The organism is Sphingomonas sp. Mn802worker, assembly GCF_000382485.1.
GTDB lineage: Bacteria > Pseudomonadota > Alphaproteobacteria > Sphingomonadales > Sphingomonadaceae > Sphingomonas.
This window is the reverse complement of sequence record NZ_AORY01000015.1, coordinates 1-112,518: the sequence shown is the minus strand read 5'-3', so window position 1 is coordinate 112,518 and position 112,518 is coordinate 1. Positions and strand designations below refer to the sequence as shown.

Annotated in this window: 103 protein-coding genes, 3 tRNA genes and 5 pseudogenes; 64 read left to right on the top strand and 47 right to left on the bottom strand. The window is 67.9% G+C overall.

Translation table 11 applies throughout. The annotated features are described in order from the left end of the window. Positions 1-29: 29 nt before the first annotated feature. From SMN802W_RS0113960 to SMN802W_RS18400, 6 genes are all read left to right on the top strand, one after another. Positions 30-323 carry a flagellar biosynthesis anti-sigma factor FlgM gene (locus SMN802W_RS0113960; RefSeq protein ID WP_019517538.1) on the top strand — a complete coding sequence of 98 codons (294 nt, stop codon included), beginning with the start codon at positions 30-32 and terminating at the stop codon, positions 321-323. Continuing rightward, the gene (locus SMN802W_RS0113955; protein WP_019517537.1) at positions 310-621 is read left to right on the top strand and encodes a hypothetical protein; all 312 of its coding nucleotides are present in this window, start codon (positions 310-312) and stop codon (positions 619-621) included. Before SMN802W_RS0113960 ends, SMN802W_RS0113955 begins: the two co-directional genes overlap by 14 nt. A gap of 82 nt (positions 622-703) precedes the next feature. Beyond that, positions 704-1,594 carry a lytic transglycosylase domain-containing protein gene (locus SMN802W_RS0113950; protein ID WP_019517536.1) on the top strand — a complete coding sequence of 297 codons (891 nt, stop codon included), beginning with the start codon at positions 704-706 and terminating at the stop codon, positions 1,592-1,594. 3 nt (positions 1,595-1,597) lie between these two features. Further along, positions 1,598-3,688 carry a flagellar biosynthesis protein FlhA gene (gene flhA, locus SMN802W_RS0113945; protein WP_019517535.1) on the top strand — a complete coding sequence of 697 codons (2,091 nt, stop codon included), beginning with the start codon at positions 1,598-1,600 and terminating at the stop codon, positions 3,686-3,688. Further along, positions 3,685-4,461: a FliA/WhiG family RNA polymerase sigma factor gene (locus SMN802W_RS0113940; RefSeq protein ID WP_019517534.1), complete on the top strand. Its 777-nt coding sequence runs from the start codon at positions 3,685-3,687 to the stop codon at positions 4,459-4,461. The genes flhA and SMN802W_RS0113940 overlap by 4 nt, the downstream gene beginning before the upstream one ends. A gap of 102 nt (positions 4,462-4,563) precedes the next feature. Continuing rightward, a complete protein-coding gene (locus SMN802W_RS18400; protein WP_019517533.1) occupies positions 4,564-4,740 on the top strand; it encodes a hypothetical protein in 177 nt (58 codons plus the stop codon). Between the two features lie 288 nt (positions 4,741-5,028). Here SMN802W_RS18400 and SMN802W_RS19015 read toward each other — a convergent pair. Next, positions 5,029-5,352, bottom strand: a pseudogene (locus SMN802W_RS19015) (flagellin); the annotation flags it as partial. Positions 5,353-5,553: 201 nt separating this feature from the next. Beyond that, positions 5,554-6,954: pseudogene (locus tag SMN802W_RS0113930) on the bottom strand (flagellin N-terminal helical domain-containing protein); the annotation flags it as partial. A 317-nt stretch (positions 6,955-7,271) separates the two neighbouring features. Here SMN802W_RS0113930 and SMN802W_RS0113925 point away from each other — a divergent pair. From SMN802W_RS0113925 to SMN802W_RS0113830, 20 genes are all read left to right on the top strand, one after another. Next, a complete protein-coding gene (locus tag SMN802W_RS0113925; protein ID WP_019517531.1) occupies positions 7,272-8,549 on the top strand; it encodes a sigma 54-interacting transcriptional regulator in 1,278 nt (425 codons plus the stop codon). After that, the gene (gene fliE / locus SMN802W_RS0113920; RefSeq protein ID WP_019517530.1) at positions 8,546-8,905 is read left to right on the top strand and encodes a flagellar hook-basal body complex protein FliE; all 360 of its coding nucleotides are present in this window, start codon (positions 8,546-8,548) and stop codon (positions 8,903-8,905) included. The genes SMN802W_RS0113925 and fliE overlap by 4 nt, the downstream gene beginning before the upstream one ends. 1 nt (position 8,906) lies before the next feature. Beyond that, entirely contained in the window at positions 8,907-10,604 is a 1,698-nt protein-coding gene (fliF, locus tag SMN802W_RS0113915; RefSeq protein WP_019517529.1) for a flagellar basal-body MS-ring/collar protein FliF, read from the top strand. After that, positions 10,601-11,623 carry a flagellar motor switch protein FliG gene (gene fliG, locus SMN802W_RS0113910; protein ID WP_019517528.1) on the top strand — a complete coding sequence of 341 codons (1,023 nt, stop codon included), beginning with the start codon at positions 10,601-10,603 and terminating at the stop codon, positions 11,621-11,623. Before fliF ends, fliG begins: the two co-directional genes overlap by 4 nt. 37 nt (positions 11,624-11,660) lie before the next feature. After that, positions 11,661-12,434, top strand: coding sequence for a FliH/SctL family protein (locus tag SMN802W_RS0113905; RefSeq protein WP_019517527.1), 774 nt, complete (start codon positions 11,661-11,663; stop codon positions 12,432-12,434). A gap of 15 nt (positions 12,435-12,449) precedes the next feature. Beyond that, entirely contained in the window at positions 12,450-13,769 is a 1,320-nt protein-coding gene (locus SMN802W_RS0113900) for a FliI/YscN family ATPase (RefSeq protein WP_019517526.1), read from the top strand. A 2-nt stretch (positions 13,770-13,771) separates the two neighbouring features. Next, a complete protein-coding gene (locus tag SMN802W_RS0113895) occupies positions 13,772-14,197 on the top strand; it encodes a hypothetical protein (protein ID WP_019517525.1) in 426 nt (141 codons plus the stop codon). 44 nt (positions 14,198-14,241) lie between these two features. Continuing rightward, positions 14,242-16,464 (top strand): flagellar hook-length control protein FliK, encoded by a 2,223-nt coding sequence (locus tag SMN802W_RS0113890; protein WP_020424626.1) that lies wholly within the window; start codon positions 14,242-14,244, stop codon positions 16,462-16,464. Between the two features lie 15 nt (positions 16,465-16,479). Next, positions 16,480-17,109 (top strand): flagellar basal body-associated FliL family protein, encoded by a 630-nt coding sequence (locus SMN802W_RS0113885; protein WP_019517524.1) that lies wholly within the window; start codon positions 16,480-16,482, stop codon positions 17,107-17,109. 6 nt (positions 17,110-17,115) lie between these two features. After that, a complete protein-coding gene (locus SMN802W_RS0113880; protein WP_019517523.1) occupies positions 17,116-18,078 on the top strand; it encodes a flagellar motor switch protein FliM in 963 nt (320 codons plus the stop codon). After that, positions 18,075-18,365: a flagellar motor switch protein FliN gene (gene fliN, locus SMN802W_RS0113875; protein ID WP_019517522.1), complete on the top strand. Its 291-nt coding sequence runs from the start codon at positions 18,075-18,077 to the stop codon at positions 18,363-18,365. Before SMN802W_RS0113880 ends, fliN begins: the two co-directional genes overlap by 4 nt. An 11-nt stretch (positions 18,366-18,376) precedes the next feature. Beyond that, positions 18,377-18,718: a FliO/MopB family protein gene (locus SMN802W_RS17230; protein ID WP_019517521.1), complete on the top strand. Its 342-nt coding sequence runs from the start codon at positions 18,377-18,379 to the stop codon at positions 18,716-18,718. Beyond that, positions 18,715-19,611 carry a flagellar type III secretion system pore protein FliP gene (fliP, locus tag SMN802W_RS0113865; protein WP_019517520.1) on the top strand — a complete coding sequence of 299 codons (897 nt, stop codon included), beginning with the start codon at positions 18,715-18,717 and terminating at the stop codon, positions 19,609-19,611. The genes SMN802W_RS17230 and fliP overlap by 4 nt, the downstream gene beginning before the upstream one ends. 45 nt (positions 19,612-19,656) lie before the next feature. Continuing rightward, on the top strand, positions 19,657-19,938 hold the full coding sequence (gene fliQ / locus SMN802W_RS0113860) for a flagellar biosynthesis protein FliQ (RefSeq protein ID WP_019517519.1): 282 nt from the start codon (positions 19,657-19,659) through the stop codon (positions 19,936-19,938). A gap of 214 nt (positions 19,939-20,152) precedes the next feature. Further along, positions 20,153-20,926, top strand: a complete 774-nt coding sequence (fliR, locus tag SMN802W_RS0113855; RefSeq protein WP_026326139.1) for a flagellar biosynthetic protein FliR — start codon at positions 20,153-20,155, stop codon at positions 20,924-20,926. After that, positions 20,926-22,050, top strand: a complete 1,125-nt coding sequence (locus tag SMN802W_RS0113850) for an EscU/YscU/HrcU family type III secretion system export apparatus switch protein (RefSeq protein ID WP_019517517.1) — start codon at positions 20,926-20,928, stop codon at positions 22,048-22,050. The genes fliR and SMN802W_RS0113850 overlap by 1 nt, the downstream gene beginning before the upstream one ends. Positions 22,051-22,087: 37 nt before the next feature. Next, positions 22,088-23,620 carry a flagellar filament capping protein FliD gene (fliD, locus tag SMN802W_RS0113845; RefSeq protein ID WP_026326138.1) on the top strand — a complete coding sequence of 511 codons (1,533 nt, stop codon included), beginning with the start codon at positions 22,088-22,090 and terminating at the stop codon, positions 23,618-23,620. Position 23,621: 1 nt separating this feature from the next. Then, entirely contained in the window at positions 23,622-24,020 is a 399-nt protein-coding gene (locus SMN802W_RS0113840; RefSeq protein WP_019517514.1) for a flagellar export chaperone FliS, read from the top strand. Positions 24,021-24,175: 155 nt separating this feature from the next. Continuing rightward, positions 24,176-24,505, top strand: coding sequence for a hypothetical protein (locus SMN802W_RS19010; RefSeq protein WP_019517513.1), 330 nt, complete (start codon positions 24,176-24,178; stop codon positions 24,503-24,505). A gap of 27 nt (positions 24,506-24,532) precedes the next feature. Next, entirely contained in the window at positions 24,533-25,396 is an 864-nt protein-coding gene (locus SMN802W_RS0113830; RefSeq protein ID WP_019517512.1) for a trypsin-like serine peptidase, read from the top strand. Positions 25,397-25,401: 5 nt separating this feature from the next. Here the strand turns inward: SMN802W_RS0113830 and SMN802W_RS0113825 are convergent, their stop codons facing one another. The 5 genes from SMN802W_RS0113825 to argH are packed head-to-tail and all read right to left on the bottom strand — an operon-like array spanning position 25,402 to position 30,019. Then, complete coding sequence (locus SMN802W_RS0113825) at positions 25,402-26,370, bottom strand: CorA family divalent cation transporter (protein WP_019517511.1); 969 nt, start codon at positions 26,368-26,370, stop codon at positions 25,402-25,404. Next, complete coding sequence (locus SMN802W_RS0113820) at positions 26,367-27,137, bottom strand: precorrin-2 dehydrogenase/sirohydrochlorin ferrochelatase family protein (protein WP_019517510.1); 771 nt, start codon at positions 27,135-27,137, stop codon at positions 26,367-26,369. The genes SMN802W_RS0113825 and SMN802W_RS0113820 overlap by 4 nt, the downstream gene beginning before the upstream one ends. Positions 27,138-27,153: 16 nt before the next feature. Then, the gene (gene lysA, locus SMN802W_RS0113815) at positions 27,154-28,410 is read right to left on the bottom strand and encodes a diaminopimelate decarboxylase (protein WP_019517509.1); all 1,257 of its coding nucleotides are present in this window, start codon (positions 28,408-28,410) and stop codon (positions 27,154-27,156) included. Continuing rightward, positions 28,407-28,655, bottom strand: coding sequence for a hypothetical protein (locus SMN802W_RS0113810; protein ID WP_026326135.1), 249 nt, complete (start codon positions 28,653-28,655; stop codon positions 28,407-28,409). Before SMN802W_RS0113810 ends, lysA begins: the two co-directional genes overlap by 4 nt. Next, the gene (argH, locus tag SMN802W_RS0113805; RefSeq protein ID WP_019517507.1) at positions 28,652-30,019 is read right to left on the bottom strand and encodes an argininosuccinate lyase; all 1,368 of its coding nucleotides are present in this window, start codon (positions 30,017-30,019) and stop codon (positions 28,652-28,654) included. The genes SMN802W_RS0113810 and argH overlap by 4 nt, the downstream gene beginning before the upstream one ends. Positions 30,020-30,035: 16 nt before the next feature. Between argH and SMN802W_RS0113800 the strand changes: the two genes are divergently transcribed. After that, the gene (locus tag SMN802W_RS0113800; protein ID WP_019517506.1) at positions 30,036-30,641 is read left to right on the top strand and encodes a TlpA family protein disulfide reductase; all 606 of its coding nucleotides are present in this window, start codon (positions 30,036-30,038) and stop codon (positions 30,639-30,641) included. Positions 30,642-30,661: 20 nt separating this feature from the next. Here the strand turns inward: SMN802W_RS0113800 and SMN802W_RS17225 are convergent, their stop codons facing one another. From SMN802W_RS17225 to SMN802W_RS0113775, 5 genes are all read right to left on the bottom strand, one after another. Further along, entirely contained in the window at positions 30,662-31,093 is a 432-nt protein-coding gene (locus tag SMN802W_RS17225; RefSeq protein ID WP_019517505.1) for a hypothetical protein, read from the bottom strand. 67 nt (positions 31,094-31,160) lie between these two features. Next, entirely contained in the window at positions 31,161-31,877 is a 717-nt protein-coding gene (locus tag SMN802W_RS0113790) for a Crp/Fnr family transcriptional regulator (protein ID WP_019517504.1), read from the bottom strand. A gap of 194 nt (positions 31,878-32,071) precedes the next feature. After that, positions 32,072-34,120, bottom strand: coding sequence for a sensor histidine kinase (locus SMN802W_RS17700; RefSeq protein WP_019517503.1), 2,049 nt, complete (start codon positions 34,118-34,120; stop codon positions 32,072-32,074). Positions 34,121-34,224: 104 nt separating this feature from the next. Further along, positions 34,225-34,926 carry an RlmE family RNA methyltransferase gene (locus tag SMN802W_RS0113780; RefSeq protein ID WP_019517502.1) on the bottom strand — a complete coding sequence of 234 codons (702 nt, stop codon included), beginning with the start codon at positions 34,924-34,926 and terminating at the stop codon, positions 34,225-34,227. Between the two features lie 3 nt (positions 34,927-34,929). After that, positions 34,930-35,994: a Ppx/GppA phosphatase family protein gene (locus SMN802W_RS0113775; RefSeq protein ID WP_019517501.1), complete on the bottom strand. Its 1,065-nt coding sequence runs from the start codon at positions 35,992-35,994 to the stop codon at positions 34,930-34,932. A 161-nt stretch (positions 35,995-36,155) separates the two neighbouring features. On the opposite strand from SMN802W_RS0113775, the gene SMN802W_RS0113770 reads away from it, so the two are divergent. The 3 genes from SMN802W_RS0113770 (at position 36,156) to SMN802W_RS0113760 (ending at position 37,048) form a co-directional block, all read left to right on the top strand. Beyond that, a tRNA-Gln gene (locus tag SMN802W_RS0113770) sits at positions 36,156-36,229 on the top strand. A 119-nt stretch (positions 36,230-36,348) separates the two neighbouring features. Beyond that, positions 36,349-36,816 (top strand): hypothetical protein, encoded by a 468-nt coding sequence (locus SMN802W_RS0113765; RefSeq protein ID WP_019517500.1) that lies wholly within the window; start codon positions 36,349-36,351, stop codon positions 36,814-36,816. Then, the gene (locus SMN802W_RS0113760; protein WP_019517499.1) at positions 36,755-37,048 is read left to right on the top strand and encodes a hypothetical protein; all 294 of its coding nucleotides are present in this window, start codon (positions 36,755-36,757) and stop codon (positions 37,046-37,048) included. Before SMN802W_RS0113765 ends, SMN802W_RS0113760 begins: the two co-directional genes overlap by 62 nt. A gap of 186 nt (positions 37,049-37,234) precedes the next feature. Here the strand turns inward: SMN802W_RS0113760 and SMN802W_RS0113755 are convergent. Continuing rightward, positions 37,235-37,309, bottom strand: a tRNA-Gln gene (locus SMN802W_RS0113755). Positions 37,310-37,844: 535 nt separating this feature from the next. On the opposite strand from SMN802W_RS0113755, the pseudogene SMN802W_RS17215 reads away from it, so the two are divergent. Beyond that, positions 37,845-38,434: pseudogene (locus SMN802W_RS17215) on the top strand (NADPH-dependent FMN reductase). Between the two features lie 246 nt (positions 38,435-38,680). On the opposite strand, the gene SMN802W_RS0113740 reads toward SMN802W_RS17215, so the two are convergent. From SMN802W_RS0113740 to SMN802W_RS0113720, 5 genes are all read right to left on the bottom strand, one after another. Further along, entirely contained in the window at positions 38,681-38,896 is a 216-nt protein-coding gene (locus SMN802W_RS0113740) for a hypothetical protein (protein ID WP_019517498.1), read from the bottom strand. Between the two features lie 386 nt (positions 38,897-39,282). Beyond that, positions 39,283-40,947 carry an N-acetylglucosamine-specific PTS transporter subunit IIBC gene (gene nagE / locus SMN802W_RS0113735; protein WP_019517497.1) on the bottom strand — a complete coding sequence of 555 codons (1,665 nt, stop codon included), beginning with the start codon at positions 40,945-40,947 and terminating at the stop codon, positions 39,283-39,285. Continuing rightward, positions 40,944-43,376 (bottom strand): phosphoenolpyruvate--protein phosphotransferase, encoded by a 2,433-nt coding sequence (gene ptsP / locus SMN802W_RS0113730; protein ID WP_019517496.1) that lies wholly within the window; start codon positions 43,374-43,376, stop codon positions 40,944-40,946. The genes nagE and ptsP overlap by 4 nt, the downstream gene beginning before the upstream one ends. After that, positions 43,373-45,619: a beta-N-acetylhexosaminidase gene (locus SMN802W_RS0113725; protein ID WP_019517495.1), complete on the bottom strand. Its 2,247-nt coding sequence runs from the start codon at positions 45,617-45,619 to the stop codon at positions 43,373-43,375. The genes ptsP and SMN802W_RS0113725 overlap by 4 nt, the downstream gene beginning before the upstream one ends. Positions 45,620-45,659: 40 nt before the next feature. Continuing rightward, positions 45,660-48,437, bottom strand: a complete 2,778-nt coding sequence (locus SMN802W_RS0113720) for a TonB-dependent receptor (RefSeq protein WP_156818917.1) — start codon at positions 48,435-48,437, stop codon at positions 45,660-45,662. Positions 48,438-48,631: 194 nt separating this feature from the next. Between SMN802W_RS0113720 and SMN802W_RS0113715 the strand changes: the two genes are divergently transcribed. The 3 genes from SMN802W_RS0113715 to nagA are packed head-to-tail and all read left to right on the top strand — an operon-like array spanning position 48,632 to position 51,530. Beyond that, positions 48,632-49,372: a GntR family transcriptional regulator gene (locus SMN802W_RS0113715; protein WP_019517493.1), complete on the top strand. Its 741-nt coding sequence runs from the start codon at positions 48,632-48,634 to the stop codon at positions 49,370-49,372. Then, positions 49,369-50,394, top strand: coding sequence for an SIS domain-containing protein (locus SMN802W_RS0113710; RefSeq protein WP_019517492.1), 1,026 nt, complete (start codon positions 49,369-49,371; stop codon positions 50,392-50,394). Before SMN802W_RS0113715 ends, SMN802W_RS0113710 begins: the two co-directional genes overlap by 4 nt. Continuing rightward, the gene (gene nagA, locus SMN802W_RS0113705; RefSeq protein WP_019517491.1) at positions 50,394-51,530 is read left to right on the top strand and encodes an N-acetylglucosamine-6-phosphate deacetylase; all 1,137 of its coding nucleotides are present in this window, start codon (positions 50,394-50,396) and stop codon (positions 51,528-51,530) included. The genes SMN802W_RS0113710 and nagA overlap by 1 nt, the downstream gene beginning before the upstream one ends. A 312-nt stretch (positions 51,531-51,842) precedes the next feature. Here the strand turns inward: nagA and SMN802W_RS0113700 are convergent, their stop codons facing one another. Then, positions 51,843-52,715, bottom strand: a complete 873-nt coding sequence (locus tag SMN802W_RS0113700) for an SDR family NAD(P)-dependent oxidoreductase (protein ID WP_019517490.1) — start codon at positions 52,713-52,715, stop codon at positions 51,843-51,845. Between the two features lie 83 nt (positions 52,716-52,798). Further along, complete coding sequence (locus tag SMN802W_RS0113695; protein WP_156818915.1) at positions 52,799-53,425, bottom strand: TetR/AcrR family transcriptional regulator; 627 nt, start codon at positions 53,423-53,425, stop codon at positions 52,799-52,801. A 194-nt stretch (positions 53,426-53,619) separates the two neighbouring features. On the opposite strand from SMN802W_RS0113695, the gene SMN802W_RS0113690 reads away from it, so the two are divergent. After that, entirely contained in the window at positions 53,620-54,975 is a 1,356-nt protein-coding gene (locus SMN802W_RS0113690) for an MFS transporter (protein WP_019517488.1), read from the top strand. Then, positions 54,972-56,612, top strand: a complete 1,641-nt coding sequence (locus SMN802W_RS0113685; RefSeq protein WP_019517487.1) for a carboxylesterase/lipase family protein — start codon at positions 54,972-54,974, stop codon at positions 56,610-56,612. The genes SMN802W_RS0113690 and SMN802W_RS0113685 overlap by 4 nt, the downstream gene beginning before the upstream one ends. 38 nt (positions 56,613-56,650) lie before the next feature. Here the strand turns inward: SMN802W_RS0113685 and SMN802W_RS0113680 are convergent, their stop codons facing one another. The 5 genes and pseudogenes from SMN802W_RS0113680 to SMN802W_RS0113665 all read right to left on the bottom strand — a co-directional run bounded on the left by SMN802W_RS0113680 (position 56,651) and on the right by SMN802W_RS0113665 (position 61,659). Then, on the bottom strand, positions 56,651-58,234 hold the full coding sequence (locus SMN802W_RS0113680) for an AMP-binding protein (RefSeq protein WP_019517486.1): 1,584 nt from the start codon (positions 58,232-58,234) through the stop codon (positions 56,651-56,653). 66 nt (positions 58,235-58,300) lie between these two features. Beyond that, positions 58,301-60,562 carry a TonB-dependent receptor gene (locus SMN802W_RS0113675; RefSeq protein ID WP_156818910.1) on the bottom strand — a complete coding sequence of 754 codons (2,262 nt, stop codon included), beginning with the start codon at positions 60,560-60,562 and terminating at the stop codon, positions 58,301-58,303. A gap of 60 nt (positions 60,563-60,622) precedes the next feature. After that, positions 60,623-61,030 (bottom strand): annotated as a pseudogene (locus SMN802W_RS19005) (phage integrase central domain-containing protein); the annotation flags it as partial. A 14-nt stretch (positions 61,031-61,044) separates the two neighbouring features. Then, positions 61,045-61,323: an Arm DNA-binding domain-containing protein gene (locus SMN802W_RS18005; RefSeq protein WP_238560219.1), complete on the bottom strand. Its 279-nt coding sequence runs from the start codon at positions 61,321-61,323 to the stop codon at positions 61,045-61,047. A gap of 249 nt (positions 61,324-61,572) precedes the next feature. Then, positions 61,573-61,659, bottom strand: a tRNA-Leu gene (locus tag SMN802W_RS0113665). Between the two features lie 200 nt (positions 61,660-61,859). On the opposite strand from SMN802W_RS0113665, the gene SMN802W_RS0113660 reads away from it, so the two are divergent. The 6 genes from SMN802W_RS0113660 (at position 61,860) to SMN802W_RS0113635 (ending at position 70,935) form a co-directional block, all read left to right on the top strand. After that, positions 61,860-62,795, top strand: a complete 936-nt coding sequence (locus tag SMN802W_RS0113660) for a complex I NDUFA9 subunit family protein (protein WP_026326133.1) — start codon at positions 61,860-61,862, stop codon at positions 62,793-62,795. Positions 62,796-62,835: 40 nt separating this feature from the next. After that, a complete protein-coding gene (locus SMN802W_RS0113655) occupies positions 62,836-63,642 on the top strand; it encodes an undecaprenyl-diphosphate phosphatase (protein ID WP_019517482.1) in 807 nt (268 codons plus the stop codon). 156 nt (positions 63,643-63,798) lie between these two features. Then, the gene (locus SMN802W_RS0113650; protein WP_019517481.1) at positions 63,799-65,238 is read left to right on the top strand and encodes an NAD(P)-dependent oxidoreductase; all 1,440 of its coding nucleotides are present in this window, start codon (positions 63,799-63,801) and stop codon (positions 65,236-65,238) included. After that, positions 65,235-69,761: a glutamate synthase large subunit gene (gene gltB, locus SMN802W_RS0113645; RefSeq protein ID WP_019517480.1), complete on the top strand. Its 4,527-nt coding sequence runs from the start codon at positions 65,235-65,237 to the stop codon at positions 69,759-69,761. Before SMN802W_RS0113650 ends, gltB begins: the two co-directional genes overlap by 4 nt. 112 nt (positions 69,762-69,873) lie before the next feature. Continuing rightward, entirely contained in the window at positions 69,874-70,545 is a 672-nt protein-coding gene (locus SMN802W_RS0113640) for a glutathione S-transferase family protein (protein WP_019517479.1), read from the top strand. A gap of 18 nt (positions 70,546-70,563) precedes the next feature. Continuing rightward, complete coding sequence (locus tag SMN802W_RS0113635; RefSeq protein ID WP_019517478.1) at positions 70,564-70,935, top strand: tRNA-binding protein; 372 nt, start codon at positions 70,564-70,566, stop codon at positions 70,933-70,935. A 3-nt stretch (positions 70,936-70,938) separates the two neighbouring features. On the opposite strand, the gene SMN802W_RS0113630 is transcribed toward SMN802W_RS0113635, so the two are convergent. After that, positions 70,939-71,826, bottom strand: coding sequence for a LysR family transcriptional regulator (locus SMN802W_RS0113630; RefSeq protein ID WP_019517477.1), 888 nt, complete (start codon positions 71,824-71,826; stop codon positions 70,939-70,941). Between the two features lie 90 nt (positions 71,827-71,916). Between SMN802W_RS0113630 and SMN802W_RS0113625 the strand changes: the two genes are divergently transcribed. Together SMN802W_RS0113625 and SMN802W_RS0113620 are read left to right on the top strand one after the other, a co-directional pair. Continuing rightward, the gene (locus SMN802W_RS0113625; RefSeq protein WP_026326132.1) at positions 71,917-74,019 is read left to right on the top strand and encodes a malate synthase G; all 2,103 of its coding nucleotides are present in this window, start codon (positions 71,917-71,919) and stop codon (positions 74,017-74,019) included. Between the two features lie 35 nt (positions 74,020-74,054). Then, on the top strand, positions 74,055-74,621 hold the full coding sequence (locus SMN802W_RS0113620; RefSeq protein WP_019517475.1) for a lipocalin family protein: 567 nt from the start codon (positions 74,055-74,057) through the stop codon (positions 74,619-74,621). Positions 74,622-74,637: 16 nt separating this feature from the next. Here the strand turns inward: SMN802W_RS0113620 and SMN802W_RS0113615 are convergent, their stop codons facing one another. From SMN802W_RS0113615 to hppD, 4 genes are all read right to left on the bottom strand, one after another. Next, positions 74,638-75,324 carry a methyl-accepting chemotaxis protein gene (locus SMN802W_RS0113615; RefSeq protein WP_026326131.1) on the bottom strand — a complete coding sequence of 229 codons (687 nt, stop codon included), beginning with the start codon at positions 75,322-75,324 and terminating at the stop codon, positions 74,638-74,640. A 24-nt stretch (positions 75,325-75,348) separates the two neighbouring features. Beyond that, the gene (locus tag SMN802W_RS0113610; protein ID WP_019517473.1) at positions 75,349-75,744 is read right to left on the bottom strand and encodes a Rieske (2Fe-2S) protein; all 396 of its coding nucleotides are present in this window, start codon (positions 75,742-75,744) and stop codon (positions 75,349-75,351) included. A gap of 7 nt (positions 75,745-75,751) precedes the next feature. Then, positions 75,752-77,053 carry a homogentisate 1,2-dioxygenase gene (gene hmgA / locus SMN802W_RS0113605; RefSeq protein WP_019517472.1) on the bottom strand — a complete coding sequence of 434 codons (1,302 nt, stop codon included), beginning with the start codon at positions 77,051-77,053 and terminating at the stop codon, positions 75,752-75,754. A gap of 143 nt (positions 77,054-77,196) precedes the next feature. After that, positions 77,197-78,249, bottom strand: a complete 1,053-nt coding sequence (hppD, locus tag SMN802W_RS0113600; protein ID WP_019517471.1) for a 4-hydroxyphenylpyruvate dioxygenase — start codon at positions 78,247-78,249, stop codon at positions 77,197-77,199. 101 nt (positions 78,250-78,350) lie between these two features. Here hppD and SMN802W_RS0113595 point away from each other — a divergent pair, with 101 nt between their 5' ends. Next, positions 78,351-79,325 carry a M48 family metalloprotease gene (locus SMN802W_RS0113595; RefSeq protein ID WP_019517470.1) on the top strand — a complete coding sequence of 325 codons (975 nt, stop codon included), beginning with the start codon at positions 78,351-78,353 and terminating at the stop codon, positions 79,323-79,325. Between the two features lie 21 nt (positions 79,326-79,346). Here SMN802W_RS0113595 and hemA read toward each other — a convergent pair whose 3' ends face one another. Beyond that, positions 79,347-80,645: a 5-aminolevulinate synthase gene (gene hemA / locus SMN802W_RS0113590; protein WP_019517469.1), complete on the bottom strand. Its 1,299-nt coding sequence runs from the start codon at positions 80,643-80,645 to the stop codon at positions 79,347-79,349. Between the two features lie 49 nt (positions 80,646-80,694). Beyond that, entirely contained in the window at positions 80,695-81,495 is an 801-nt protein-coding gene (murI, locus tag SMN802W_RS0113585) for a glutamate racemase (protein ID WP_037524185.1), read from the bottom strand. 130 nt (positions 81,496-81,625) lie between these two features. Here murI and plsY point away from each other — a divergent pair, with 130 nt between their 5' ends. From plsY to SMN802W_RS17690, 3 genes are read left to right on the top strand one after another with little or no spacing between them, the layout of a single operon-like run. Further along, positions 81,626-82,198 carry a glycerol-3-phosphate 1-O-acyltransferase PlsY gene (gene plsY / locus SMN802W_RS0113580; RefSeq protein WP_019517467.1) on the top strand — a complete coding sequence of 191 codons (573 nt, stop codon included), beginning with the start codon at positions 81,626-81,628 and terminating at the stop codon, positions 82,196-82,198. Between the two features lie 2 nt (positions 82,199-82,200). Next, positions 82,201-83,325, top strand: a complete 1,125-nt coding sequence (gene dprA, locus SMN802W_RS0113575) for a DNA-processing protein DprA (RefSeq protein ID WP_019517466.1) — start codon at positions 82,201-82,203, stop codon at positions 83,323-83,325. After that, positions 83,319-83,669 carry a hypothetical protein gene (locus SMN802W_RS17690; protein WP_019517465.1) on the top strand — a complete coding sequence of 117 codons (351 nt, stop codon included), beginning with the start codon at positions 83,319-83,321 and terminating at the stop codon, positions 83,667-83,669. The genes dprA and SMN802W_RS17690 overlap by 7 nt, the downstream gene beginning before the upstream one ends. On the opposite strand, the gene SMN802W_RS0113565 is transcribed toward SMN802W_RS17690, so the two are convergent. Then, positions 83,666-84,241 carry a hypothetical protein gene (locus SMN802W_RS0113565; RefSeq protein WP_156818908.1) on the bottom strand — a complete coding sequence of 192 codons (576 nt, stop codon included), beginning with the start codon at positions 84,239-84,241 and terminating at the stop codon, positions 83,666-83,668. The genes SMN802W_RS17690 and SMN802W_RS0113565 overlap by 4 nt on opposite strands. 121 nt (positions 84,242-84,362) lie before the next feature. Between SMN802W_RS0113565 and topA the strand changes: the two genes are divergently transcribed. Beyond that, the gene (gene topA, locus SMN802W_RS0113560; protein WP_019517463.1) at positions 84,363-86,969 is read left to right on the top strand and encodes a type I DNA topoisomerase; all 2,607 of its coding nucleotides are present in this window, start codon (positions 84,363-84,365) and stop codon (positions 86,967-86,969) included. A gap of 74 nt (positions 86,970-87,043) precedes the next feature. Here the strand turns inward: topA and SMN802W_RS0113555 are convergent, their stop codons facing one another. Continuing rightward, positions 87,044-87,337, bottom strand: a complete 294-nt coding sequence (locus tag SMN802W_RS0113555) for an SEL1-like repeat protein (RefSeq protein ID WP_019517462.1) — start codon at positions 87,335-87,337, stop codon at positions 87,044-87,046. Between the two features lie 115 nt (positions 87,338-87,452). Next, positions 87,453-88,298, bottom strand: a complete 846-nt coding sequence (gene panC, locus SMN802W_RS0113550; RefSeq protein ID WP_019517461.1) for a pantoate--beta-alanine ligase — start codon at positions 88,296-88,298, stop codon at positions 87,453-87,455. 188 nt (positions 88,299-88,486) lie between these two features. Between panC and SMN802W_RS0113545 the strand changes: the two genes are divergently transcribed. The 3 genes from SMN802W_RS0113545 to pgmG all read left to right on the top strand — a co-directional run bounded on the left by SMN802W_RS0113545 (position 88,487) and on the right by pgmG (position 90,951). Further along, complete coding sequence (locus SMN802W_RS0113545) at positions 88,487-89,254, top strand: division plane positioning ATPase MipZ (protein WP_026326127.1); 768 nt, start codon at positions 88,487-88,489, stop codon at positions 89,252-89,254. Further along, positions 89,251-89,511, top strand: a complete 261-nt coding sequence (locus SMN802W_RS0113540; RefSeq protein ID WP_019517459.1) for a DnaJ domain-containing protein — start codon at positions 89,251-89,253, stop codon at positions 89,509-89,511. The genes SMN802W_RS0113545 and SMN802W_RS0113540 overlap by 4 nt, the downstream gene beginning before the upstream one ends. Positions 89,512-89,580: 69 nt before the next feature. Continuing rightward, a complete protein-coding gene (pgmG, locus tag SMN802W_RS0113535; RefSeq protein ID WP_019517458.1) occupies positions 89,581-90,951 on the top strand; it encodes a phosphoglucomutase/phosphomannomutase PgmG in 1,371 nt (456 codons plus the stop codon). Positions 90,952-90,957: 6 nt separating this feature from the next. Here the strand turns inward: pgmG and SMN802W_RS0113530 are convergent, their stop codons facing one another. Continuing rightward, positions 90,958-91,695 carry a Crp/Fnr family transcriptional regulator gene (locus tag SMN802W_RS0113530; RefSeq protein ID WP_019517457.1) on the bottom strand — a complete coding sequence of 246 codons (738 nt, stop codon included), beginning with the start codon at positions 91,693-91,695 and terminating at the stop codon, positions 90,958-90,960. Positions 91,696-91,876: 181 nt separating this feature from the next. Here SMN802W_RS0113530 and murA point away from each other — a divergent pair, with 181 nt between their 5' ends. Then, on the top strand, positions 91,877-93,160 hold the full coding sequence (gene murA / locus SMN802W_RS0113525; protein ID WP_019517456.1) for a UDP-N-acetylglucosamine 1-carboxyvinyltransferase: 1,284 nt from the start codon (positions 91,877-91,879) through the stop codon (positions 93,158-93,160). 51 nt (positions 93,161-93,211) lie between these two features. Here the strand turns inward: murA and SMN802W_RS0113520 are convergent, their stop codons facing one another. From SMN802W_RS0113520 to SMN802W_RS0113475, 10 genes are all read right to left on the bottom strand, one after another. Further along, entirely contained in the window at positions 93,212-94,390 is a 1,179-nt protein-coding gene (locus tag SMN802W_RS0113520) for an NAD(P)/FAD-dependent oxidoreductase (protein WP_019517455.1), read from the bottom strand. An 84-nt stretch (positions 94,391-94,474) separates the two neighbouring features. Next, positions 94,475-95,809 carry a cystathionine gamma-synthase family protein gene (locus tag SMN802W_RS0113515; RefSeq protein WP_019517454.1) on the bottom strand — a complete coding sequence of 445 codons (1,335 nt, stop codon included), beginning with the start codon at positions 95,807-95,809 and terminating at the stop codon, positions 94,475-94,477. Between the two features lie 44 nt (positions 95,810-95,853). After that, positions 95,854-96,249, bottom strand: a complete 396-nt coding sequence (locus SMN802W_RS17200; RefSeq protein ID WP_156818907.1) for a hypothetical protein — start codon at positions 96,247-96,249, stop codon at positions 95,854-95,856. Between the two features lie 35 nt (positions 96,250-96,284). Then, positions 96,285-97,022 (bottom strand): hydroxyacylglutathione hydrolase, encoded by a 738-nt coding sequence (gene gloB, locus SMN802W_RS0113505; protein WP_019517452.1) that lies wholly within the window; start codon positions 97,020-97,022, stop codon positions 96,285-96,287. Next, positions 97,022-97,456 carry a VOC family protein gene (locus tag SMN802W_RS0113500; RefSeq protein ID WP_037524178.1) on the bottom strand — a complete coding sequence of 145 codons (435 nt, stop codon included), beginning with the start codon at positions 97,454-97,456 and terminating at the stop codon, positions 97,022-97,024. The genes gloB and SMN802W_RS0113500 overlap by 1 nt, the downstream gene beginning before the upstream one ends. A gap of 14 nt (positions 97,457-97,470) precedes the next feature. After that, positions 97,471-98,205 carry a hypothetical protein gene (locus SMN802W_RS0113495; RefSeq protein WP_019517450.1) on the bottom strand — a complete coding sequence of 245 codons (735 nt, stop codon included), beginning with the start codon at positions 98,203-98,205 and terminating at the stop codon, positions 97,471-97,473. Beyond that, a complete protein-coding gene (locus SMN802W_RS0113490) occupies positions 98,202-98,933 on the bottom strand; it encodes an alpha/beta hydrolase (protein WP_026326124.1) in 732 nt (243 codons plus the stop codon). Before SMN802W_RS0113490 ends, SMN802W_RS0113495 begins: the two co-directional genes overlap by 4 nt. A 57-nt stretch (positions 98,934-98,990) precedes the next feature. Then, complete coding sequence (locus SMN802W_RS0113485) at positions 98,991-99,191, bottom strand: helix-turn-helix transcriptional regulator (RefSeq protein WP_019517448.1); 201 nt, start codon at positions 99,189-99,191, stop codon at positions 98,991-98,993. Beyond that, on the bottom strand, positions 99,188-99,601 hold the full coding sequence (locus SMN802W_RS17195; protein WP_019517447.1) for a hypothetical protein: 414 nt from the start codon (positions 99,599-99,601) through the stop codon (positions 99,188-99,190). The genes SMN802W_RS0113485 and SMN802W_RS17195 overlap by 4 nt, the downstream gene beginning before the upstream one ends. Positions 99,602-99,654: 53 nt before the next feature. Continuing rightward, positions 99,655-101,109, bottom strand: coding sequence for a glutamate ligase domain-containing protein (locus SMN802W_RS0113475; protein WP_019517446.1), 1,455 nt, complete (start codon positions 101,107-101,109; stop codon positions 99,655-99,657). A 59-nt stretch (positions 101,110-101,168) separates the two neighbouring features. Between SMN802W_RS0113475 and SMN802W_RS0113470 the strand changes: the two genes are divergently transcribed. Then, positions 101,169-101,984, top strand: a complete 816-nt coding sequence (locus tag SMN802W_RS0113470) for an LD-carboxypeptidase (protein ID WP_019517445.1) — start codon at positions 101,169-101,171, stop codon at positions 101,982-101,984. An 80-nt stretch (positions 101,985-102,064) separates the two neighbouring features. On the opposite strand, the gene cas3 is transcribed toward SMN802W_RS0113470, so the two are convergent. Then, positions 102,065-104,536: a CRISPR-associated helicase Cas3' gene (gene cas3 / locus SMN802W_RS17190; RefSeq protein ID WP_274543663.1), complete on the bottom strand. Its 2,472-nt coding sequence runs from the start codon at positions 104,534-104,536 to the stop codon at positions 102,065-102,067. A gap of 23 nt (positions 104,537-104,559) precedes the next feature. Here cas3 and drmB point away from each other — a divergent pair. The 10 genes and pseudogenes from drmB to cas2e form a co-directional block, all read left to right on the top strand. Beyond that, positions 104,560-105,255, top strand: a pseudogene (drmB, locus tag SMN802W_RS0113460) (DrmB family protein); the annotation flags it as partial. Between the two features lie 157 nt (positions 105,256-105,412). Then, complete coding sequence (locus SMN802W_RS17185) at positions 105,413-106,900, top strand: hypothetical protein (RefSeq protein WP_019517442.1); 1,488 nt, start codon at positions 105,413-105,415, stop codon at positions 106,898-106,900. Further along, positions 106,890-107,426: a type I-E CRISPR-associated protein Cse2/CasB gene (locus tag SMN802W_RS0113450; RefSeq protein ID WP_019517441.1), complete on the top strand. Its 537-nt coding sequence runs from the start codon at positions 106,890-106,892 to the stop codon at positions 107,424-107,426. Before SMN802W_RS17185 ends, SMN802W_RS0113450 begins: the two co-directional genes overlap by 11 nt. Then, a complete protein-coding gene (gene cas7e, locus SMN802W_RS0113445; protein ID WP_019517440.1) occupies positions 107,423-108,652 on the top strand; it encodes a type I-E CRISPR-associated protein Cas7/Cse4/CasC in 1,230 nt (409 codons plus the stop codon). The genes SMN802W_RS0113450 and cas7e overlap by 4 nt, the downstream gene beginning before the upstream one ends. Next, entirely contained in the window at positions 108,649-109,461 is an 813-nt protein-coding gene (gene cas5e / locus SMN802W_RS17180; protein ID WP_019517439.1) for a type I-E CRISPR-associated protein Cas5/CasD, read from the top strand. The genes cas7e and cas5e overlap by 4 nt, the downstream gene beginning before the upstream one ends. After that, a complete protein-coding gene (locus SMN802W_RS0113435) occupies positions 109,458-110,087 on the top strand; it encodes a hypothetical protein (RefSeq protein WP_019517438.1) in 630 nt (209 codons plus the stop codon). Before cas5e ends, SMN802W_RS0113435 begins: the two co-directional genes overlap by 4 nt. Further along, complete coding sequence (locus SMN802W_RS18530; protein WP_019517437.1) at positions 110,084-110,413, top strand: hypothetical protein; 330 nt, start codon at positions 110,084-110,086, stop codon at positions 110,411-110,413. Before SMN802W_RS0113435 ends, SMN802W_RS18530 begins: the two co-directional genes overlap by 4 nt. Beyond that, the gene (locus SMN802W_RS0113425; protein WP_019517436.1) at positions 110,410-111,177 is read left to right on the top strand and encodes a type I-E CRISPR-associated protein Cas6/Cse3/CasE; all 768 of its coding nucleotides are present in this window, start codon (positions 110,410-110,412) and stop codon (positions 111,175-111,177) included. The genes SMN802W_RS18530 and SMN802W_RS0113425 overlap by 4 nt, the downstream gene beginning before the upstream one ends. Continuing rightward, the gene (gene cas1e / locus SMN802W_RS0113420; RefSeq protein ID WP_019517435.1) at positions 111,178-112,158 is read left to right on the top strand and encodes a type I-E CRISPR-associated endonuclease Cas1e; all 981 of its coding nucleotides are present in this window, start codon (positions 111,178-111,180) and stop codon (positions 112,156-112,158) included. It abuts the gene before it with no gap. Further along, a complete protein-coding gene (gene cas2e, locus SMN802W_RS17175; RefSeq protein WP_019517434.1) occupies positions 112,158-112,265 on the top strand; it encodes a type I-E CRISPR-associated endoribonuclease Cas2e in 108 nt (35 codons plus the stop codon). The genes cas1e and cas2e overlap by 1 nt, the downstream gene beginning before the upstream one ends. Positions 112,266-112,518 lie beyond the last annotated feature (253 nt).

The window sequence follows — 112,518 nt, the reverse complement described above, 5'->3', positions numbered from 1 at the left end:
CATGTCAGCGACAACCAACAGGTGCGGACATGGTGGAATCGGTCAAACCGACGACGATCAAGGCGAACGATTTGCGTATCGGCGCAGTCACCCGCGTGGCGAACACCGCGCCTGCGGTGACGACCGCGCCGGCACAAACGCCCGCTGCCGCCGCCGCACCCACACTCGCACGCGTCATGGCGGCATCCGCGCCGTTGGATGTGGCGCGCGTCGCGTTGATCAAGGAAGCGGTCGAGGCCGGTCGCTTCCCCTTGTCGCCCGCCAGCGTTGCCGACGCGCTGATCGCCGCCAAATACGAGTGGATGTCGCATGACGCGTCGTGATGCCCTGGTCCGCGTGATCGACGCGCTTCACGCCGAGATTGCCGCCTTGAAGACCAACGATGTCGCAGGGCTGGAACGCGCGACCAGCGGCAAGCTGCGTGCGATCGAGACTCTGCAGACGCTGGGCGACGGTCCCGCCACGCCGGAACTGCGCGGGTTGGCGGAGGAAGCCGACCGGTTGAACGACACCTGCCGCATCTACGTCAACCTGATGGCGGCAAATGTTCGCCGCCGCCTGCAAGTCCTGTCCGGTGACAGTGCCGGCGCCTATGGCCGCGGCAAGCTCGCCTACGCCTGACACCCACTGCCGGCGCGCTTGAACGCGTTTGGCACGACCCTTGCTGTTCGATCGGCTCGTAACAGGGCCTTTTCAGATCAGCATGACCGTTTCCGCGATCAACAGTGCGAGCCAGCGCGTCACCTCCGCGATCCAGCGGGCGGCGGCGCGGACCGGCATCGACTTCGATTACCTGATGGGTCAGGCGAAGCTGGAAAGCGGCTTCAACACGAACGCACGCGCCGGCACCTCGTCGGCAAGAGGTCTATATCAATTCATCGAGCAAAGCTGGCTGGCGGTGATGAAGCAGCACGGCGGCGAGCATGGGCTCAGCTGGGCGGCGGACAGCATCCAGAAGGTCGGGGGGCGCTACGTCGTCGCCGGCGGCAACCGTCAGGCGGTGCTGGGCCTGCGCAACGATCCCGAGGTCGCCAGCCTGATGGCAGCCGAGCACGCCAGCGACAACAAGGCCGCGATCGAGGGCGCGACCGGGCGCACCGCGACGGGCACCGACCTTTACATGGCGCACTTCCTGGGACTTGGCGGCGCGAAACAGTTCCTGTCGGCGATGGCGAGCAATCCGGGGCGCGACGCCGCGAGCCTGTTCCCAGCCGCCGCGCACGCCAACCGCAGCGTCTTCTATTCGAGCGACGGCAGCGCACGCTCGCTGTCCGAGGTCTATCAACGCTTCGCCAGCAAGCTTGGCGACGGCGCCGACGCGTCGGACAGCGGCGTCGCATCGACCGGCGGCCTGTCGACGATGCAGTTCGCCGCGCAGGCGCTCGGCCTGAACATGGGCGGCGGTGACGACGCGACGGTCGTGACCGGCGCGGGCGAGAGCGCGAGCGACGCGCTATCATGGGCGCGCTCCACGCTCGGGCAACTGGGGGGCCAGATCAAGGGGCAGGCGGCGAGCCAGGCGTCGCTGCTGCGGCCCAGCCCCGACAATGCGCGGCTCGCCTATCTGATGCTCGCATCGATGGGGGGCCGCTAAGCGATGAAGCTGCTCGCCAACGCGCGCCAAGCGGCGCTGCCCGCCGCGATCCTGCTGCTCGTCGTGCTGATGGTGGTGCCGATCCCGGCCGCCATGCTCGACATCTTCTTCATCATGAATATCACGATCAGCCTGGCCGTGCTGATGGTCGCGCTGAACGCGGAAAAGCCGCTCGATTTCTCCGCCTTCCCGACCGTGCTGCTGTTCGCGACACTGTTCCGGCTGGGCCTGAACGTCGCATCGACCCGCGTCGTGCTGGTCCACGGCCACGAGGGCGAAGCCGCCGCGGGTCATGTGATCGAAGCGTTCGGGACCTTCGTGATCGGCGGCGATTACGTCGTCGGCCTGTTCGTATTCGCGATCATCGTCATCATCAACCTGATCGTCGTCACCAAGGGTGCGGGCCGCGTGTCCGAGGTGTCGGCGCGCTTCACGCTCGACGCGCTGCCCGGCAAGCAGATGGCGATCGACGCCGATTTGAACGCCGGCCTCATCACGCCGGACGAGGCGAAGAAGCGCCGCGTCGACGTCGCGACCGAGGCCGAGTTCTACGGATCGATGGACGGTTCGTCGAAGTTCGTGAAGGGCGATGCGGTCGCAGGGCTGCTGATCCTCGCCGCCAACATCTTCGGCGGGCTGATCCTGGGCCCGGTCAGCCACGGTCTCGGCATCGCCAAGGCCGCGCAGACCTATACCATGCTGGCGATCGGCGACGCGCTGGTCGCGCAGGTGCCGGCGCTGCTGCTGTCGATCGCCGCCGCGTCGATCGTGACCCGCGTCAAGTCGGAGAAGGATCTGGCGGGTCAGATCGGCAGCCAGTTCGGATCGGCGCGTACCTGGACGCCGGTCGCCGCGATCCTGACTTTGCTCGGCATCCTGCCGGGCATGCCGCACCTCGTCATCCTGCCGATCGCCGCCATCGCCGGCTTCGCCGCGTGGAAGCTCAACCAGATCGCCAAGCGCCCCGCCCCCGCCGAGCCCGCGCCCGTCGCCGAAGCACCCGACCTGTCCAAGATCGGCTGGGACGAGGTGACCGAGGGCATGATGGTCAACCTCGACATCGGTTATGGGCTCGTGCCCTTGGTCGACGAGCGCCGCGGTGCGCCGCTGATGGCGCGGATCACCGGCGTGCGCCGGCAATTGTCGAAGGAGCTCGGCTTCGTCGTGCCGCAGGTGCGCGTGCGCGACGACATCAACCTCGCCCCCTACACCTACCGACTGATGCTGGGCGGCGTGTGCGTCGGCGAGGATCAGGTCTCGCCCGACGAGATGCTGGCACTCGACACCGGCCAGGGCTTCGGCGAGCTGCTCGGCAAGAAGGCGAAGGATCCGACCTTCGGGCTCGACGCCACCTGGATCGCGCCGGGCGATGCCGATGCCGCGACCGGCCAAGGCTACCTTGTCGTTGACGCGGGCACCGTGATCGCGACGCACCTGAACCACGCGCTAGGCGCCAATTCGTCCGACCTGCTGGGTGCGGACGAGGTGCAGGCGCTGCTCGATGGCCTCAAGGAACGCTCGCCGCAGCTCGTCGCGTCGCTGTCGCCCAACCCGCTGCCGCTCACCACGCTGACCGCGGTGCTGCGCGCGCTATTGGCTGAGGGCATCACGCTCAAGGAATTCCGACGCATCGCCGCCGCGATCTCGGCCTCCGCGCAGCACAGCGCCAATGCCGAAGAGATCGTCGAGCTGGCACGCCCGCTGCTCGGCGGGCTCATCATCCAGAAGCTGGCCGGCGTGCGCGAGCCGCTGCGCGTCATGACGCTGGAGGGTGGCTTGGAGCAATTGCTCGGCCAGGCCGTCCGCGCCGACCCGTCGCGCCGCCACGTGATCGAGCCCGATCTGGGCCGCCGCATCGTCGACGCGCTGCAGGCCGCCGCGCAGCCGATGATCGCGGAGGCCAAGCCCTTCGCGCTGGTCGTCCAGCCCGCGATCCGCGTGAGCCTGCGCAAACTCGTTCGAACCGTTCTGCCGGATACCCCTGTCATGAGCTTCTTCGAAGTACCCGAGGACAAGGCCGTCGAGGTCGTCGCCGTTATCGGCGGGGCAAGCCAGCCCGCGCATGTCGGCCACCAGCAGGCGCTCGCCGCATGAGCGCCGAGCCCATGCGGAGCACGTTCGCCGACGCGCAGCCGGTACTGGCTCCTGCCCTGTCGTCCACCCCGCTCACCTATAGTCCGCGCGTACGCGCGCGGGACGACGCGGCGCTGGTGCAGGCGCACCTGCCGCTCGTCCGACGGATCGCGTGGCATGTCCATGGTTCGGTCTCGACCGCGGTCGAGGTCGAGGATTTGATCCAGGTCGGGCTGGTCGCGCTGGTCGAGGCGGCGTCGGGCTGGGAGGACCGTGGCCAAGTGACGTTCAAGCAATATCTGACCACGCGGCTGCGCGGCAGCATGATCGACGAGCTGCGCCGCCACGCCGCGATGACGCGCGGCGCGATCCGCCGCCGGCGCGAGTTCACGCGCGCGACCAACGCGCTGTCGCACGAACTCGGCCGCGCGCCGGTCGAGCGCGAACTGGCCGACCGGCTGGGCGTGACGGTCGAGAAGCTGCGCAGCGACTATGCCAGTGCGGACGCGGTCAAGTACGAATCGATCGACGAGGTCTATGCCGACGACCAGCCCTGGTTCGCGAGCGACGAGCCCGACGCCTTCACGCAACTGGCCGAGGCCGAGCAGCGCGACTGCCTGATCGCCGCGATCGCCAGCCTGCCCGAGCGTGAGCAGCTGGTGATCCAACTTTACCATGTCGAGGAGTTGAACCTCGACGAGATCGGCCAGGTACTGGGCGTCGGTGCCGCGCGGGTGTGCCAGATCAAGGCCGCCGCACATGCGAAGCTGAAGAAGGCGATGCTGCGCCGCTGACGCGCTCCTGACTTCTCCCGAATACCTGCCCCGCCCGCGCGCCTGCGTCGGCGGGGTTTCTTTTGCGTGCGCGGCGCGTTCGGCGTGCGAAGGAGAGATAAGATGACCGACCAGCGTGAAGCCAACGGCGCGCCCGAGCAGCCGATCGGCGACGTGGACGCGGGCGGCGTCCCGATCGGCCACGAGGCGGAGCGCCGCCCGGCCGAGGACGACACCGCCGCGCACGATGACGGCACCGACATGGATACCGACGACCTGACCGTTCAGGGCGGCGAGTAGGTAGCTGGTCGACACGAGCGTCGTTGAGTCACGTTCACCGGCTGCCGCGTGTCGTCATCGGCGACCGGCGCGAAAGGTCGCGGAAAGTTCCTAAGGTCACACCCCTACGCAGGTGCGCGGGCGCGCGCGGCTGCGCGCGGGCGGATATAGCGATGTTAAAGAGCAGCTGAACGGCGCCTTGGAGCATCGTCTGCGTGTAGGACAGCGCCGGACGCACCCCACACAAGCGAAAGCCCCGGCGGTCGCGTGACCGCCGGGGCTTTGTTTCACCCGAAGGCTGGTTCGGGCTTAGCCGAGCAGCTTCAGCACACCCTGCGCCGACTGGTTGGCCTGCGCCAGCATCGCGGTCGATGCCTGCGACAGGATCTGCGCCTTGGCGAGGCTGGTCGTCTCGGTCGAGAAGTCGGTGTCCTCGATCCGGCTGCGTGCGTCCGACAGGTTGGTTGAGGTGGTCGTCAGGTTGTTGACGGTCACTTCCAACCGGTTCTGCATCGCACCCAGGTCACCGCGGCTGGCGGAAATCTTGTCCATCGCGGCATCGATCACCGACATGGCGCGCGATGCACCCGCCTGCGTCTCGATCGAGAGCGCACCGGCGACCGAGTCGTCGTCACCGCCCTGCGCGGTCAGACCGACCTTGGTCAGCGTGGCCGCCGAACCCTGGACGCGGACGTCGGCGCCGCTGGGCGAGGACAACGTGATCGTGCCGCGCGAAGCAGTCCCGATCGTACCAGCCGAGCCGTCAGCATTCTTGACTGCGGTGGTGAAGGCGTTGTCGTCCGTCAGCGTGATGTCCTGACCCGTGTCGGACGACAGCACCAGCTTGCCGTCCGCATCGGTCGATGCCTTGATGCCCGCCACGCCTGCGGTGTTGATCGCGTCAACCACGCCGGCCGTGTCCGTCGCGTTGGACAGGTCAACAGTCGATCCGTTGATCTTGAAGCTTGCGGCGTCGACGTTGGCGAGGTTGACGTCAAGCGTGACCTGGTTGCTTGCGCTGGCGGTGACGCCGGTCTGGCCCGACGCCGCGTTGATCGCCGCAGCCTTCGACGCTGCCGAGGCGTCGCTCGACTTGCCAATTGACACGCCGTTGATGCGCAGGTCGTCGCTGGCGGTCAGCGCATCGGTGCCGGCGCTGATGCCGGTGACCGCGCCGCTGGCGCTCGTCGCGTTCAGGCCGAACGCTGCGAAATCGCCGGCCGCACCTGCATCACCCTTCGAGATGCTGATCGCCGAGCCGTTCTGGCTGTTGAGCGCCATGAAGCCCTGATAGGTGCCGGTCGTGAAGCCGCCCTTCGACGCGGCGGTGCCACCGATCGCGATCTGCTTGCCGGTGTCGTTCGACAGCGTGATCTTGCCATCCTTCAGCGTCGCGGTGACGCCTGCCACGTCGCGGTTGATATTCTTCACCAGTTCGTCCGCGTTCGCGCCGGTGACGCTGACGGTGTTGATCGTCAATTCGCCCGTGGCCACGCCCGACGACGAGATCGCGCCGCCGGCGACCGTGTTGTAGGCGGTCGCCGAGACACCGGTGTTGGCGGTGTTGGCGTTGATCGCATCGGCCAGCGTCTTGGCGTTGTCGGTCGCCGTGCTCTGGTTGGCGTTGAGCGCGGCCTTGCCGTTGATCTGGATGTCGCCCATGTTCAGGTTCGTCAGTGCACCGACGCGACCCGTGGTCAGCTGACCCTCGACGCGGTAGCCGGTCAGGCCGAGCGCACTGGCCGACACCGCGCCGACCGACATCGACACCGATTCACCCGAGTTCGTGCCGGTCTGGAGTTTCAGATCCTTGACCGAGCCGTCGAGCAGGTTGAGGCCGTTGAAGTTGGTCGTCTTGGCGATGTCGTTGATCTGCGAAGTCAGCTGCGTGACTTCGGACTGGAGCGCCTTGCGGTCCGACGCGCCGAGCGTGCCGTTCGCCGACTGAGTCGCCAGTTCCTTCATGCGCTGCAGCATGTTGGTGACTTCGCTGAGCGCGCCTTCCGCGGTCTGCGCCATCGAGATGCCGTCATTGGCGTTGCGCACCGCGACGTTCATCGACTTGATCTGGCTGGTCATGCGGCTCGAGATGGCGAGGCCAGCGGCGTCGTCCTTGGCCGAGTTGATGCGCTTGCCGGTCGACAGGCGCTCCATCGAGGTCGCGAGCGACTTGCTCGCCATGCTCGATGCATTGGCGGCGCGCAGCGATGAGATATTGGAATTGATAACGGTCACGGTGAAGTCCCCTTCAATCGAGATTGCCGGGCCCGCTTCACGTTTCGTCGGGCCGTCACCGCATCAAACGACCGCCCGCCGCCGGCTTTAAGCGACTTTTCGCGAGAAAATTTGACGCGGCGTGATGCCCAGCAGAGCACCTCGCGCGCCCTCGCCTGTGTAGATACACCCCGCGCGCGGCACACGCGGACGCGCCCGGAAAATATCTGCCGCCCCGGCCGGCAACGATACGCAGCGTTAACCAATTCGGCGGCAAAAGGAGTTCACCACAGGGGGAATCGATTACCATGCGTTCGATCGTGCCGTCGGCGAGAGTGATGAACGAGCATCTGACGCTCGTGTCGTCCTTGCGCGCGCAAGGCTTCGCGGTGGAGCTGCCGGGCGGCCGCGCGCAAGCGGGAGCCGGGCATCTGGTCGCCGAGGGCGAGGCAATGGCGGTGCCGGCGCGCACGCTGATCGTCGCGCGTGCCGACGAGGGCGAGGCACCCGGCGTGCAGCCGTTCCGCGACGGACAGCCGGCACGGATCAGCTACGCGCACGGCGATGCCGCGGTCGGCAACGCATTCGCGCGCGCGCTGATCGGCGGGCCCGAGCTGCCGACTGCGGCCGACCCCGAGAGCCTGGCGCTGCTGGCACTCGCCGAGCGCGTCGCCGAGGCCGACATCACCGTGCTGATCAACGGGCCGACCGGAACCGGCAAGGAAGTGCTGGCACGCACGATCCACGCGAACTCCGCGCGCCGCGATGGTCCGTTCGTCGCGCTGAACTGCGCCGCACTGCCCGAGACGATGCTGGAGGCGATGCTGTTCGGACACGTCAAGGGCAGCTTCACCGGCGCGACCGCAGCCGGCGATGGTTTCTTCCGCGCCGCGCACGGCGGGACGATCCTGCTCGACGAGATCGCCGAAATGCCGGTCGGCTTGCAGGCGAAGCTGCTGCGCGTGTTGCAGGAGCGCGAAGTGGTGCCGATCGGCGCGACGCAGCCCGTCGCGGTCGACGTCCGCGTGATCGCGTGTGCCAACCGCGATCTGCAGGCCGAGGTCGCCGCGGGTCGCTTCCGCGCCGATCTCTACTATCGCCTGTCGGTGTTCCCGCTGACGACCAAGGCACTGACCGAGCGGCCGCAGGATATCCCTGCGCTCGCCGCCACCATGATCCTGCGCCACGTGAAGTCAGGTGGGGCAGGCACCCGCGCGACCGTGCCGTGGCCGTCGGACGACGCGATCGCCGCGCTGCTGGCGCACAATTGGCCGGGTAACGTGCGCGAGCTGGAAAACGTCATCCAGCGCGCGCTGCTGTTCGCGGGCAATGCCGACACCATCGAGGCGAGCCACATCCTGTTCGATCGCCCTGCCGCCGCGCCCGTCGCGCTTCTGCCGGTTGAGCCGGCCGACGAGCCCGCGACGCTGGGTCAGGTCGTGCAGCTGTCCGAGTTCGCCAAGATCCGCGAAACGCTGGCGGCATGCGGCGGCAGCCGGATCGAGACGGCGAAGCGCCTCGGCATCTCCGAGCGTACGCTGCGTTATCGCCTCGCCAAGGCGCGCGAGCAGGGTGACGACCTCGTGTCCGCCACGCTCCGGGTCGTCGGCGCATGAGCGCGATCGGAGGCGTCGGCGGCGTCGACCGCGTGATGGCGCTGCGTGCGCAGATCCTCGAGCGCAACAGCGCGTTGCAGCGGGCCAACACCGCTGCCGCCGCCCCCGCGGTCGACAGCGCCACGGCGGCCGCGCCGACCAGCTTCGCCGACACGATGCAGAACGCGCTGGCCAAGGTGAACGACGGCCAGCAACGCGCGACCGCTCTGTCGGAACAGTATGAGCGCGGCGAGACGATCGACATCGCGAAGGTGATGCTCGCGCGTCAGGAGGCATCAGTCGGCTTCGAGGCGACGATGCAGGTCAGGAACAAGATCTTGTCCGCCTACAAGGACATCATGAGCATGCCGGTCTGACATGAGCAACGCACTCGCCCCCTCCACAAATCTCGTGCCCGAGAAGTTCGCCAACCCGCTGCGGCAGATACAGGGCGCGCTGGCGCAGCCCGCAGTCCGTCGCGCCGGGCCGATGGCGCTGATGGTCGGGCTGATCGGTGCGGCCGGGCTCGCCTGGTCGGCACTGTCGACGCCGCCGCAGAAGACGCTGTTCGCGGGGCTGCCCGACAGCGACAAGGCCGCGGTGACGAGCGCGCTGACCGCCGCGAACATCCCGAGCCATATCGACGACGGCGCCGGTACGCTGACCGTCAACGAGGAAGATTATTCCAAGGCGCGGCTGCTGCTGGCCGGACAAGGGCTGCCGAAGGCCGCGCCGGGCGGCTACGCGATCCTCGATCAGCTGCCGATGGGCGTCAGCCGCGCGGTCGAGGGCGAGCGGTTGCGTCAGGCGCGCGAGACCGAACTCGCCCGCTCGATCCAGGAGATCGACGCAGTGGCGGAAGCCCGCGTCCACCTGGCGGTGCCCGAATCGACCGTGTTCGTGCGCGACAATGCCGCGCCGTCGGCGTCGGTCGTCATCAAGTTGCAGGCCGGGCGCTCACTATCGGACGCGCAGGTGTCGTCGATCGTCAACCTTGTCGCCTCGTCGGTGCCGGGGATGAAGCCCGATGCGGTGACGGTGGTCGATCAGCTCGGCGCGTTGCTGAGCAAGTCTGGTGACGGCGCAAACGACAGCGGCGACGCGCGGCTGCGCGTGCAGCGGCAGGTCGAGGACAAGGTGCGCCAGCAGCTGAACGCGCTGCTGACCCCCTTGGTCGGCGCGGGCAATTTCACTGCCGAGGTACAGGCCGACGTCAACATGGACGAGACCAGCGCCACGCGCGAGAGCTACGACAAGAACGGCATCCTGCGCGCCGAGACGGGTAACTGGACCGGTAATCAGGCGAACACGCAGGCGCCGGGCGGCATCCCGGGTGCGCTGAGCAACACGCCCCCGCCCGCCTCGCAGCTGTCGACGCCGCAGCCTGCGACGGGCAATCCCGGCACGCCCGCGGGTGCCCCGGTCGCCGGCGGCCCTGCCCCTGACGCTAACAAGCAGTCCGACTCGTTCCAGCGCGCCTATGATCTCGGCAAGGAAGTCTCGGTCACGCGCGCCGCACCGGGCAGCATCAAGCGATTGAGCGTCGCGGTGCTGCTGCGCGATCCCGACAAGGGTCGCCGCACCGCCATGGAGATCGGGCAGATTGATAGTCTGGTAAAGTCGGCGGTCGGCTTCGACGGCAACCGACAGGATCAGGTGACGGTCATCAGCCGCAAGTTCGCCGGTGCCGACGACGCGGCGAAAAGCGGCCCAGCGTGGTACGACAACAGCTGGCTGCCGGTGCTGGCACGCAATTTGACCGCGATCGTCATCGCGCTGCTCGTCCTGCTGCTAGGCGTGCGCCCGATCGCCAAGGTGCTGATGAAGAAGCGCGAGGATGCGACGCCCGCGCTCGCCGCGCCGCAGACGCTCGATGCGGACGGCAATCCGCTGGCGTCAGTGGACGCCGACGGCAATCCCGCGATCACCGTCGCGCCGCCGGTCAGCCTGGAGCAGATCGCCGCCAGCCGCAGTTACGAGGAGAAGATCGGCGCGGTGCGCGGCTTCACGCGCGACAATCCGGCGCGCGCCGCGCTGGCGGTGCGTGACATGATCATGGCGGACGCGAAATCATGAGCGCGCAACTGCCGATGCGCCATTTCACCGGCGTCGAGCGCGCCGCGGTGCTGATGATGCTGGTCGGCGAGGAAGAGGCCGCCGCGATCCTGCAGAAGCTGGAGCCGGAGGAAGTCCGCCGCCTGGGCAGCGCGATGTTCGCGGTCGCTGATGTGAGCGAGGACGATGTCGAGCTGGTGCTCGACGATTTCGTCGGCCGCGCGCGTGAGCGGAACGGCATCGCGTTCGATCCGCGCCCGCACGTCGCCGCGGTGATGAACCGTGCGCTCGGACCCGAGAAGGCGGAAAGCGTGCTCGCGCGCATCACGCCGGCCGAGGCCGCGTGCGAGATCGAGCTGCTCGACTGGTTGGACGCGCCCGAGATCGCGCAGATGCTGGAAAAGGAGCATCCGCAGATCGCCGCGGTGCTGATCGCCAATCTCGATCCCGCGGTCGGTAGCCAGGTGCTCGAGCTGCTGCCCGACTCGACACAGCCCGACATCCTGCACCGGATCGCGAAGTTGGGGCCGATCACGCCCGAGGCGGTTGAGACGCTGCGCCAGATGATCGCCAACCGTACCGCGACGCGGTCGGGTCGCGGCCCTGCGCAGGGCTTGCAGCTGGGCGGCACGCGCGAGGCGGCGAAGCTGTTGCAGGGCGCGCGCAAGGCGACCGAGCAGCGCGTCATGCCCAAGCTGTTCAAGCTTGACCGCGACACCGCGAAACAGATCGAGGAGGCGATGTTCGTCTTCGACAATCTGCTGGATATGGACGACAAGAATCTGGGCACGCTGATCCGCAACGTCGACGGCGACGTGCTGACGCGCGCGCTGAAGGGCGTCGACGAGATCGCGCGCAACCGCTTCCTCGGCTGCATGTCGGCGCGCGCCGCCGACGGTATCCGCGACGAGATGGAAGCGCGCGGGCCGATGAAGCTGACCGACGTGCTCGACGCGCAAAAGGCGATGATCCAGGTCGCGCGCAACCTCGCCAAGGACGGCACGATCCAGATGGGCGCGGGCGACGACGATTATGTCTGAGCCGGTGTTCAACGCACATAAAGAGACGAGGTCATTGATGCCGGATGCTGGGCCGGATGCTGGCGGTTTCATCGTCGGTTTCCCCGCACGCCGCGACGCCGCCGCGATGGCGCTGGCCGACGCGCACGCGACGCGCGCGTCGGGCTTCACCCCGGCCGAGCTGATCGCGCGGATCGAGGAAGCGTTCGGCGGCGGGCCGAAGCATTTCTCCCCCGCAACGGCGGGTGCGCCCGCGCCGCAGCACTTTTCCCCCGCCGACCGCGACACTGACCCGACCGCGGGCTGGGATCCGATGGACGCGGAAGCAGAACCGACGCCGTTCATCGATCCCGTCGAGACCGCGCGCGAGGCGGGCTATGCCGAGGGTGTCGCCGCGGCGCGCGCTGAGATGGAAGCAACCGCGACACGCGACGGCGCGATGCTGACCGGGCTCGCTGCCGCGCTCGCGCAGGCAAGCGGGTTCGACCGCGACCTGCTCGCTGGGCGGTTGCGCGCCACCGTGATGACGCTCGTGTCGCGCGTGATCGGTGAGGCGGGTGTCTCCGCCGAGCTGCTGGCGCGGCGCGTCGAGGCGGCAACCGACCTGCTGGCGGACGCGAGCGAGTCGGCGATGCTGCGCGTCCACCCCGATGACGTGGCGTTGCTCGACGGGCATTTGCCGACAACCGTGTTCGCGGTCGGCGACGAACAGGTCGCGCGCGGCAGCTTCGTGCTGGAGGCGGCGTCGACGATCGTTGAGGACGGGCCGGAAATGTGGCTCGATCAGTTGACCGCCGCGATCGACCGGGTCGCGCTTCCCACCCACGCCTGATCGGCCGACACGCTCATGCTCAATCGTTTCTCGGGCGATTACCTCGACACGATCGCCAACGCCGATTTTGCGCCGCGCGCGCGCGTGTCGGGGCGGCTGTCGTCCTATGACGGGTTGCTGATGGAGGCGGTCGGCCTGTCGCTGCCGGTCGGCACCGTCTGCCGCGTCGGCGACCATGTCGAGGCGGAGGTGATCGGTTTCCGGAACGGTCGCACGCTGATGATGAACCTGGGCGGCCCCGCTCCGCTGCTGCCGCAGGCACCGGTGCGCCCGAGCGGGCCGGCGGGCGAGGCCGAGGTAGGCGCGGCGATGCTCGGCCGCGTCGTCGATGGTGCGGGAAAGCCGATCGATGGACTTGGGCCCATCCGCGGTGCCGGCAAATGGCCGCTCGCCGGGTACGTGCAGTCGCCGCTCGACCGCGGCCGCGTGCTCGAGCCGCTCGATGTCGGCGTGCGGGCGATCAACGGTCTGCTGACGATCGGCCAGGGGCAGCGTGTCGGCATCATGGCGGGCTCCGGCGTCGGCAAGTCGGTGCTACTCGGCATGATGGTGCGCGCGGCGCAGGCTGACGTGATCGTCATCGGGTTGATCGGCGAGCGCAGCCGCGAGGTCGCCGACTTCCTTGAAACTAAGGTCGCGGGCGAGGCGCGCGCACGCTCGGTCGTGGTCGCGGTGCCGGCCAACCACTCGCCGGTGCTGCGCATCCGCGGCGCGCTGCGCGCGACCGCGATTGCCGAAGCGTTCCGTGCCGAGGGCAAGAACGTGCTGCTGATCATCGATTCGCTCACCCGCGTCGCGCACGCCGGGCGCGAGATCGGGCTGGCGCTCGGCGAGCCGGCATCGGCGCGCGGCTATCCGCCGTCCGCAATCGCGATGCTGCCGAACCTGATCGAGCGCGCCGGATCGGACGTCCACACCGGCGGCGCGATCACCGCTATCTATACCGTGCTGGCGGACGGCGACGATGGCAACGATCCGGTGGTCGATTCGGCGCGATCGATCCTAGACGGGCATATCGTACTGACGCGCGCGCTGGCGGAGGCCGGCGTCTATCCCGCGATCGACATCTCCAAATCGGTCAGCCGCGTGATGACCGACATTGCCGAGCGCCCGCACCTGTCGGCGGCGCGCGCGCTAAGACGGCACCTCGCCACCTATGAGCAGAACCGCGATCTCGTGCTGATGGGCGCGTATCGGTCGGGCAGCGATCCCGCGATCGACGCCGCGATCGCCTATCATCCCGCCGTCATGGAGTTCGTGCGGCAGGACACCGACCAGTCGGTCAACATGGCCGATGCGGTCGCCGAGCTGACCGGCGTGTTCGGCGACGCCTGAGCGTGGCGCTCGACCTCAAACGCCTCGCGCGCGTCCACCGCGTCCGCACGCTGCAGCTGGGGCTGGCGCAGGCCGACGAGGCGCGCGCGCGTGAGCAGGTGGCGAGCGAGCAGGCGCTGGCAGGGCGCATCGCGCAGCTCGCCGCCGCAGTCGCGCCGACCCGGATCGAGGCGGGTGCGATGGCACTGGCGGCGAGCGCACACTACCGCGAGCGGCTGCAACGCTCCGCCGAGGCGGCGACCAACCGCGTCCGCACCGCCGAGCAGGCGGCCGAGCGCACCGTCGCCGCGACGCAATCGGCGAAACGCGACCAGAGCGCGATCGAGAAGCTGATCGAGCGCGGGCAGCAGGCACTGATCGAGGCCGAGTTGCGCGCATTGCAGGACCTGCCGGGTACGCCGCGGAAGAACCGGCACGATCCTTGCTGATCCACTCACCGGTATCCTCTTGCCGGTGAGTTCATACGCCTTCCATGACCGCGATTGCCAGCCTGCTGTCGACCACTGCCGTCACCCTGCCCGGTGCGCCTGCCCCGGCCGGGGTGACGCCGCTTGCGTCGTTCCCGGACCTCGCGGTGGCACCGACGGAGTGCGCGGCTGTTCCTGCTGCAAGCGGACGGCAAGCCATCGCCGGCAGCGGCAAGGCGCTGCCGGTTGCGTCAGGCGAAACGGATGCGCTCGCCTGGCTCGGCAGCACCTTGGGTGGTGTGGACGGACAGGATCAAACGATATCGTCGGTAGCGGCCGCCGTGCAGTCGCCGATCACCGCGGGCAACGCTTCTCAAGCGTCCGCGCCTGTGATGACCGCAACGTCGGTTTCTTTGGGCGCGAAAGGCATCATCTTCAGCCAAGCCGCGCCTTCGTTTGAGAAGGAAATGAGCGCGATCGCGCGTCCGATCGCTGCGTCATCCGGCCACCACGCCATCGCACCGGACGTGACAAGCGCGGATAACGAGATTCTGCCACTTCACGACATCGTCTCCAGCGAGACGCCTTCCGAAGCCGCGGATGACGGCGGCGTCGCCGATCCGGAGCAGCCGGGTGATGCTCAAGGCGTCGAGCTGGCGCAAGCGCCGACCCTTCCGCCCGCCGCGATGACGCCGATCATCCCTGCCTCAACGCAACAAGCGGCGACGCCGCCGATCGAGCAACCAGAAGTGCTACGCCCCTTGCCGCCTCTTCGGCTGGAAGGGCATGCCACCTCCGTGCGTCGCGCTCTGCCAGCTGGAGAAGCCGCGGCCGGAACGCTTTCCACGGCGCTACAGCCGACACCGCGGGCGGCCGCGTTCGTGTCCCTAGAGCGCAACGACATAGCTTCCGAGGGCGGGCAGATGGCTGTCACGCCTTTGTCGAGCGAAGCGGGGGTGAGTTCCGACATCGACGTACCCGCCGCCATCCCCCTTGCCGATCACCTGCCGCCATCAATGGCGGATCGCGCAACATCGGCTGGGGTGACATCAACATCGTTGCAGGCAACAGCCCGTATTCCCGAGCAGACGGCGGGTAACATCGAAAGCGGTGTCGGCGTTCGTGCGTCAGCGTCGATCGCGGCTACGCCTAGCAGCGTTGCCGATGCCTCGGTGCCGACGATCACGCCCAAGCCCTCACGCATCCGACCACTCTATTCGACGGTGAGCCTGGACCCGATGAACCCGGCGCAAGGGCGGACGCTCGTCGCAGGCGCGGAGGCGCGCGTGCCGCTGGTAAGTGGTGTGCCGCTGCCGGTCGCGATGCCGGTTGGAGGCGCCGCCGCGATCGATGCCGCCCTCCAACCACCCAGTTATTCACCCGCATCATTCCGCCCGCTTTCCTCAGCCCAGGGGCAAGCAGTTGCGCGCGAGATCGTCACATCGGCAACGATCACGCCTGATGCGTCCGTCGCGCCCGCAAGCGAAGCCGCGCGCGCGCCGGCGACAGCAGCGTCCGGTTTCGTCACCGCCGCGGCTGCTCCGCCTGCGACGACGGTGGCGAACGACGCCGCAGGGTCACTTGCCTCACCTCTCCCGATCGCCGCGCCGGGCGAACAGCCTGTTCCCCGCACGACCGTTGCACCGGCTGCGATCGTGCGCGATGCGGCACCAGCGCTGCGCGTTGCGATCGATGTGCCCGCTCTACCGATACGCCCCACCAGCGCGCCAGCCGCGCAGGTCTTCGCCGCCGCGATCCACCGTGCGCTCGGCGAGCAAGACGCACGTCAACCAGGCGACCCAGTGTCTGCGCCGCTCGCACCCGCGATCCCCGGCATCACCGCTGCCGGTGCGGTGCAGCAGGGCGCGCTCGACATGCGGCACGAACACTGGCCCGCGGCGATGATCGAGCGGATCGTCACACTTCGCGACATGGCGGCGGAGAACGACACCCGCCTGCGGCTGTCGCCCGACATGCTGGGCACGATCGACGTGTCGCTGAAGCGCGACGGCGATCAGGTGCAGGTGCAGATCACCGCCGAGCAGGCGCAGACGCGGCAGTTGCTGGCCGAGGCGCAACCGCGGCTGGTCGAGCTGGCCGATGCGCGCGGGGTGAAGTTGCAGCTGTCGGGCGGGCACGCCGGCGGTGCGGGTCAGCAGCCCGGCCCCGGGAACAGTGGCGGCGGCGACGCCCCGCGGCAACACGCACCAGCCTCCCCCTTTTCCAACCGTCCACGCAGCAGCGCCGAACGCGCCGCGACGGACGACACCGACCAACGCATTGCCTGAAAAAGGACGTAAGTGATGAGTGACAAGGCAGAAGTCGCGCCCGCGCCCAAGAAGAAGGGTAAGCTGGTGAAAATCCTGGGCCTGGTGCTGGGCGTCGGCGTGCTGGTCGGCGGCGGCGTTGGCGCGGGGCTGTATGCCGCCAGCAGCGGCATGGTCGGCGGTGCGCACGGCGCGGCGAAGGAAGACCCGAACAAGCCGCATCTGGTGCGCAAGTCCGAGCAGAAGCGCGCCGGAGACGGCGGCGGCGAGGGCGGCCATGGCGGCGGCGAGGGTGCGCCCGCCAGCCACGGCGGCCTTGCCACGCCCGAAAGCATGGCCGGCGACAAATACGCCTCCAATTACTACCCGCTCGACAAGGAATTCACCTCCAACCTGCAGGATTCAACCCACTTCGTGCAGGTCGGGGTCGCGGTCTCGACGCCGTACGACGACAAGGTGATCGAGCACATGAAGACCAACGACATCGCGATCCGCTCCGCGATCCTGATGGCGCTGGGCGATACGACCGAGGATCAGGTCTTCACCAGCCAGGGCAAGATGCAGCTCGCGCGCCGGCTGACCGCTGCGATCAACGGCGTGCTTGAACAAAAGGAAGGTTTCGGCGGGATCAGTAACGTCTACTTTACCAATTTCGTTGTTCAGTGAACGGGCATGGTTAACAGGCCCGCAACCCCCGAATCACCCCGCCCCGCCAAGGGCGGTCGTGCCGCGTCCGAGCGGCGCGAGCGTACGCGCGATCATTCGGGAGCGGATGCGGGGCTGCTCGGCCAGAGCAAGCTGCACCCGTTCGGCGACCTCCATACGCTGCAACACCTCTCGGCGCGGCTGGCGCGCAACCTGCGCCCGGTGTTCGAGGGGTATATGCGCACAGAGGCGCGCTGCTGGGCCGAGCCACTGGAGGTCGTTCGCTTCGCCGATTACCGCGCCGAGCGCGGCGACGCGCTGACCGCGTGGCTGCCGATGGGGATGGACGGGCGCGTCATGCTGTGCGCGGTCGACGGCGCGTTCGTCGTCGGGCTGCTCGATATCTTCTTCGGCGGGACGGGCGCCGCACCGATCACCGCGACCGATCTGTCACCCGCTGCCGAGGCGCTGGTGACGCGGCTGGGCGCGGGCATCGCCGACCAGCTGGGACTGACATGGGAACCGGTCGCGCGCGCCGCTTTCTCGGTCGGCATCTGCGAGACCAACGCGGCGCACGTGTCGGGGATCGAGGGCGACGAGGTCGTGGTCGTCACCCGCTTCGGCGTCGCGGGCGAGAACGCCAAGCCGGTGTTCGTCGACCTGCTCTATCCGGTCACGGCGCTGAAACCCTTTACCCAGGTGCTGACCGGCAAGGTCGTCGCCAAGCCCGCCGAGGCCGATGCCGAGTGGCAGATGGGGCTGACCCGCGCCGCGATGACGGTGCGCATGCCCGTTCGCTCGGTGCTGGCCGAGCCGGTGTTGCCGCTGCACCGGTTGATGGACCTGAAACCCGGCGACGTGATCCCGATCGCGTTCAACAACGACGTGCCGATCGTCGTCGGCAAGAACTGCATCGGCAGCGGCACCGTCGGCACCTCCAACGGTCGCGCCGCGATCCGCATCTCGAAACTCGAAGGACCTATCGCATGAACGACATGACCGCCGATTTCGCGGTGGATGCAGCCGTGGCGGCCAACCTGCGGCTGTTGCAGGACGTCGACGTCAAGCTGACGGTGGAGATCGGATCGACCACGCTCGCGCTGCGCGAACTGCTGGCGCTCAGCGAAGGCAGCGTGATCGAGCTCGACCGTCAGGCGGGCGAGCTGCTCGACGTGTTCGTGAACGGCACGCTGATCGGCCGCGGCGAGGTGGTGACGGTGGGCGAGCGCTTCGGCGTCAAGCTGCTCGAGCTCGTTTCGCCCGAGAAGCGCGGCTGAGGCGACGCGCCATGATGTGGACTTACGTGCTCAAGCTGATCGTGCTCTTGCCGCTGGTGTGCGGGCTGATGATCGGTTCGCTGTATCTCTGGCGCAAGTTGGAGACGCGGATGCCGGGTGCGGCCGCGACACGCACGATCGCGGTGCGCGAGACGATGATGATCTCGCCCGGCGTCAAGCTGGCGGTGGTCGAGTTCGAGGGGCGTCGCCTGCTCGTCTCGGTCGCGCGCACCGGCGTGACGTTGGTCGACAAGGGCGGCGTGGTGACGGCGTCCGATGAGCTCGCGCCGCCTGCGCCGACGCCGTCGTTCCGCGACGCGCTTGCCAGCCTGACCAAGGGGTCACGCGCGTGAGCATCACCGTCACCCGCACCGGCCATGGCCCGGCGCTGATCGCACCCGTCGCGCCGCGCGCGCCCGCGACGCACGGCTGGGTCCGCCTTGTGCTGGCGCTCGCCGCCATCGTCATCATGCTGTGCATCGCGGTTCCCGCCTTCGCGCAGGTTGCACCTCCCCCGGGTGCGCCCGCCGCGCCGGCGCCGGGTGTCGGCGATGCGATCGATCGCGCGCTGGGACAGCTGTCACGCGGCGATGCGAACGCGACGCCCGGCGGCGGATCGCTGTCGCTCTCGCTGCAGGTCCTCATCATCATGGGGCTGCTCACGGTGCTGCCCGGCATCGTGCTGATGATGACCAGCTTCACGCGGATCATCATTGTGTTGTCGATCCTCAGGCAGGCGATGGGATTGCAGCAGACCCCGCCCAACCAGGTGCTGATCGGGCTGTCGCTGTTCCTCAGCTTCTTCGTGATGGCGCCGGTGGTGAACCAGATCAACACGACCGCGATCCAGCCCTATGCCGCGGGCCGGTTGAACGGCACGCAGCTGATCTCGACCGCGGGTGCGCCGCTGCACGATTTCATGGCCAAGCAGACGCGGGTCAAGGACGTGACGATGTTTGCCGAGATGGCGAAGTCGGGTCCCTACGCTTCCCCACGCGACATTCCCTATTCGGTGCTGCTCCCTGCGTTCGTCACCAGCGAGTTGAAGACCGCGTTTCAGATCGGTTTCCTCGTCTTCCTGCCCTTCATCGTCATCGATCTGGTGGTGGCGACCGTCCTGATGGCGCTCGGCATGATGATGCTGTCGCCCACGATCATCTCGCTGCCGTTCAAGCTGCTGTTGTTCGTGCTGGTCGATGGCTGGGCGCTGACGATGGGCAGCCTTGCCAATTCGTTCGCGACCTGACGCGCGCACCCGCCTTTTTACGACTTCTCTCGCGGAACACACCCGATGCAGCCCCTCGCCGACGCCGATTACTTCCTGACCGTCGCCAACCAGACGATGTGGGTGCTCGCCCTCGCCGCCGCGCCGATCCTGATCCCGGCGCTGTTGTCGGGCCTGATCCTAGGCATGGTGCAGGCCGCGACCTCGATCCAGGAACAGACGCTGTCGTTCGTGCCCAAGCTGATCGTGGTGGCGGTGTCGATCATGATCTTCGGCGCGATGATCCTGGGATTGCTGAGCGATTTCACGACCGAGATCTTCGCGCGTATTCCGGATTTAGTAAGGTGAGGCGCAGTGCCAGCGCGGCCACGCCCACGCGTCCGGCACAAGCCCGGCCGGCGGGGCGGAAGCCCCGTTCGACGACGCGGCTTCGCCGCGGCGTGGTTGATCACACGGACGTAGCCACGCCGCGGCAAAGCCGCGTCGTCGGACAAGCGCTTTGCGCCTGCCGGCCGCGCTTGGTTGCGTGGCGCGCGGCGCGCGCGCTCTCGCGAGCGGCGCGGTGTTAGGCTTCGGCCTCGCCATCGAGCCGCAGCTGTGGGCGCTGCTGTTCGTGATGGTGCGCGTCGGCGCGGCGCTGATCGCCGCCCCCGTCTTCGGCAACGTCTCCGTCCCCCTGCCCGTCCGCGTCGCGTTGTCAGGCGCGATCGCGGTACTCGTGCTCGGCACCAACGCGATCCAGCCGCCGGCGGAGATCTTCACCCTCACCACGATCCTGTCGGTCGTGGCGGAGGCTTTGGTCGGCCTGGCACTCGGCTTCGTGCTCCAGATCGCGTTCGCCGCACCGCTGATCGCGGGTGAGATCATCGGCGGCGCGATGGGAATCGGGTTCGCCAACATGATCGATCCCAATTCCGGCCGCTCGTCGCCGGCGATCGGTCAGTTCCTGTCGATCATGCTGACCCTGCTGTTCCTGTCGCTCGACGGGCACCTCGTGCTCGTCGACATGATCGTGCGCAGCTACCGTGCGCTGCCGCCGGGTGCCGCTTGGCTGGCGGCGGGGCAGATGCGCGATATCGCGCTGTTCGGGGGCTATGCCTTTCTCGCAGGACTGCTGCTGGCGCTGCCGGTAGGGTTCCTGCTCCTGTGCCTCAACCTCGTCATGGGGATGCTGTCGCGCTCCGCCCCCGCGCTCAACCTGTTCGCAATCGGCCTGCCCGCGAGCCTGGCGGTCGGCGTCGTCTCGATCGCGATCGCCTTCCCCGCAATGGGCGATTACCTGCAAGTCATCGTGCGTGAAGCGCTCGCCGCCGCGCAGAGCCTGGTGCTCGCCTGATGTCGGAAGGCGGCGACAAGACAGAAGCCCCAACCGCCAAGCGCCGCAAGGACGCGCGCGAGAAGGGCGACGTCCTCAAGTCGAAGGACCTCGCCACTGCGCTCGTCGTGCTGGCGGGCGTCGCCTGGATGATCTTCTTCGGCCCGCAACTGATCGCGGCGTGCAAGGCGGTGATGACCGCGAGCTTCACCTTCGATCGCGGCGATGTGGAGGATTTCCAGCCGTGGCGCCCATTGGTGCAGGCGGGGTGGCGGCTCGCCCCTGCGCTCGGCACCTTGTTCGCGATCACGATCGCCGCGGCGGTCGTCAGCCAGGCCGCGCTCGGCAGCCTGACGTTCAACGCGTCGGTGCTGGCACCTAAGGGCGGGCGGCTCAATCCGGCGTCGGGGCTGAAGCGCATCTTCGGGATGAACGGCTGGACCGAGCTGGGCAAGTCGCTGCTCAAGGTGATCCTGCTGGGCGCGATCGGCGCGTACATGCTGTGGGGGGTGTCGAAATCGAGCTTCGGGCTCGCTTATTCCAACATCAACCAGGCGATCTCCTCCCTCGGCGGCACGCTGACCGGCGTGTTGCTGGTAATGGCGATGGGGTTGGTCGGGATCGCGATGCTCGATGTGCCGCTCCAGATCATCCAGCTGCTCGGCAAGCTCCGCATGACCAAGCAGGAGGTCAAGGACGAGCACAAGGAGAGCGAGGGCAACGCCGAGATGAAAGGGCATCAGCGCGCGCAGGCGCGGGCGATGCTGTCGGGCGGGGTGCGCAAGGCGGTCGGCGAGGCGCATGTCGTGCTGACCAACCCGACGCATTTCGCGGTTGCGCTGCGCTACGATCGCGGGCGCGACCAGGTGCCGGTGGTGGTCGCCAAGGGGCGCGGCGCGACCGCGCTCGCGATCCGCGAACTGGCGGGTGAGCGGGGATTGCAGGTGCTCGAATATCCAGCACTCGCTCGCGCGGTCTATTACACCAGCCGCGAGGGGCAGGAGGTGCGCGACGATTTGTACCTCGCGATCGCGACCGTGCTGGCGTTCGTCTTCGGCGTCAACGCGGCGGCCGGCGGCACGCAGCCGGCGGTCGACGTGCCGCCGGGCGCACGCTTCGACGAAAACGGCATCCAGCAGGGGTAAAGATGCGTCGCCCGCGGTCGTTTAACGGAACACAGCCATGACCACGACCAGCGCCACCGCCACGTCGACCGCGACGCCCACGCCCACCCCGGCCAAGACGACCGCGAGCGTCACCACCTCGGCGACCAACTCGCTGCTGACCGCACTCGGCACCGGCTCGGGCGTCGATACGACCAGCCTCGTCACCTCGCTGGTCGAGGCGCAATTCGCAGCGAAGAACAGCCAGCTGTCGACCAGGCTCGACACGATCACGTCGCAGATCTCGGCGGTGTCGACGCTGAAGAGCAACATCACCGATTTCACCAAGGCATTGGAGTCGTTGGTGAAGAGCGGCTCACTCGCGTCGCAGCCGGTGGTGTCGAACGCGAGCGTGCTGTCGGCGACCGCGCTGACGGGGGCGAAGCTGTCAGGGCTTAATTCGACGATCAAGGTGAACCAGCTCGCCACCGCGCAGACCGCGGTCAGCGCGAAGGTGCAGACGCCGGGCGCGAAGACCTTCAGCACCGGCACGCTGACGCTGACGACCGGCACTGCGACTTATCGTGAAAACCCCGACGTCGATGGCAAGCCCGTCCCCGACACGATGACCGCACTATCAGGCGGCAAGTCGCTCAGCATCTCGATCGACAACACCAACAACACGTTGTCGGGCATCGCCGCCGCGATCAACGCGCAGAACAGCGGCATCACTGCCTCGATCGTGACCGATGCCGATGGCGGCGCCTACCTATCGCTCAAGGGCCCGACCGGCGCGGCGCAGGCGTTTTCGATGACGGCCGCCGATCCAGAAAGCGACCTTGCCACGCTGGATGTCGGCGTCGGCGCCAGCGACAAGTCGCAGATGAGCATCTCGGCCAAGTCGCAGAACGCGCAGCTGACGATGGACGGCGTGCCGGTCGAGCGCGCCTCGAACGAGATCAGCGATCTGATCGCGGGCGCGAAGCTCAACCTCTCGTCGGTCGGCACGACGACGCTGACCGCCAGCCGTCCGACCACTGCGATCACCAACGCGGTCAGCGATTTCGTCGACACCTACAACGGGATCGTGCAGACGATAAAGGATCAGACCGATCCGATCACCGGCGTGCTGCGCGCCGACCCGGCGGCGAAGAACCTGCTGCGCGCGCTGCAAGGGCTGACCAGCAAGGTGTTGAACGATTCAGCCGCGCCCGGCACGCCCAACACGCTGGCCGCGATCGGCGTGCGCACGACGCGGCAGGGCCTGCTCGAGATCGACGACGCGACGCTGACGTCGGTGATGACCAACAACGCCAACGCGGTGGAGGCGATCTTCTCCTACGGCGGATCGAGCGGGCTGTACGCCGCGATGCAGTCGCTGCAATTCAACGCAACCAGCTCGATCTATGGCCTTGGCGCGTCGAACAGCAATTACCTGAAATCGCGCGCGACCGTGACCGATGCGCAGGACAAGCTGACCGACCAGGCCGCATCGATGACGACGCGGCTGACGCAGCAATTCTCGAGCATGAACGCCAAGGTATCGGCGTACAAATCGACGCAATCGTTCATGCAGCAGCAGATCGATCAATGGTCGAAGTCGAAGGACTGACATGGCCTACGCGTCCGCCATGCTGCGCGATCCGGCGCGCACGTACCGCGAGATCGACCTCGCCGGCCGCACCGCGGTGGCGGACGGCCCCGCGCTGGTGCAACTCCTATACGAAGAACTGATCGCGGCGCTGCGCACCGCCGCCTGGGCCGCGGAAAATGCGCGCTACGCGGTCAAGAGCGAGCGCGTGACGCGCGCAACCGCGATCCTGTTCGCGCTGGAAAACAACCTCGATTTCGAGCGCGGTGGCGAAATATCGGCCACGCTCGCCCGGCTCTACGCCGGCGCGCGCCGTCAGGTTGTGGAAGCGAGCATCGGCCATTCCGGCGCGCCGTTCCGCCACGTCGCCGATGAACTGGACGAGATCGCGCAGGCATGGAAACAGGCGCGCGCGGCGTGATGCACGGCACGCACGGAGCTGACGGGCAGTGCCGTCCGCGCACGGTCGGCCCGCTTTTCCTTCCTGTTCACACGCGACGGATTGCGCTTCCCCGTCGCACGTGCACTTATCGCCACATGAGAACACATCTTGCGCTGTTGGCCTTGCCCGTCCTCATGCTCACTGCTGCGACCGCCGATCCGACGGCCGGGCGCGTCGCCGGCAAGCCGGTCGATTGCATATCGGAGATCGATACCCGCGCGCAGGCGGAGATCATCGATGCACGCACCATCGCTTATTCACGCACGGCCAAGCGGATGTGGATCACGCACCCCGAAGGCACCTGCAACGGACTGGCGCCGGCGCGTACGCTGATCGTGGAGCGTCGCGGCGCGCGGCTGTGCCGCGGCGATCGCTTCCGCACCATACGCGCACCTGCAACGGTGCCCTCGCCGCAATGCTTCTTTGGCCGATTCACGCCGTACGACAAAGTCGCGGCGCGCTAGGCTTCGGTCAAGGCTGCCGCGCCGGACGTGAGCGTGAAGCGGCGCGGCTGGGTCAGCTTGCTTGGCTTTGCGATCGGACAACTACAGCCAGCACCCGCTCCGGCCACCGCGAACGTGTTCGCGGCCGACGGCGTCGACCCGCGGCGCTATTTCGATCGCACCGATCCATGGTGGCGGCTGCTTCTGCCGGTCGCCGCAGTGTCGTCGGACTTTGCGCTGCGCTCCCGCGGCGCGATCGGCAACGTCGGGCCTGGCGTGGGAACCGCATTCATGGTGTCGCCCTGTTTTGCGATGACGAGCTATCATGTGCTGTTCGGCCAGACGCGCACAACGCTCGATCCGATCGCGTCCTATCCGGTCACCTTGCGCTTCACAGCGGGCAGTGACGACGGCGTCACACTGTCGGCGAAGGGACGGGTGCGATATTGGAGTGGTGGCGAAGGATCGTCGAACGACGTTGCGCTCATCCTGGTCGATGGCTGCCCGGGTGAACGGCTCGGCTGGTATGATCTTGCGACCATAACCGCAGGCGATGCCGTTACGATGCCGAGCGTCTCGCACGATCGCGACCTGCGCCGGTTGAGCATCCAGCACGATTGCACCGTTCGCGCGCAAGTGATCGCGCGGGGATGGTTGCTCCACGATTGCGCCTCGCGCGAGGGTGCATCGGGAGCGCCGTTGATCGTGTTGAGCGACAACGTGCCGTTAGTCGTGGGCATGAACGCCGGCGAGTTCACCGCGCAGCGGAAGGTACGCCGGCACTGGGATCTGGTGCATTCGAATTGGGCGGTCGCCTCCGCTCAGCTTCGGCAGGTGTCTCAGCTCCGCGCCGTGATCGCGCGCGATCGTGCGCGTGCGTCGCGCCCGAACCCGCTCGCCGCGCTCGACTGAGCCTCTTACTCCGCCCCTGCCCCGCGGCCGATCCAGCGGTGTCGGACGAAGAACAAGGTCGTCCCGATTGCGATCAACGCGCACAATCCGACGATCGCGTCGAACGCCCACGGCTCGTGCGCGAACCACAGGCCGTCGACGTTCATGCCGTACAATCCGGTCAAAAAGGTGAGCGGCAGGAACACCATTGCCGCGATCGCGATCACCAGGCTGCGCGAATCGAGCTGTTCGGCGCGCAGGTCGGTCAGCGCCTCGTGCACCACGCTGGCGCGCTCGCGGATCGCCTCGACCTCCTCCGCCATCCGCGCGGCGCGGTCGGCGGCGGCGGACAGATGCGCGCGATCGTCCTCACCCAGCCAGTCGCCCGGCAACGTGGCGAGCCGTTCCAGCGCGATCCGCTGCGGGTTCAGGAAGCGGCGATAGTTGATCGCTTCCGACCGCACGCGCGTGACGCCGCGGCGCAGCTCGAAGATGCGCTTCACATCGAGCTTCTGCTCGCAATCGTCGAGCCAGTCGCCCAGGTCGGCGACGACCGGATCGAGGTCCTCGGTGATCTCGGTCGCGAACGCGGTCAACAGGTCGCCGGGGTCGCGGATCGCACCCGACTTCACCTCCTCGATCACCGCGTCGAGCGCGACGAGCTGCTTGCGCGTGACCGACACGACGCGGCCCTTTGCGGCCCAGATGCGGATCGAGGCGAGCATGTCGGAGGATTCGAGTTCCTCGTCGGTGCGGCCGCGCAGGTTGAGGAAGGCGCTGTCCCCCATCTTCTCGCAACGCGGGCGCGTCTCGTTCGCGGTCAGCGCGTCGACGGTGAACGGTTCGAGCCTGGCCTTGTCGCGCAGCCATGCCTGTGCATGTTCGGCGGTGGTGGCGAGGTGGACCCAGACGAACGGCGCGCCGCAACCGAGCGCCTGATCGACCGCCACCGGCTCGGCATCGCCGTCGTTGATGCGATACGCAAAGCCGGTCATGCCGGCACTCCAGCGAGCGACACGTCGACCGTCAGGCCCTCGCGACTTTCGTGTACCGCAACCTCGGTCTGTTCGCGCACCGCATCGGCGCGGGCGCGGTCGAGTACGGCGCTCGGCACCTCGGCACGGTGGGTGACGCGGTCCGCCTGCGCCAGCCAGCGTGCCTCGCGCAGGGTTAGATCGTCGGGATCGGGCGAGCGCAGCCGGATACGCTCGACGCGCGGCACGGCACCTGCGGCGATCCGATCGGCGACATCGCCATCGTCGTGATCGCGCATCGGGTCGAGTACGCCGTCTGGTGCCAGTGCCGCCCCGATCGCACGCCGCCGTGCCGCCGTATCCGGAAAGCGCGCGCGCAGGGCTCCGCGCGCGGCGTGTAGCGCCTCTGCCAATCGCCCCAGCCGTGCGGGCAGGATCGCCTCCAACCGCTGGCGCACCGCGGCGGCGAGCCCGGCGGACACGCCGCCGGTACCGACCGCGACGAGCACCGGCGCGCGGTCGACGATCGCGGGCAGCGTGAAGTCGCACAGCGCCGGGCGATCGACGACGTTGACGAGCAAGCCGCGCTGCTTGAGCCGGTCGGCCGCCGACTCGTCATCGACCACCACCGCCAGCCGCGCGTCGCTCGCCTGTTCCTCACCCACGATCACCGCGCCGGCACGTTCGAGCAGCCGGCGTTTCGCGTCGGCCGCCTCGCCCTCACCGACCAGCACGACCGCACGGCCGGACAGCCGCACGAAGATCGGCAGCGCGGGCCAGTCGCTCACCCGAACGCTCCCGCGCTCACAGCCATTCGGGTACGCGTTCGGCCGCGAGGATCGTCTCGGCCGCAATCCGGTCGGCGACCACGGCGTAACGGTCGCCGTCGACCAGCACCTCGGGCACCAGCGCGCGGCTGTTGTAGGTCGATGCCATCGTCGCGCCATAGGCGCCTGCGCTGTGGAACACCGCCAGGTCGCCGCTTGCGACCCGGTCGATCTCGCGCGCCATTGCGAACGTGTCGCCGGTTTCGCACACCGGTCCTGCGATATTGGCCGTCATGCGCTCGCCCGACGGGGTGACCGCCGCGAAATCGTGCCACGCATCGTAGAGCGCGGGGCGCGCAAGGTCATTCATCGCCGCGTCGACGATGACATAGGGGTTCACGACACCCGGCTTGACCCAGATCACGCGGGTGACCAGCACGCCGGCGTTCGCCGCGATGACACGGCCGGGCTCGAACATGAGTTCCACGTTCCAGCCACGCGTCACCCGCTCAACCATCGCACCATAGGCGGCCGGCGGCGTCGGACGGTCATCGGCCTTGTAGGCGACGCCGAGACCACCACCCAGGTCGACGCGCGTGATGCGGTGGCCCGCGTCGCGCAGCTCGTCGACCAGCGCCTTGACCCGCTTGTACGCGGCCTCAAGCGGGGTGAGGTCGAACAACTGGCTGCCGATGTGGATCGCGACGCCCTGGAGGTCGAGGCCGGATAACGCGGCCAGCCGCGCGAACATCGCCGGAGCCTGATCAATCGGCACGCCGAACTTGTTTTCGCGCTTGCCGGTGGAGATCTTCGCGTGCGTGCCCGCGTCGACGTCCGGATTGACGCGCAGCACCGCGCGTGCGGTCACCCCGCGCGCGGCGGCGAGGCGGGCGAGGACAACGCCCTCCTCCTCCAGCTCGATGTTGAACTGCCCGATTCCGGCATCCAGCCCGCGTGTCAGCTCGGCCGGCGTCTTGCCGACGCCCGAGAAGACGATGTCGGCGGCCGGCATTCCCGCCGCCAGCGCGCGCGCCATCTCGCCGCCCGAGACGACATCGGCGCCGTAGCCTTCCGCGGCGAGCAGGCGCAGCACCGCGATGTTCGGATTGGCCTTGATCGCATAGGCAAGGTGTTTGCGCGGCACGCCCGACAATGCATCGCGAAAGTCACGCGCATGATCGCGAAACGCCGCCGCGGAATAGATGTAGACGGGTGAGCCGACCTCGTCCGCGATGCGCGACAATGGCACGCCCTCGCACCACAAGGCGCCGTTCTGATAATGGAAATGGGTCATTGCGGGGGCAGGTCGAACTCGTCTGGCTTGCGCGGCTTGGACTGGGTCAGCAGCTCGTTGCTGCGCGTCGGGCGCGCCTGCACCGAGGGGGTCAGCAGCTGGTCGATCGTCGGCGTGGCGCTTGCTCCGCGCGGTGCGACCGGCAGAGCGGCACCGGGCGCGGGTTTCAGGTCCTGCGTCGAGCCGCACGCGGCGAGCGGCAACGCGACAATCGTCAGCGATGCGGCAGTCACCCGGTGTTTCATGCCTGCTCTCCCCGCGACGCCCGTATCGCCGCGCGCACGTTGGCGGGTGCGGTACCGCCGAAGCTCGTTCGGCTGGCGACCGAGGCGTCGACCGACAGCACGTCGAACACGCGCGCGTCGATGCGGGCATCGATCGCCTGCAGATCGGCGAGCGGCACGCGGTCGAGCGTGACGCCGAGGCTTTCCGCGCGCGCGACCGCGCGGCCGGTGATGTGGTGCGCCTCACGGAACGGCACGTCGCCCTCGCGCACCAGCCAGTCGGCGAGATCGGTCGCGGTGGCGAACCCGCTTTCCGCCAGCCCACGCATCCGGTCGGTGCGGAAGGTGACGCTCTCGACCATTCCCGTCATCGCGGCAAGGCACAGGCCCAAGAGGTCGTGCGCCTCGAACACCGGCGGCTTGTCGTCCTGCATGTCCTTTGAATAGGCCAGCGGCAGGCCCTTCATCGTCACCATCAGGCTGACGAGGCAGCCGGTGATCCGCCCGGCATGGCCGCGCACCAGCTCGGCCGCATCGGGGTTGCGCTTCTGCGGCATGATCGAGCTGCCGGTCGACCATTGGTCGCTCAGGCTGACGAAGCCGAACGGCTGCGACGCCCACAGCACGAACTCTTCGGCGAGCCGCGAGAGATGGAGCGCGCACTGGCTCGCCGCCATCAGGTAATCGAGCGCGAAGTCACGGTCGCTGACCGCGTCGAGTGAGTTGCGCGTCGGCGCGTCGAAGCCGAGTGCTGTGGCGGTCGCGTGACGGTCGAGCGGGAAGCCGGTGCCCGCCAACGCAGCCGAGCCGAGCGGGCACAGATTGGCGCGCGCACGATTGTCGGCAAAACGGCTCGCGTCGCGCGCGATCATCTCGTGATATGCCATCAGATGATGGCCGAGCGTCACCGGCTGCGCCGATTGCAGGTGCGTGAAGCCGGGCATCACGCTGTCGGCGTGTTCCTCGGCGCGCGCGAGCAATGCAGCATCGAGCGCCTGTAATGCGGCGAGCACCTGATCGGTCGCGTCGCGAACCCATAGCTTGAAGTCGGTTGCGACCTGGTCGTTGCGGCTGCGCGCGGTGTGGAGCCGGCCCGCCACGGGCCCGATCGCATCGGCGAGCCGCGCCTCGGTCGCCATGTGGATGTCCTCAAGCGCGAGATCGACCGGCACGCCGTCTGCCTCATAGCCGCTCGCGACCTGGTCGAGACCATCGCGGATCGCGGCGGCATCGTCCGCCGAGACGATGCCCTGCGCACCCAGCATCGCGACATGCGCGCGGCTGCCCGCGATGTCCTGCCGCCACATCCGCTTGTCGAAGGGGATGGAGGCATTTATCTCGCGCATCACGGCCGCCGGTCCTTCGGCGAACCGCCCGCCCCACATCTGATTGGAAGCTTCTATGTCAGCGCGCTCGGCGATCGTACTTCTCCTCGGGATCGCGTCGACGATCGCGGGCTGCGATAAGCCCGCATCGAACAGCGGGCAAGCCAACACGCAGGGGCAGGCGGGCTCGAACCTCGCCGCCGCAACCGCCGATGAGGCGGCACCCGCCACCGCGACCGCACCGAAGGCCGGCGCGGTCGATCGCAGCCACAAGGGTGAAGCCGCGCCCACCGCCGCCTTCACCAACGCCGCGGGCAAGCCGCTGACGGTCAAGGCGTTCGGCGGCAAGCCGACGCTGGTCAATCTGTGGGCGACGTGGTGCGCGCCGTGCGTCAAGGAGATGCCGACGCTCGACGCCGCGGCAAAGGCATCGTCGGGGCGTATCCGCTTCGTCGCGGTGAGCGAGGACATGGACCCGAAAAAGGCGCGCACCTTCTTCGCCGATCGTCACCTGTCGACGATCGAGCCGATGTACGATCCGCAACTCGGGCTCAGCCTCGTGCTCAACGCCAACCTGCCGACCACGATCCTGTACGACAAGCGCGGGCGTGAGGTGTGGCGCGTCACCGGCGAGCGTGACTGGGCTAGTGCGGAGTCGCGCGCACTGCTGAGCGAGGTCTGAGCTGCGGCGCGGGCGAACCGCTAGCGACGATCCTCGCGGCGGTCGCCGTCATCATAACGGTCGTTGTCTGAGCGACGGTCGTCGACCGGCTCGCGCGCCCGATCACGGTCACGATCGCGCAGCGACGCGCCGGCTCCCTGTAATGCCGCGCCCATGTCGTCGACCGCACGGTCGCCGTGACGGCGGATCTGGTCGGCCAAATCGTTCGCCGCGCGGCTGGTCTGGTGCGCCGCCTCGTCGACCGCATGCGCGCCGACGCGGTCGGCCTGTCCGCGGATCGCGTCGCCGAGATTGTCGAGGCTGCCCGACACGTTGGCGGCGGCATCGTTGACGTCGTCGCTCACCGCGTTGCCGATGCGATCGGCCTGTCGGTCCGCCTGACGGTCGATCTGCTCCTGACAGCCAGCAAGGAAGACGGCGGCGATCGCGGCGAGGATGGCGGGCTTGAGCATGACGCGAATTACTCCTTCGTGCCCCGCTCAATCGTCGAAGCGGCGAAAGGGTTTCCCGCGGCTCGCGTCACTCGCCCTGAATGCGCAACGGAACCCGGCCGAGTTCGCGCGCGGACCGCAGCGGATCGTTGATCGTGATCCGCTTGCCGGTCCATACCAGATCGTCCGCCTTGCGCGCGGCCTGCAACATGCGATTGACGTGGACCGGCGTCAGCCCGAGCGCATCCGACAGCGTCTCCTGCGTCAGCGGCACGTCGAACGTCTTGTGCTGCACCAGCCCGGCAAGCTCCAGCCGCTCGCTCAATTCCAACAGCAGGTCCATGATCCGCTCCTGTGCGTTCATGCGGCCTAGCCGCGTGATCTGCGCCAGCAGGAACGCCTCGTCATACGCCCGGCTGACCGCATAGGCCCGGTCGAGCGAGGCCGACGCACCGCGCGGCGGCCCGACGCAGACATGCACCGGGGTCAGTGCGATGATCGTCGCACTCGATCGCGGATCGGGCAGGTCGCTCAACCCGATCACATCGCCGGGGACGAGCAGGCTGACGATCTGCCGCCGGCCATCGACCAGCACGCGGATGCGCGCCGCCCAGCCGTCCAACAGGATCAGCGGCGCCTCCATCACCTCGCCCAGCGACACAAGCTCCTGCCGCGAGCGCAGCGCATAGGCCCCGCGCGCCGCCGCCTCCAGCAAGCCACGTGCATCGGCGTCGAGCGGCGCGAGCGTCGACAATCGCGCCAGCGCGGCCGTTCGATCGTCGATGCTGCGACGGGCCTTGATCATCTACTGCCTTCCCGTCCGCATCACTGGGACATCAAGTCGATCGTGGAGGGCGCCGCATCGGCCAGCGACCATCGACGCGACGGGCCATCATACGCTGAACCGGCTCCATGCGGAACCGCCGTCATCAACGGCCGGTCGCAAGCATGATGCGCCAACACGGGCAAAGACGTGGAGGAGCATCGCACCACGATCGTTCACACATCGACCGGCAGGGGCATCCGGATCGAACAATGAATGCCGCCGCCACGGAACACCAGGCTGGTGGTCGCGCCGTGCCGCTGCGGCAGCGCCTCCTCGATCAACTCGCGACCGAAGCCGTCGCGGCTGGGATCGGTGGACACGGCGGCAACGCCGCGCTCGCTCCAAGTGAAATCGAGCAGCCGCGATCCCGCATGATCTACCTCGACCCGCCAGCGAATGTCGACACTGCCGCCGCTCCCCTTCAACGCGCCGAACTTCAGCGCGTTGGTGGTCAGCTCGTGGATCGTCAGTCCCATCGACTCGGCGATGGCGAGCGGGAGTGAGACGTCGGGGCCGTTGATGGAGACGCGCTCGGCGTCGCCCAGACCGACCCCGATCAACTCGTCGCGCACCAGCGTGTCGAGGTCGGCGAAGCCGTCCGCATGACGCGTCACCGTCACCTGCGTGCGTGCCAGCGCGTCTAGCCGACCACGGAAATGATCGATCACGTCCGACCGATCGCCGGTCACCTCGGCGGTGCGCGCGAACACCGAGCGGATCACCGACAGGATGTTCCTCGCGCGGTGTTGTAATTCGGCCGCCAACCGCACGTAGCGCTCCTGCATCATGCGCATGTCATGCACGTCGGTGGAGGTGCCGAGCCACTCGATGATCGCGCCGGCCTCGTCGCGAACCGGCGTCGCGCGGGTAGCGAACCAGCGGTACTCGCCGGTCGCGGCATGCAGGATGCGGCTTTCCATCTCCAGCCGCCCGGTCAACTCCGCCGTCTGCCAGAAGGCGCGCGCGGTCGCGCGGTCGCTCGGGTGCAGCGCGGCTTCCCAGCCGAAGCCCAGGCTGTCGCGTGCCGACAGGCCGGTGAACTCGCTCCATTGCGAACTCGACCATGTCCACTCGCCACCATCGATCGCGCGCCAGACCAGCTGCGGAATCCCCTCGACCAATGCGCGGTAGCGCGCCTCGCTTTCGCCCAGCGCGGCCTCGGCACGCTTGCCCGCATCGACGTCGATCGCAAAGGCGACAAGCGTGCCGTCGACCAGCTCGCGTCCGGCGATCAGCACCCATCGACGCGCGCCGTCGGGGAGCACGAACTGCGTCTCGAACGGCCCTACCCGCCCGGTCGCGGCAAAGGCGGTCAGGTGTTGCCGCGCCTCTTCGCGGTGATCGGGCGCGATCACGTCGACCCAGTTGAGCGCGCCGGTGCGCAGGTCGTCGCGCGTGTGTCCGATCTTCGCCAACAGACGATCGTTCGCCTCGATCAGCACACCGTCGCGGGTCAGCGCCATGATGCCGAAGGCGGTGTAATCGAGCAGGCGCTGCAATTCGTCGTTTCCGCGCAGGCGCGGTGCGCTGCTGTCCACCGACGCGCCTGATCCGGCGGCCGCGGCATCGATCATCCCTGCCAGCGCGGGCGAGCGTTGCGCGATCAGCACGAGATCGTCGGCGAACGACAGTTCGGGATGCGCCAGCGCCCAGAAATGCTCGGCACGGACATAGGACAACAGCGCCACCATCTGCGCGTAATGCTCGGCTCCGATCGCAGCGGTCAGCGCTTCTGCAATCCGCACCGCCGCGCCCGGATGCGCGAAGACGCAGGCGAGCGCATCGATCAGCAACCCTTCCGCCGCTGATCCGGGTGTGGGCAGGTCGGCAAGGCGTCCGCAGCCATCGATCGCGCCGACCAGCCGATCCACCCCGTCTTCATCGACGAAGCCGCGGGTGAGCAGCACGATCACCGCGCCGGGCTCATCAGGCGCGGCATGTCGGTCGCCGGCGGGAAAGCCGTTGCCGATCAGGCGGCTGACGTGCCGGATGAGGCAGTATCGCACCCCCGCCGCCTGCGACAATCGCACGAACGCGCGTTCCTTGAACACGGCGGGCAAGGGGTTGTCGAAATATGCTTCGGCGGCGAAGCGGCACAAGGCGTCGAGCCCGGCCTTGTCGCTGGCGCTGCCAAACTGCGCCGGGCTGATCCCCAGCCGCGCCGCCGCCGTCGCCTCCGCATCGCCGGGCACCTGCCGCTCACTCAGCACCTCGGGCCTCATGCGACCAACCTTTCTCCAGCGACGATCGGCCCCGATCCGGCAGCCCGCCGGCTACATGACCAGCTCTGCGCGAACGGTCGATCCGCCGGTTGGATGCATGGGCGTCACGCTTCCGTGTCGACCGGCCCGTCAGCGGCATCACGCACACTGCGCTTGAAGCCTTGCGCGATCACGTACCATTCGGATGAGTCCTTGCGGCTGGCTGGCGGCTTGGCGTGCTTCACCGTCGCGAAGTTGCGCTTCATCTCCGCAACCAGATCGGCATCGGCGCCGCCCGCGAACACCTTGGCGACATAGGCGCCACCGGGGCGCAGCACGTCGATCGCGAAGGCGAGCCCGGCCTCGACCAGCGCCATCGTGCGCAGATGGTCGGTCTGCTGGTGGCCGACGGTGTTCGCCGCCATGTCGGACAGGACGAGATCGGCGGCACCGCCCAGCGCCTCGGTCAGCCGGTCGGGCGCGGCATCGTCCATGAAGTCCATCTGCAGGATCGTCACGCCGTCGATCGGGTCGACCGGCAGCAGGTCGATGCCGACCACGGTCGCAGCAGGCGTGCGGCGCTTCACCACCTGGCTCCACCCGCCCGGCGCGATGCCCAGATCGATGATCTTCTTCTGCCCGCGCAGGAAACCGAAGCGCTCGTCGAGTTCGAGCAGCTTGTACGCCGCGCGGCTGCGATAGCCCTCGGCCTTCGCCTTGCGGACGTAAGGGTCGTTCAGCTGCCGCTCCAGCCAGCGGGTCGACTGCGCGCTGCGCCCGCGCGCGGTGCGGACGCGGGTGCGACCGCCTGATCCTCCTCTAGACATCGCTCAGCGTGCTTCCATTAATCGGCGGAGGATACCCTCGCGAATGCCGCGATCGGCGATGCCCAGCCGCTCGGCCGGCCACAGGTCGAGGATGCCTTCGAGGATCGCGCAGCCCGCCACCACCAGATCGGCGCGCTCGCGCCCGATGCACGGGAAACGCGCGCGCTCGCTGATCGACATGCCGGCGAGATCCTGGCTGATCCGGCGCATCGCCGCAGCGGGCGCGATCAGCCCGTCGACCTTGGCGCGATCATACCGTTCCAGCTCCAGGTGCACGCTCGCCAGCGTCGTCACGGTGCCGCTGGTGCCGAGCAGGCGGGGGCGCTCGCCGGGCGAGGGCAGTCGCGCGGCGAAGGGCGCGAAGCTGTCACGCACCAACGCGCGCATCCGCGCGTAACTCGCCGCGCGTTCGGCCGCGTTGTCGCCGCCGCCCGCGCTCTCGGTCAGCGACACGACACCCCATGGGGCGGAATGCCAGTCCTTGACCGTCGGCACGGTGCCGCGCGTGTCGATCAGCACCAGTTCGGTCGACCCCCCGCCGATGTCGAACACCAGCGCCGGGCCGGTTCCGGGCTCGAGCAGCGCATGGCAGCCGAGCACCGCCAGCCGCGCCTCTTCCTCGGCGGAAATGATGTCGAGGTGGATGCCCGTCTCGTCATAGGCGCGCGCGATGAAATCATGGCCGTTCGACGCGCGGCGGCATGCCTCGGTCGCGACCGAGCGCGCCAGCGTGACGTTGCGACGGCGGAGCTTGTCCGAACAAACCTTCAGCGCCGCGATCGTGCGCTCGATCGCCTGATCGGACAACCGGCCCGACGAGGCGAGCCCCTCCCCCAACCGGACGATGCGCGAAAAGGCATCCACCACCGCAAAGCCCTCGCCCTGCGGCCGTGCGATCAGCAGCCGGCAATTGTTGGTGCCGAGATCGAGCGCGGCGTAATGCCGCGCATAGCCGGCGCGCGGGCCACGCAGATCGGGACCGCTGCGCGCTTGCGGTACTTGCTGCCTTGCCGAACGGGCGGGATCGGGAACCCGCCGGCGCGGCAATTCGGCGGGTATCTCCACCATTGCCGTCTGTCTCACTTTTTTCTTCCGTCACGAACCGCTTGTGAAAAGCGATCCGCCGGTGCTTGAACAAGAAGTTAGCAGGGCGTCCGCCGCGCGGCAAGCGGCACACCGCAAATGGGCGTTGACAGCCGCCAACCCCCGGCATAGAGACGCGCCCTCGTTGCCCGATCCTCTAATGGTAAGAGAGCGGACTCTGACTCCGTCAATCAAGGTTCGAGTCCTTGTCGGGCATCCAATTCCTTTATCCTGTGCCAATAAGCGCTGACCGCCGCGCCAAAGGCTATGGCTTCGTAGACGCCTAGCGCTCGGCCTCAAGCGGCTTCCATCTCACGGCTCCACAACACCGGAGCCGCCATGACCCGTCCTCTCATCCCTGCCGTCATAAGCCTCGGCGAGACGTCCTCGTGGACGAGCACGTCTGAAGACACGGTTGTCTCGCTGCACGTCCGCGCCGTGCTCGGCATCGACGCGTCGGCTGCCCTGGTGATCCGGCGCGAACTCGTCGACGATCACGGGCACGTGCACATGCACGTGCACGGCCGGATCGTCGATCTCGTGCTCGCCTGCGACGATCCAGCACAGGCCGAGCGTCGCATCCGCGCCGTCGATCGCTACTCCGGTTCACCGCTCCTCACGACTAAGGCCCTGCAACTCATCGGGGCGGAGCGATTCGCCGAGCAGATCTCCGTTACGGCTGAGACCCTCGTCCTCGGCGGCCGACCTGGCGAAAAGGTCGGCAGAGCTCAAGCGAACGATCGTCGTGCGCAACGCGGGCGGAAAGGAACGACCGCGCGTCGAACTGCGGCGCGGCATCTCCACTGACGCCTTCTGGTCCATCCGCTTCGGCGAGGTATGGGAGCGGGATCGCTTCCTCGACTGGTTCAAGTGGCAGCACCATCGTCTCGACGAGTTCGCCGCCTATCTGAATACGAACGACCCGACCTCACTCAGGAGCCTCCTCCTGCGCGAGATGATCGAGACAGAGCAGCTCGCCCGCAGGAACAAGCTCACGACCTCCGGCCGCAGGCCGGCACAACCTTCCCAACCAGTGTGAACGATGCACGATAATAGAAATGGCGCCCGCGGCGCTCGAGGTTGGTGTGACGCATAGCCAAGGCGAAAGCCCCTGTTCCCGAGGTCGCGGACGCCAAATGCGTCAGACGACACGTCACCCCTCCCGCGGATGCCGGAGGCGGAGCGGGGACGCTTTTTAGCTATAACAATGACTTAGGAGAGAAACTGGCTGGGGCGGCAGGATTCGAACCTACGAATGCCGGTACCAAAAACCGGTGCCTTACCGCTTGGCGACGCCCCAACAGTCGGCGCTCCATCGCAGGATCGGCAGCGATACGCCAGCCTGCGATGCACCGCTGACAAGATATGGTGCCAGAAGAAAACTCGCTAGAACCTGCTAACTAGCTTTACTCCCGACACAAAGACCAAGCCCCTGGCGACATGGCCCCCAACCAACTTAGTGCTCGAGGGTTAGCGTCCATACAGGTGCCACGTTCTCCCAACTCCTGCGATGCGATGGCCACTATCTCTGCATGCACCTTCTGTAAAGATACTCCTCCGGCGTCAGATCATAGGCGGTGACGCGAGGCGTTCGACAGCACTGCGGAGGAATGAATTCCGAGCAATCGCTCGCAGCTTTGACGTCATCAATGCGGCGGTGGAGGCCGACCGGGACGAGCTGGTCCAAAGGCATCGCGCCGGCCAGATCGACGACGGAACGCTCCGAGGTGTCGAGTAGTAGCTCGACCTCGAGGATTGGACGCCGTCGCCGCCAGGCAGTGAGGCGGCTCGGGCAAGTCGAGATGGTAAGGCCGAGTTATCATGGAAGAAGAACCATGGCCGACCGTATTCTGATCCTCTACGGCTCCTACCGTTCCGATCGGCAAGGCATCCGGCTTGCCAATTATCTGGTCGGCGGCTTCGCCGCACGCGGCGCGGAGCCCGAACTCATCGATGCTCGCGCAATCGGGCTTCCGATGCTCGACCGCATGTACAAGGAATATACGAAGGGCGAGGCGCCGCCAGCGCTGGAGGATCTCGCCGGCAAGATCCGCGCCGCCGACTCCTTCGTCTTCGTTACGGGCGATATGATTGGGGCCTGCCGCCGAATCTCAAGAACCTGACCGATCATTTCCTCGATGAATGGTTCTGGCGCCCTGCCGCAATCGCCAGCTATTCCGCCGGACGCCTAGCGGGAGCACATGCCAGCGTCGCTTGGCACGGCACGCTCACTGAGATGGGGATGGTCGTAATCTTTAGCACTCTGACAGTCGGCGGGATCAGTAGCACCCTCGACGACACGGGAAGCCCCTTCGGTGACGGCGGTGCGGCTCTCACCAGGTCTTTTCCGCGATTTGCCGATGATCTGGCGTGGTGGACTGAGGCGGCCCGTGAGCAGCGCGCCCGGGTTGTCCCGCCGTACTGACCTGGGTGACATAGAGCCGGACGCTCGTTCATGTTGCGTACGGATGCACGGAGGCGAGCTTCGCTTCTACGCCGCACCCATCCGGCAATGACATTGGCGCCGGATTGGAGCCTCGACTCATTCAGAGCATCCTTACGACCTCTCGCTCTAAGACTTGCTAGAGACGCCGCTACCGGAGATCGCCGCGATCCCCGGATGGGAACCGGACATGGCGCGCCAGCTCGCGCGCCACACCCACCGGCACCTTCAGGCAGCCCGACCGCGCTTGGTTGTGCAGCGGGCGAAGGCGATCGCCCCCGCCTTCTTCGTCATCGCCAGCAGAGGCGATGCAGCGGCATTCTCAGCGCTGCTGGCCGAGGAGGTGCGATCCACTCGGACGAACGTTGCAAGGTTGCCTTTCTGAACATCGCCCGCGGCCTGCATTGCGAAATTGCGGCTCTTCCAAAGCAGCCGCGCAAGCATGCCTACCATCCTCGGCCTGCTACACACGGGACGATCAACGGCCTGCCCGGCTACGTCAGCATCAATCGTAGAAAGGTGCTCCGAACAAACGATCGAGCTGCGCGACGGGCGTTTCGCGGTGATCTATATCGTCCCTGAGCCAGACAAGCTGCGCCACGTCGGGGATACGCTGCGCCTACCATGAGATCTGCGCGGCCCTGCCCGCGAGTAGCATAACGTGCGATCCGGGATCATGTCGGACGGTGCGGCATTGATGCAGCTACTTGGCCTGCAACTGGGCGAGCGCCTCCGAACCGTCAACGGCGATACAGATGCCCGTTAAAGGGGGGTCCGGTCTCGTTTGACGATGGCTGTGCCGCGAGAGGCACGCAAAGTTGCGTCGGGCCTCAGTTCGTCAGGACGTGAACATCTTCGCCGATCCGCGACACCGCGCGCACGTACGATTGCCGCGATGCGGCTGTCTCCAGTGCTGCGGAGTACGGCGTCGCGACCACCCGTCGACCACGCGCAAAGACGTGCGTGGCTCCAGCCTCGACCAACGCCGCGCGCAGGTCAGGATGGGTGTCGTCTGCCCCGCGCACGGGCTTTTGCGCTTCACTGTTCTGAAGTCCGCGCCCGCTGCGCATTGCCGCTGCCAGTTGATCCGCTTCGGGGCCGACGACGATCTGCACGCGTCCGCGCCCAAGGTCTACGACCCCGCGCACCTGCAAATCTGCAAGCGCCGGACGATCAATCGCCTGGGCGTCGGCGACGATGAGCCTGAGGCGCGTGGTGCAGGCATCGATCGACGTCAGGTTGGCGGCGCCGCCCAATGCCGCGGTGAAGCTGGCCGCACGGGCCTGAATCGTGCCGGCCGGTGCAGGAGTCGCAGCTGTCGATGGCCGCTCTTCTCGCCCCGGCGTTGGCAGATCGAGGTGCCTGATCGTCCAGCTGAACACCAGATAATAGATCGCGGCATAGCCGGCGCCGATCGGCAGCAGCAGCAACGGCCTGGTCGCCAGCCCGTAATTCAGCACATAATCGAGCAACCCGGCCGAGAACCCGAACCCCAGCTTTACGCCAACGGCGTTCATCACCACCATCGCGACACCGGTCAGCACGGCATGGATCGCGAACAGCGCCGGGGCGAGAAACAGGAACGTGAATTCAATCGGCTCGGTGACGCCGGTCAGGAACGAGGTGAGCCCCAGGCTCAGGTACAATCCCGCCACCCCCGCGCGGCGACCCGGCGGTGCGGCGCGGTACATGGCCAGACACGCGGCGGGCAGGCCGAACATCATGACCGGGAAGAAACCCGACATGAACGCGCCCGCACTCGGGTCGCCCGCGAAGAAGCGCTTCAGGTCGCCCGTCGCGCCGCCGAAGTCGCCGAGTACGAACCACGCGAGATTGTTGAGGATGTGGTGCAACCCCGTCACCAGCAGCAGGCGGTTGAGGAAGCCATACAGGAACAATCCGATCGGACCGGCCGCGACGACCCAGCGGCTCAGCGCATCGACGCCGCGCTCGAACCAGGGAAAGCCGATGCCGAACGCCAACGCAAGTGCGATGCCCGCCAAGCCTGCAATGATGGGGACGAAGCGGCGCCCGGCGAAGAAGCCGAGATAGGGCGGAAGCCGGATATCGCTGAAGCGGTTGTACAAGGCGCCCGCGATCAGGCCGGAAAGGATGCCGGCCGGCACCGACAGTTTCGCGATCTCCTTCGCCCGCCAGCTCGCCTCCATCAGCGCCGCGACCGCGGCGTCGCCGTTCGTGGCCGAGCCTGCGACGAGCAGCGATTTCGCCCCTTCCGTCGCGACGAGAAAGCATACAATCCCTGCCAGCGCCGCAGCGCCGTGGTTCTCGCGTGCAAGACCGATGGCGACTCCCGCAGCAAACAGCAGACCCAGATTGTCGAAGATCGCCTGTCCCGCCGCCGCGACGAAGGGGATCGACAACAGATCGGGCTGCCCCAGCCGCAGCAGCAGTGCGGCGACGGGCAGCACCGCGATCGGCAGCATCAGTGCGCGGCCGAGCGGCTGAAACCGTTCAAGTGCGGCTGCACCCCTCATGCCCCGATCCTCAACATTGCGCGTACCTCGCCGGCGGACGTCGTGGACAGTGCGCGCGTGGCGAGCGCCTTTGCCGCCGCCATGTCGGTGCGTCGTACGGCCGCCTTCACCGCAGCCACCGCGCTTGGCACGGCGGACAGTTCGGTCACGCCGAGCCCGATCAACAATGCCGCCGCCTGCGGATCGGAGGCGAGACCGCCGCACACGCCGCACCATCGCCCATGCGTCGCCGCCCCATCGGCCGCCAGCCGGATCAGCCGCAGCACCGCCGGATGCAGCGCGTCGATCATCGGTGCGACTGCGGCATTCCCGCGATCGGCGGCCAACACATATTGCGTCAGGTCGTTGGTGCCGATCGACAGGAAGTCGGCAACCTCGGCGAGCTGATCGGCGAGCACTGCCGCCGCCGGTGTTTCGATCATCACGCCGAGCTCAACCCGGTTGCGCAGTCCCAGCGCCGTGGCTGCGCTATCCAGCGCCGCACGCGCCACGTGCAACTCCGCGACGTCCGTTATCATCGGCAGCATGATGCGGCACTGCGCCGCCGGAACCGCAGCAAGGATTGCGCGCAGTTGCTGCGCAAATAGATCGGGCCGCGCCAGCGACAAGCGTATGCCACGCTGCCCCAGCGCCGGATTTTCCTCAACCGGTTGCGGCAGATAGGCGAGCGGCTTGTCCGCACCAACATCCAGCGTCCGCACGATCAGCGGGCGATCGCCTAGGATCGTCGCGATCTCGCGATAGGTCGCCGTCTGCTCCTCCTCACTGGGGGCGTCGTCACGATCGAGGAACAGGAATTCGGTGCGCAGCAAGCCGCACCCCTCGGCACCCGCCGCGACGGCGAACGCGGCATCCGCAGCGGAGCCGAGATTGGCGACCACCTCGATCCGGGTGCCGTCGACGGTGACCGCCGGCTCCTCCGCCGCCCGCCGCTCTGCGGTGCGCCGTTCCGACGACGCCGCACGCGCGGCGCTCGCCGCCGCCAGAACCTCGGGATCGGGAGCGATGGTGAGCCGCGCGGCATCGGCGTCGAGGATCGCGCTGCTCCCATCGGGCACATTCAGCACGACCGATCCGGCGGCGACGATCATCGGAACGCCTGCCGCAGCCGCCAAGATTGCCACGTGCGCAGTCGGGCCGCCCGCCGCGGTGCAGATACCGGCGAGCCGCGACCGCTCCAGCGCGAGGAATTGCGACGGCAGCAGATCCTCGGCGACGACGATCGCGTCTAGGGGGATCGGCGCCGCCTCGGCGGCGTGACCGCCGAGTGCGACGAGCACCTGCCGCTCGATGTCGTGCAGGTCGGCGACCCGCTCGCCCAGCCTCGCGTCGCCGGTCGCTCGCAACGTGTCGGCGGCCGTTGCGATCGCGCGCGCCCATGCCGTGCCCGCACTCGCCCCTTGCGCGATCGCGGTATCGGCGTCGCTACGCAGCTGCGGATCGGCAAGTAGTGCGCGATGTGCCGCGGCAAGTTCCGCGCCCATGCCGCCGCCAAGTTGCGCCGCCACGGCCTGCAATGCGCCGTCGAGTGCGGCGGCTTCAACATGGGCGCCGCGACTGTGTTGATCAATCGTCACCGGGCCGGGGCGATAATGGTAAATCTGCCCGATCGCGATGCCCGGGACCGCGCAGACGCCGCCCTCGCGCCGCGGTATGGAGGCGATGGAGAGTGGGCCATCGGGGTCGCCGAAGCGCTCGGCCGCAAAGGACGCCAGCGCCTCCACCGCCGCATCGGCATCGCGCCCGCGCGCAGCGACCGACAGCGTGTCAGCCGCCTTGGCCCCAAGCGCGAGCAGTGCAACGGTGCTGTTTCCGGCGGCCTGGCGCTCTCCGCAAACGATCGTCACGTCCGCAGCATAGCGCTTGAGCAGGTCGACGATGCGAGATGCGGGACGGGCGTGGATACCCTGCGGTGCCACTACGACGATATCGCGCGACGTGACCGGACCGGTGTGCGCGTCAGCGCGGGTGGCCTTGTACGTGACGGTGGCGATCGGCTCACCCGCGGCAACACGGCGGTCGAGCGCCAGCGGAACGATCATCGCTCCGTCGCCGGGCAGCACGATCGGTGTCACCAAATCCGCCGCCTCGCGCGCGACCAGCGACAGGTCTACCAGGATCAGCGGATCGCCGCGAACGACGCGGTCGCCCGCGCGTACCTTCGCGACAAAGCCCTTCCCATGCAGCGCCACTGTCTCCAGCCCGATGTGGATCAGTAATTCCGCCCCGTTCACCAGCCGCAGCGTGATCGCGTGCGCGCTGTCGGGCACGCTTACGACCTCGGCATCGGCGGGCGCACGCAAGGTGCCGTCGAGCGGGTCGATCGCGACGCCGGGTCCCATCATGCCGGTGCCGAACACCGGATCGGGGACGCGCGACAGGTCGGTCAACCAGCCGCCGAACGGCGCATGCAGCGTTACCGAATTCATGGCAGCAACTCGATCCGCTCGACGGCCCAGAGTGGATCGACGCCGCGCGCGGTGTAGGTGATGCACAGGTCGGCCGGTTGGGCATGCGCGGGCAGCACCGCCTCCAGCCGGGTCACGCCGGGATGACGCGCCGCGCGGGCGAGCGGCAGCGTCGTGAGCAGTGCCCCGCCGCATCCTGCACGCAGCTCAAACTCACCCGCCGGGGTGCGCGGCGCGGCAAAATGGATCTTGGCACGGTCGGCCCCGACCTGAAAATTGAACGGCAGCTGCCCGACGGAGATTGCGACGCGACGCGCCTGATCGAGCGGCGCGGCGTCCCAGCGCCAGCACGGATTGAAGATGTCGAGCAGGAAGTGCGCGCGTGCTCCCTTTGCGGGCCAGTCGTCTTCCAAATCGAGCGGCACAGCATTGCTGCACAACGCAAGCTGGCGGCTGGTACGCGTCAACGCATCGGCGCGCGTCGGCGTGGCGTCCAGCCCGCCCGGCAGTGCGGCGTCATCGCCGAAGGTGGCCGCGCGCAATCGTCGCCCGCCGCTTAGCGTAATCGGCGCGGTGTAGGCAGGGCTCGCGGCGGTCGGCGCGCTGCCATCCAGCGTGTAGCGGATCGGCAGCCCCGACTGCGCCGACAGCGTGGCCGTCAGATCGCGCCCCGCCACGTCGTACCGGGCAAGCACCGCCCAGGCGCTGTCCGCCGCGACCAGCCCTAGCGGACGCATTCGCGTAAGCTGTGGCGCGAGGGTGCGGGTGAAGCCTGCGACGTCGCGCTTCGTCGCGCCCGCCCAGCCGATTTCAGCCACCGCCGCTGCCTTGGGAAAGATCATCCAGGCAGCGCGACTCTCGGTGCGCACATGCTCGGTCCACAGGTTCGCCTGCAGTCCGATGATGTGTCGCTGCTGCTCCGGTGACAGGCCCGGTGGCATCGGATCGAAAGCCAGGACGTCGGCAAGCGTTATCAGAGTGCCACGGCCCGGCGGTTCATCAGGGCCGGTGCCCTGCCGATTGTCGAGATACAGGACGGGTGCGGGGCTCAGGATCGCGTCATGGCCCGCCTTCGCGGCAGTCACCGCGCCTTCGATCCCGCGCCACGACGTGACCGTCGCGTTCGCCGGAACGCCGCCGTCGAGGATCTCGTCCCAGCCGATCATCCGCCGCCCGTGCTGCTGAAGGTAGCGCCCAAGCCTGGCCATGAACCAGCCCTGCAGCGCGTCCTCGTTCTTGAGACCAAGCGTTTTTATCTGCGCCTGGATCGCGGGATCGGCACGCCATTGATCCTTTACCGCCTCGTCGCCGCCGAGGTGGATCGCCTCACCGGGAAACAGCCGCATCACCTGATCGAGCACGTTTTCCAGAAAGCGGAAGGTCGGCTCCTGCGTGTTGTACAGCCACGGGAACACGCCATAGTCGCTCTCCGTACCCGCCGGGATCGGCACACCCATGCCGAGTTGAGGATAGGCACGGATCGCGGCGAGGGCATGGCCCGGCATCTCGATCTCGGGCACGATCGTGATGCCGCGCGCGGCGGCAGCGGCGACGACGCCGCGGATCTCCGCTTCGGTGTAGAAGCCTCCTTCGCGCGGCAGCGGCGGTGCACCGGGCGCGGTCGCGCCGCGACGCCACGCCGACACGCTCGTCAACCTTGGCCAGCCCGGCACCGGCAGGCGCCAGCCCTGATCGTCGACCAGGTGCCAGTGCAGCCGGTTCAGCTTGTTCGCGACCATCCAGTCGAGCAGGTGATGAATGTACGTCACCGGTTGGAAATGCCGCGCGCTGTCCAGCATCAGTCCGCGCCAACGAAAACGGGGCGCATCCGCGATCCGCACGCCGGCGACCCTGCCGGTCGCACCGGGCTGCGTCGCGAGCTGCCACAGCGTCACTGCGCCATAAAGCAGCCCGGCATCGTCGGACGCCTCGATCGTGGCACCTTCGGGTCCGCTGTTGAGGCGGTATCCCTCCGCCGGGCTGCCGGCGACGCGGCGTAGCCTGATCGCGACACGTGCGTCGCTGCGTGCGGTGGCACCGGGCAGCGGCACTCCCGCGCTCGCCATCAGCCTGGCGAGCCGGACCGCCGCGGCGCGCGCCCCCTCGTCCTGCGCCACCACCGGTGTTCCTGCCGCCAGGACAAAGCCAGCTCCGGCGACGTCGATCGTAGCAGGCGTCGGGAGGAGCGCCGGCGCGGGAGGAGGGCTCGCGCCCGTCAGCAGGAAAAGCGCCGCTGGCGCGAGCAGGCCAAAGGAACGCATCATCCGTGATCCTGACCTGCCCACGCTTGTTTCGCCAGCCCCGTCAGAATTTCGCCCGCACGCCGGCGTAGAAGATCCGACCGTTGTCGTAGAGCGCGCGGAACCGTGTCTCCGTGCCGGAATATTGATATATCTTGGCGTTGGTCAGGTTCACCGCATCCGCCGTGAGCGAGAAATTGTCGGTCAGCTTCACGTTGAGCGAGGCATCGAGCGACTCCGTCTTGCCCTGGTTCAGCGGCGAGGCACGATCGATGTTGATGAAGAACGCCGAGCGGTAATTGTAGCTCACCCGCGCCGACAGCCAGTCGTTCTCGAAATAGCCGGTCAGGTTCAGCGCGTGCTTCGAATTGCCCGGGATCGGGTCGCCGGCGTCGCTCTTGGCATCCGAATAGGTGTAGTTCACGATCGCACCGAAGGGGCCGAAGATGCGGCGCGAGATTTGCGCCTCCACACCGAAATTGTGCCCGCCCGACCCATTCGAGCGTCGGTTGATATCGAACAGGCAGTCGTACAGCGGATTGGTGGCGGTACCGCCGGCCGCCGGGATGCAGCGCGACAGATTGGGCGTTGTCGTCTGGATCGGATAACGCTCCTGCACCGTGCGGTTCACGATGTAGTTCGCGATATTCTTGTAATAGACGGCCGCTGCGACGATCGTCTCACGATCGGGATAGAATTCCAGGCTCGCGTTATAATCGTCCGATTGGTAGCGATTGACGTTCGGGTCGCCGCCGTCGCCGGACAGCGCACCCGGGTTCAGGCTCACGCGCGGCACGATGTCGGTGTAATCGGGGCGTGCGATCGTCCGCCCGGCGCCAAATCGCGCCACGAGTTGCGGGGTCAGGTCGAACCATATGTTCACCGCCGGCAGGATGTCGGTATAGCTGCGCTTCACCTCGATCGGCGCATAGGTGCCGAAGTCGTTCGACAGCGCGCCCGGTGTCGACGGATCGACCCCGACGATGTTGCCGCGCGACGTCTGCTCGGTCCGCACCACGCGGAGGCCGATGTTGGCGTGGTACGTCGTGTCGGGATGCCCGACCTTCAGCATCGCGTAGCCGCCGTACGTCTTCTCGTTGATCGAGTAGTTTTCGGGCGGGTTGATCTGCCGCTGCCGCGCGGCGGCGGGCAGGCCGTACAGGATGTCCTGCAACTTGCCCGTGTCGACGTTGAAGTAGCTCGTCAGCGTGCCCGGCTCGGCGATGTTGTCGAGGAAATTGCCCGGAAGAGAACCGCCCGCGAAACTCGCCGGCGTGCACGGTCCACCGCAACCGTTCGCGGCGAGCGGCACGAAAAAGGCACCGTAGGTGGTCGCCAGGAAATAGGCATTGCGATCATGGTCGGTGAACTTCGCGCCGATCTTGATCGCCGACAACGAGCCGTCGAACGGCTGCTCGAAGTCGATGTAGCCGTACTTTTCCTTGTCGCTGTTGCCAATGCGGTGGAGCGACGCGAAGTCGAAGGCGAAATCGTTCGGATTGTCCGGGTTGACGCCGCGGTACGACACCTGCGGCACACGCCCGGTCAGGTCGAAGGTGAAGGCGCCCGGCGCGCCCGCTTCGAAGAACGGCTGGTTGCGCGTCGCGCCGTTGGCTTTGGTATAGCCGCCCTTCAGGTGCAGGATGCCGCCACCGCCAAGGGTGTAGTTGACGTCGAGATCGCCCGAATAGGTCTCGGCATAAGCATCGCGGTAGATCGCGTCATAGACGACCGCACGTCCGGTTGTCCCGCCACCCGATGACGTGACCGTACCCGACACGATCGTGTTGTCCTTGACGGTCGCGTTGGTGATGCTGCCCCCGCCGCCGACCGCGTTGGAGCCCCAGGCGAGGAAGTTCTGGTTGAAATTGGACGCGTTGAAACGCGAGTAGAGCCCGGTCGCGACGATCTCCAGATTGTCGCTCGGCTTGAATTGCAGCTCGATGTTGCCGCCGTAGCGTTCACGCGTCTGCTGGAACAGCGCGGAGCCGATCAGCGAGGCATATTGCGTTCCCGCCAGCGCGGCGTTGTAGTTCGGGTTGGCAACCGCCGCGCCGGCCGCGTTCGTCACCGTCGCGGGAATGTCGTAGGTCTGGTAGCCGAGCACCTCAACACCGTCGCGGCGGATGCGACGCTTCTGGTATACACCACCGATCAGGACGCCGAAGGTGCCCGCATCATTCTTCCAGCTGATCAGGCCCGATGCCTGCGGATCGAACTTGTCCGACCGCTCCGAATAAACACCCTGCACACTGGCGTTGAGCGAGAAGCGTGGCAGGTCCAACGGGTGGCGCGTGTGGACGTTGATCGTCCCGCCGATACCGCCCTCCTCCACGTCCGCTTGGCTCGACTTGTAGACGTCAAGCTGTCCCACGATTTCGGCCGGAAGGGTAAGATAATTGAACGAGCGCGTGGCGGCGAGCTGATCCTCGATGAACCAGTCCGCAGTTGCGATATTGTGGCCGTTGACGAGCGTCTTGGTGAGGTTTGGCGCGGTACCGCGCAGCGACACGCGCTCGCCCTCGCCGAACACGCGATTGATGACGATGCCGGGAACACGCTGCAGCGCCTCCGCGACGTTCTTGTCGGGGAACTTGCCGATGTCTTCCGCCGAGATAACGTCCGCGATGACTGTGGAGGTGCGCTTTGCCTCGATCGAGGCGGCCTGACTTGCGCGGATTCCAGTGACGACGATGTCATCACCGGTGGCATTCGTCCCGTCCGGACCAGGCTGGACGCCGCCTGACGGCGCGGTGTCGGTTGGACTGGTCTGGGCGGCGACAGGCACAGCGATGGCGAGGGCCAGCAAGCTGGCTGAGCCGACGAGGATCACACGCTTCATCATGGTCGCTTCCCCTTGTATCCCTCTTCCCCGGCATGGCGGTCACTTACGGACCATCTGCATACCAATGAACATACCATCTTGCGCAAACAAGGGTGAGTCAAGTCGCTTTATTGCGCGGATGTGAGCGCTCTGACGTATTTTCTGTTGTATGTGGTATTGGATTGGTTATGTTGCACTCGCAAGGAGGAAGGATGGCCGATCTCGCCACGCATATTGGAGCAATCGACACTGGCGGTCGTGGCTCACTGTACCAGCGGCTTGCACGCGGCCTTCGCTCCGCGATCGAGCAAGGATTGGTCAAGCCGGAGGAGGCGTTGCCGGCGGAACGCGACTTGGCGATCGATTTTTCAGTATCACGTATCACCGTGCGCAAGGCGCTGGACTCGCTGGTCGCCGATGGTCTTCTGGTTCGTAGGCACGGAGCGGGCACGTTTGTTGCGGGCCGCGTGGAGAAGCAGTTCGCCAAATTGTCCTCCTTCACCGAGGATATGGCAGCGCGTGGGCGCCAAGTGAGCAGCGAATGGCTGATGCGTGCCGAAGGCAGCGTCACGCCGGACGAATCGATGATGTTGGGCCTGGGGCCGGGCGCCCCGGTGCTGCGCTTTCGTCGCATCCGTTTTGCCGACGAGCTGCCCATGGCGATCGAGCACAGCACAATTCCCGCCTTCGCGATCGATGGTCTGAAGGCCGTCGGGGATTCGCTTTACGCCGCACTTGAGCAGACGGGAAATCGCCCCACCCGCGCATTGCAGCGGCTGCGTGCGGTGTCATTCACCGCGGACCAGGCCGAACTGATCGGCATCGAGGCCGGCGCGCCGGGATTGTTCATCGAACGCCGCGGCTTCCTGGAAGATGGACGCGCGGTGGAGGCGACGCATAGCTGGTATCGCGGCGATGCGTACGACTTCGTGGCGGAGCTTAGTACGCGATGACCACCCGGATGTTTGCGGAAGCGGCGCAATCATCCGCGGTCGTCGCACACCAGCAGGCGGCGAACCATGACGTGTTGGCGCGGTTGGCGGACGATCTAAGGACGATGCCGCCCCATGTGGCGATGACTGCGGCGCGCGGCAGCTCCGATCATGCGGCAACCTATCTCAAGCATCTGATCGAAACCCGGGTTGGCGTGCTGGTCGCCAGTGCCGCGCCGTCCGTGGCGTCGATCTACCGCGCGGATGTGATGGCGGAAACGCTCCTCGCCATCGGCGTGTCGCAATCGGGGAAGAGCCCGGATCTGCTGGCGACGATGGAACGGGCCAAGCATATGGGTGCACGCACGCTGGCGCTGGTCAACACAATCGACTCGCCATTGGCAGAGATGGTCGACACCGTCCTGCCGCTCCATGCCGGCGCGGAAACCAGCGTGGCGGCGACCAAGTCGTTCATCGCGACGCTCGCCGCCAGTCTTTCCCTAATGGCGGCATGGAGCGGCGCGGCGGACTTGGCCGACGACGCTGCCGCGCTGCCGGATCTCCTCGCACAGGCCTGGACAAGCGACTGGTCGCCGCTGGTCGAGGCGCTGCAACATGCCCGTGGACTGTACGTGATCGGGCGCGGGCCGGGCTTCGGTGCGGCGCAGGAGTTAGCGCTGAAGCTCAAGGAAACCTGCGGACTCCACGCGGAGGCCTTCAGCGCGGCGGAAGTCCGCCATGGCCCGATGGCGTTGATCGGACCCGATCTTCCGCTGATCGTGCTGCGGCAGCAGGACGAGTCGGCGGCCGCGACCGATGACCTGATTGTCGACGCGCTTGCAAGCGGCGCCACGGTGCTGGTCGCAAGCGATCATGATGTGGCACCAGGCGCGATCCGGCTGCCGCTTCCACGCGCGACGCCGTTGGTTGCACCGATTCTGGCGGTTCAGGCCTTCTATCGTGCGGCAAACCGGCTATCGCTCGCTCGCGGGTTCGATCCCGATACACCACCGCTGCTCAGGAAAGTGACCGAGACCGTTTGATGCTGGCGCTCGACAATGCACGCGTGCTGCTGGACGGCGCCTTCCGGACTGACGTGTCGGTCGTGATCGAGGGAAGGCACATCGTCGGCGTGGTCGCCGCCGACGACGTTCCTGCCGCCGCGTCACGACGCGACCTCGCCGGCGCACGACTGGTGCCCGGCTTCATCGACACGCAGGTCAACGGTGGCGGCGATGCGCTGTTCAACGACGATCCCAGCGTGGAGACAATCAGACGGATCGGTGCCGCTCACGCATCGTTCGGGACAACGGGGTTTCTGCCCACACTCATCAGCGACGATCTGGACGTCGTGCGTGCCGGCATCGCGGCCGTTGACGACGCGATCGCGCAAGGAGTTCCGGGTGTACTCGGCATCCATATCGAAGGGCCGTTCATCAACGTCGAACGCAAGGGCATTCATGCCGCGGGAAAGATCCGCGCGATCGATGAAGACGGATACGCGGTCCTCGCCTCGTTGAAACGCGGGCGCACCTTGGTGACGCTAGCGCCCGAAGTGACCGGACCGGCGATGGTCGCGCGGCTCGCGGCAGCAGGCGTTCTGGTATCGGCCGGCCACACCGCGGGTAGCTTTGATGCGATCACCGCGGCGATCGATGCCGGCCTGACCGGCTTCACACACCTGTTCAACGCCATGTCGCAACTCGGCAATCGTGAGCCAGGAGCAGTTGGCGCCGCGCTTGTTGACCCGCGGGTCTGGTGCGGGGTGATCGTCGATGGTCATCACGTCAGCCCGGTGACGCTGCGCCTGGCGCTCAAATGCAAGCCGCTCGATCGTTTCATGCTGGTCACTGATGCCATGCCACCCACCGGCGGAACACGGTCCGAGTTTCAGTTGAACGGCGAGATCGTACGCGTGGATGGCGAGCGCTTGGTAAACGCCAGCGGCACCTTGGCCGGCGCGGAATTGAACATGATGCGCGCCGTCAAGAACACAATCGATCTGCTCGGCGTGTCTCCGGCTGATGCCTTCGCTATGGCCAGCGCCAACGTCGCAACCTTCCTCGGCTTGTCGGACGAACTCGGGCATATAGCCGTCGGCTCGCGCGCTAGCTTGGTAGCTGTTAAGGACGATGGGACCTTAATCGCAAGCTGGATCGATGGCGCTACGATGATGTGAAACGGTAACCGACTTCAGCCTCTGCACCCGCGCCGGACCCGATCAATAGCCGCTGAGATGAGTAAGCGATCGAGAACTCTCCCTGCCCGGGGTGCAAGCCCCTTCAACTGAACGAACGTTCGTTTACTCCGTTTGCTGTCCGAACGCGGACGTTCTGCTATCCACCCAAACCCTCGCGTGACGCTCATGCTCGCTCAGGTGAGCATGCCTTTGCTTCGATCGGGCAAGCGCTTGATCGCGACCAAGCCTAGCATTTCAGTCGCAAGCCGGTTTTCTTTTTCCTAATCATCAGTGTTTGTGATGCTCCTACACTCAGGTCCGTGTAGCCGCGGCCACCTCGCGCTCGGCCTGCGTGAAGCCGTAAACGGGCACGATCTCACCTTCACGCGACGACGCGCGCGACCACTCGCGCTGCAACGTCTCGCCCGCAACGTCACCTGCACCTGCATGGACGCCTTCCGTGAGGGTCACGTACGCGGTGGCGAAGTGCCCGGCACCCGCGCACAGGATAGCTCGGCTGGGCGCCTCATCGGACACGAGCGCGAGCAGGCCCGGGCTGACCAGTTCGGGCGCGAGCAGCCGCAGGCTCTCTTCCGGCAACACGTCGTGCGTCATACCGGTCGCCGCGGTGGGCGCGAGGCAGTTGACGCGAATACCGTATTTCTCGCCCTCGATCGCCAAGGTCTGGGCCAGCCCCACGAGCGCCATCTTCGCCGCGCCGTAGTTCGCCTGGCCGAAATTGCCGTACAATCCCGACGAGGAGGTCGTCATGACAATCCGTCCGTGGCGCTGCGCGCGCATCGCCTCCCACACCGCCTTGGTGCAGATCGCCGCGCCGATCAGATGAACGTCGACCACCAGGCGGAAGTCGGCGATCGACATCTTCGCGAAGCTCTTGTCGCGCAGGATGCCGGCATTGTTGACGAGGATGTCAACGCGACCCCAACGCTCGAGCGTCGTGGCAACCATCGCCGCCACGCCGGCCTCGTCGGTCACCGAGGTGAAGACGGCGAGCGCGTCGCCACCAGCGAGCTTGATCTCGTCCACCACCGATCGAGCCGCATCCGCCGCGAGGTCGTTGACCACCACCTTCGCACCTTGGCGAGCGAGATACAGCGCATGTGCACGCCCAAGCCCGCCACCTGCTCCGGTCACGATCGCCACACGACCATCCAACTTCGCCATGCCGTCCTCCCACGCCGTCCAAGCGCACAAAGCTAACAGCAGCTTTATTGGCTATCAAGATAGTGAGTGTATAAGTGCAGAGTTCACTTCATGTGCGATGCGCAAACCGCGCGAAAGCCCGCGGCCATGAAGGTCGCCATGCGCTGCTTGACCGCAAGGAAGTCGTCGGAGCGGCACAGCCCATCCGACAATTTATCAATGCGGCCCGTCCGCGCGAGCGTCAGCATCAGCGAGCCAGTGACGAAATGGTAGCCCCACAGGATGTCCTCGCGCGGACAGTCGGGCAGCGCACGTTCGAGCAAGCCGATCAGCCGCAGCACGACGGGATCGAAATACTCGTCCATCAACTCCGCCCCCCATTCGGGCGTATTGGCGACCTGCGCACCTAGCGCGGCGTAGTTCTTCCACCCCTCGCCACCATCGATGTAGAGGTCGAGGTCGGTGTCGAGAAAGGCGTGCAGCGCGCCCTCGATCGTCGGTGAACCGTCGCACGCCGCCTCATATTCGTCGAGCGCGCGCATCCGCGTCTCGCTCGTCACCACCGCGCGCCGCGCGAAGACCGCGTCGAACAGCGCCTTCTTGTCGGTGAAATAGTAGTTGAGCAGCGTGTGGTGGACGCCCACCCGCTTGGCCACGTCCTTCAACGTCACGCCGTGCAGACCGTGGCGCGAGAACAGCTCTTCCGCCACATCGAGAATCTGCTCGGTCATCTCGGCGCGCTGTTCTGCCTTCTTGGAACGGCGCTTGGGTGTGGGTGCGATGGTCACGCGCGCGACTGTGCCAACCACCACGCGCGAGCGTCAAGCGATCAGCTGCGCACAGCAACATTCACACACACGATAGCGTTTGTTGACACAGGTCCCCGATCACGCGCATGCTGCGTCCAAGAACAGGAGAGGAGAGCATGCGCGTGAGCAGCTCGATCAATGCCGCATTGCCGGGCGGCGCTGTCGCCGGTGTGCGTGCCGATGCCCCGATTGGCGCACGCGAGACCGCGGGATTGCCGCGCCACCCGCGCGTGATGCTGGCGCTGCTGACCTTCGTCTACGTGATCAACTTCCTCGACCGCCAACTGCTCGGCATTCTGGCCAAGCCGATCCAGGATACGCTGCACGTCAGCGACGGGCAGCTCGGGCTGATCGGTGGGCTGTATTTCGCGATGTTCTATTGCTTTATCGCGATCCCCGTCGGCTGGCTCGCCGATCGCACCAACCGTGTCTCGATCGTCTCGCTCGCCTGCGGGATCTGGAGCGTGGCGACGATCGGGTGCGGCGTCGCCGGCAATTACGCGCAGCTGGTCGGCGCGCGCATGCTGGTCGGCTTCGGCGAGGCGGGCGGCGTGCCGCCCTCCTACGCGCTGATCACCGACAGCTATCCGCCGCGCCAACGCGGCACCGCGCTCGCGATCTTCAACCTGGGTCCGGCGATCGGCGCGGCGATCGGGATCGCGTTCGGTGCGACAATCGCGACGCTGTTCGACTGGCGCGACGCCTTCGTCTCGATCGGCGTGGTCGGCATCGTCACTGCGCTCGCGGTCAAGCTGGTGCTGCGCGATCCGGTGCGCGGCGGCATGGACCACGGCAATGCCGCGGCGGGAGTGGGAAAGGCGCCGTTCCTCGGCACGATGCGGATGTTCTTCACGCATCGCACACTGATGCTCGCCGCACTCGGCAGCGGAGCGACGCAGTTCGTCACCTATGGCCTCGGCAATTTCGCGGTGCTGTTCCTGATGCGCGAGAAAGGCATGCTGCTGACCGACGTCGCGGTCTGGTACGCGCTCGTCGTGGTGATCGGCATGGGCGGCGGGATGCTGGTGTCGGGACGCGTGATCGACCGCTTCGTCGCGCGCTCGCGCACGGTCTACGCGCTTGCGCCGGCGGTCTCGCTCGCGGTTGCGCTCCCGTTCTACGTCGCATTCGTGTGGGCACCGGGCTGGCCGCTCGCGCTAGCACTGCTGACGATCGTGATGCTGTTCAACTATTTCTATCTCTCCTGCTCGGTAGCGCTGGTGCAGGAAGAGGTCCGCCCCGACGAGCGCGTCATGTCGGGCGCGCTGCTGCTCCTGGTCATGAACTTCATCGGGCTGGGCCTCGGCCCGACCTATGTCGGCTGGGCGAGCGATCGGCTTGCCGCGGGCGGGCACGCGCATGCGTTGCAACTGGCGCTCTACTCGCTCGCGCCCTTCTATGTCCTCGCCGTCGTCATCTTTCTCGCGCTCGCGCGTCGGTTGCGCGGCACCGTTCGGAGTGTCACCGCATGAGCTATCGCCGCCTGTTCCTCGCCGCTGGTGCGCTGCTCGCCGCGCCTGCTGCCGCCGCTCAGCAGTCCGCGCCGCTGGTGCGTGCGCCCGCGGGTCCGGTCGCGGGAGCGCTTAATGGCGACATCCGCGTGTTTAAGGGTATTCCCTACGCGCAGGCGCCGATCGGCACGCTGCGCTGGAAACCACCCGTTCCCGCGCCCGCGTGGACGGCGGTGCGCGCCGCCACCGATTTCGGCCCAGCGTGCATCCAGCCGACGCCCAAGGCACCCAACGTCTACTCGCCGCCCGTGCCGCTGCCGACCAGCGAGGACTGCCTGTCGCTCAACGTGTGGACGCCGAAGAATGCCGACAAGACACCGGTGTTCGTGTGGATACACGGCGGCTCGCTGGTCGCGGGGTCGAGCCGCGAGGTCACCTACGACGGCAGCGCGCTGGCGAAGCGCGGGGTGATCGTGGTGTCGATCAACTACCGGCTCGGCGCGCTCGGCTGGATGGCGCATCCCTCGCTCAGCCGCGAGAGCGGGCAACACGTGTCGGGCAATTACGGCCTGCTCGACCAGATCGCGGCGCTTCAATGGGTCAGGCGCAACATCACGGCGTTCGGTGGCGATGCGGACAACGTCACGATCGCGGGCGAGTCGGCCGGTGCGCTCAGCGTCATGTTCCTGATGGCGTCGCCAACCGCGCGCGGATTGTTCAACAAGGCAGTGGCGGAGAGCGCGTACATGATCTCGCTGCCCGAACTGCGCCGCGCTGCCTACGGCATGCCCTCGGGCGAGGCGATGGGGCAGATGTTGCAGGCAGGCGTGCAGGCGCCCGACCTCGCCGGCCTGCGCGCGATGAGCGCGCAGGAACTGACCGACCGTGCCGCCGCGCTCGGCTTCTTTCCGATCGCAACAGTCGACGGCGACGTGATGCCGGCGCAGATGACGACGACGTTCGACGCGGGCAAGCAGGCCGCGGTGCCGATCCTGACCGGCTTCAACCAAGGTGAGATACGCTCGCTGCGCATGCTGGCGGCGAAGGCGCCTGCGTCGGCGGCGGACTATGAAAAGACGATCCGCGCGCGCTACGGCGACATGGCCGACGCGTTCCTCCGGCTCTACCCGGCGGCGGATTACAAGGAAAGCATCCTCAAAGCACCACGCGACGCGCTCTACGGCTGGACCGCCGAGCGCCTCGCGCGCAAGCAGCAGGCGCTCGGCCAGCGCGCCTATCTCTACCTGTTCGATCACAGTTATCCCGCGATGGATGCGGCCGACCTGCACGCCTTTCACGCCAGCGAACTGCCCTATGTGTTCGGCACGGTGAAGCCCGCCGGACCGAACTGGCCCGCGATGCCCGACACGCCCGCGGAGCACGCGCTGTCGAACACGATGACCGATTATTGGGCGAGCTTTGCCACGACGGGCGTGCCGGTGAGCCAGGGCGCACCGGCGTGGCCCGCCTTCGGGCAGGATCGCGCGTTCCTGCACATCACCGATGCGCCGCGTGTCGAGACCGCGCTGATGCCGGGCATGTTCGAGCTGAACGAGACCGTGATGTGCCGCCGGCGCACGAGCGGCAAGCAGGCGTGGAACTGGAACGTCGGCCTCGCCGCGCCGACCTTGCCGGCCAAGACGGAAGGCTGCGGCTGACGCGGCGCGGCCCTGCGCTATGGGCTACGTTCGTCGGGTCAGCGCGCCGCCGCCGCGCTGATGCGTCCGTTCGCCAGATCGTCGCGCAGCCGCACCTTGTCGATCTTGCCCGACGCGGCGAGCGGCATCGCATCGACCGCGGCGACCTGATCGGGCAGCCACCAGTCGGGCACGCGCCCGCGTAGCAGGTCGATCAGCCCGCGCGCATCGCCGGCCTCTGCTGCGTCGACATCGACGACCAGCACCGGGCGCTCGCCCCATTTCACGTCCTCGCGCGCCACCACCGCGACGTGGCGGACGCTCGGATGCGCGCCGACGATCGCCTCGATCTCCGATGGATTGATCCACTCGCCGCCCGACTTGATCAGATCCTTGGCACGGCCGTTGATCGTCAGATCGCCGTCCGCGTCGATCGTCGCCAGATCGCCGGTGTCGAAATACCCTTCGGCGTCGAGCACGCTTTCCTCGCCGCCGAAATAGCGCTCGACGACGCTGTGCCCCCTGACCATCAACCGCCCTTCGACCCCGCGCTGCTCGGGAAGCGTCGCACCGTCGCCGTCGACCAGTTTCAGGTCCAGCCCCAACGGCGCACGGCCCGCGCCCGTGCTCGGCACGCCCGGCGGCGCGATCGCACCGATCGGCGATAATTCGGTCATGCCCCAGCTCGTCTGGATCTCGGCGCCGAACCGCTCGCCCAGTCGCTCCAGCAGCGCGTCTGGGCAGGCCGAACCGCCGATCACTACGCGGGCGAGGTCGGGCAGCGTCTCTCCGCCGCGCTCCAGATGGTCGGCGACGCCGAGCCACACCGTCTGCACCCCCACCGCCAGCGTCACGCCCTCGTCGCGCATCAGCCGCGCAAGGCGCGCACCGTCGAGCGTGCGGCCGGGCAGCACCAGCTTCGCGCCGACCGCGGGTGCGGCGAACGGCAGACCCCAGCCGTTGGCGTGGAACATCGGCACTGCGAGCAGCAGCGTCTCGCGCGCGGTCAGCGCGACCGCGTCGGCCTGCAACGCGCGCAGCGTGTGAAGGTAGTTCGATCGGTGGGTGTAAGTGACTCCCTTTGGCTTCCCCGTCGTTCCCGAGGTGTAGCACAGCCCGGCCGCACTCTCCTCGTCGAACGCGCCCCATTCCGCGGGCGCACCGTCGCGCGCGAGCAGGTCCTCGTACCCTGCAACGGGCACCGGCAGGTCGACGGGCACGCCCTCGTCGTCGAGCACGATCACTTGGCGCACCGTGCGACAGCGTGCCAGCGCCGGTGCGACCAGCGGCAGCAGGTCGGCGGCGACCGCGATCACCTTGTCCTCGGCTTCATCGATGATCGCGGAAAGGTGATCGGCGGACAGCCGCGGGTTGAGCGTGTGGCACACCAGCCCCGCCCCCATTGCGGCGTAGTAGAGCTCGAGATGGTGGATCGTGTTCCACGCGATCGTGCCGACCCGGTCGCCCGGCTCCATTCCAAGTGCCAGCAACGCGCCCGACATCAGGTTGCTGCGCGCGCGCAGGTCGGCGTAGCGCGTCCGCCGCGTCGCGCCGTCCGCCCGCGCCTCCACTACCTCGCGGTCGCCGTGCCACTTGGCCGCGTGATCGAGGAACTTGTCCACGGTCAGCCGATAATGCTGCATCTGTTGTGTCCGATAGGGTGGAAGGCTGGGCGGCGTGGAAGGCTGGACGGCGGGGATCGGACTGCGTCAGAACGACTTGAACAGCTTCACACCGTATTGCTGCGGCGGCCCCGCGAAATAGAGGCGGCTGTTGAGCGCGCCGGGATAATGCTGGTCGAACAGGTTGGTGGCGTAGGCAGTGACGATGAACGAGCCGTGCTCCCACGCCAGCTGCGCGTTGACGATGTTGCGCGCCTCCAGCCGATCGCCCAGCGCATTGTTCTCGAACAGCGTCGCCCATTGCGGCGCGACGTGACCGTAGTTGACGCGCGGCACGATCGTGTCGTCGCCCACGGGCAAGCGGTATTCGGCGCCTGCGTTGAAGGTGAAATTGGGCGCGTAGGTCTGCTCGCGTCCCTTCAGGTCGACGCACGACGCGCGCGCCGGGCCGGTCTGCGGATTGCACGGCAGGATCGCGGTGCCGACCGGCGGCACGCGTGGGTCGACCGCGAAGAAGCGACCGACGCTGCTGTGGAGCACGTTTCCGCCCGCGTTGAGCGAGAAGCGGCCCAGCCGCAACTCGGCCTCGGCCTCCGCGCCATAGATCTTCGTCTTGTCACGCACGTTCAGCTCGATCCCGAACGTCGGGAAATCGGGATAGCCGATCGTGACCTGAAAATTTTTATAGTCATTGTAGAAACCCGTCAGCGTCGTACGCAGCTTCCCGTCCAGCAGCGTCGCCTTCCATCCCGCTTCGTACGACGTCACCTTCTCGGGCTCAAACGGTGCCGGGTTGCCGAGGCCCACCGGCACGTTCAGCCCGCCGGGGCGGAAACCGGTCGCGACGAAGCCGTAGAGGTAATGGTTCGGATTGACCTTCCAGCCAAGCGACACCTTGTAGGAGAAATCGTTCGACGACGTTTCCTGCGATGAACGCAGCGGAACGCCGTATTGCCGCACGTCGACGTAGTTGGTCGACTTGCTGTCGGTGTAGCGGCCGCCCGCCTCCAGCTTCAGATTGGGCGTGATCTCGAACCCGACCTGCGCGAACGCGGCGAGCGAGCGCGTCGGGTTGCGGCCGTCGAGCCGGTATTCGGTCGCCGGATTGCCTGCGGGTGCGCCGGTGGTGAACTGGAACGGCGGCAGGAAGAAGTACGTGTTCCACACGCCGAACGCGCCGACGATATAGGTCAACCGCCGGTTGTCCGGCGAGATGACGTTGAACTCCTGCGTGAACTGCGTCTCGGTCACGTTGTCGAAGAAGGTCAGATTGCCCGTCGCGGTGCCGTCGAGATCGGCGCGGTAGCGCGTGTTGCCGTTCTGAATGCCCGACACCGAACGCAGCTTGAGCCCGCCGTCGAACTCGTAATCGATCTTCAGGATCGAGCGGATGAACTTGTCGCGGGCTTCCTGCGGCGAGTTGGCGGAGATGTCGAACAGGTCGCGGTAGTTCGGGTTGGGCGTGCTGGTGCCGGGGAAGACGCGAAAGTTGTTGAGGTACGGGCTCGCCGGATAGGCACCCATGTCGAGGTAATCCACGTCGGTCTTCGACAGGATCGACAGTCCTTCCACCGGCTTCCACAGGATGCTGACGCGTCCCGCCGCCATGCGCAGATCGTTGTTGGCGTCCTTCCGTGCCGGTCCGGTGATATTGTAGAAACCGTCACGGCGCTCGCCGAACAGCGCAACGCGCACCGCCAGCGTGTCGCTGACCGGCAGGTTGATTGCGCCCTGAAATCCGACATCGGCGTAATTGCCGACCTGTCCCTGAACGTAGCCCGTCACCTTGCCGCCGATGATCGGATCGTTGGTGTTGACGAACACCGCACCACCCGTCGCGTTCTGCCCGACGATCGTGCCCTGCGGCCCGCGCAGCACCTGGATGTTGGCGACGTCGAAATACGGCTCCTGTTGGAAATAGCCCGGGAACGAGGGCACGCCGTCGCGGTAGGTGATGACCCCCGTCGTCGTCTGCGTGTTGCCCTCGGCCTTGCCGATGCCGCGCACGTTGAAATTGTTGCCCTGGCCGAAATTGTTGACGACCACGCTGGGGGTCGCGAACTGCAGCGCATCGACGTTCAGCACGCCCTTGTTGGCGAGATCGGTGCCCGAGAGGACCGAGGCAGCCACCGATGTCTGCATCAGGTTCTCCGCGCGGCGCTGAGCGGTGACGACGATGTCGTCCCCCATCGCTGCGTCCTGATCGTCTGCGGTGCCGGTGCGCCCGGTCGTGGCTGGCTGCTGTGCCGCCGGGGCGGCGGCCTGACCCGTCTCCAGGGTTTGCGCAACCGCCGCGCCCGACCAAGCGAGTGCCATCAACGACGCGCCAAAAGGTGCCAGTGCCCTCATCATCCGCTCCCTGTCATGTCGGCGCTTATCGACGCCCTAGCCTCGCATCCTGACCAATCATCATATGCAAAGCAAGTAAGAACTCACTCGTGAGTGAATATCAAGCTGAGACGATCGCGTGGCGTTGCCCATGTTCACCTGCGGTGTACCTCTCTCGGTTTCGTGTCTGCCAAGGAACCGACATGGCGGTAGCCAAGTGATAGTTGCGAACCGATCGGGCACTGACCGACAAGGTAAGACGCGGCCGATCGGCGCGACGAGGGCGCTCTTTAAAGCGCCGGCTGGATCAGCAGAGGCGCGAGCGGTGGCGGCCGCATACCGAAACACCTGGCTGGCTAAGGATCGCATGAGCCGAGCGATCTCCAGGTGTCCGCAAGCCTCCACCTTCTTCAGCGCCGCCAGCAGCGCTGCTGGGGTGATCTCATTTACCGGCCGGTCACCCAGAGTCGGCTCCAGCAGCGACAGGAGCCAGCGCGCCTTTCCTACTGCGACGGGGGCTCGCCCCTCCGCTCCGACTTGGCAATATGCTCTTCCCCGACGATTCCGAACGTGTTCGCCGCGTTCAGCGTCGCCCCAAGCCGATCAAATTGCTTCTTCTCGGACGGATCAATGCCACTGGCGATCAGCTTGCGGGCATCCGCAGCACGCTCACGTGCCTCCTTCAACACCACGTCTGGATAGCGGCCGAGGGAAAGCTTCTTTTCCTTGCCGGCGATCCGGTACTTTAAGCGCCATAGCTTGCCGCCCGACGGCTGGACCAGAAGGAACAGCTCTCGCTCGTCAGAAAGCTTAATGGGCTTTGCGCCGGCTTGGCAGCCCGGATTGCAACGTCACTCAGAGGTATCTGGGGGGCTACTCCTGAAGCTCGTTCGGTGTGGCCCCCAGCATAACCCCCAAAGCTGCCTGATTGGGGGCGAACAAAGGCGAACGGCGGCGACCGGTTCGTGCCGCTTTCTCGCAGATTTCCTTGGTTTCTTCCAACCGTCGGCGGATCACCGCAAACAGGAAAATGGTGCCCAGAAGAGGACTCGAACCTCCACGACCTTGCGATCGCCAGCACCTGAAGCTGGTGCGTCTACCAATTCCGCCATCTGGGCACGGGTGAAAGCGCGAACGCTTCCGGGTAGGCCGGCGCCTCTAGTGGAGCGCGGGGAACCTTGTCAACGCCCGTGCACACAGAAAAACGCGGCGGCTGCACCCATGGAGAGCGCAGCCTTGTTATTGCGCGGTGCGCGCGGCTAAAGCGGGCGCGGCTTTCCAGGAACCTTCGTTGATGACCCCTCCGCTGATGACCGGCATGAACAACAAGCTCGTGACGCTGATCGGCGGCGGCGGCTTCCTCGGACGCTATGTCGCGCAAGCGTTGTTGCAGGCGGGCGCGCGCGTCCGCATCGCGCAGCGCGATCCGCGTCGGGCATTCTTCCTGAAACCGCTGGGCGGCCTGGGGCAGACACAATTTGTCGCTGCCGACGTGACGCGGCCCGACACGATCGCGAGGGCGGTCGAGCATGCCGACGGCGTCGTCAATCTGGTCGGCAGCTTCGCCGGTGACCTGCAACGCATCCATGTCGACGGCGCACGCGCGGTGGCGGAGGCGGCGTCGCGCCTGGGCGTCGGCGCGCTGGTCCACGTGTCCGCAATCGGCGCCGATGCGGAGAGCGCCTCCAACTACGCGCGTACCAAGGGCGAGGCGGAAGCCGCGGTCCGCGACGCCTTTGCCAACGCGACGATCCTGCGGCCCTCGACCGTGTTCGGGCGCGAGGATCAGTTCATCAACCGCTTTGCCGGCATGATCGCGAAGCTGCCGGTGGTGCCGGTGCTGCGCGCCAACGCGCGGTTCCAACCGGTCTATGTCGGCGATGTCGCAAACGCGGTCGTCGCGGGCCTGGGTGATCCGCAGCGCTTCGGCGGCGAGACGTTCGAGCTTGGCGGCCCCGAGGTGCTGACGATGCTGGAGATCCAGCAGCGTATCGCGAGCCATATCGCGCGTAGCCCGACGTTCCTCCCCCTGCCCGACGCGGTCGGCGGGCTGCTCGCGAGCGTGCCGGGCGGGCCGCTGACGGGCGATCAGTGGAAACTGCTCCAGCGCGACTCGGTCGTTACGGCTGGCAGCGAAGGCCTGACCGCCATGGGTCTCGCACGCACGCCGTTCGACGCGGTCGCGCTGGGCTGGCTGGTGCGCTATCGCAAGGCCGGGCGCTTCTCGCTGCTGGGCGACGCGGCCAAGGGCTGATCAACCCCGACCATACCCCTCCTTTCACGGAGACGACCTCTTGAACGACCTGCTCACCGCCGTCCTCCTCGGCATCGTCGAGGGGGTCACAGAGTTCCTGCCCGTCTCCTCCACCGGCCACCTGATCCTGGCGAGCGCGCTGCTCGGCTATAACGAGGCGCACTGGCGGCTGTTCAACATCGTTATCCAGTTGGGTGCGATCCTGGCGGTGGTAGTGCTCTACTGGCGGACGTTCTGGACCGTCATGCTCGGCCTGTTCCGGCGTGAGGCCGGGCCGATCCGTTTCGTGCGCAACCTGCTGATCGCCTTTGCTCCTGCGGCGGTGATCGGTTTGGCGCTCAAGAAGCAGATCGAGGCGTTGCTGCTGCAACCGCGCGTCGTGGCGGTGGCGCTGATCGTCGGCGGCCTTGCGATCCTGGTGATCGAGCGGGTCGTGAAACCCGGCACGACGCGCGGCATCGCCGACGTGCCCGCGCGCACCGCGCTGGGCGTCGGCTTCATCCAGTGTCTGGCGATGGTGCCGGGAGTCAGCCGGTCGGGCGCGACGATCCTTGGCGCGCTGACGCTGGGCGTGGAGCGGCGCACCGCGGCCGAGTTCAGCTTCTTTCTGGCGATCCCGACGATGCTCGGCGCGAGCGTGGTCGAACTCGCCGGGCACCATCACGAGTTGATGGCCGGGCAAGGCGCCGGGCTCGGCGCGATCGCAGTCGGCTTCGTCGTCGCGTTCGTGGTGGCGCTTCTGGTCGTTCGCTGGTTCGTCGGCATCGTCGGGCGGCACGGCTTCGCGCCTTTTGCATGGTACCGGATTGTCGCAGGCGGTGCGGCCTTGTTCCTGCTGATGCATTAAACTTCCGATTCGGACCTAAAGAAGGTGTGATTTTCTGTGTGGCCTACGCGACTGTCGCTAAATGCGTCTTTGTAGGTCCGACTCGTTATGTATGTTGTTTGATTTCGCGTGACAGGGCGACTTTGATATGAAATTGCGGCCGGCGGAGATTGACCGATGGCCGACATGCTTCGTTTCGTTGAACGCCCGCAAGCCTATCCTGCGAAACGCGCGGCAGACGCGCGTGCGGAGGACTTCCGCGAGATCGCCGAGCGCTATGCGGTACAGTCGGCGGAGGATCAGTCGGCGCGCTGCTCGCAGTGCGGTGTGCCCTATTGCTCGGTGCATTGCCCGCTGCACAACCACATTCCCGACTGGCTGCGGCTGACCGCGGAAGGGCGGCTGCGCGAGGCCTATGAGCTGTCGAACGCCACCTCCACGATGCCCGAGATCTGCGGCCGCATCTGCCCGCAGGACCGTTTGTGCGAAGGCAATTGCGTGATCGAGTTCACCGGCCACGGCGCGGTAACGATCGGCTCGGTCGAGAAGTTCGTGACCGACAAGGCGTGGGAGGAAGGCTGGGTCGAGCCGCTCGTCCCCGGACCCGCGCGCGGCCAGTCGGTCGGCGTGATCGGCGCGGGGCCGGCGGGGCTGTCGGCGGCGGAGTATCTGCGCGGGCACGGCTACGAGGTCCACGTCTACGATCGCCACGACCGCGCGGGCGGGTTGCTGACCTACGGCATCCCGGGCTTCAAGCTCGAAAAACCCGTTGTCACGCGCCGCGTCGACCGGTTGAAGGCGGGTGGCATCGTCTTCCACGAAGGCTTCGCGGTCGGCGAGGACGCGACGCTCGACGAACTGCGCAGCCGTCACGACGCGGTGCTGATCGCCACCGGCGTGTACAAGGCGCGCGCGATCGAGGTCGACGGGCACGGTGCGTCGGGTGTCGTCGCTGCGCTCGATTACCTGACCGCCTCCAACCGTAAGAGCTTCGGCGACACGGTCCCTGCGTTCGAGGACGGCAGCCTCAACGCGGCGGGCAAGAACGTCGTCGTGATCGGCGGCGGCGACACCGCGATGGACTGCGTCCGCACCGCGATCCGTCAGGGCGCGAAGAGCGTGAAGTGCCTCTACCGCCGCGACCGCGCCAACATGCCCGGCAGCCAGCGCGAGGTGGCGAACGCGGAGGAAGAAGGCGTCGAGTTCGTCTGGCTCTCCGCGCCCGCCGCCTTCGTCGCCGCTGGCGACCGCGTCACCCACGTCCGCGCCAATCGCATGCGGCTGGGCAGCGCGGATGCGAGCGGCCGGCGTTCACCCGAGATCGATCCGGGCGCCGCCGAGGACATGCCGGCCGATCTCGTCATCAAGGCACTCGGCTTCGACGCGGAGGACCTGCCGCACCTGTGGGGCGCGGCAGAGTTGGGCGTGACACGCTGGGGCACGGTGCTGGTCGATGCGAAGACGCTGATGACCAGCCTCGACGGCGTGTTCGCCGCCGGCGACATCGTGCGCGGCGCGAGCCTGGTCGTCTGGGCGATCCGCGACGGCCGCGACGTGTCGGCTGCGATGCACCAGTATTTGAAGGCCAAGGCCGTGAACGCGAAGGTGGCAGCATGAGCGACGCGTATATGACCGACCAGCGCGCCTACCTTGCCGACCACGGCATGTACCGGCCCGAATTCGAGGGCGATGCGTGCGGTGTCGGGCTTGTCGCCGCGACCGATGGCAAGCCGTCGCGGCGCGTGGTGCAGTCGGCGATCGACGCGTTGAAGGCGGTCTGGCACCGCGGCGCGGTCGATGCCGATGGCAAGACCGGCGACGGCGCCGGGCTGCACGTCGACCTGCCGGTGCGCTTCTTCGACGATTGCGTCGCCGCGTCGGGGCACAAGCTGCTGCCCAACCGGCTCGCGGTCGGCATGGTATTCCTGCCGCGCACCGATCTCGGCGCGCAGGAGACGTGCCGCACGATCGTCGAGGCGGAGATGATCGAGGCCGGCTACACCATCTACGGCTGGCGGCAGGTGCCGGTCGACGTGTCGGTGATCGGCGCCAAGGCGCAGCTGACGCGGCCCGAGATCGAGCAGATCATGATCGCGGGGCCGCTCCCCGATGAGGCAAGCGCCGACGAGTTCGAAAAGAACATTTATCTCGTCCGCCGCCGGATCGAGAAGCGCGTGATCGCGGCGCAGATCCAGGGCTTCTACGTCTGTTCGCTGTCGTGCCGCTCGATCATCTACAAGGGGCTGTTCCTCGCCGAGAGCCTGTCGGTCTTCTACCCCGACCTCGTCGACCAGCGTTTCGAGAGCCGCGTCGCGATCTTTCACCAGCGTTACTCGACCAACACCTTTCCGCAATGGTGGCTGGCGCAGCCGTTCCGCTGCCTCGCGCACAACGGCGAGATCAACACCGTTCGCGGCAACAAGAACTGGATGCTCAGCCACGAGATCCGCATGGCGAGCATCGCGTTCGGCGAGCATTCGGAGGACATTAAGCCGGTGATCCCGGCGGGGGCATCGGACACCGCGGCATTGGACGCGACGTTCGAGGCGATCTGCCGTTCCGGCCGCGACGCCCCCACCGCCAAGCTGATGCTGGTGCCCGAGGCGTGGCAGTCAGGCGGCGACACACCCGACGCGCATATCGCGATGTACCAGTATCTCGCCAGCGTGATGGAGCCGTGGGACGGCCCCGCCGCGCTCGCCATGACCGACGGGCAATGGGCGGTCGGCGGCGTCGACCGCAACGCGCTGCGCCCGCTTCGCTACACGCAGACCGCCGACGGGCTGCTCATCATCGGTTCCGAAGCCGGCATGGTGGTGGTGCCCGAGAGCACGGTGATCGCCAAGGGCCGGCTTGGTCCGGGGCAGATGATCGCGGTCGACTTGGCTGAAGGCCGCGTGCTGCGCGACCGCGAGATCAAGGACAAGATCGCCGCCGAGCACGATTACGCCGCCATGATCGGCGAATTTTCGACGATCGACGACCTGCCCCCCGCCCCGCTCGACAGCACGATGCGCTACGACCGCGCCGAGCTGACGCGGCGGCAGGTGGCCGCAGGCCAGACGCTGGAGGACATGGAGCTGATCCTGTCGCCGATGGTCGAGACTGCCAAGGAAGCGATCGGATCGATGGGCGACGACACGCCGCTCGCCGTCATCTCCGACAAGCCGCGCCTCATCAGCCAGTTCTTCCGCCAGAATTTCAGCCAGGTCACCAACCCGCCGATCGACTCGTTGCGTGAGCGCTACGTGATGTCGCTCAAGACGCGCTTCGGCAATCTGGCCAACATCCTCGACACGCAGGATCGGCGCGAGCGCGTGCTGGTGCTCGACTCGCCCGTGCTAACCGGCGCGCACTGGCACCGCTTGAAAGCCTATTTCGGCGCGAGCGCGGCGGAGATCGACTGCACCTTCGAAACCGGAGGCGGCGCCGAACGGCTGCGCGCCGCGATCCAGCGCATCCGCAACCAGGCCGAACAGGCGGTGCGCGAGGGGCGCAGCGAGCTGTTCCTGACCGACGAGCATATCGGCGCAGACCGCGTCGCGATCCCCGGCGTGCTCGCCGCCGCGGCGGTCCACACCCATCTCGTCCGCCGCGGGCTTCGCTCCTACGCGAGCGTGAACGTCCGCACCGCCGAGTGCCTCGACACGCATTATTACGCCGTGCTGATCGGCGTCGGTGCGACGACGGTGAACGCGTATCTGGCCGAGGCCGCGATCGTCGACCGTCAGGCGCGCGGGCTGTTCGGCGACCTCGCGCTCGAGGATTGCCTGTCACGTCACAAGAAGGCGATCGAGGAAGGCCTGCTCAAGATCATGTCGAAGATGGGGATCTCGGTCCTCTCCTCGTACCGCGGCGGTTATAATTTCGAGGCGGTGGGTCTTTCCCGCGCGCTGGTCAACGACCTGTTCCCCGGCATGCCTGCGAAGATCAGCGGCGAGGGTTACGCCTCGCTCCACGTCAACGCGACCGAGCGGCACGAGGCGGCATTCGACGCCGCGGTTGCGACTCTGCCGATCGGCGGTTTCTACCGCCAGCGCCACACCGGCGAGGCGCATGCCTATTCCGCGCAGTTGATGCACCTGCTCCAGACCGCGGTGTCGACCGACAGCTATTCGAGCTACCTGCAATTCTCGCGCGGAGTCGCCGACCTGCCGCCGATCTACCTGCGCGACCTGTTCCAGTTCAACTTCCCCGCGGAAGGCGTCGCGGTCGACCAGGTCGAGGCGATCACCGAGATCCGCAAGCGCTTCGTCACCCCCGGCATGTCGCTCGGCGCGCTGTCGCCGGAAGCGCACGAGACGCTGGCGATCGCGATGAACCGGATCGGCGCGAAGGCGGTGTCGGGCGAGGGCGGCGAGGACAAGATCCGCTACCAGCCGTACGAGAACGGCGACAACGCCAACTCGGTCATCAAGCAGATCGCGTCCGGCCGCTTCGGCGTCACCGCCGAATATCTCAACGCCTGCGACGAGATCGAGATCAAGGTGGCCCAGGGCGCCAAGCCCGGCGAGGGCGGGCAGCTGCCCGGCTTCAAGGTAACCGAGTTCATCGCTCGCCTGCGCCACTCGACGCCGGGCGTGACGCTGATCTCGCCGCCGCCGCACCACGACATCTATTCGATCGAGGATCTGGCGCAGCTGATCTACGATTTGAAGCAGATCAACCCGCGCGCGCGCGTCTGCGTCAAGCTCGTGTCCTCCGCCGGCATCGGCACCGTCGCGGCGGGTGTCGCGAAGGCGCACGCCGACGTGATCCTCGTCTCCGGCCACGTCGGCGGCACGGGCGCGTCCCCGCAGACCAGCATCAAATATGCCGGCACGCCGTGGGAAATGGGGCTGTCCGAGGTCAATCAGGTGCTGACCCTCAACGGTTTGCGTGGGCGGATCAAGCTGCGCGCGGACGGCGGGCTCAAGACCGGGCGCGACATCGTCATCGCGGCGATCCTGGGCGCGGAGGAGTTCGGTATCGGCACGCTGTCGCTCGTCGCGATGGGCTGCATCATGGTTCGGCAGTGCCACTCGAACACCTGCCCGGTCGGCGTGTGCACGCAGGACGAGAAATTGCGTGCGAAGTTCGTCGGCACGCCGGAAAAGGTCATCAACCTCATGACCTTCATCGCCGAGGAAGTGCGCGACATCCTCGCGCGCCTCGGCGTCCGCAGCCTGGACGAAATCATCGGCCGCACCGAGCTGCTCCGCCAGGTCAGCCGCGGCGCGGAGCATCTCGACGACCTCGACCTGAATCCGATCCTCGCCAAGGTCGACGCGTCGGACGCAGAGCGGCGCTTCTCGCTCTCGACCTTCCGCAACGAGGTGCCCGACAGCCTCGACGCGCAGATCATCAAGGACGCCGCCCCCGTCTTCTCGCGCGGCGAGAAGATGCAGCTGACCTATTCGGTGCGCAACACGCACCGCGCGGTCGGCACGCGATTATCGAGCGAGGTCACCCGCCGCTTCGGCATGAGCAAGCTCGCCGACGGTCACGTCACCGTCCGCCTGCGCGGGTCGGCCGGGCAATCGCTCGGCGCGTTCCTGTGCAAGGGCATCACACTCGAGGTATTCGGCGACGCCAACGATTACGTCGGCAAGGGGCTGTCGGGCGGCACGATCGTCGTTCGCCCCGCGGTGTCCTCGCCGCTCGCCAGCCAGGACAACACCATCCTCGGCAACACCGTGCTTTACGGCGCGACGGCCGGCCGCTTGCTCGCGGCGGGACAGGCGGGCGAGCGGTTCGCGGTGCGCAACTCGGGCGCCGACGTGGTGGTCGAGGGCTGCGGCGCGAACGGCTGCGAGTATATGACCGGCGGCACTGCGGTGGTGCTGGGCGAGGTCGGCCAGAACTTCGGTGCCGGCATGACCGGCGGCATGGCGTTCGTCTACGACGCGAGCGGCCGCTTCGCGCGCAACGCCAACCCGGAGAGCATCGTGTGGCAACGCCTCGCCTCCGACCCTTGGGCGGACAAGCTGCGCGCGTTGGTCGAGGCGCACGCACGCGCAACCGACAGCCGCTGGTCGAAGGGATTGCTCGAGGACTGGGACGCGGCGCTCGCGCATTTCTGGCAGGTGGTGCCGAAGGAGATGCTCACCCGCCTGCCCCACCCGCTCGACGACAGCGTCGAACTGGTCGCGGCCGAATGAGGGGCACGCGTGCGTCCTCGACACGAGTGACGCACGCGCATTCACCGCAAACCCGCCATCGCGGGCGATCCGCGGCCTTGCCCGCCACCGCAGTCCCGCTATTCACCATCATATGTGGCAGTTGCACCAATTCACCCTGTGTCCGTTCACCCGCAAGGTGCGCACGCTGCTCAACGAGAAGGACGTCGGCTATCAATTGGTGCGCGAGCACCCGTGGGAACGGCGCGACGATTTCCTCCACATGAACCCCGCCGGGCAGACCCCGGTGATGGTCGAGCCGAACAAGGGCGAGGTGCTGATCGACTCGCTCGCGATCTGCGAATATTTCGAGGAAACGGTTGACCGCGCCGCGATGATCAACGGATCATCGGCCAATCGCGCCGAGATCCGCCGGCTGGTGACGTGGTTCGACACCTTCTTCTACCGCGACGTGACGCAGCCGCTGCTCGAGGAGCGGATGCTCAACCGGCTGGTCCACCGCACCGCCCCCAATGCGTCTCGCCTGCGCGAGGCGATGAAGTCGTCGGTCGGGCACCTCGACTACATCGATTACCTGCTCGACCACCGCAAATGGATCGCGGGCGCGACGATCAGCCTTGCCGACCTCGCCGCCGCGTCGCAGATCTCGGTCGCGGACTATCTCGGCGGAATCGACTGGACCGGGCATGCGCACGCGAAAGCCTGGTATTCCGCGTTCAAGAGCCGCCGCAGCTTCCGCCCGCTGCTGACTGAACGCGTCAGCGGGATCGAGCCGCCGAGCTATTACGAAAACCCGGATTTCTAAGCCGCCCGGACCTTTGACATGCACGTGACCAACGACCCTGCCACCCCCGCGGCCGATCCGATCACGTTCGACGACTTCATGCGCGTCGACGTGCGCGTCGGTATGATCATCGCAGTTGATCCCTTTCCGGAGGCGCGCAAGCCCGCGTTCAAGCTCACGATCGATTTCGGCGAGACGATCGGCGTCAAACGATCATCGGCGCAGATCACCGTGCGTCACGCCGCCGACGAACTGGTCGGGCGTCAGGTCGCCGCCGTGGTCAACTTTCCGCCGCGCCAGATCGGGCCGATGATGTCGGAGGTGCTGACGCTCGGCTTCCCCGACGCGGACGGTGCCGTGGTACTCGTCAGCCCCGCGCATCCGGTGCCGAACGGCGGGCGATTGTTCTAGGCGCTACTCCCACGCGGCGGGTTCGATCGTCTCGCGCAGGAAGGCGATGAAGGCGCGCACCGCGGGTGCGACGATCGGCGCGCGGGGATGCACCGCCCAGATTGCGACGTCGCGTGTCCCCTCCCACTCGGGCAGCACGCGCACCAGGCGTCCGCTGCGCAACGCATTCCCCACGTCCCACAGCGACCGCAGCGCGATGCCGACCCCCGAGAGCGCCAGCTCGCGCACCAGTTCGCTCGAATTGGTCTCGATCCGGCTGGTGTGATCGACGTTCATACGGCGCGTGCCCGATACCAGCCGCCACGGCATCTGCCCGACTGCGGCGAGCAGCGCGTGCGCGCCGAGATCATCGATCCGCACCGGCGTTCCGGCGCGCGCCAGATAGTCGGGGCTCGCGCACAGGACCCGGCGGCTGTCTCCCAACCGGTGTGCTTCCAGCCCAGCCGGCACGCCGGCGGCGATCCTGACGCCTACGTCGATCCCGTCCGCCACCAGGTCGCTGAATGCGTCGGACAGATCGAACGACAGCGTCACCGCAGGATGAGCCGCGAGGAAGCGGTGCAGCTGCGGCGCGACGTGCAGCCGCCCGAACGAGGTCGGCGCCGTCACGCGCAGCAACCCTGCGGGCGCCGCCGCCGCGCCGGTCAGCCGCGCCTCGGCCGCCTCGACCGCGGCGAGGATCGCGACCACGTCGGCGTGAAACCGCTCACCCGCGGGCGTCAAGGCGAGCCGCCTGGTCGTGCGCTGCACCAGACGCACGCCCAGTCGAGCCTCCAGCCGCGCGAGCCGTCGCGATGCCATCGCGGGCGACAAACGCAGCCCGCGCGCCGCCGCCGCGATGCTCCCCGCACTTACCAGCCGCGCGAACAGGACGTAATCGGGATCAATCATTCGTGCATTCTTGTACCGACTGCTGACACAGCAATGCGTCTAGTGAGGTAGATCACGGGCGGCTACAAGCGGCGTGCAGGAGAGAAAAACATGACCGAGCAAATGACCGACCGTGCCGGGCTGAGCGTCGCCCGTGTACTCGCCAGCTTTATCGAGGAACGCGCGCTGCCCGGCACCGGGATCGCGCCGGACACCTTCTGGGCGGGCGTGGCCGACATCTTCGCGCGGTTCGCGCCCGAGAACCGCGACCTGCTCGCGCGCCGCGACGACCTGCAGGCCTGTATCGACGACTGGTACACCGCACGCGCCGGGCAGCCGATCGACCAAGCCGAGTATCAGGCGTTCCTGCGCGAGATCGGCTATCTCGTCCCCGAACCTGCGCCGTTTACGATCGACACGCAGAACGTCGATGCGGAGGTCGCGACCACCGCTGGGCCGCAGCTGGTCGTGCCGATCCTCAACGCGCGCTTCCTGTTGAACGCCGCCAATGCGCGCTGGGGCAGCCTGTACGACGCGCTCTACGGCACCGACGCGCTCGGCTCGGCCAACCCTGGCGGCACGTACGACACGGCGCGTGGGAGCCAGGTGATCGCCTGGGCGAAGGCGTTCCTTGATGATGCGGTGCCGCTCGCCAGCGGATCGTGGACGGACCTCACCAGCGACAACGTCACGCTTGCCGACCCGGCGCAGTATGTCGGTCGCAGCGAAACCGGCCGGCTGTTCCGACACAATGGCCTCCACGTCGAGGTCGTGTTCGGTCCTGCCCATCCGATCGGCCGCGACGACCCGGCGGGGATCGCCGACGTGATCCTGGAAAGCGCGGTGACGACGATCTGCGACTTGGAGGACTCGGTCGCGGCGGTCGACGCCGCCGACAAGGTCGCGGCCTATGCCAATTGGTTAGGGCTGATGCGCGGCGACCTCTCGGACACATTCGAGAAGGGTGGCCAACAGGTGACGCGTCGGCTGAACCCTGACCGCCGCTACACCGGCGACGATGGCAACGAGATCGTCCTGCCCGGCCGAAGCCTGCTGTTCGTCCGCAACGTCGGCCACCTGATGACCACGCCCGCGCTGCGGCTGGCGGACGGCAGCGAAGCGCCCGAAGGAATCCTCGACGCGATCATCACCAGCCTCGTCGCAATGCACGACCTCCGGGGTGCGCACGCCAACAGCCGCGCGGGCAGCATCTACATCGTCAAGCCCAAGATGCACGGCCCCGACGAATGCGCGTTCACCGACCGCCTGTTCGACGCGGTAGAAGACCTGCTCTGCCTCGACCGCCACACGATCAAGGTCGGCGTGATGGACGAGGAGCGTCGCACCTCGGCCAACCTCGCCGCCTGCATCCACGCGGTGCGCCACCGGATCGTGTTCATCAACACCGGCTTCCTCGACCGCACCGGCGACGAAATGCACACCGCGACGCGCGCCGGCGCGATGATCCGCAAGGCCGAGATGAAGGGCGCCGACTGGATCAAGGCGTACGAGGATCGCAACGTGCAGATCGGCCTCGCCTGCGGACTGTCGGGCCGTGCGCAGATCGGCAAGGGCATGTGGGCCGCGCCCGACATGATGGCGGACATGCTGGAGCAGAAGGTTGCGCATCCGATCAGCGGCGCGACCACCGCCTGGGTTCCCTCCCCCACCGCGGCGACGCTCCACGCCACGCACTACCACCGCGTCGACGTGTTCGCGCAGCAGGAGGCGCGCCAAGCCGAGCCGATCGCGTCGCTCGACCGCCTGCTCACCGTCCCGCTGGCGACCGGGCGCAACTGGACGCCCGAGGAGGTGCGCGAGGAGCTCGACAACAATGCCCAAGGCATCCTCGGCTATGTCGTGCGCTGGATCGACCAGGGGGTGGGCTGCTCCAAGGTGCCCGACATCCACGACATCGGCCTGATGGAGGACCGCGCGACGCTGCGCATCTCGTCGCAGCACATGGCGAACTGGCTGCTCCACGGCGTCACGAGCGCGGAGGAGATCGACGCCGCGCTCAAGCGCATGGCGGTCAAGGTCGACGAGCAGAACGCGGGCGACCCGGCCTACCGCCCGATGGCGGGGCGCGAGGGTGACAGCATTGCGTTCCAGGCCGCGCGCGCGCTCGTCTTCGACGGGGTCGCGCAACCGAGCGGCTATACCGAGCCGCTGCTCCACGCCGCGCGCCTGCGCGAAAAGGCGTGCGCGGGCTGAGGGAACCACGCGCGCCGTCGCTGGTAGGGATGCACATGGCACAGCAATCCACTCTTCCAAAGGCCGGCGTCCTGGCGGGCGTCGGTGCGGCGGCACTCGGCCTCGGCGGTTTCCTCTACCTTCGCGCCAAGCGCCCGCCGGTCATCAACCCGCGCGTGCCCGCGCCCGCGAAGCCAGTCGACCTGAACCGCTATCTCGGCCGCTGGTACGAGATCGCGCGCCACGAATATGTCTTCGAAGAGGGCATGGACGCGGTGACCGCCGATTACTCGCGGCTGTCGGCGGACCGGATCGGCGTGACCAACGCCGGCACGCGCGGCGGCCAGCGTAAGGTCGCGCGCGCAAAGGGCGTGGTTGCGGACAAGGAAACCGGCGCGAAGCTCAAGCTATCGTTCTTCGGACCACTGTACGTCGGCGATTATTGGGTGCTCGACCACGCCGACGACTACAGCTGGTCGATCGTCGGTGAGCCCGGCGGACGTTACCTGTGGCTACTCACGCGCTCGCCGCGTCCGGGCGACGAACAGGTCGAGGCGCTGTTCGCGCGCGCGAAAGCACTGGGCTACGACACGAGCACGCTGCGCCGCACGCACCAGCCCTAACGCGGCACCAGGCGCGCTACGCTGCGACCAGCAGCGCCGCGCGTCCGGCCGCGTCGTGCGTGTCGCGCGCAAGCTTCTTGACCTCCGAGGCGACCACAGCGAAGCCGCGCCCGGCGTCGCCCGCGCGCGCCGCCTCGATCGTCGCATTGAGCGCGAGCAGGTTGGTCTGTTTGGCGATGCCGGAGATGGTAGACACGATCTCCGCCACCTGCGCCATCGTCTTCTCGAGCGCGGCGCCACGCTCGGTCAACGCCGTGCCCGCTGCCCGCGACTGCACCAGATGTGCCTGCACCTCGCGCTCCAGCATGACCTGCCGCGTAATATCGGTGGCGATCTTGAGCACCCGTTCCGGGTGACCGGCGGCATCCAGCACCGGCGTGTAGGTCGCCTGCAACCAAACCTCCTCACCGCGTGCGCTACGACGCGGGTACTCGCCCTGATCGAACTCACCCGAGCCGAGTTTGCGCCAGAAAGCGGCGTAGGAGGGGGTGTCCGCCTGCCCGTCCAGGCACAAAAGGCGGTGATGCCGCCCGACCAGCTCGTCGGAACGGTAGCCGACGATGCGAAGAAACGCGTCGTTAACCCAGGTGATCACGCCGTCCATGGTAAATTCGATCACCGCCTGCGATCGGCATACCGCGTGCCATGCGGCTTGCGAGGCCCCTCCGCTGCGATGGTCGGGAGCGGGATATGAAGTAGCCATGCCGAAGCTACTAACCTGGGGTACTTAATCCTTCGTTTCGGAGGCTGGTTGCGAATTTGCTGTAACAATCACGCCATCGTCGACGCGCACCGGCCACGGCGTAAGCCGCGCGCCCATGCACGGCCCGCCTTCGCAGCGGCCATCGTCGATCGCGAACACCGCGCCGTGCCACGAACACATGATCCGCGCGCCATCGGGTGTCAGATAGGCGTCGAGTTCCTGCGCCAGCGGCAGGCCGGCGTGCGGGCAGCGGTCGACGTAGCCGTACACCGCCTGTCCCTGGCGCACTACAAGGCCGTGAAAACGCCCGGCGCGCAGTTGCAGCACGTAGTTACGCGCAGCACCATCGGCGATCTGGTCGAGCGCGCCGAGCTTCACTCCCGCAGGTGTCGCGAACACGCGCGTGTCGGTGTCGCTCACGCGTCCATCATCTTTGCGGCAACGTCGCCTTGGGGAAGTCGGCCCACACCGCATCGTAATCGAGCTGCGCGTGGGCCAGCGCGTAGTCGGTCGGCCGGTATGCCCAGCAGCTTTCCAGCATGAACGCCATCGTGCCCTCTATCTTGTGGGGCTTGAGCTCGGCCGCGCTCGCGCCCTGCCAGCTCGCGACGTCGGGGCCGTGCCCGCTCATGATGTTGTGGAGCGAGATACCGCCGGGCTGGAACCCTTCCGCCTTCGCGTCATACGCGCCGATGATGAGGCCCATCGCCTCCGACATGACGTTGCGGTGGAACCACGGCGGGCGAAACGTGCCCTCCGCCACCATCCAGCGCGGCGGGAAGATGACGAAGTCGGCGTTGGCGCGGCCGGGCACGTCGCTGGGCGATGTCAGCACGGTAAAGATCGACGGGTCGGGATGGTCGAAGCTGACGGTGTTGATCGTGTTGAAACGCGACAGATCGTAGCGCCACGGTGCCAGATTGCCGTGCCACGCCACCACGTCGAGCGGCGAGTGATCGAGCGTCGTCGTCCACAGCGAACCCATGAACTTCTGGATGACCTCAGTCGGCGCGTCCACGTCCTCGAACCAGGCAACCGGTGTCTCGAAATCGCGCGGATTGGCGAGGCCGTTGGCGCCGATCGGGCCGAGATCGGGCAGGCGGAACAGCGCGCCGTGATTCTCCGCGACGTAGCCACGCGCCCTTCCATCCGGCAGCTTCGCCTTGAACCGCACCCCGCGCGGCACCAGCGCGACCTGCCCGGGCGCGACCTCAATGCGGCCGAGTTCGGTCAGCAGCTCGAGCCGCCCCTGTTCCGGAATAAAAAGCAACTCGCCGTCCGCGTCGACGAACACGCGGGCGTCCATGTCGCGGTTTGCGGCGTAGACGTGCATCGCCACGCCCTCCAGATCGGTCGGGTGGCGGTTGGCGAGCATCGTCGTCATGCCGTCGATCAGGTCGACGCCCGCTCCTTCCGGCATCGCCAGCGGGTCCCAGCGCAGCCGGTTGGGCGCGAGCGGGGCGTCGGTCGTGCCGGGGGCGAAGCGCTTGGCGCCGTCGTACCGGTTGAACGGCGGATGTTCGGCGGTGGGTCGCATGCGGTATAGCCACGAGCGGCGGTTCTCGTGGCGCGGGGCGGTGAAGGCGGTGCCCGACAATTGCTCGGTGTAGAGGCCGAAGGCAGGGCGCTGCGGCGAGTTGCGCCCGACCGGCAGCGCGCCGGGGATCGACTCCGTCGAGACGTGGTTGCCGAAACCGGGAATGTAGGCGGGGTCGATGGTAGCGGTCATCCTCAGTCCTTTCGGCTCTATGTCAGGCGCTTCGTGTCACGCCCGCCGGCGCGTCAGACGCGGCGAAGCCGCGCCTTGTGCGCCGGCTTCATCCGCGCTGGCCGGGCGCGGGCCGCGCCTGCGCGCGGCCATCCGGTCGACGCTTATGCGTCGACCTGGATAACCCCGCGCCTGATCTGATCCAGTTCAATGCTTTCGTACAACGCCTGAAAGTTGCCGTTGCCGAACCCCTCGTTGCCCTTGCGCTGGATGATCTCGAAGAAGATCGGCCCGACCATGTTCTCGGTGAAGATTTGCAGCAGCAGCCCTTCCTCGCCGACATTACCGTCGATCAGGATGCGGTTCTTGCGCAGTCGCTCCAAATCCTCGCCGTGGTCCGGCACGCGCTTGTCTACCAACTCGTAATAGGTCTCTATCGTGTCCTGCAACTTGACGCCGCGCGCGCGCAGTTTCTCCACCGTCCCGTAAATGTCGTCGGTGGTGAGCGCGAGGTGCTGGATCCCCTCGCCGTTGTAGTCGCGGATGAACTCCTCGATCTGGCTGTGGTCGTCCTGGCTCTCGTTCAACGGGATGCGGATCGCCTTGTCGGGCGCGATCATCGCCTGGCTGAACAGGCCGGTCGCCTTGCCCTTGATGTCGAAATACTTCTGCTCCTCGAAGCCGAAGATTTGGCCATAGAAGGCCGACCACGTCCGCATCTGCCCGCGCCGCACGTTGTGCGTCAGGTGGTCGAGCACGTCGAGCCCGACGTTGTTCTGCGCCGCCGCCTCTCGCCAGCCCTCGACCTCGTTCCAGTCGGCGAACGGATCAGCGTCGACCAGGTACAGTAGCGACCCACCAATCCCTTCTAGCACCTGCGCTCGCGGAAGCGCACTGCCGCTCGCGTCCATCGCCTTCGCACCACGCTCGACCGCCGCGGCGAGCGCCTCGCGCGCATCCGAGACGCGGAACGCCATCGCGTTCGCCGACGGACCGTGGCTGCTGCGGAACTCGGCTGCTTGGCCGCTCTCTTCGCGGTTGATCAGCAGATTGATGCGACCCTGACGATAGAGCGTCACCTGCTTGGTCGGATGCGTCGCAGCCGCCACAAAGCCCAACGCCTCGAACTGCTTCGCCAGCATGTCGGCATCGGGCGAGGTGAACTCACAGAAGGCGAAACCATCGAGCCCCATCGGATTGACGTCGATATGGTCCATTGCGCGCTCCACTGGTATCAAGTGAAACTATTCTGGTGCTTGCGGGCAGCCAAGTCAATGCGGGCTGATGACCCGGCTCGACCGGCTTGGTAGAAGCGCGCATGTCGCGTCTGCTCCGCCTGCTCCTGCCACTCGCCCTCGTCGCCGCGGCCGCGCCCGACAGCCGCGCCACTTTCGAGGCATTGCGCAGCGAGGACGCGCGGCTGGCGAACATCGCCTACCGGCTCGCCACCGCCAACGCGGCGCTGTGCCGCGATCAGCAGCCGGGCACCGGCGTCGTGCTGCACGCCATCGATCAATATGCCGCGCGCGATGCCGATGCCGCACGCAGCGTATTCGGCTTCGCCGCGCCGGTCGCGGTCGAGTGGGTCGTGCCCGGCTCCCCCGCCGCGCGCGCCGGCGTGCTGCAGAACGAAGGCGTCGCCGCTATTGCGGGCACGCCGCTGCCTCCGCCGACCACCGCGCACGACACCAGCGCGACGCGCGACGTCGCACTAGCCCGCCTCGCCGCGCTGCCGGTGCGCGCCCCCGTGTCGCTGACGCTCACCGACCAGAGCCGCACGCGCCGCGTGTCGATCGCGCCCGTGCCCGCCTGCCGCAGCGAGTTCGAGGTCGTCGCCGGACCCAAGCTCGGCGCCTCGTCCGACGGCCATGTCGTACAGGTCGGCGCGCGGTTGATGGAAACCTACGGCGACGATGATGTCGCGGTCGTCGTCGCGCACGAGCTCGCGCACACGATCCTGCGCCACCGCGCGCGGCTGGAGGCGGCGGGGGTCAAATGGGGGCTGTTCGGTGAGTTCGGCCGCAACGCGCGACTGTTCCGTGACACTGAGACGGAGGCCGACGTGCTCGGCGCGTTTCTGCTCCGCAACGCCGGCTGGGACCCACAGAATGCGGTGCGTTTCTGGCAGGGACCGGGCAGACAAGTCGACCCCGGCATGTTCCGTAGCCGCACGCATCCCTCACCCAAGGAGCGTGCGCGCATCATCGCGGAGGCGCTGGCGGCGATGCCGGCAAGTGCGCCACTGCCCTATCTGCCGCCAATTCTTGACCAGCGCGACGCGGCGCTCGACTGAGTCGCCGCCGAGCCTAGACCCTTACGCCGCCTGACGCAGCTCCAGCCGGCCCCAGATCTCGACCAGCGCGTCGGTCAGCTCACGCATCATCGCCTCGCTGTGCGCGGGGCCGGGGGTAAAGCGCAGCCGCTCGGTCCCGCGCGGCACGGTCGGGTAATTGATCGGCTGAACATAGACACCGTATTCGGCGAGCAGGATGTCGCTGATCTTCTTCGCCTTGACCGGGTCGCCGACCATCACCGGCACGATGTGCGTCTCGCCCAGCATCACCGGCAGTCCGGCGTCGCTCAGCATCGCCTTGAGCGTCGCCGCAGCTGCCTGCTGCCCGTCGCGCTCGAGGCTCGACGATTTCAGGTGCCTGACCGAGGCGAGCACGCCCGCGACCAGCACCGGCGACAGGCTGGTGGTGAAGATGAAGCCGGGTGCGTAGCTGCGGATCACATCGACGATCGTGCGGTCGGCCGCGATATAGCCGCCCATCACCCCGAACGCCTTGCCCAGCGTCCCCTCGATGATCGTCAGCCGGTCGGCTACGCCATCGCGCTCGGAAATACCGCCGCCACGTGCGCCGTACATGCCGACCGCGTGCACTTCGTCGAGGTAGGTCAGCGCGTTATACTTGTCGGCGAGATCGCAGATCGCCGCAACCGGCGCGACATCGCCCTCCATCGAATACACGCTCTCGAATGCGATGAGCTTCGGCAGCGCCGGATCGTCGGTGGAGAGCAGCTCTTCCAGATGCGCCAGATCGTTGTGGCGGAACACGCGCTTTTCCGCGCCCGAGTTGCGGATGCCAGCGATCATCGACGCGTGGTTGAGCTCGTCCGAATAGATGATGCACCCCGGCAGCACCTTGGCGAGCGTTGCCAGCGTCGCCTCGTTCGAGACGTAGCCGCTGGTGAACAGCAGCGCCGCTTCCTTGCCGTGCAGATCGGCGAGTTCGACCTCCAGATCGATGTGGTAGTGCGTATTGCCGCCGATGTTGCGCGTGCCGCCCGAGCCGGCGCCGACGTCGTGGAGCGCTTCCTCCATCGCCGCAATCACCTTCGGGTGCTGCCCCATCGCGAGGTAATCGTTCGAGCACCATACCGTGATCGGCTTCGGGCCGTTGTGCCCGGCAAAGCAGCGCGCGTTGGGAAACATGCCCTTGTTGCGCAGGATGTCGATGAAGACGCGGTAGCGCCCCTCGGCGTGCAGGCGGTCGATCGCCTGGGTGAACACGCGCGAATAGTCGACCGGGCGCGCGTCACCCGAACGGACGCTGCTTTCCGGCACTCTGCTCTCCGCAACAAGGCGCGTTTCGCTGCTCTCGCTCATCATGCCGGCGACTTAGCCTGCTAACCCACGCTTTTCCAGCGCATTTGGTCGATCATAGTGTCTCAGGGAGTGCAAACCCGCGTGCGCGCAACTGGTCGCCGATGCGCGTCTCGCGCGCGCCTAGCCGCGTGAAGACGAGCCGGTGCCCGCGCGACTCGCCCGGCCACGCCTGCCCCTGCGTCAGCGACGCCACGCGCCGCGCGATGCCGGGGCCGCCATCGACGAAGGTCACACCTGCCGGCGCCGCCGCGCGCAGCTCATCCACCAGCAGTGGGAAATGCGTGCACGCGTTGACGATCACGTCGATCCGCTCACCATCCGGCTGGTCGAACAGCCCGGCGAGCTCGCGCGCGACGGCGTCCGCATCGACCGCCTCGCCCGCCAGCTTCGCCTCGGCCAGTTCGACCAGCGTGGCGGAGCCGTAGCGCAGCACGGTGCAATCGCCCGCGAAGCGGGCCGCCAGATCGTCGACATAGGGCTGACGCACCGTCGCCGCGGTGCCCAGCACACCGACGACTCGCGTGCGCGACGCTTCCGCCGCGGGCTTGATCGCGGGCACCGTGCCGACGACGGCCACGTCGAGCGCGGCGCGCACCGCCGGAAGCGCGATCGTCGAGGCGGTGTTGCACGCGATCACGATCAATCGCGGGCGATACCGCTCCGCCAACCGCCCGAGCAGTGCAGGCACGCGTGCTGCGATCTCCGCCTCGCTCTTCGTGCCGTAAGGAAAAGCGGCTGAATCGGCGGCGTAGACGATGCTCGCGGCCGGCAGCAGTTCGAGCGTCGGCGCGACGACCGACAGCCCGCCCACCCCTGAGTCGAAGAACAGGATCGGTCGCGCATCGTCGTTCATGCACGTCCACATAGCCTTCGCCGCCTAGTAGATACAGATGAGTGACACCTGCTCGCCCGCACGCTAAAACAGGGTCAGAAGGGGAACAGAACTGGCCACCCAGATCATCTGGATACCGCCCGCGGCGGCGTTGCTGATCGGCTATCTGCTCGGCTCGATCCCGTTCGGCGTCATCCTGACGCGGCTGGGCGGCGCCGGCGACCTGCGGCAGGTCGGCTCGGGCAATATCGGCGCGACCAACGTGCTGCGCACCGGGCGCAAGGGGCTCGCCGCCGCGACGCTGCTGCTCGACATGCTGAAGGGCGTCGCCGCCGTCGGAATCGTCGCCGCGCTGTTCCCTGACCAGGCGCCGCTTGCCGCGGCGGGGGCGTTCGTCGGCCACTGCTATCCCGTCTGGCTCGGCTTCAAGGGCGGCAAGGGCGTCGCGACGCTGATGGGGATCGTCGTGGCACTCGCCTGGCCGCTCGGGCTCGTCTACGCGTTCATATGGCTGGGGCTGCTTGCAGGGATGCGCATCTCCTCGGTCGCCGGCATGGCGGCGGCGGTCAGCGCGCCGGTCGCCGCCGCGATCCTCGGCCCGTTCGACCTCGTGCCGCTGCTGCTCGCGCTCGCGCTCCTCGTGATATGGAAGCACCGCGCGAACATCTCGCGCCTGCTCGACGGAACCGAGCCGCGCGTCGGCGGCACGAAGAACGCGGCCTGAACATGTCCGATGTCGCGGCGCCGCACGGTGCTCCGGCCGCGACGATCGCTGACGACGACGCACTCGCACGATTGCGTCTGATCCGCACGCCGTCGATCGGTCCGGTGTCGTTCCGCCAGTTGCTCGCCCGCTTCGGCACCGCGGCGGCGGCGATCGAGGCGCTGCCGTCCCTCGCCCGTCGCGGCGGCGGGCGTGTCCCTGCGGTCACCGACATTCATGCGGCTGAGCGTGAGATGACGACGGTGACGCGGGCCGGCGCGCGCTACCTGTTCCTCGGCTCGCCCGATTATCCGCCGCTTCTCGCCGAGCTGTCCGATGCGCCGCCGGTGCTGACGATCCGCGGCAACTTGTCGTGCGCCACGCGCGACACGGTCGCAATGGTCGGCGCGCGCAACGCTTCGGCCGCGTCGTGCCGCTTCGCGCGCGGGTTGGCGCAGGAGATCGCGCACGCCGGCGCGGTCGTCGTCTCCGGTCTCGCACGCGGGATCGACACCGCAGCGCATGAGGGCGCGGGTGCCGCGACGATCGGCGTCATCGCCGGCGGGATCGATGTCGCCTACCCGCCCGAGAATGCACGGTTGCAGGAACGCATCGCCGAGGAAGCGCTGCTCGTCGCCGAGATGCCGCCGCGTACCGAGCCGCGCGCACGCCACTTTCCGCATCGCAACCGCATCATCGCCGCGCTGTCGCTTGGCACCGTCGTGATCGAGGCCGCGCCGCGCTCGGGCTCGCTCATCACCGCCAGGCTCGCGGGCGAGGCCGGGCGCGAGGTGATGGCGGTGCCCGGCCACCCGAGCGACCCGCGCGCACAAGGGTGCAACGGCCTGATCCGCGACGGTGCGGTGCTGGTCCAGTCCGCCGCCGACGTGCTCGAACAGGTCCGACCGATCGATCTGCGCGCGAGTGTCAGGTCACCGGTCGCCGGCTGGGACGCACCTCCACCTGAGGACGCGAGCGACGCCGATCGCCGCCGCGTCACCGACCTGCTCGGCCCGGTGCCCGTCGGCATCGACGAACTCGTCCGCCAGACCGCGCTCGCGCCTGCGGTGGTGCAGATGGTGCTGCTCGAACTCGAACTCGGCGGCCGCCTCGAACGCCACGCTGGTGGACGGGTCAGCCTGTGCTGAGCGCGCCTGCATCCTCGCCGCGCTGGGTCCGGTGGTGGTTCCGCGGCGCCGCGATTTACGGCACGACCGCGCTGCTCGCCAGCTTCGCCGCGCCGGAGGTCACGACGCTGCCACAGCTCGCCTTCACGCTCACCGCGCTCGCGTTCCAGCTCGTTTTCTGGATCATCAGCCGTGACCCCGTTCGCTATCGGCCGATGATGCTCGCCGGCGTTTTCGAGAAGGCGGCGTTCGGCGTTCCCGCGCTTGTCCTTGCCCGCGGCTCGACCACTGCGATCTTCGGCGCGGTCGATCTTATTCTCGGCGTCGGCTTCCTCCTCGCCTGGCGCGCGACGCCGCAGCGCTAGAGCGCCGCACCCGGTGTCGCCGCGCGCGCAGTGCCGCACCGGCTCGTGACGTCGCTGGCGGTGCACAATACCGCTCCCTGCAACACGCCTGCCGCCCAGCGCACATCCGCAATTGTCGGTACCCGCCGCGTTGCCGCCTGCACCATGTGCAAGGCATCATCGCCCAGCACCGCGCGCGCGAACATCGTCTCGGGCTTTCCGGTCTGCGGATTGCGCGGGCAGTCGACACGGATCGTCGCCGAAACATGACCGGCGAGCGGAACGCTTTCGCCCGGCGTGACCGTCGCACCCGGGCACGCCGCCTGCATCAGGGCGGCCGTACGCGCCAGCACCGCCGCGGGCGTCATTCCTGCCCGGTAACCGAAGCGTTGCAGCGTCACCATGCGCGTCCAGTTCTCCACCGTCTCGCCGCGCGGGACATATTCGCGCATGCCATGACCTGCCGGCGCTTCCCAGCCGAACACGAAGCGCGAGTCTGCGGGTGCGAGCAGGAACTCTCCCGACCATCCCGCCTGCGTCGCCGCCGCACAACACAGCGCAAGCGCGCCCATCAACCAACCTGTTCGCATCACGCCCGCTCCCCACCTTTGTTCATCATGCGACCCACGATCGTGCCCCGCAATCCCGCTTGACGCCGCCGCCCCGACCTCTCCACCCTCGCGCATACGTGTGAAGCTTCCTAGTTAGGCCCCAATGCAACTCGTCATCGTCGAATCGCCTGCCAAGGCGAAGACCATCGAAAAGTACCTCGGCTCCGATTATCGCGTCCTCGCGAGCTATGGCCACGTCCGCGACCTGCCGCCCAAGGACGGATCGGTGAACCCCGACGACGGCTTCGCGATGGAATGGGAAAACTACGCCGACAAGGCCAAGCAGCTGAAGGCGATCGCCGATCTGGCGAAGGTCGCCGACCGCCTGATCCTCGCGACCGACCCCGATCGCGAGGGCGAGGCGATCAGCTGGCACGTGCAGGAAGTGCTAGCGAAGCGCCGCGCTTTGCCCAAGGCGGTCGAGCGCGTCACCTTCAACGCGATCACCAAGCAGGCGGTGACCGACGCGATGAAGGCGCCGCGCGCGCTCGATACCGACCTGATCGACGCGTACCGTGCGCGCCGCGCGCTCGACTATCTCGTCGGCTTCACGCTCTCGCCGGTGCTGTGGCGCAAGCTGCCGGGTGCCAAGTCCGCGGGCCGCGTCCAGTCGGTCGCGCTGCGCCTGATCGTCGAACGCGAGCGCGAGATCGAGCTGTTCGTCGCGCAGGAATATTGGTCGGTAACGGCCGCGCTGGAGCATGACGGAACACCTTTCACCGCGCGGCTGTCGCAGTGGGAAGGCAAGAAGCTCGACCGCCTGTCGATCGGCAACGAAGGCGATGCCAAGCGCGCAAAGGCCGATGTCGAGGCCGGCCGCTTCACCGTCCAATCGGTCGAGACGCGCCCGGCGACGCGCAACCCGCCGCCGCCGTTCACCACCTCGACGCTACAGCAGGAGGCGGCGCGCAAGCTTGGCTTCTCCGCCGACCACACGATGCGGATCGCGCAACAGCTCTACGAGGACGGCGCGATCACTTATATGCGCACCGACGGCGTGCAGATGGACGGCAGCGCGATCTCGGCCGCGCGCGGCGCGATCGCCAACCGCTACGACGGTAGCTACGTCCCCGACAAGCCGCGCCAGTATCAGGCAAAGGCCAAGAATGCGCAGGAAGCGCACGAGGCGATCCGCCCGACCGATTTCGGCAAGGATCGCGTCGGCGCGGGCGACCACGCGCGGCTTTACGAGCTGGTGTGGAAGCGCGCGCTCGCCAGCCAGATGGCGTCCGCCCGCATGGAGCGCACCACGATCGAGTTCGCCGATGGTACCGGGCGCAACGTGCTGCGCGCTACCGGTCAGGTCGTGCTCTTCCCCGGCTATCTCGCGCTCTACGAGGAAGGCACCGACGACAGCCAGGACGAGGACGCGCGCCGCCTGCCCCGCATGCGCGAGGGCGACGCGCCCGCGAAAAAGGGCGTCGACGCCGAGCAGCATTTCACCCAGCCGCTGCCGCGCTATTCGGAGGCGAGCCTCGTCAAGCGGATGGAGGAACTCGGCATCGGGCGCCCCTCCACCTACGCCTCGATCATCAAGACGCTGAAGGATCGCGCCTATGTCCGGGTCGAGAAGAACCGCTTCTTCGCCGAGGAGAGCGGCCGGCTGGTGACCGCGTTCCTCGAACGCTTCTTCCCGCGTTACGTCGGCTACGACTACACCGCCGAGCTGGAAGAAGAACTCGATGACGTTTCGGGCGGCCGCGCGCAGTGGCAGGCGGTGCTGGAAAGCTTCTGGCGCGATTTCAAGCCGCGCACCGCCGAGGTCATGGAGCAGAAGCCGTCGGAGGTGACCGCCGAACTCGACACCTTCCTTGCGCCGTACCTGTTCCCCGACAAGGCCGATGGCAGCGACCCGCGCGCCTGCCCGGCGTGCCAGGCGGGCAGCCTTGCGCTGCGCGGCGGACGCTTCGGCGCGTTCATCGCCTGCTCGAACTATCCCGAATGCAAATACACCCGTCGCTTCGCTCAAGGGGGGGATGCCGCCGAGTCGACCGGTCCTGAGATGCTCGGCAAGGATCCCGAGACAGGGCTGGAGGTCGAGCGCAAGTCGGGTCGCTTCGGCCCCTACATCCAGCTGGGCGAGGGCAAGGAAGCGAAGCGCGCCTCGATCCCGAAGGACGTCGAGCTCGACCTCGAAATGGCACTCAATCTCTTGAGCCTGCCGCGCACGATCGGCCAGCACCCTGAGACGGGTCAGGACATCACCGCCGCGATCGGGCGCTACGGCCCCTATCTCGCGCACGCGGGCAAGTATGCGCGGCTCTCCTCGACCGCCGACGTGTTCGAGACCGGCATGAACGCCGCGGTGGTGAAGCTTGCCGAGGCGGCAGCGGGGGGCGGGCGTCCGCAACGCGGCGCGGCGCGCGAGCCGCTAAAGGTACTGGGCGCACACCCGCGCACCGAGGCCGAGCTGAAGCTGATGGAGGGTCGCTATGGCCCCTATGTCACCGACGGCACCACCAACGCGACGCTGCCCAAGACGATCACGCCAGAGCAACTGACGGTGGAGGAAGCCGCGCAATTGATCGATGCGCGGGCGGCGATGGCACCGGCGGGCAAGAAGAAGCCGGCGGCGAAGAAGAAGGCTGCACCGAAGAAGACGGCAACGACGGCCGAGGGCGACAAGCCGGCGCCAAAAGCAACCGCAAAGAAGCCCGCCGCGAAGAAGGCGCCTGCCAAGAAACCCGCGGCAAAGAAGGCGACCGCCTGATTGATCAGGTGTCGGGTCGTACCCGGCACCTGCCACCGTCACGTGCGCTCAGCGTAGCGTAGAAAGACCGGCGTTTACGCCGCGCGGCGGTTGAGCAGGCCGATCACGTCGCGCGCGGCGCGCTGCGCGGTCGCGATCTCGCGCGCGGTCATGTCGTCGGACACCTCGGCGCGCGCGGCGGGTGCCGCGTCATGCCCCCAGGCGGCGGCGAGGTTGAGCCACTTGTGCGCCTCGATCAGGTCGAGCGCGGCGCCCGACGTACCCGTGGAGTAAGCGATCCCCAGGTCGTAAGAAGCATCAGCGTCGCCGGCACGTGCCTTGGCGATCCGGCGGTCGAGCAGTAACGGCGTACTGGAAACTACGGTCATCGGTTTGCCCCCGATTACAGCGTGAATGCTGATCGCACGGCTATGACCCGATTGGGCTCACCAAATGGTTAACGGGTTAACGGCGTCGTGAGCACGCCCGTTTACCCCGCCCGCCTTACTCCGCTGCCTCGACCGCCAGATTGTCGATCAGCCGCGTCGAGCCCAGTCGCGCCGCCGCGAGCAATTGCCGCCGCCGCGACGTGTCTGCCTGCGGCTGGAGCGTCTCCGCATCGACCAGCGAGACGTAATCGACCTCGAACCCGGCATTCGACAGGTAGGTGGTCGCGTCCGCCACTGCCTTCTCGACCGGCGTGCCGGTCGCAATCGCGCGCGCCGCGATCCCCAGCGCGCGTGGCAACGCCACTGCCTTGGCGCGCTCCTCGGTGTCGAGGTAGACGTTGCGGCTCGACAGCGCGAGCCCGTCGTCCTCTCGTTGTGTCGGTACACCCGTCACCTCTATGTCGAAATCGAGGTCGGCGACCATGCGGCGGATGACGGCGAGCTGCTGGAAGTCCTTTTCACCAAAATAGGCGCGCGTCGGCTGCACCTGGTTGAACAGCTTGGCGACGACGGTGGCCACGCCGTCGAAATGGCCCGGCCGCGCCGCACCGTCCAGCCCCTCGCTCACCCCGGCAACCGAGATGTTGGTCGAAAATCCTTCGGGGTACATGACCTCGACCGGAGGCAGCCACAACAGGTCGCAGCCCGCCTCGGTCAGCATCGCGATGTCGCCCGTCTCCTTGCGCGGGTAGCGCGACAGGTCCTCGTTGGCGCCGAACTGCTTCGGGTTGACGAAGATCGACGCGACCACGCACGTTCCCGGCCGCCGCGCCGCCTCGACCAGCGCGATATGCCCGGCGTGGAGTGCCCCCATCGTCGGCACCAGCGCGATCTCGCGTCCGGCCGCGCGTGCCGCCGCGACCTGTTCGCGCAAGCCCGCGAGTTCCCGAAACACTTCCACGTCTTACCCCTCGTATCCCTGCGCCGCGGCTTCTATGATGGCGTCAAACAGCAATCAATCAGGGAAGTCGCGCGTTGTCTGACCAGACCGAGACGCACATCACCGCTCCGGCAACGGAGCCCGCCGCCGAGGCGCCCTCCGCCGCCGGTACGAAGCTCGCAAGCCAGCCGCACGCCGGCCCGCACGTCATCGTCTACGCCAATGAAAAGGGCGGCACGGGCAAGTCGACGACGGCGGTCCACACCGCGGTTGCCCTCGCCACCCGCGGCGCGCGCGTCGCGTGCATCGACCTCGACCATCGCCAGCGTACGCTCGGGCGCTACCTCGACAACCGCGCCGCGACCGTGGAGCGCACCGGGCAGCCGCTGCCGATCCCCGATCACGCCACCGGCGACGGCCAGGCCGACGGCAATTTCGAGGATTTGTTCGCGCGCTTCAGCGACGGCTACGATTTCCTCGTGATCGACACGCCGGGCCGCGACGATCCGTGCGCGCGCACCGCCGCCGCGCTCGCCAACACGCTGGTCACGCCGATGAACGACAGCTTCGTCGACTTCGACCTGATCGGGCAGGTCGATGCCGAGACGTTCAAGGTCAAGCGTCCCAGCTTCTACTCCGAACTGATCTGGGATGTGCGCAAGGCGCGCGCGAAGGCGGACGGAACGACGATCGACTGGGTCGTGCTGCGCAATCGCCTCGCCTATGTCGACGCGCGCAACATGCGCCGCGTGTCGGAGGCCCTCGACCAATTGTCGCGCCGGGTCGGCTTCCGCATCATTCCCGGTCTGGGCGAGCGCGTGATCTACCGCGAGCTGTTCCCGGCCGGGCTGACGTTGCTCGACAACAAGTCGTTCGGCGGCATGGGGTTGAGCCACGTCGCCGCGCGGCAGGAACTGCGCGAGATGATGGCAGGGTTTGCGCTGCCCGACACGGCGCTGTCGAGCGCGGCCGCATGAAGCTGATCGTCGCCGCGCTGGTGATCTGGCTGGTGTGGTGGCTCCTGAAGAAACCCCCGCAGCGCCGTCCCGGTGCGATCGCGACCGCACGCCGGACGCTGGGCGTCGCCGCCGATGCCGACGCCGACGCGATCCGCACCGCGCATCGCCGCCTGATTGCGGAACTGCACCCCGATCGCGGCGGCTCGGCGGAGGAAGCGCGCCGCGTCAACGCCGCGCGCGACCTGCTGCTCGCACGCATCACCGCCGCGCGCTGAGCCATACGACTTCCTTCAAAAGGGCACGGCAGCGTTGGCGTCGTTCGTCTGTCATCTTATGCCGCTGCCATGACGCACTGCTTCCACGCCTCGATCCTGCGCGACTATGACATTCGCGGCACCGTCGACGAGACGCTGTTCGGTGCCGACGCCTTTGCCGTCGGGCGCAGCTTCGCGACGCGCGTGCGCCGCGCCGGTGGCCGCCGCGTCGCGGTCGGTCGCGATGGCCGGCTGTCCTCGCCGATGCTGGAAGCCGCGCTGGTCGATGGCCTGACCGCCGGCGGCGTCGATGTGGTCCGGGTCGGTCTCGGTCCCTCGCCGATGCTCTATTTTGCCGAGGCCACGCTGGAGGTGGATGCCGCCATCCAGGTGACCGGCAGCCACAATCCCGCAGGCGATAACGGGTTCAAGCTCGTGCTGGCACACGACAGCTTCTTCGGCGACGACGTGCGCGACCTCGCTCGACTGGCCGAGGCCGGCGATTGGGAAGCGGGCTCAGGCACCGTGACCGACGCGGCGGTGATGGAGGATTACGTCGCCCGCCTGCTCGCAGGCGCTGCGGGCGGCACCTTTCGCATCGGCTGGGACGCGGGCAACGGCGCGGCCGGTCCAGTCATCGAGCGACTGACGCAGGCGCTGCCCGGCGAGCACCATCTGCTCTACACCGAGGTCGATGGCGCATTTCCCCACCACCATCCCGACCCGACGATCCCCGCCAACCTCGCCGACCTGATCGCGCTGATCCGCCGCGAGCGGCTCGACTTCGGCTTTGCCTTCGACGGCGATGGCGACCGCATCGGCGCGGTCGACGCGCGCGGGCGGATCGTCTGGGGCGACCAGATCCTCGCACTCCTCGCCGAGCCGCTGCTCCGTGAAGTTCCTGGCGCGTGCGTCGTGGCCGACGTGAAGTCGAGCGACACGCTGTTCGACCGCGTTCGCGCGCTCGGCGGGCGCGCAGTCATGGCGAAGTCGGGCCACAGCCAGATCAAGGCGCGAATGAAGGCGGAGCGCGCGGCGATCGGCGCCGAGCTGTCGGGGCACATCTTCTTCGCGCACGGTTATTATGGGTTCGACGACGCGCTCTACGCTGCCGTCCGCCTGATCGGAGCGATCCATCACTCGGGGCTTTCGCTGGCCGAGCTGATCGACCGCCTGCCCGCCACGCATGCCTCGCCCGAGCTGCGCATCGCGGTGCCCGAGAATCGCCGCCTCGCCATCGTCGAGGAGGTACGCGCCCGCGTGCTCGCCACTGGTGCGCGGGTCGATCAAACCGATGGCCTGCGCGTCTCCACCCCCGACGGCTGGTGGCTGCTGCGCGCGTCGAACACGCAGCCGGCGGTGACGCTTCGCGCAGAAGCAGCGGACGAAGCCGGGCTCGACCGGTTGCTCGCCACGATCGATCAGCAGCTGGCGCTCAGCGGCGTATCGCGCGCCACCTGAGCGCGCTCACGCCTGCGCCGGCACCATCCACGACAGATCAACGCGCGACAGTCGGTCGACATATTTCGCCGCGCGCTTCAGCCGCGCCTCGTCCGCCAGAATCACGCGCGTTCCCTGCCGCGCGATCAGCCCCGCCTCTTCCAGCTGGCGCAGCATACGGTTGACGTGCACCGCGGTCAGCCCGCTCGCGTCGCCGATCTCCTCCTGTGTCAGCGGCAGCGTGAAGCTGCCCTCGACGTCCTCGCCCGCGCGCCGCAACCGGTCGCGAATGTCGAGCAGCACCGCCGCGATCCGCGCCTGCGCCGATGTACGTCCCAGCCCTGCCAGCCGATCGGTCATTGCCGCGCGTTCCGCCTGGTCGATCGCCGTCAGCGCGAGCGCGAGACGCGGGTGCCGCGCCAACACCTCGGCCACCTGCGCCCGGTCGAACAGCGCGACCATGCTGTCGCACAATGCCGCCACGCATTCGGGCGAATGCGCATAGGCGAGCGCCGACGCGCCCGTCAGATCACCGGGGAAAAGGAACCGCAGGATCTGCCGGCTGCCGTCGTCCAGCAGCACGTAGCTCATCATCATCCCGCTCGACACCACGTACAGGTCGCTGGTGCGATCGTTCTCGCGCACCAGCACCGCCCCCCGCCGGAGCGAGCGTGTGCGGCCCTGCACCTGCTCCACGGCCTCGCGTTCGGAAGCGGACAACGGAAGGAACTCGCCGATCCGGTCGGCGAAGGTACGTACCCGCACGCAGTGTCAAACCCCTTGTTATTGCTTCCGCTTATGGGGAGCGGGCACCGTCCTGCATTAAAGTCGATCAAGCGGAACAAAACATGGATTAATTTCGCCCGCATCCTCCGATCGGAACCATGACGCGCGCCTGTGCCGTGGCGGCTTGGCGATGCTTCACGCGCGCGATAGACGCGGGGCCATGGACCGTATCCTTATTCGCGGCGGCAATCGCCTGTCGGGCACCCTTCCTATTTCGGGCGCGAAGAACGCCGCATTGACGCTGATGCCGTGCGCGATCCTGACCGACGAGCCGCTGACGCTGCGCAACCTGCCGCGCCTCGCCGATGTCGACGGCTTCGGCCACCTGCTCAATCAACTCGGCGCCTCGACCCGGATCGAGGGATCGCGCCCCGACGAGTTCGGCCGCGTCATGACGATCCGCGCCGGGCAGCTGACCAGCGCGGAGGCGCCGTACGACATCGTGCGCAAGATGCGCGCCTCGATCCTCGTGCTCGGTCCTATTCTCGCGCGCGCCGGGGAAGCGCGCGTATCGCTGCCCGGTGGCTGCGCGATCGGCAACCGCCCGATCGACCTGCATCTGAAGGCGCTGGAGGCGATTGGCGCGAAGCTTGAGATGAGCGCGGGCTACGTTACTGCCTCGGCACCGGGCGGACGCCTGTCGGGTGGTGTGTATCGTTTCCCGGTCGTCTCGGTCGGCGCGACCGAGAACGTCGTCATGGCCGCGGTCACCGCCAGTGGCCCGACGCGCATCGAAAACGCCGCGCGCGAGCCCGAGATCGTCGATCTGTGCCGCTGCCTCGTCGCGATGGGCGCGCAGATACAGGGGATCGGGACCGAGACGCTCGAGATCGAGGGCGTCCGCGAACTCCATGGCGCGACCTATTCGGTCATGCCCGACCGGATCGAGGCGGGCAGCTACGCCTGCGCCGCCGCGATCACCGGGGGCGACGTGACGCTGACCAACATCGGCGCGGACGAGATGGGCGCGACGCTCGCCGCCCTTCGCGAGGCCGGCGTCGAGGTAGAGACCGGCCGCAACACGATCCGCGTCGCCGCGCCGAACAAGCTGCGCCCCGTGAACATCACCACCGCGCCCTTCCCCGGTTTCGCGACCGACATGCAGGCACAGTTCATGGCGATGCTGTGCCGCGCGGAGGGTGCCAGCGTGCTGACCGAGACGATCTTCGAGAACCGCTACATGCACGTGCCTGAATTGGCGCGGATGGGGGCCGACATCCAGGTCCGTGGCCGCACCGCGGTCGTCCAGGGCGTCGACCGCCTCGTCGGCGCGCCCGTCATGGCGACCGACCTCCGCGCCTCGATGAGCCTCATCATCGCCGGGCTGGTGGCGGACGGAGAGACGCAGGTCAGCCGCATCTACCACCTCGACCGCGGCTACGAACGGCTGGAGGAAAAACTCTCCGCGGTCGGCGCCGATATCGAGCGCGTCGGGGATGGCTGAGGGCGACTAGGCGGGAAAGAGTATCGCGCTTCTTCGAATTGAGCGTTCCGCTCAGACCGCCTGCGCCGCCGCCCAGCCGCTCGCCCAGGCCCATTGGAAATTATACCCGCCGAGCCAGCCGGTAACGTCCACCGCCTCGCCGATCGCGTAAAGGCCCTGCAGGTGGCGCGCTTCCATCGTCTTCGATGACAGGCCCGCGGTCGCGATGCCGCCGACCGTCACCTCCGCCTTGGCGAACCCCTCGGTGCCATTCGGGTGGAAGCGCCAGTCCGCCAGCCGCCGCTCCGCCGCCTCCAGCACGCGATCGGTCGCGAGCCCTAGTTCGCCGACGCCGATCACCTCGGCCAGCGCGTCCCCAAGTCGTCCCGGCAGCGGCAGTGCGGAGGCGAGCGTGCCGCGCGGCCGCACTCGCTTCGCCTCGCGCAACCATCCCGGTGCCACACCCGGCACAAGGTCGATCGTCACTGCCTCGCCGGACTTCCAATAGGACGACACCTGCAGGATCGCGGGCCCGCTCAGCCCCTTGTGCGTGAACAGCGCAGCCTCCGCGAACGCCGTGCCCTTGCCCTTCGCCGGCACCGACCCAGCGACCACCGGCGTTGCGACACCCGACAAAGCGCGGAACAGCGCCTCCTCGCCCGGCAAGGTCAGCGGCACCAGCGCGGGGCGCGGCTCAACCACCTTCAACCCGAACCGCCGCGCGAGGTCATAGGCGAACCCGGTCGCGCCCAGCTTCGGGATCGAAGGACCACCGGTCGCGATCACCAGCGACGGTGCCGTGTAACGCTGCCCGTCATGCTCGACCGTGAAGCGCGCATCGGCGTGGCCGATCTCGCCCAGCGCGCCGCCGAGCCTCAGCGTCACCTTCCCCAACTCGCATTCGCCCAGCAGCATCGATACGATCTGCCGCGCCGATCCGTCGCAGAACAATTGCCCCAGCGTCTTCTCGTGCCACGCGATCCCGTGCCGCTCGACCAGGTCGAGGAAGTCTTGCGCGGTGTAGCGGCCTAGCGCCGACTTGGCGAAATGCGGGTTGGTCGAGACGTAGCGCTCCGCCACGGCCTCGCGGTTGGTGAAATTGCACCGTCCGCCGCCCGAAATGACGATCTTGCGCCCCGGCTCGGTTCCGTGATCGAGCACGACGACGCGCCGCCCGCGCTGCCCCGCGATCGCAGCGCACATCAGCCCGGCGCCCCCCGCGCCGAGCACGATCGCATCGAACTGTTCCATGCGAGCCGCCTGCCACAAATGCGGTGTCGGCGCGAGACTTGTGCCGGTAGGTGACGTACGTACCGCCACCTACCGACGAGTGGGTCAGATCGCCGCCAACGCGTTCGCGAAGTCGGCGATCAGGTCATCGGCGTCCTCGACCCCGATCGAGATGCGCACGAGGTTGTCGGTGATCCCCAGCGCCTGCTTGCGCTCGTCGGCGACCGACAGATGCGTCATGCCCGCCGGGTGGCTCGCCAGCGTCTCGGTTCCGCCGAGCGATACCGCCAGCTTCGCGATCTTGAGCGCGTCGAGGAAGCGGAACGCCTCCGCCTCGCCCCCCTTCAGGTAGAGCGAGAAGGTCGATCCGCCGCCGGTGCAGTTGCGGCGATAGATGTCGGCCTGCCGCCCTTCCGGTCCCTTGATGCTGCCCTCGGCTAGGAAGCCGAGATAGCCGACGCGCTCGACCTGCGGCTGGTCGCGCAGCCAGGCGCACACCTTGGCTGCATTCTCGCCCGCGCGGCTCATCCTGAGTTCCAGCGTCTCGAGACTGCGCAGCAGCATCCACGCGGTATTGGGGTCGCAGATCGTGCCGATCGTGTTGCGCATCGCGCGAATGACGTTGATCTGCTCCTTCGACCCCAGCACGCCGCCCGCCACCAGGTCGGAATGCCCGCCGGCATATTTGGTCAGCGAGTAGACGACGATGTCGGCGCCATGCTTCAACGGCTGCGACCAGAGCGGCCCCAGGAAGGTGTTGTCGATCGCGATCGGCGGCTTCGCCTCGTGGTTCGCGAACACCGCGTCGCGGCTCGCCGCCACCGCCTCGACGTCGACCAGCGCGTTGGTCGGATTGGCCGGGCTTTCGAGATAGATCAGCGCGACATTCCCGCTTGCCGCCGCCTTGTGCAGGACCGCGTCGATCTCCTCGCGGGTCGCACCCGCGGGGAAGTCGAGCCAGTTGATGCCGAACTTGCCCAGCACGCGCGCGATCAGCGTCTCGGTCGCGGCATAGAGCGGCCCCGAATGGACGATCGTGTCGCCCGGCTTGACCATCGACAGGAACAAGGTCGCGATCGCCGACATGCCGCTGGAGAAAGCGAGCGCGTCCTCCGCCCCTTCCCAGATGCCAAGCCGGTCTTCCAGGATCTCCTGGTTCGGCCCGTTGAAGCGCGAGTAGACCAGACCCTCGGCACCGCCCGGCCGCTTGCCCGTCACGCCCTCGAAATGCCGCTTGCCCGCCGCTGCGTTGGGAAACACGAAGGTCGAAGTCAGGAACACCGGCGGCTTCAACGACCCTTCCGACAAAGCGGGATCGTAGCCATGCCCCATCATCAACGTCGCCGGTTTCAGCGTACGCCCGCCGATCGCGTCCACTTCCGGCTTGGGGGAGATACGCTGTTCGACGCCGGTCATGTCGGCTTCGGTCTGGTCGGGCATTCTATTCCTCTCGTGTCGCGACAACGCCGAACCGACGTTGCCGCTCAGGGTCTGGTGTAGGGCGTGAAGTCGCCCAGGGCGCAGCTGCCGGTCGTGATCCCCGGCACCGGTTGCACCGTGGTCGCGATGTCGCCGCTGCACGTCCGCGTCTGATACTGCCGTGTGACGAGCGCGTCACCCTGCGCGACACGCCCGCACCCGCCGGTCGTTTGGCTGACGTAGACCAATTTGTCGCTGACGCGGTAGATCAGCTTGTCGCCGTAGGCGCTCAGCTGCGCCTGACGAAAGCGCGTGTCGATGCACGACTGCGGCTTGCCCGCGACCTTGCCCGCGATCAGTTTCTGGTACGCCAGCTCGGGCGTGTCGCGCTTGGCGAGCGCTGCGCCCCCGGCACCAAGCCCAACCCCTGCGATCAGCAACACTGCGGCAAGTCTACGCATTGCATCTGCTCCTCATCCTGCAAGTACAAACGCACTCAGCCGCGAAAAGAATCCTTTCCCTCACGCAACCGCTTGAATTCACCCGCATCGCGCGCGCGCATAAACGGGTTGGTCGCCTTTTCCTCCGCGATCGTCGTCGGCACGGTCGGCTCACCCGCCGCGCGCATCCGGTCGACCGCGGCCATCCGCTCGACGAGCGCCTGATTGTCTGCATCCACCGTCAGCGCGAAGCGCCCGTTCGACTGCGTATATTCGTGCCCGCAATAGACCTGCGTCTCACCCGGCAGCGCGGCGTAGCGACGCAGATTGTCGAACATCTGCTCCGCCGTCCCTTCGAACAATCGCCCGCACCCGAGCGCGAACAGGGTGTCGCCGGTGAACAGCGCGTGATCGTCGGCGAGATGGAACGCGACATGCCCTGCAGTATGCCCCGGCACGTGCATCACGGTTGCGATGTGCGCGCCTAACGACACCGTGTCGCCCTCGCCCACGCCGCTGTCGAGTGCGCCGATCCTGGCACGCTCCGCCTCGGGACCGATCACGTTTGCACCGGTCGCCGCGACGACGCCGGCGTTGCCGCCGACGTGATCGGGGTGCCAGTGCGTCGCCCAGATCGCCCCAATCGTCCACCCGCGTGCGGCGGCGGCGTCGAGCACCGGCTGCGCCTCACCCGGATCGACCACGACCGTCTCGCCGCTGTCGGCATCGTGGACCAGCCACGAGTAATTGTCCGACAGCACCGGCACGCGGACGATCTCGAGCGGGGAAGCCATTACCAGCTGCCCGTGTTCGGCATCGACTTCCACGGCTCGGCCGGCTCCTTCGCCCCGCCTTCCTGCAACAGCTCGATCGAGATCCCGTCGGGCGACTTCACGAACGCCATATAGCCGTCGCGCGGAGGGCGGTGGACGATATGCCCCGCGTCCTGCACCCGCTGGCACGTCTCGTAGATGTCGTCGACATAGTAGGCCAGGTGCCCGAAATTGCGCCCGCCGCCATATTCCTCGGCCGCCTCGCCCTCGTTGGGCCAGTTATAGGTCAGCTCGACCTCGGCCTTCGCACGCTCGCCGGGCGCGTTCATGTCCTCTGGCGTGGCGAGGAAGATCAGCGTGAACCGACCCGCCTCATTCTCCATCCGGCGGACTTCCTTCAATCCCAGCACCTCGAAGAAGGCGATCGTTCTGTCGGGATCGGCGACACGGATCATCGTATGGAGGTATTTCACTGCTTCGGATCTCCTGCGAACTGCGTAAGCGCGTTGGCGGCTGAACGCCCGGCGGGCGCATCGGGTGCCAGCCGCGCCGCCTGCTTCCACGCCACCTGTGCTCCGTTCGCGTCGCCCGCGGCCGCGGCGATGTTCCCCGCCTCAAGCTGGACCGAGGCATCGTCGGCCGATCGCCGGAGCGCCTGCGCGATGTCGAGCTTGGCGCGCGGCAGGTCGCCCATCCGCCTGGCCAGCGTCGCCGACAACAGCCACGCGAGCGGATCGTCGCCCGCGTCCTTGGTTGCCAGATCGAGATCGACGCGCGCCGCCTTCATGTCGCCCGTCGCCACCAGCGCACGCGCGCGGTCGAGATACGCCTCGCCTCGATTGAGATGGGTCAGCGTACCCGCCGCCAGTGCAGCATCAAGCGCCGCACGCGCCTTTGCGGCGTCACCCGCCGCCAGCCACGCATTCCCCGCCTGCGCCCAGTAATCCGCCGCGCGCGCCTCGTGCGCCACCTCGGCGTTGCGTGCAGCGGCAGTAAAGGCAGTCGCAGCGCCGGCGTAATCGTCTTCGCCCGACAGCGCCGCACCGCGGCACGCCTCGCCTGCGCGCCCCAGCATTCGTGCAAGCCGCTCCGCGCCGGCGGGGTCGCTGCGCGCCTGCGTGATGCATGCGTCGAGCTGCTCGGCGGGGGACTTGGGCGCTGGTGCAGCAGCTTGCGCAGCCAGCGCGGCGAACAGAAGGATCACGGCAGCACATCCTCCACCGCGCGGATCAGCAGCGCGATATCGGCATCGCGCGACAGGCGGTGATCGCCGTCCTTGACCAGCCAGGTCTGAACGTCGCTTGAAGCCAGCATCTCCGCCAACCGGCAGGTGCGGTGCCACGGCACCTCGACGTCCTTCTGCCCCTGCAGGAAACGGACCGGTTGCGGGATCGCGATCTCGCCGAACATCAGCCGGTTGGCCTCGCCCGACTGCCAGAAACGCCGCGTGTAGACGGTCGGCGCAGGACCGTATTTGTTCGGCCGCTCCAGCCGCCCGTGCTGGAGCAGGTACATCTTCTCCTCCGACGAGAAGCCCCAGTCGGTGAAATCAGGCGCCGGCGCGATGCCGACCAATGCGTGAACACGCTCGGGGCGTGCCTTGGCGGCGAGCAGCATGATCCACCCACCCAGCGACGATCCGACCAGCACCACCGGGCCTTCCACCGCGTCGTCGATCATCGCCAGCGCATCGTCGCGCCAGTCGGCCAGGCTCTGCTCCTCGAACTTCCCCTCCGACGCGCCGCACCCGGCATAGTCGAAACGCAGGAACGCGCGCCCTTGCGCCTTCGCCCACGCCTCCAGCGCGACCGCCTTGGTCCCCGTCATGTCGGACGCATAGCCCGGCAGGAACACGATCGCGGGCCCACGCCCCTCGGTCAGGTGATAGGCGAGGCGCGGTCGCTCGGCGGCGGTAGGGGCATGATCGGACATGGCCGTCGCCATACGCCCGCGCCCGCGCGTACGCAAAAGCGCTTGCGGGCAACCCGGTCAGCCGCGCGACGGGCTGACGAACACCTCTTCGATCGCGACGCCGAACAGCTCGGCGATGCGGAACGCGAGCGGCAGCGAAGGATCGTAGCGCCCGGTCTCGATCGCGTTTACGCTCTGCCGGCTGACCTCCAGCAGGTCGGCGAGATGCTGCTGGCTCCACCCGCGCGCGCCGCGCAGGTCGCGCAGATGGTTGGTCACGTGCGCGCCTCGATCGCGCGGTTGACGCACGTGCCGAGGCCCAGTCCTGCGAACCACAGCACTGCGACGAAATAGGCATCGATGTGGCCGGCAACCCCGAAGCTTTCGAGAAACCCCCAGATCGTCGCGATCGACAGCGCGAAACCGCTCGCCACCAGCGTCTGTCGCACGGTCAGCATGCGCAGATACTCGTCGCGCTCCTCCATCAGGTAACGCGCGATCGCGGCGAAGACCCCGATGATCGGCAGCGCGGGCAGCACCGCCAGCATCACCGCCGGCACCCCGGTGATCGCCGCGTGTCGGAACAGGTAGGTCGCGGCGAGCAGCAGCAGCGCATAGGCTGCGCTCAACCACAACACGTCGCGATTGTAGCGGCGTTGCGCGGCATTGCGGGCGACACAGGACGACATCGATTCACTCCCCTGATTGACAAGGAAGCTTTACATGGCAAGCTAACTTTACGTCAAGCCTGCTTGTCACCTAGTTGGGCGACCATCTCGGCGGCGAGCAGGCTCAGCGTGTCGTCGCGCGCGCCCATGACGACGATGCGGTCGCCCGCGCGCGCCTCAGCGACCAGATGCGCCGCCGCCGCCGCGCGGTCGGGCAGGTGCAACCCGTGACGCCCGCCCACCTCCACATCGCGTACGATGTCGGCGCTGGTCACCGCGCGATCGGTCGTGCCGCCGTGATAGACCGGGTCGGGCATAACGAGCAGGTCGTCTGCCGCCAGCGCACGCGCGAACATCGCCACCAGCTCGGCCCGCATCACCTTTAATGGACCGAAGCCGTGCGGCTGGAACAGGACCAGCAACCGGCCTGGAAAGGCGTGCAGCGTGTCCAGCGTCGCCGCGATCTTGTCCGGGTTATGCCCAAAATCGTCGATCACCGACACGCCCGCCGCCTCGCCGACCAGATCGAACCGGCGCCTGAGCCCCGTGAAGCGCGCCAGCGCCGCGACAGCGTCGCCCAGTGCTACGCCCGCCGCCATCGCCGCACCGAGCGCAGCGAGTGCGTTCGACACGTTGTGCCGGCCCGGCACCTGCAACCGCACCGGCAGCGTGCCGCCGGCGTGATGCAGCGTGAACGACACCGCGAACGGCTCCTCGCGCAGCTCACGCGCGACCAGATCACCCGTTCCCTCGACCGAGAAGCGCGTCACTCGCGACGCAGGCAGCGCCCCAAACCTCCCCATCGCCAGCGCCGCTGCGTCCGCATTGTCGGCGTTGACCACCGCATGGCGCGCATGCGCGATGAAGTCGCCGAACAGGACGTTCAACTCGTCCAACGCCTTGTGGTCGAGGCTGACGTTGTTGAGCACCGCGATCGTTGGGCGATACAGCGCGATCGATCCGTCGCTTTCGTCCACCTCGCTGACATACGCCTCGCCCGCGCCAACCAGTGCGCTCGCGAACGGGCGATCGGCGGCCACGAAGTCCTTCATCACCGCGCCGTTCATCACGCTCGGATCGCGCCCGACGCCGTGCAGGATCGTCGCGATCATGCCGGTGACGGTCGACTTGCCGCTCGTCCCCGCCACCCCGATCGGCAGCGCGGCGGCGTTGAACAGCGCCGCGTTCAGCTCCGCCCGCGTCATCCGCGCACAACCGATCCGCGCCGCCGCAACCATGTCGGCGACCGTGTCCTCGACCGCGGCGGAGGCGACGACGACCTGCTCCACCGACCCGACACCGCTGCCGTCCTGCGCGAACAAGTCGATGCCGAGCGCGCGCAACGCGTCGAACTTCGCCGGCACCCGCCCCTGATCGAGCCCGCGGTCGGAGCCCGCGACGATCGCCCCGCGCCCGGCGAGGATCATCGCCAGCGGCATCATCCCCGATCCGCCGATCCCGACCAGAAAGAAGCGCCTGCCGCGCACGTCACCGATGATCCCGTCCGGGGCCGCATTGCCGTCCTGCATGGCGACGCGCTATCGGCGGTCCGCGCCATTGGGGCAAGCCGGGGGAGTAGGCCAGGAACATGCGGATCGGTGTCGTCGCGGCGTCCAGCGTCGCCAATCCCGACGTGGTCGCGCCCGTCTCCGCGCTCGCCGCGATCGCCTACCCCGAGGTCGACCTCGTCTTCCACCCGAGCGCCTTTGCGGAAGCCGGGCATTTCGCCGGCAGCGACGCGGTCCGCGCCGCCGCCTTCGTCGACTATGCAAACGACCCTTCAATCGAGGCGGTCTGGTTCGTGCGCGGGGGCTATGGCTCGAACCGCATCCTCGCCGACGCGCTGCCGCGGCTGAACGACGCCGCGCGCGCGAAGACCTATCTCGGTTACTCGGACGTCGGCTTCCTGCTCGGCGCGCTTTACGCTCGTCGCATTGGCCATCCCGTGCATGGCCCGATGGTAAGCGACATCGGGCGCAAGGGTGGCGACCAGACGGTGGCGCGCGCGCTCGGCTGGATGGCGCGGCGTGACCGCTCGGCGCTCGAACCCGGCCTCGCGGGGCATCCGTCGGCGGCGTTCAACCTCTCGATCCTGTCGGCGCTGATCGGCTCGCCCTACCTCCCCGATCTCACCGACCACGTGCTGATCGTCGAGGAGGTGTCGGAGGCGATGTATGCGATCGACCGGATGCTGTTCACGATGGCGAACGCGACGCAGCTGCGCGGCATCGCGGGCGTGCGGCTCGGTTCGGTCACCGCAGTCAAGCCCAACGAACCCGATTGGGGCGAGACGCTCGACCAGATGATGGAGCGCTGGTGCCGCGACATGAACGTGCCCTATCTCGGCCGCGCAGAGGTCGGGCATACGCAAGCGAACCACGTCGTTCCGTTCGGCCTCGCCTAGCGCGCGACATCATGGGCGACGCGATGCTCGACACCTCGTGCCGTTCTTAGCCGCACGTCGGCGCGCCTTTAGTTCCGGCGTCAATCCAGTGCGTGCAGTCCCCATTGATCGTAGCCGAACCGCCGCGAGCCGACTTCGAACGCGTGCGCGCCGATCACGTGCGGCTGGTCGCGCGGGCCGATGCCGCGCGCCATGTGCGCGGGGATCGCGATGCGCGTCACCGCACCGCCGAGCGGGCTGGCGATCGGTTCGGGCAGGTCGATCAACAGGTCGCGCGCGCCCAGCCGGGTCACCACCGCCTCTACGACATCGGCGAAGGTCAGCGTGCGGAACGGCTGCGACAGGTCAAGCGCGATCCGCCGCGCGGCCTCAGCCGAGGCGAGCTCGCCCCCGGCGCGCTCGGCTGCGTGATTGTGCCACGCCGCTCCTTCCGCGCTGATCGCGGCGAGCGCAGCCGGGTGCAGCGCGCGCTCGACCAGCCGGCGGTTGTCGCGCGGTATCACGATCTCGGGTGACTGCTCCAGCACCCGCAGCGTCGCCTCGAGTTGGACCAGATTGGGATACACGCTGCCAAGCCCCTGCCGCGCGCCGCTACCCTTGCCGAGCAGCACCGACAGGTCGCGCTCCGCCGGTCGCAGCACCAGCACGCGCGCCTGCGAAAATGCACCGCGATCGTCGCGCCGGTGGCGGTGCAGCCGTCCGATCCGCTGCAACAGCACGTCGATCGGCGCCAGATCGGTGATGAGGAAGTCGGCATCGAGATCGAGCGACTGTTCCAGCGTCTGCGTACCGACCAGCACCTGCCCGCGCGCCGCACGCCCCTTCCCGAACGCCGCCTCGACGGCCTGATCCAGCCGCTCGCGATCGTCACGCGCGAACCGGCCGTGATGCAGCGTCGCGACGCCGTTGACCGCAAACGCCAGTTCAGGCGCGCGCGCCGCCACTGCCTGCGCCACCGCCACCGCACCCGCGACGCTGTTGCGCACCACCAGCACCGATGCGCCCGCATGCGCCGCCTCGACCGCCTGCGTCGCGATCGCCTCGGCATCACCGATCAGCCCGGCGACCTCGACCGCCACCCGCTTCGCCGCGCCCGCTGCACCCGCCGCGGGTCGAAGCGTCGCGCTGCTCCCCGACAGCGTCGGATAGGCTTGCACCTCCGCCTCCTCCAGCGGCGGAACCACACCGCCCAGCAACGTCGCGCGCGCCGCCGCGCCGAGCGTCGCCGACAGCAGCAGCGCGTGCCCACCGACTGCGATGTGATGCGCCAGCAGCCGTTCGAGCAGCCCCGCCATATAGCTGTCCGACGCGTGCACCTCGTCGACCACCAGCAGGCTACGCGACAGCACGCCGGCGCGGAACAGCGCGTGCTTGACCGGCAGGATGCCGAGCAGCGCCTGGTCGATCGTGCCCACCGCGACGCGCGCGGCAAGGAAGTTCAGGCTCCGCTCCGCGGCCCAGCGCGCATCAGGAGCAGCCCCCGGCTCGTCCCAGCGCACGGCATGGTCGGGCAGCGCCTGCCCCACCGCGTCGCCCGCGCGCAGATAGCCCGGCACCGCGAGCACCGCCTCGGGCGCGTCCATGCCCCAGACGCGTTTCAACATCGCATCGACGCGCGCGTGCAATTGCACCGCAGCCGACCGCGTCGGCAATGCGAAGAACAAACCGTCGACTTGGCCGCGTCGCCGCAGTTCCAGCCAGCGCCACAACGCCGCCTCGGTCTTCCCCGACCCCGTCTCCGCCTCGATCAGTGCAACCGCGCCCAGATCGTCGCCCGCCGCCTCCAGCTGGAATCCGTGCGGGCAAAAGCCGAACGCCTGCTCGAAGTCGCACGCCGGCGTGTCGAGCGGCACGAACCCGCGCGCCGCTGCCGCCGCGCGCACCTGTTCGACGCGTAGCGGCTCACGCGCATCGCCATGCGGCGCGCCCACCGGCAACCGCCGCGTGTCCGATCCGAGCCAGTCGGCCAGCGTCACCAACCCCGCGAACAGCGCGACGAAGCGCGGCGCATCGGGCAGCATCGCGCCCGCCTCCCATGCCAGCGGCCAGCGCGCGCGCACCGCCTCGATCACCGGCACGACCAGCGCGGCGGGATCGTCTTCCTTCACCACCCATTCGCCGACGTGCTTGACCCACGGATCGGTCTCGATCGTCGCGCGCTGGTGAAACGCGGCGAGCGGCTTGCCGTGATGCGCCATCACGCCAGCGAAATGCTGCCTGGCACCCCAGTCGCGCATCAGCGCGGCGAGCATCGCCGCCGCCGCTCCCTGCTTCAGCACCGAATGGTTGAGCAGCGCCGCGACCGGCGCGGTATGCCCGACCGGCGGCCTGGCGGGATCGATCCGCGCCTGGAAACCGCGATTCGCCTTGCCGACATCGTGCAGCGCGGCGAGTGCGCACAACCGCGCGAGATCCTGCGCCGACAGCACCCGTCCCGCCGCCGCCTCCAGCGGCCCGCGCCAGCCATCGATCACCACCGCCATCGCCGCGCCGACATCGAGGCAATGGTCGACGAGCGGCAGCGTCGCCGTCACCACGCCGTTCTCGCGCAGCAGCTTCGCCCACCCGCTTCGAGGCCGCGCCGACCGCAGTCGACGGCGATCTGGAGGAATTGCACATCGCGGTCGAGGGTGCCGCGCTCGCGACCGAGCTCGAATGGCTCCCCGCCGCCGAGCAACTGGGCGAAGGCGTGTTCCTGCGCTTCTCGGCGTCCGCGATCCGCGACTGGCTCGCGCGTCCCGCCGTCCACGCGCGCGGCGACCTGCTGCTGCGCGGGTGGGAGCGCTGGGCCGCGAACCAGCCGTTCGGCGACAAGCTCCACTTCCCGCGTCTCGCTTACTACGCGCTCCACGGCTTCAGCCACGCGCTGATGAACGAGATCGCGCTCGACTGCGGCTATCCGGCGACTGCGCTCAAGGAACGCCTCTACGCGATCGTCGACGACGATGGCGAGCGCTTCGGACTGCTGCTCTACACCGCCTCGACCGGCGCGCAGGGCACACTCGGCGGGCTGATCGCGGTGCTGCCGCGCCTGGGTGCGATCATCGAGCGCGCGCTCGATCGCCTCGCACTCTGCTCGGGCGACCCGATCTGCGCCGAACATGATCCGGACAACCACGCCGACGAACGCGCGCTGAGCGGCGCTGCCTGTCATGCCTGCCTGCTCGTCGCCGAAACCAGCTGCGAGGCGCGCAACCTCTACCTCGACCGCGCCCTCACCGCGCCTACCGTGCTGACCGGCGCGGCGGCGTTGTTCGGCCCGTCGACCTGACCATGCGGAGACTTACAAATCATAAGAAAACGCGCGCATTCATGCGGATAAGTCCACCGCCGCGCTTTGACACCGCGCAGACCCGCTGGCAGGTTCGCGCCATGTTCCGCCGCGTCGCGATCTCCGTCCCATATCGCGCCGTGCGGGTGGCAACGCGTTGATCGACTGGCAGGACGAACATGGCGCGCGCCATCGCGGCTCGCTGTTCGCCGCCTTCGCCGCGCTGGCGAACGGCGCGGCGTGGAGCTTTCCTGCACTTCGCCCACACCAGCGCGAACCGTGGCACGCCTTCACCGTGCAGGTCGCCGCGCTCGCGCTGATCCACGCCGACCGTGAGGCGCTGCCGCAGGACCAAGCCGGGTGGCGCGACCTGCTGACGGCGCTCACCCCCGATTGCCCGGAGGCGTGGGAGCTCGTCGTCGACGACTGGAGCTGCCCCGCGCTGCTCCAGCCCCCGCTCGTCGCCGCCACCGACCGCGCCGCCTACAAGAACGTGCTCACCACCCCCGACGCGCTCGACATGCTCGTCACCGCGAAGAATCACGACGTCAAACAGGCGCGCATGGCGGACGCGGACGAGCAGGAATGGCTCTTCGCACTCGTCACGCTGCAGACGTTCGAGGGCTTCCTCGGCGCGGGCAATTACGGCGTTTCGCGCATGAACGGCGGCTTCGCAACGCGGATGAGCCTGGGCGTGCGGCCCGCCGGCGGAGCCGCCGCCGCCTTTGCGCGCGACGTTCGCCGCCTCGTCGCCGACGCGCGCGCACGCCCGACGCGCCGCGCCGGCACCGCGCTCGTCTGGACGCTGCCGTGGGACGGCATGCAGTCGCTCGATTACACCTCGCTCGACGAGCTCTATGTCGAGGTCTGCCGCCGCATCCGCCTGCGCCGCGGGGCTCGTCTCGAGGCGCTCGCCGCCGGCTCAAAGGTCGCTCGCGTCGCCGCCGCGCTGCTGAAGGGACAGACGCTCGATCCCTGGGCGCCGCTCAAGGCGGACGGCAGCGCCAGCCATACCCCGACCGGGGCTGGCTTCGGTTATCGCCAGATCGCGCAACTGCTCGATCCCGCCCGCATCACGCGCCCGCTCCTGGCCAACGAAGACGGAAGTGACGACGACGACGCGCTGACGCTCGTCGCCACCGCGCTCGTCCGCGGGCAGGGCAAGACCGAAGGGCTGCACCGCCGCGCAGTGCGTCTGTCGCGGCTGCACGAACTGGAGGACGGTGACCTTGCCGCGATCGACCGTGTCGGCGCGGTCGCGAACAAGCGCGCCGCCGAAGCAGGTGAGGCGGGACGCCGCCTGCGCCGCGCACTCATCTCGCTCGTACAAGGCGGCCCCGATCAGGCCCGGCTAGACGACGAGGCCGCGAAGAAGAAGACCGCGCCCTGGCTCGCCCGCTTCGACGAGCGCGTTGACCAGGAGTTCTTCGAAGAGCCCTTCTGGGCCGAGGCGGCGTACGACGCGGGCAACCACCGGCTCGCCTGGCGCACGCGGCTTCGCGACCTCGCCGGCATCGTCTTTGCCGATGCCGCCTGCGCCGCGCCGCACACGCAGGTTCGCCGCATCCGCGCGCGCGCCCGCGCCAAGAGCCTGCTCGACGCCCAGATGGCCAAGTGGATCAAGGACGCGCAACATGGCGAGTGACCCGCACGAGGCGACCGCGCCGAAGGACGTGATGGCGTCGATCGGCGGACAGATCGCGCATCTGTCCGCCGGCGACCGCGCGGCGTTGCGCCGCATCTATCTGACCGGGCGACCCTCGGCCGACGGCATCGTCATCGGCCTGCTCCACCGCGCCGGCGTGACGGTGCCGGATGACGCCGTCACGTTTCGTCCATGGCGGCTGGTGGTGCACGCCGCCGCGCTGCTGTCGGGCACCGCGGCCGCGCACCCGCATGCAAAGAGCAAGCGGCTCGGCACGCTGCTCCACGACATCGGCCTGTCGGAGAACCGGCTGCTGCGCCTCACCAGCGCGCGCGGCGAGGCGCTCGATGCACAGGCGATCCGCGCCGCGCGCATGCTCGCGCAAGTTGGTCAGCGCACGATCAACCTGTGGACGCTGTTCGACCTCGTCGGCAACGACGAAGCCGATGCGGAGGCCGCGCGGCTTCGGATCGCGCAGGATTATTACGCCGCCCACGCGCGGTCGGATGAGGGAAATAACCAGTGACCAGTGAAGCCGCCGGCGTGGTGCCGAAGTTCATCCAGATCCACTTCCTCGCCGCCTGGCCGGGCGCGCTGCTCAACCGAGACGACGCCGGGCTCGCCAAGCGGCTGCCGTTCGGCAACGCGGTGCGCACGCGCATCTCGTCGCAATGCCTCAAACGCCATTGGCGGATGGCCGACGACACCCACGCGCTCCACGCGCTCGCGCGCGCGAACGGTGTCGAGGGCCTGCGCTCAAAGGTCGCGATCGAGCGTGAGGTGACCGGTCCGCTGCGCGCGCGCTTCGACAAGGACATGGTCGACGCGGTCGAGGAAGCGTTCCTTGTCAAATTCTACGGCAAGAACGCGAAGGACAAGCAGCAGCGCCAGGCGCTTCTGTTCGGCCGGCCCGAGCTGACGTGGCTGTGCAGCGAGGCCGAGCGCCTGTTGTCGGAAAGCGCCAGCGCCGCCGGGGTCAAGGCCGCGGCAGAGGTGTGGGCGAAGGAGCAGCGCAACAACCTCAACCAGTTGCGCGACCAGAATATGCTCGCCGCCTCGCTCGAGGCCGCCTTGTTCGGGCGCATGGTGACCAGCGATACGCGCGCCAATCGCGACGCCGCGATCCACGTCGCGCACGCCTTCACGGTTCATCCCGAACAGGCCGAGCTCGATTATTTCACCGTCGTCGACGATCTCAGCCGGCGCGATCTGGGCGATGACGCGGGCGCGGCGGGCGTGTTCGACACCGAGCTCACCTCGGGGCTCTATTACGGCTATGTCGTCGTCGACGTGCCGCTGCTCGTCTCCAACCTGACCGGCTGCGCGCGCGGACAATGGGCCGGCGACCACGACCGTGCGCTTGCCGCACAGGTGGTCGAACACCTCGTCCATCTCGTCGCAGAAGTCTCGCCGGGCGCGAAGAAGGGCTCCACCGCACCCTATAGCCGCGCCGAGCTGGTGCTGGTGGAGGCGGGCGACCGCCAGCCACGCACGCTCGCCAACGCGTTTCGCGACGCGGTCGAGACACGGGACCGCACCTCCAACGGCTCGCTCGGGCGTCGCACCGCGAGCAAGCTTTCCGATCACCTGTCGGCCATGGACCGGATGTACGAAACCGGCGAGGCGCGCCGCCACGCCGCGCTGCCCGACCTGGCGCTCGACGGGGTCGCGGGCGGCAGCCTGCGCGAGCTCGCCGCCTGGGCGGGTGCCGCGGTGCGCGACGCGCGCGTCGTCGACACGGTGCCTGCGTGAACCACCTGCTCATCGACCTTGACGCGCCGTTGATGAGCTTCGGCGGCAACATGGTCGACGCTTACGGCGTCGTGCGCGATTTCCCCGCCAAGTCGATGATCGCGGGGCTGTTCGCCAACGCACTCGGTTGGGAGCGCTTTCACGTCGACGCGCACGCTCTGTTGCAGGCGCGGCTGACGATCGGCGCGGCGCGCATCGCCGAGGGGCAACGTGTGCAGGATTTCCAGACCGCGAAGCTGGAGGCAGGCGATCGCGGCTGGACCACGCGCGGCCGGATCGAGGGCCGCGCGGGCGGTGCCGACACCTACAAATCACCGCACATCCGCTACCGTGACATGGATGCCGATGCGCGCGTGCTCGTCGCGTGCCGGCTCGCCTCCGCCGACGACAACGGCAGCACCGCCGGTCACGACACGCCCGACCTCGACGTACCCGATCTCGCCGCATTGGCGCGCGCGCTGACGCGGCCCGAGCGTCCGCTGTTCATAGGACGCAAGCCGTTCGTCCCCTCGCGCCCGCTGCTGCTCGGCATCGTCGACGCGGAGACGATCCCCGACGCGCTGACGCAAGGCCTCGCCCTCATTGCCGACAGCGACCGGCGCGACAGCGTGCGCGCGCAATGGCCGTACGGCGAGCTGACCGGCGATGCGCTCACGGCGGCAACCGCAGCGCGCGCGCAGGAGGATGCGCTCACCGACGAACGGCACTGGCCGTCTGGCATGCACGCCGGCCTACGCCGCGTTATCCACGGCCGCCTCGACTGGCCGCTTCCGACCACCGATCCAGTCGCCGAGGAGACAACAGCATGACGCTGCATCCCTCTCCCGTCGGCCAGTTCGACACCGCGACGGCACCTGTTGCGCTGACGCACCGACTTGCCCTCGCCGACATGATCGTCAGCGTCGGCGCAGGTGCGCGTTGGGCGGACGAGTTGACCAAGGACGCGCCAACAGCAGCGTCGAGGCCACCGGCGCAGAAAGGCGCGCGTTCCGGTGAACGGCACCGACCCTTGAACACGCACGTCGGGCTGTGGCGAGATGTTCTAAGACGCCTTGATCGGTCAGCCTTGGCCGAGCAGACGATCGTCGAAAAGTCGGGCGGACCGACGCTGCACCTCCCACGCGTCGACCCGCTCAACGCCGCGCCGATCGCGGACGCGCTGACACACGGAAACGCCTCTGCCGACACGATCGCCATCGGCGGGCTGCGCGCGTGGGGTCTGAATGGCGAGCATGGCGGCAGTACGCTGGCAGCGGGGTCGAGAGCACCTGCGCAGGAAAGCGCGAGCACCCAAGAACGGTGCCGCTTCCCGCGCCCATGCGCCGATCTGCGCGACGTCGTTCATGAACGCGCGGACTGGTCGGTCTCGCGCGTGCGCACATCGCGCAGGAACGCCGTGGTCGCGGCTACGTCGACCAAGGAAACCGCGGCATGACGCTGCATCTCCTCCACGCCGCCGCGCTCACTGCGACGGCTTGCGACCTGCCGCCGCGACGTGACGCTTTCGCCGACATCGATGTGCGCGACAGCGTGCGCGCACGATGTCGACATGGCGGACTGGCCAGTGACGCGCTGAAAGCGCCGCTGACGGCGGGCGCACAGCAAGACGCGCTTGCCGACAAGCGGACCCGCCCCTTGGACATGCACGCCGGGCTGTGCCGCGCCGGCACCGGTCACCCAGGCCGGCCGCGCACGGCCACGCAGGCGACGGATACGAGTGCCGTGATCGCAAACACGGTGATGGTCGAGGTAATCGCGTGACGCTGCACCTCCTGCGCGTCGGCGTGGATCGACGCGCGCTTCACCATTTCGCGATCGCCCGACGGCTCGACGACGATGATGCTGGCTATGCGCTTCACGCCGCACTGCTCGCACGCTTCGGCGCTGCCGCGCCGCGCCCGTTCCGCTTCCTGCCCGATCATCCGCGCGGGCCGCATCTGCTCGGCTATCTTGCCGACACCGAAGCGCTCGCCGATGCGGCGGCGCTGCCACCTGCCGACGCTCTCATCGCGGCGATCTTCGCCGACCACCAGCTACAGCCGATGCCTGCCGCGTGGCGCGCGGGCGCACGTTACGCCTTCGAGGTGCGCGTGCGCCCGGTCGTTCGCTTCGGCAGCCAGGCACGCGCCGCGCGCGCCGATCGCGGCGCGTGGCAACCGCGCGCGGGAGAGATCGACGCCTATGTCGCCGCATGCGAGCGCGCCGCCGCCGCGGGTGACGACACCGCGGCAGTGGCGCACGAGCCGGTCTATGCCGACTGGCTCGCCGCCCGGCTGGCCGGCGCGGCGGTGATCGAACACGCCGGCCTGCGCGACTTCCGCCGCAGCCGCACGCGGCGCAACACCCACGCGCGCGCCGACGGGCCGCGCACCCGCGCGGTCGAGGGGCCGGACGCGGTGATGGCTGGCACGCTGGCGATCGCCGATCCCGCGGCCTTCGCCGACCTGCTCGCGCGCGGAGTCGGGCGACATGCCGCCTTCGGCTTCGGCATGCTTCTCCTCGCGCCGCCGGGTCGCGCGGACTAGATGCTGTCGGGTCGCCTCGGGCTCGAACGCGCGCGGATCCCGCACGCCGACCGGCACGGGTTGATTTGGCTCGATCGCGGACGACTGGAGGTGGAGGACGGCTGCCTGCGCTTCGTCACCAACGGCAGCGACGCGATGCCCGCGGGCGATTACCAGATCCCCTATCACACGGTCTCGATCGTGCTCCTGGGGCCGGGTTCCAGCGTCACGCACGACGCGCTCCGGCTGCTCGCGCGGCACGGATGCGCGCTTGCCGCGATCGGCGACGGCGCGGTACGCTTCTACACCGCGCCGCCGCTGATGCCCGACACCTCGGCGCTCGCACGCGCGCAGGTGCGGCGCTGGGCCGATCCCAAACAGCGGATGGAGGTCGCCCGCGCGATGTACGCGATGCGCTTCGGCGAGATCGTGCGCACGCGCGACATCGCGGTGCTACGCGGACAGGAAGGTGCGCGGATCAAGCGTGCCTATGCACTCGCCGCCGAGCGCCACGGCATCGCCTGGGGCGGTCGCCGCTACGACCGCGAGAACCCGGAGGCCGGCGACCTCGCCAACCAGGCGATCAACCACGCGGGCGCGGCGATGACCGCGGCGGCGAGCGTCGCGGTGGCGGCGGTCGGCGCGATCCCGCAACTGGGTTTCGTCCACGAGGATTCGGGGCAGAGCTTCGTGCTCGACATCGCCGACCTCTACCGCCACGACGTGCTGCTCGACATCGCCTTCTCCGCGGTGCGTGAGGCACGTGCCGCCGGCGCCGCCCCGATCGAGCGGCTGGTGCGAAAACGCGCCGCGCTGCTGTTCCGCCAGCGCAGCGTCATTCCCGGCATGATCGATCGCATCAAGACGTTGCTGATGCCGGGACAGGAGAACGAGGTGATCGCCGACACGGGTGCGGGTGCTTCACCTGCGACTAGGACTTCACCTGCATCTACATCTGCCTCGGCGACTCGGGCCGGACCCGACGCCGGCCGCGCGCGCTGATGCCGCTGACCGTCGTCATCACCCGCGATGTCGAGGACCGCTACCGCGGGCTGCTGGGCTCGGCGATGCTCGAACTGGCGCCCGGCGTCTATGCGCAACCCTGCTGAGAAAGCGCAGTGGATCGGGGGCATGAGGCTCCCCCGCACCCGCGGGGATCAACCCTTCTCGCCCTTGCTGTCGAAGTCGAGCGTCCAGGCTCCCCCGCACCCGCGGGGATCAACCCTTCTTCATGGTCCCGCCTTTCCCTAGTTGACCGGCTCCCCCGCACCCGCGGGGATCAACCCGATGAGATAGCTGTCGGCGGCCGCCGGATCGCGGCTCCCCCGCACCCGCGGGGACTCAACCCGCTGTCGCTCGGCA

What these genes read in the sequence shown, in the direction of transcription:
- SMN802W_RS0113885 (WP_019517524.1), top strand. Translation starts at nt 16,480, where the DNA reads ATGAGTGACAAGGCAGAAGTCGCGCCCGCGCCCAAGAAGAAGGGTAAG.
- SMN802W_RS17225 (WP_019517505.1), bottom strand. Translation starts at nt 31,093, where the DNA reads ATGCTCAAGCCCGCCATCCTCGCCGCGATCGCCGCCGTCTTCCTTGCT.
- cas1e (WP_019517435.1), top strand. Translation starts at nt 111,178, where the DNA reads ATGCTGTCGGGTCGCCTCGGGCTCGAACGCGCGCGGATCCCGCACGCC.
- ptsP (WP_019517496.1), bottom strand. Translation starts at nt 43,376, where the DNA reads ATGAATTCGGTAACGCTGCATGCGCCGTTCGGCGGCTGGTTGACCGAC.
- lysA (WP_019517509.1), bottom strand. Translation starts at nt 28,410, where the DNA reads ATGACCCATTTCCATTATCAGAACGGCGCCTTGTGGTGCGAGGGCGTG.
- SMN802W_RS0113680 (WP_019517486.1), bottom strand. Translation starts at nt 58,234, where the DNA reads ATGCAGCATTATCGGCTGACCGTGGACAAGTTCCTCGATCACGCGGCC.
- SMN802W_RS0113540 (WP_019517459.1), top strand. Translation starts at nt 89,251, where the DNA reads ATGAAGCTGATCGTCGCCGCGCTGGTGATCTGGCTGGTGTGGTGGCTC.
- SMN802W_RS18530 (WP_019517437.1), top strand. Translation starts at nt 110,084, where the DNA reads ATGACGCTGCATCTCCTCCACGCCGCCGCGCTCACTGCGACGGCTTGC.
- SMN802W_RS0113640 (WP_019517479.1), top strand. Translation starts at nt 69,874, where the DNA reads ATGTGGCAGTTGCACCAATTCACCCTGTGTCCGTTCACCCGCAAGGTG.
- dprA (WP_019517466.1), top strand. Translation starts at nt 82,201, where the DNA reads ATGTCCGATGTCGCGGCGCCGCACGGTGCTCCGGCCGCGACGATCGCT.
- SMN802W_RS0113840 (WP_019517514.1), top strand. Translation starts at nt 23,622, where the DNA reads ATGGCCTACGCGTCCGCCATGCTGCGCGATCCGGCGCGCACGTACCGC.
- SMN802W_RS0113900 (WP_019517526.1), top strand. Translation starts at nt 12,450, where the DNA reads ATGCTCAATCGTTTCTCGGGCGATTACCTCGACACGATCGCCAACGCC.
- SMN802W_RS0113620 (WP_019517475.1), top strand. Translation starts at nt 74,055, where the DNA reads ATGGCACAGCAATCCACTCTTCCAAAGGCCGGCGTCCTGGCGGGCGTC.
- fliG (WP_019517528.1), top strand. Translation starts at nt 10,601, where the DNA reads ATGAGCGCGCAACTGCCGATGCGCCATTTCACCGGCGTCGAGCGCGCC.
- flhA (WP_019517535.1), top strand. Translation starts at nt 1,598, where the DNA reads ATGAAGCTGCTCGCCAACGCGCGCCAAGCGGCGCTGCCCGCCGCGATC.
- nagE (WP_019517497.1), bottom strand. Translation starts at nt 40,947, where the DNA reads ATGAGGGGTGCAGCCGCACTTGAACGGTTTCAGCCGCTCGGCCGCGCA.
- pgmG (WP_019517458.1), top strand. Translation starts at nt 89,581, where the DNA reads ATGACGCACTGCTTCCACGCCTCGATCCTGCGCGACTATGACATTCGC.
- fliE (WP_019517530.1), top strand. Translation starts at nt 8,546, where the DNA reads ATGAGCGCGATCGGAGGCGTCGGCGGCGTCGACCGCGTGATGGCGCTG.
- SMN802W_RS0113475 (WP_019517446.1), bottom strand. Translation starts at nt 101,109, where the DNA reads ATGCAGGACGGCAATGCGGCCCCGGACGGGATCATCGGTGACGTGCGC.
- SMN802W_RS0113635 (WP_019517478.1), top strand. Translation starts at nt 70,564, where the DNA reads ATGCACGTGACCAACGACCCTGCCACCCCCGCGGCCGATCCGATCACG.
- SMN802W_RS0113660 (WP_026326133.1), top strand. Translation starts at nt 61,860, where the DNA reads ATGAACAACAAGCTCGTGACGCTGATCGGCGGCGGCGGCTTCCTCGGA.
- SMN802W_RS0113950 (WP_019517536.1), top strand. Translation starts at nt 704, where the DNA reads ATGACCGTTTCCGCGATCAACAGTGCGAGCCAGCGCGTCACCTCCGCG.
- SMN802W_RS0113625 (WP_026326132.1), top strand. Translation starts at nt 71,917, where the DNA reads ATGACCGAGCAAATGACCGACCGTGCCGGGCTGAGCGTCGCCCGTGTA.
- fliD (WP_026326138.1), top strand. Translation starts at nt 22,088, where the DNA reads ATGACCACGACCAGCGCCACCGCCACGTCGACCGCGACGCCCACGCCC.
- SMN802W_RS0113905 (WP_019517527.1), top strand. Translation starts at nt 11,661, where the DNA reads ATGCCGGATGCTGGGCCGGATGCTGGCGGTTTCATCGTCGGTTTCCCC.
- topA (WP_019517463.1), top strand. Translation starts at nt 84,363, where the DNA reads ATGCAACTCGTCATCGTCGAATCGCCTGCCAAGGCGAAGACCATCGAA.
- SMN802W_RS0113955 (WP_019517537.1), top strand. Translation starts at nt 310, where the DNA reads ATGACGCGTCGTGATGCCCTGGTCCGCGTGATCGACGCGCTTCACGCC.
- SMN802W_RS0113710 (WP_019517492.1), top strand. Translation starts at nt 49,369, where the DNA reads ATGACCACCCGGATGTTTGCGGAAGCGGCGCAATCATCCGCGGTCGTC.
- nagA (WP_019517491.1), top strand. Translation starts at nt 50,394, where the DNA reads ATGCTGGCGCTCGACAATGCACGCGTGCTGCTGGACGGCGCCTTCCGG.
- SMN802W_RS0113675 (WP_156818910.1), bottom strand. Translation starts at nt 60,562, where the DNA reads ATGAGGGCACTGGCACCTTTTGGCGCGTCGTTGATGGCACTCGCTTGG.
- SMN802W_RS0113490 (WP_026326124.1), bottom strand. Translation starts at nt 98,933, where the DNA reads ATGTCCGATCATGCCCCTACCGCCGCCGAGCGACCGCGCCTCGCCTAT.
- SMN802W_RS0113650 (WP_019517481.1), top strand. Translation starts at nt 63,799, where the DNA reads ATGGCCGACATGCTTCGTTTCGTTGAACGCCCGCAAGCCTATCCTGCG.
- murI (WP_037524185.1), bottom strand. Translation starts at nt 81,495, where the DNA reads ATGAACGACGATGCGCGACCGATCCTGTTCTTCGACTCAGGGGTGGGC.
- SMN802W_RS0113940 (WP_019517534.1), top strand. Translation starts at nt 3,685, where the DNA reads ATGAGCGCCGAGCCCATGCGGAGCACGTTCGCCGACGCGCAGCCGGTA.
- SMN802W_RS0113630 (WP_019517477.1), bottom strand. Translation starts at nt 71,826, where the DNA reads ATGATTGATCCCGATTACGTCCTGTTCGCGCGGCTGGTAAGTGCGGGG.
- hmgA (WP_019517472.1), bottom strand. Translation starts at nt 77,053, where the DNA reads ATGACCGCTACCATCGACCCCGCCTACATTCCCGGTTTCGGCAACCAC.
- SMN802W_RS0113925 (WP_019517531.1), top strand. Translation starts at nt 7,272, where the DNA reads ATGAACGAGCATCTGACGCTCGTGTCGTCCTTGCGCGCGCAAGGCTTC.
- SMN802W_RS0113825 (WP_019517511.1), bottom strand. Translation starts at nt 26,370, where the DNA reads ATGACCGGCTTTGCGTATCGCATCAACGACGGCGATGCCGAGCCGGTG.
- hemA (WP_019517469.1), bottom strand. Translation starts at nt 80,645, where the DNA reads ATGATGAGCGAGAGCAGCGAAACGCGCCTTGTTGCGGAGAGCAGAGTG.
- SMN802W_RS17700 (WP_019517503.1), bottom strand. Translation starts at nt 34,120, where the DNA reads ATGAGGCCCGAGGTGCTGAGTGAGCGGCAGGTGCCCGGCGATGCGGAG.
- SMN802W_RS0113725 (WP_019517495.1), bottom strand. Translation starts at nt 45,619, where the DNA reads ATGATGCGTTCCTTTGGCCTGCTCGCGCCAGCGGCGCTTTTCCTGCTG.
- gloB (WP_019517452.1), bottom strand. Translation starts at nt 97,022, where the DNA reads ATGGCTTCCCCGCTCGAGATCGTCCGCGTGCCGGTGCTGTCGGACAAT.
- SMN802W_RS0113765 (WP_019517500.1), top strand. Translation starts at nt 36,349, where the DNA reads ATGACCCGTCCTCTCATCCCTGCCGTCATAAGCCTCGGCGAGACGTCC.
- SMN802W_RS0113800 (WP_019517506.1), top strand. Translation starts at nt 30,036, where the DNA reads ATGTCAGCGCGCTCGGCGATCGTACTTCTCCTCGGGATCGCGTCGACG.
- SMN802W_RS0113890 (WP_020424626.1), top strand. Translation starts at nt 14,242, where the DNA reads ATGACCGCGATTGCCAGCCTGCTGTCGACCACTGCCGTCACCCTGCCC.
- cas2e (WP_019517434.1), top strand. Translation starts at nt 112,158, where the DNA reads ATGCCGCTGACCGTCGTCATCACCCGCGATGTCGAGGACCGCTACCGC.
- SMN802W_RS0113555 (WP_019517462.1), bottom strand. Translation starts at nt 87,337, where the DNA reads ATGACCGTAGTTTCCAGTACGCCGTTACTGCTCGACCGCCGGATCGCC.
- fliQ (WP_019517519.1), top strand. Translation starts at nt 19,657, where the DNA reads ATGCAGCCCCTCGCCGACGCCGATTACTTCCTGACCGTCGCCAACCAG.
- SMN802W_RS17230 (WP_019517521.1), top strand. Translation starts at nt 18,377, where the DNA reads ATGATGTGGACTTACGTGCTCAAGCTGATCGTGCTCTTGCCGCTGGTG.
- fliN (WP_019517522.1), top strand. Translation starts at nt 18,075, where the DNA reads ATGAACGACATGACCGCCGATTTCGCGGTGGATGCAGCCGTGGCGGCC.
- SMN802W_RS0113470 (WP_019517445.1), top strand. Translation starts at nt 101,169, where the DNA reads ATGCGGATCGGTGTCGTCGCGGCGTCCAGCGTCGCCAATCCCGACGTG.
- SMN802W_RS0113450 (WP_019517441.1), top strand. Translation starts at nt 106,890, where the DNA reads ATGGCGAGTGACCCGCACGAGGCGACCGCGCCGAAGGACGTGATGGCG.
- SMN802W_RS0113595 (WP_019517470.1), top strand. Translation starts at nt 78,351, where the DNA reads ATGTCGCGTCTGCTCCGCCTGCTCCTGCCACTCGCCCTCGTCGCCGCG.
- SMN802W_RS0113685 (WP_019517487.1), top strand. Translation starts at nt 54,972, where the DNA reads ATGAGCTATCGCCGCCTGTTCCTCGCCGCTGGTGCGCTGCTCGCCGCG.
- SMN802W_RS0113700 (WP_019517490.1), bottom strand. Translation starts at nt 52,715, where the DNA reads ATGGCGAAGTTGGATGGTCGTGTGGCGATCGTGACCGGAGCAGGTGGC.
- SMN802W_RS0113695 (WP_156818915.1), bottom strand. Translation starts at nt 53,425, where the DNA reads ATGACCGAGCAGATTCTCGATGTGGCGGAAGAGCTGTTCTCGCGCCAC.
- SMN802W_RS17200 (WP_156818907.1), bottom strand. Translation starts at nt 96,249, where the DNA reads ATGCGTAGACTTGCCGCAGTGTTGCTGATCGCAGGGGTTGGGCTTGGT.
- SMN802W_RS0113850 (WP_019517517.1), top strand. Translation starts at nt 20,926, where the DNA reads ATGTCGGAAGGCGGCGACAAGACAGAAGCCCCAACCGCCAAGCGCCGC.
- SMN802W_RS0113960 (WP_019517538.1), top strand. Translation starts at nt 30, where the DNA reads ATGGTGGAATCGGTCAAACCGACGACGATCAAGGCGAACGATTTGCGT.
- SMN802W_RS0113435 (WP_019517438.1), top strand. Translation starts at nt 109,458, where the DNA reads ATGACGCTGCATCCCTCTCCCGTCGGCCAGTTCGACACCGCGACGGCA.
- SMN802W_RS0113780 (WP_019517502.1), bottom strand. Translation starts at nt 34,926, where the DNA reads ATGTCTAGAGGAGGATCAGGCGGTCGCACCCGCGTCCGCACCGCGCGC.
- SMN802W_RS0113690 (WP_019517488.1), top strand. Translation starts at nt 53,620, where the DNA reads ATGCGCGTGAGCAGCTCGATCAATGCCGCATTGCCGGGCGGCGCTGTC.
- SMN802W_RS0113715 (WP_019517493.1), top strand. Translation starts at nt 48,632, where the DNA reads ATGGCCGATCTCGCCACGCATATTGGAGCAATCGACACTGGCGGTCGT.
- SMN802W_RS0113790 (WP_019517504.1), bottom strand. Translation starts at nt 31,877, where the DNA reads ATGATCAAGGCCCGTCGCAGCATCGACGATCGAACGGCCGCGCTGGCG.
- fliF (WP_019517529.1), top strand. Translation starts at nt 8,907, where the DNA reads ATGAGCAACGCACTCGCCCCCTCCACAAATCTCGTGCCCGAGAAGTTC.
- SMN802W_RS0113500 (WP_037524178.1), bottom strand. Translation starts at nt 97,456, where the DNA reads ATGATCCGTGTCGCCGATCCCGACAGAACGATCGCCTTCTTCGAGGTG.
- gltB (WP_019517480.1), top strand. Translation starts at nt 65,235, where the DNA reads ATGAGCGACGCGTATATGACCGACCAGCGCGCCTACCTTGCCGACCAC.
- SMN802W_RS0113740 (WP_019517498.1), bottom strand. Translation starts at nt 38,896, where the DNA reads ATGCTTGCGCGGCTGCTTTGGAAGAGCCGCAATTTCGCAATGCAGGCC.
- SMN802W_RS0113720 (WP_156818917.1), bottom strand. Translation starts at nt 48,437, where the DNA reads ATGAAGCGTGTGATCCTCGTCGGCTCAGCCAGCTTGCTGGCCCTCGCC.
- SMN802W_RS0113775 (WP_019517501.1), bottom strand. Translation starts at nt 35,994, where the DNA reads ATGGTGGAGATACCCGCCGAATTGCCGCGCCGGCGGGTTCCCGATCCC.
- hppD (WP_019517471.1), bottom strand. Translation starts at nt 78,249, where the DNA reads ATGGACCATATCGACGTCAATCCGATGGGGCTCGATGGTTTCGCCTTC.
- SMN802W_RS0113880 (WP_019517523.1), top strand. Translation starts at nt 17,116, where the DNA reads ATGGTTAACAGGCCCGCAACCCCCGAATCACCCCGCCCCGCCAAGGGC.
- SMN802W_RS17195 (WP_019517447.1), bottom strand. Translation starts at nt 99,601, where the DNA reads ATGTCGTCCTGTGTCGCCCGCAATGCCGCGCAACGCCGCTACAATCGC.
- murA (WP_019517456.1), top strand. Translation starts at nt 91,877, where the DNA reads ATGGACCGTATCCTTATTCGCGGCGGCAATCGCCTGTCGGGCACCCTT.
- SMN802W_RS0113515 (WP_019517454.1), bottom strand. Translation starts at nt 95,809, where the DNA reads ATGCCCGACCAGACCGAAGCCGACATGACCGGCGTCGAACAGCGTATC.
- SMN802W_RS0113520 (WP_019517455.1), bottom strand. Translation starts at nt 94,390, where the DNA reads ATGGAACAGTTCGATGCGATCGTGCTCGGCGCGGGGGGCGCCGGGCTG.
- SMN802W_RS19010 (WP_019517513.1), top strand. Translation starts at nt 24,176, where the DNA reads ATGCTCACTGCTGCGACCGCCGATCCGACGGCCGGGCGCGTCGCCGGC.
- SMN802W_RS0113810 (WP_026326135.1), bottom strand. Translation starts at nt 28,655, where the DNA reads ATGAAACACCGGGTGACTGCCGCATCGCTGACGATTGTCGCGTTGCCG.
- argH (WP_019517507.1), bottom strand. Translation starts at nt 30,019, where the DNA reads ATGTGGGGCGGGCGGTTCGCCGAAGGACCGGCGGCCGTGATGCGCGAG.
- SMN802W_RS0113615 (WP_026326131.1), bottom strand. Translation starts at nt 75,324, where the DNA reads ATGGCTACTTCATATCCCGCTCCCGACCATCGCAGCGGAGGGGCCTCG.
- SMN802W_RS18400 (WP_019517533.1), top strand. Translation starts at nt 4,564, where the DNA reads ATGACCGACCAGCGTGAAGCCAACGGCGCGCCCGAGCAGCCGATCGGC.